The sequence below is a fragment of the Chloracidobacterium sp. genome, from assembly GCA_015075585.1.
Lineage (GTDB): Bacteria > Acidobacteriota > Blastocatellia > Pyrinomonadales > Pyrinomonadaceae > OLB17.
In genome coordinates this window covers 230,686-346,028 of sequence record JABTUB010000001.1, presented here as the reverse complement: position 1 = coordinate 346,028, position 115,343 = coordinate 230,686, and the positions used below count along the sequence as shown (strand labels likewise).

96 protein-coding genes and 1 tRNA gene (2 of these 97 only partly in view) are annotated in these 115,343 nt (G+C 55.2%); 44 read left to right on the top strand and 53 right to left on the bottom strand.

The genetic code is table 11. The features are described 5' to 3' along the window. The 4 genes from mrdA to HS105_01535 form a co-directional block, all read right to left on the bottom strand. Positions 1-403, bottom strand: the start of a protein-coding gene (gene mrdA, locus HS105_01550; GenBank protein ID MBE7515289.1) for a penicillin-binding protein 2. It extends 1,487 nt beyond the left edge of the window; 403 of the gene's 1,890 nt are visible here — the first part of the coding sequence; it begins with the start codon at positions 401-403; the stop codon falls past the left edge of the window. A 14-nt stretch (positions 404-417) separates the two neighbouring features. Further along, a complete protein-coding gene (gene mreD / locus HS105_01545; protein ID MBE7515288.1) occupies positions 418-966 on the bottom strand; it encodes a rod shape-determining protein MreD in 549 nt (182 codons plus the stop codon). A gap of 15 nt (positions 967-981) precedes the next feature. Beyond that, positions 982-1,872 carry a rod shape-determining protein MreC gene (mreC, locus tag HS105_01540; protein ID MBE7515287.1) on the bottom strand — a complete coding sequence of 297 codons (891 nt, stop codon included), beginning with the start codon at positions 1,870-1,872 and terminating at the stop codon, positions 982-984. A gap of 87 nt (positions 1,873-1,959) precedes the next feature. Then, a complete protein-coding gene (locus HS105_01535; GenBank protein ID MBE7515286.1) occupies positions 1,960-3,006 on the bottom strand; it encodes a rod shape-determining protein in 1,047 nt (348 codons plus the stop codon). A gap of 246 nt (positions 3,007-3,252) precedes the next feature. On the opposite strand from HS105_01535, the gene HS105_01530 reads away from it, so the two are divergent. Beyond that, a complete protein-coding gene (locus HS105_01530) occupies positions 3,253-4,662 on the top strand; it encodes a VCBS repeat-containing protein (protein MBE7515285.1) in 1,410 nt (469 codons plus the stop codon). 478 nt (positions 4,663-5,140) lie between these two features. Continuing rightward, positions 5,141-7,567, top strand: coding sequence for an Rne/Rng family ribonuclease (locus tag HS105_01525; GenBank protein ID MBE7515284.1), 2,427 nt, complete (start codon positions 5,141-5,143; stop codon positions 7,565-7,567). A gap of 126 nt (positions 7,568-7,693) precedes the next feature. Here the strand turns inward: HS105_01525 and thrA are convergent, their stop codons facing one another. Together thrA and thrC are read right to left on the bottom strand one after the other, a co-directional pair. Further along, positions 7,694-10,135, bottom strand: a complete 2,442-nt coding sequence (thrA, locus tag HS105_01520) for a bifunctional aspartate kinase/homoserine dehydrogenase I (GenBank protein MBE7515283.1) — start codon at positions 10,133-10,135, stop codon at positions 7,694-7,696. Next, a complete protein-coding gene (gene thrC / locus HS105_01515) occupies positions 10,132-11,427 on the bottom strand; it encodes a threonine synthase (protein ID MBE7515282.1) in 1,296 nt (431 codons plus the stop codon). The genes thrA and thrC overlap by 4 nt, the downstream gene beginning before the upstream one ends. Before the next feature lie 77 nt (positions 11,428-11,504). On the opposite strand from thrC, the gene HS105_01510 reads away from it, so the two are divergent. From HS105_01510 to HS105_01495, 4 genes are all read left to right on the top strand, one after another. Beyond that, on the top strand, positions 11,505-12,422 hold the full coding sequence (locus tag HS105_01510; GenBank protein MBE7515281.1) for a homoserine kinase: 918 nt from the start codon (positions 11,505-11,507) through the stop codon (positions 12,420-12,422). Between the two features lie 48 nt (positions 12,423-12,470). Beyond that, on the top strand, positions 12,471-14,720 hold the full coding sequence (gene clpA, locus HS105_01505) for an ATP-dependent Clp protease ATP-binding subunit ClpA (GenBank protein ID MBE7515280.1): 2,250 nt from the start codon (positions 12,471-12,473) through the stop codon (positions 14,718-14,720). A 29-nt stretch (positions 14,721-14,749) separates the two neighbouring features. After that, positions 14,750-15,418, top strand: coding sequence for a hypothetical protein (locus tag HS105_01500; GenBank protein ID MBE7515279.1), 669 nt, complete (start codon positions 14,750-14,752; stop codon positions 15,416-15,418). A 143-nt stretch (positions 15,419-15,561) separates the two neighbouring features. After that, on the top strand, positions 15,562-16,158 hold the full coding sequence (locus HS105_01495; protein ID MBE7515278.1) for a hypothetical protein: 597 nt from the start codon (positions 15,562-15,564) through the stop codon (positions 16,156-16,158). 17 nt (positions 16,159-16,175) lie between these two features. On the opposite strand, the gene HS105_01490 is transcribed toward HS105_01495, so the two are convergent. From HS105_01490 to HS105_01455, 8 genes are all read right to left on the bottom strand, one after another. Next, positions 16,176-16,838 carry a GNAT family N-acetyltransferase gene (locus HS105_01490; GenBank protein MBE7515277.1) on the bottom strand — a complete coding sequence of 221 codons (663 nt, stop codon included), beginning with the start codon at positions 16,836-16,838 and terminating at the stop codon, positions 16,176-16,178. 53 nt (positions 16,839-16,891) lie between these two features. Continuing rightward, the gene (locus tag HS105_01485; protein ID MBE7515276.1) at positions 16,892-17,194 is read right to left on the bottom strand and encodes an oxidative damage protection protein; all 303 of its coding nucleotides are present in this window, start codon (positions 17,192-17,194) and stop codon (positions 16,892-16,894) included. A gap of 9 nt (positions 17,195-17,203) precedes the next feature. Further along, entirely contained in the window at positions 17,204-17,668 is a 465-nt protein-coding gene (locus tag HS105_01480; GenBank protein ID MBE7515275.1) for a peroxiredoxin, read from the bottom strand. Between the two features lie 28 nt (positions 17,669-17,696). Then, positions 17,697-18,704 (bottom strand): radical SAM protein, encoded by a 1,008-nt coding sequence (locus HS105_01475; GenBank protein ID MBE7515274.1) that lies wholly within the window; start codon positions 18,702-18,704, stop codon positions 17,697-17,699. Then, on the bottom strand, positions 18,667-19,290 hold the full coding sequence (locus HS105_01470; protein MBE7515273.1) for a DUF2721 domain-containing protein: 624 nt from the start codon (positions 19,288-19,290) through the stop codon (positions 18,667-18,669). The genes HS105_01475 and HS105_01470 overlap by 38 nt, the downstream gene beginning before the upstream one ends. A gap of 87 nt (positions 19,291-19,377) precedes the next feature. Beyond that, positions 19,378-19,911, bottom strand: a complete 534-nt coding sequence (locus HS105_01465) for an HdeD family acid-resistance protein (GenBank protein ID MBE7515272.1) — start codon at positions 19,909-19,911, stop codon at positions 19,378-19,380. A gap of 39 nt (positions 19,912-19,950) precedes the next feature. Next, positions 19,951-20,295, bottom strand: a complete 345-nt coding sequence (locus HS105_01460; GenBank protein MBE7515271.1) for a DUF962 domain-containing protein — start codon at positions 20,293-20,295, stop codon at positions 19,951-19,953. Between the two features lie 19 nt (positions 20,296-20,314). After that, positions 20,315-20,656 carry a winged helix-turn-helix transcriptional regulator gene (locus tag HS105_01455; protein MBE7515270.1) on the bottom strand — a complete coding sequence of 114 codons (342 nt, stop codon included), beginning with the start codon at positions 20,654-20,656 and terminating at the stop codon, positions 20,315-20,317. 108 nt (positions 20,657-20,764) lie between these two features. On the opposite strand from HS105_01455, the gene HS105_01450 reads away from it, so the two are divergent. From HS105_01450 to HS105_01435, 4 genes are read left to right on the top strand one after another with little or no spacing between them, the layout of a single operon-like run. After that, positions 20,765-20,956, top strand: a complete 192-nt coding sequence (locus HS105_01450; GenBank protein MBE7515269.1) for a DUF2892 domain-containing protein — start codon at positions 20,765-20,767, stop codon at positions 20,954-20,956. A gap of 4 nt (positions 20,957-20,960) precedes the next feature. Then, entirely contained in the window at positions 20,961-22,376 is a 1,416-nt protein-coding gene (locus HS105_01445; GenBank protein ID MBE7515268.1) for a TolC family protein, read from the top strand. Positions 22,377-22,387: 11 nt separating this feature from the next. After that, positions 22,388-23,587 (top strand): efflux RND transporter periplasmic adaptor subunit, encoded by a 1,200-nt coding sequence (locus HS105_01440; GenBank protein ID MBE7515267.1) that lies wholly within the window; start codon positions 22,388-22,390, stop codon positions 23,585-23,587. 3 nt (positions 23,588-23,590) lie between these two features. Beyond that, positions 23,591-27,631 carry an efflux RND transporter permease subunit gene (locus HS105_01435; GenBank protein ID MBE7515266.1) on the top strand — a complete coding sequence of 1,347 codons (4,041 nt, stop codon included), beginning with the start codon at positions 23,591-23,593 and terminating at the stop codon, positions 27,629-27,631. 46 nt (positions 27,632-27,677) lie between these two features. On the opposite strand, the gene HS105_01430 is transcribed toward HS105_01435, so the two are convergent. Beyond that, the gene (locus tag HS105_01430; GenBank protein ID MBE7515265.1) at positions 27,678-28,478 is read right to left on the bottom strand and encodes a winged helix DNA-binding domain-containing protein; all 801 of its coding nucleotides are present in this window, start codon (positions 28,476-28,478) and stop codon (positions 27,678-27,680) included. A gap of 296 nt (positions 28,479-28,774) precedes the next feature. Next, the gene (locus tag HS105_01425) at positions 28,775-30,379 is read right to left on the bottom strand and encodes a hypothetical protein (protein MBE7515264.1); all 1,605 of its coding nucleotides are present in this window, start codon (positions 30,377-30,379) and stop codon (positions 28,775-28,777) included. A gap of 148 nt (positions 30,380-30,527) precedes the next feature. Between HS105_01425 and HS105_01420 the strand changes: the two genes are divergently transcribed. Genes HS105_01420 through HS105_01410 form a run of 3 tightly spaced genes read left to right on the top strand, consistent with a single transcriptional unit; the run spans position 30,528 to position 33,712 of the window. Continuing rightward, complete coding sequence (locus tag HS105_01420; GenBank protein MBE7515263.1) at positions 30,528-30,977, top strand: OsmC family protein; 450 nt, start codon at positions 30,528-30,530, stop codon at positions 30,975-30,977. Continuing rightward, on the top strand, positions 30,974-33,205 hold the full coding sequence (locus HS105_01415) for a peptidylprolyl isomerase (GenBank protein ID MBE7515262.1): 2,232 nt from the start codon (positions 30,974-30,976) through the stop codon (positions 33,203-33,205). Before HS105_01420 ends, HS105_01415 begins: the two co-directional genes overlap by 4 nt. A 12-nt stretch (positions 33,206-33,217) precedes the next feature. Continuing rightward, positions 33,218-33,712 carry a DUF4112 domain-containing protein gene (locus tag HS105_01410; protein MBE7515261.1) on the top strand — a complete coding sequence of 165 codons (495 nt, stop codon included), beginning with the start codon at positions 33,218-33,220 and terminating at the stop codon, positions 33,710-33,712. Positions 33,713-33,770: 58 nt separating this feature from the next. On the opposite strand, the gene HS105_01405 is transcribed toward HS105_01410, so the two are convergent. The 6 genes from HS105_01405 to HS105_01380 form a co-directional block, all read right to left on the bottom strand. After that, positions 33,771-35,006: an OmpA family protein gene (locus HS105_01405; GenBank protein ID MBE7515260.1), complete on the bottom strand. Its 1,236-nt coding sequence runs from the start codon at positions 35,004-35,006 to the stop codon at positions 33,771-33,773. A gap of 271 nt (positions 35,007-35,277) precedes the next feature. Beyond that, positions 35,278-35,745, bottom strand: coding sequence for a redoxin family protein (locus HS105_01400; protein ID MBE7515259.1), 468 nt, complete (start codon positions 35,743-35,745; stop codon positions 35,278-35,280). Positions 35,746-35,823: 78 nt separating this feature from the next. Then, a complete protein-coding gene (locus HS105_01395) occupies positions 35,824-36,387 on the bottom strand; it encodes a peroxiredoxin (GenBank protein MBE7515258.1) in 564 nt (187 codons plus the stop codon). Between the two features lie 42 nt (positions 36,388-36,429). Further along, positions 36,430-36,780: a transcriptional repressor gene (locus tag HS105_01390; protein ID MBE7515257.1), complete on the bottom strand. Its 351-nt coding sequence runs from the start codon at positions 36,778-36,780 to the stop codon at positions 36,430-36,432. Positions 36,781-36,937: 157 nt separating this feature from the next. Then, positions 36,938-38,092, bottom strand: coding sequence for a VWA domain-containing protein (locus HS105_01385; GenBank protein ID MBE7515256.1), 1,155 nt, complete (start codon positions 38,090-38,092; stop codon positions 36,938-36,940). A gap of 5 nt (positions 38,093-38,097) precedes the next feature. Continuing rightward, complete coding sequence (locus HS105_01380) at positions 38,098-39,765, bottom strand: M1 family metallopeptidase (protein MBE7515255.1); 1,668 nt, start codon at positions 39,763-39,765, stop codon at positions 38,098-38,100. Positions 39,766-39,832: 67 nt separating this feature from the next. On the opposite strand from HS105_01380, the gene HS105_01375 reads away from it, so the two are divergent. Then, the gene (locus HS105_01375; protein MBE7515254.1) at positions 39,833-40,489 is read left to right on the top strand and encodes a peptidylprolyl isomerase; all 657 of its coding nucleotides are present in this window, start codon (positions 39,833-39,835) and stop codon (positions 40,487-40,489) included. Positions 40,490-40,538: 49 nt separating this feature from the next. On the opposite strand, the gene HS105_01370 is transcribed toward HS105_01375, so the two are convergent. From HS105_01370 to HS105_01330, 9 genes are all read right to left on the bottom strand, one after another. Further along, positions 40,539-40,886 carry a hypothetical protein gene (locus HS105_01370; protein ID MBE7515253.1) on the bottom strand — a complete coding sequence of 116 codons (348 nt, stop codon included), beginning with the start codon at positions 40,884-40,886 and terminating at the stop codon, positions 40,539-40,541. 67 nt (positions 40,887-40,953) lie between these two features. Further along, positions 40,954-42,042 (bottom strand): TonB family protein, encoded by a 1,089-nt coding sequence (locus HS105_01365; GenBank protein MBE7515252.1) that lies wholly within the window; start codon positions 42,040-42,042, stop codon positions 40,954-40,956. A 69-nt stretch (positions 42,043-42,111) separates the two neighbouring features. After that, complete coding sequence (locus HS105_01360; protein ID MBE7515251.1) at positions 42,112-44,391, bottom strand: ATP-dependent Clp protease ATP-binding subunit; 2,280 nt, start codon at positions 44,389-44,391, stop codon at positions 42,112-42,114. An 82-nt stretch (positions 44,392-44,473) separates the two neighbouring features. Next, positions 44,474-46,729, bottom strand: coding sequence for a hypothetical protein (locus HS105_01355; GenBank protein ID MBE7515250.1), 2,256 nt, complete (start codon positions 46,727-46,729; stop codon positions 44,474-44,476). Between the two features lie 112 nt (positions 46,730-46,841). Further along, positions 46,842-48,542: a glutamate formimidoyltransferase gene (gene ftcD / locus HS105_01350; protein ID MBE7515249.1), complete on the bottom strand. Its 1,701-nt coding sequence runs from the start codon at positions 48,540-48,542 to the stop codon at positions 46,842-46,844. A gap of 21 nt (positions 48,543-48,563) precedes the next feature. Continuing rightward, positions 48,564-49,961, bottom strand: a complete 1,398-nt coding sequence (locus HS105_01345) for a tryptophanase (GenBank protein MBE7515248.1) — start codon at positions 49,959-49,961, stop codon at positions 48,564-48,566. Between the two features lie 42 nt (positions 49,962-50,003). Beyond that, positions 50,004-50,660 (bottom strand): nucleotide exchange factor GrpE, encoded by a 657-nt coding sequence (grpE, locus tag HS105_01340; GenBank protein MBE7515247.1) that lies wholly within the window; start codon positions 50,658-50,660, stop codon positions 50,004-50,006. A gap of 60 nt (positions 50,661-50,720) precedes the next feature. After that, positions 50,721-53,330, bottom strand: coding sequence for an ATP-dependent chaperone ClpB (clpB, locus tag HS105_01335; protein ID MBE7515246.1), 2,610 nt, complete (start codon positions 53,328-53,330; stop codon positions 50,721-50,723). Positions 53,331-53,449: 119 nt separating this feature from the next. After that, complete coding sequence (locus HS105_01330; protein ID MBE7515245.1) at positions 53,450-53,938, bottom strand: Hsp20/alpha crystallin family protein; 489 nt, start codon at positions 53,936-53,938, stop codon at positions 53,450-53,452. A gap of 471 nt (positions 53,939-54,409) precedes the next feature. On the opposite strand from HS105_01330, the gene HS105_01325 reads away from it, so the two are divergent. The 8 genes from HS105_01325 (at position 54,410) to HS105_01290 (ending at position 62,283) form a co-directional block, all read left to right on the top strand. Continuing rightward, positions 54,410-55,489 carry an ABC transporter permease gene (locus HS105_01325; GenBank protein MBE7515244.1) on the top strand — a complete coding sequence of 360 codons (1,080 nt, stop codon included), beginning with the start codon at positions 54,410-54,412 and terminating at the stop codon, positions 55,487-55,489. 3 nt (positions 55,490-55,492) lie between these two features. Further along, entirely contained in the window at positions 55,493-56,404 is a 912-nt protein-coding gene (locus HS105_01320) for an ABC transporter permease (GenBank protein ID MBE7515243.1), read from the top strand. Positions 56,405-56,479: 75 nt separating this feature from the next. Then, the gene (locus tag HS105_01315) at positions 56,480-57,337 is read left to right on the top strand and encodes a purine-nucleoside phosphorylase (GenBank protein ID MBE7515242.1); all 858 of its coding nucleotides are present in this window, start codon (positions 56,480-56,482) and stop codon (positions 57,335-57,337) included. Positions 57,338-57,391: 54 nt separating this feature from the next. Next, the gene (udk, locus tag HS105_01310) at positions 57,392-58,015 is read left to right on the top strand and encodes a uridine kinase (protein MBE7515241.1); all 624 of its coding nucleotides are present in this window, start codon (positions 57,392-57,394) and stop codon (positions 58,013-58,015) included. After that, positions 58,012-58,413 (top strand): cytidine deaminase, encoded by a 402-nt coding sequence (locus tag HS105_01305; GenBank protein MBE7515240.1) that lies wholly within the window; start codon positions 58,012-58,014, stop codon positions 58,411-58,413. The genes udk and HS105_01305 overlap by 4 nt, the downstream gene beginning before the upstream one ends. Positions 58,414-58,620: 207 nt before the next feature. Continuing rightward, positions 58,621-60,024, top strand: coding sequence for an amidohydrolase (locus tag HS105_01300; protein ID MBE7515239.1), 1,404 nt, complete (start codon positions 58,621-58,623; stop codon positions 60,022-60,024). A gap of 143 nt (positions 60,025-60,167) precedes the next feature. Continuing rightward, entirely contained in the window at positions 60,168-61,397 is a 1,230-nt protein-coding gene (locus HS105_01295) for a TonB family protein (protein ID MBE7515238.1), read from the top strand. A 67-nt stretch (positions 61,398-61,464) separates the two neighbouring features. After that, the gene (locus HS105_01290; protein ID MBE7515237.1) at positions 61,465-62,283 is read left to right on the top strand and encodes a hypothetical protein; all 819 of its coding nucleotides are present in this window, start codon (positions 61,465-61,467) and stop codon (positions 62,281-62,283) included. Between the two features lie 168 nt (positions 62,284-62,451). Here HS105_01290 and HS105_01285 read toward each other — a convergent pair whose 3' ends face one another. After that, positions 62,452-63,609 carry an NAD(P)/FAD-dependent oxidoreductase gene (locus HS105_01285; GenBank protein ID MBE7515236.1) on the bottom strand — a complete coding sequence of 386 codons (1,158 nt, stop codon included), beginning with the start codon at positions 63,607-63,609 and terminating at the stop codon, positions 62,452-62,454. Beyond that, positions 63,610-64,131 (bottom strand): DinB family protein, encoded by a 522-nt coding sequence (locus HS105_01280; protein MBE7515235.1) that lies wholly within the window; start codon positions 64,129-64,131, stop codon positions 63,610-63,612. A 65-nt stretch (positions 64,132-64,196) separates the two neighbouring features. Between HS105_01280 and HS105_01275 the strand changes: the two genes are divergently transcribed. Next, positions 64,197-64,586, top strand: a complete 390-nt coding sequence (locus HS105_01275; GenBank protein MBE7515234.1) for a hypothetical protein — start codon at positions 64,197-64,199, stop codon at positions 64,584-64,586. A gap of 30 nt (positions 64,587-64,616) precedes the next feature. Here the strand turns inward: HS105_01275 and HS105_01270 are convergent, their stop codons facing one another. From HS105_01270 to HS105_01260, 3 genes are all read right to left on the bottom strand, one after another. Next, complete coding sequence (locus HS105_01270) at positions 64,617-65,354, bottom strand: M15 family metallopeptidase (GenBank protein MBE7515233.1); 738 nt, start codon at positions 65,352-65,354, stop codon at positions 64,617-64,619. Between the two features lie 61 nt (positions 65,355-65,415). Beyond that, positions 65,416-66,477, bottom strand: a complete 1,062-nt coding sequence (locus HS105_01265) for a hypothetical protein (GenBank protein ID MBE7515232.1) — start codon at positions 66,475-66,477, stop codon at positions 65,416-65,418. Positions 66,478-66,517: 40 nt separating this feature from the next. Beyond that, complete coding sequence (locus HS105_01260) at positions 66,518-68,359, bottom strand: 4Fe-4S binding protein (GenBank protein ID MBE7515231.1); 1,842 nt, start codon at positions 68,357-68,359, stop codon at positions 66,518-66,520. Between the two features lie 266 nt (positions 68,360-68,625). On the opposite strand from HS105_01260, the gene HS105_01255 reads away from it, so the two are divergent. Then, entirely contained in the window at positions 68,626-70,761 is a 2,136-nt protein-coding gene (locus HS105_01255) for a carboxypeptidase regulatory-like domain-containing protein (GenBank protein ID MBE7515230.1), read from the top strand. Positions 70,762-70,842: 81 nt separating this feature from the next. Here the strand turns inward: HS105_01255 and HS105_01250 are convergent, their stop codons facing one another. Next, positions 70,843-71,244 (bottom strand): hypothetical protein, encoded by a 402-nt coding sequence (locus HS105_01250; GenBank protein MBE7515229.1) that lies wholly within the window; start codon positions 71,242-71,244, stop codon positions 70,843-70,845. Positions 71,245-71,811: 567 nt separating this feature from the next. On the opposite strand from HS105_01250, the gene HS105_01245 reads away from it, so the two are divergent. Genes HS105_01245 through HS105_01220 form a run of 6 tightly spaced genes read left to right on the top strand, consistent with a single transcriptional unit; the run spans position 71,812 to position 80,930 of the window. After that, positions 71,812-74,964: a TonB-dependent receptor gene (locus HS105_01245; protein MBE7515228.1), complete on the top strand. Its 3,153-nt coding sequence runs from the start codon at positions 71,812-71,814 to the stop codon at positions 74,962-74,964. Between the two features lie 52 nt (positions 74,965-75,016). Next, positions 75,017-76,144, top strand: a complete 1,128-nt coding sequence (locus HS105_01240) for a glycosyltransferase family 4 protein (GenBank protein MBE7515227.1) — start codon at positions 75,017-75,019, stop codon at positions 76,142-76,144. Between the two features lie 43 nt (positions 76,145-76,187). After that, positions 76,188-77,477, top strand: coding sequence for a peptidase M14 (locus HS105_01235; GenBank protein MBE7515226.1), 1,290 nt, complete (start codon positions 76,188-76,190; stop codon positions 77,475-77,477). Next, positions 77,478-79,139, top strand: a complete 1,662-nt coding sequence (recN, locus tag HS105_01230) for a DNA repair protein RecN (GenBank protein ID MBE7515225.1) — start codon at positions 77,478-77,480, stop codon at positions 79,137-79,139. It abuts the gene before it with no gap. Between the two features lie 4 nt (positions 79,140-79,143). Further along, on the top strand, positions 79,144-80,160 hold the full coding sequence (locus HS105_01225; protein MBE7515224.1) for an asparaginase: 1,017 nt from the start codon (positions 79,144-79,146) through the stop codon (positions 80,158-80,160). After that, positions 80,157-80,930 (top strand): glucose 1-dehydrogenase, encoded by a 774-nt coding sequence (locus HS105_01220; GenBank protein ID MBE7515223.1) that lies wholly within the window; start codon positions 80,157-80,159, stop codon positions 80,928-80,930. Before HS105_01225 ends, HS105_01220 begins: the two co-directional genes overlap by 4 nt. 3 nt (positions 80,931-80,933) lie before the next feature. Here HS105_01220 and HS105_01215 read toward each other — a convergent pair whose 3' ends face one another. The 10 genes from HS105_01215 to rfaD form a co-directional block, all read right to left on the bottom strand. Then, complete coding sequence (locus HS105_01215) at positions 80,934-81,578, bottom strand: carbohydrate-binding family 9-like protein (GenBank protein ID MBE7515222.1); 645 nt, start codon at positions 81,576-81,578, stop codon at positions 80,934-80,936. After that, positions 81,575-82,663, bottom strand: coding sequence for a DUF2156 domain-containing protein (locus HS105_01210; GenBank protein MBE7515221.1), 1,089 nt, complete (start codon positions 82,661-82,663; stop codon positions 81,575-81,577). The genes HS105_01215 and HS105_01210 overlap by 4 nt, the downstream gene beginning before the upstream one ends. 65 nt (positions 82,664-82,728) lie before the next feature. After that, a complete protein-coding gene (locus HS105_01205) occupies positions 82,729-84,366 on the bottom strand; it encodes an AarF/ABC1/UbiB kinase family protein (protein ID MBE7515220.1) in 1,638 nt (545 codons plus the stop codon). Between the two features lie 115 nt (positions 84,367-84,481). Next, positions 84,482-85,429: a bifunctional riboflavin kinase/FAD synthetase gene (locus tag HS105_01200; protein ID MBE7515219.1), complete on the bottom strand. Its 948-nt coding sequence runs from the start codon at positions 85,427-85,429 to the stop codon at positions 84,482-84,484. Between the two features lie 101 nt (positions 85,430-85,530). Then, complete coding sequence (locus HS105_01195; GenBank protein ID MBE7515218.1) at positions 85,531-86,103, bottom strand: hypothetical protein; 573 nt, start codon at positions 86,101-86,103, stop codon at positions 85,531-85,533. Between the two features lie 35 nt (positions 86,104-86,138). Further along, positions 86,139-86,927, bottom strand: a complete 789-nt coding sequence (locus HS105_01190) for an SDR family oxidoreductase (GenBank protein MBE7515217.1) — start codon at positions 86,925-86,927, stop codon at positions 86,139-86,141. After that, entirely contained in the window at positions 86,924-87,742 is an 819-nt protein-coding gene (locus HS105_01185; protein ID MBE7515216.1) for a 1-acyl-sn-glycerol-3-phosphate acyltransferase, read from the bottom strand. The genes HS105_01190 and HS105_01185 overlap by 4 nt, the downstream gene beginning before the upstream one ends. 30 nt (positions 87,743-87,772) lie before the next feature. Next, a complete protein-coding gene (locus HS105_01180) occupies positions 87,773-89,545 on the bottom strand; it encodes an FAD-binding oxidoreductase (protein MBE7515215.1) in 1,773 nt (590 codons plus the stop codon). A gap of 48 nt (positions 89,546-89,593) precedes the next feature. Beyond that, positions 89,594-90,403 (bottom strand): helix-turn-helix transcriptional regulator, encoded by an 810-nt coding sequence (locus tag HS105_01175; protein MBE7515214.1) that lies wholly within the window; start codon positions 90,401-90,403, stop codon positions 89,594-89,596. Positions 90,404-90,406: 3 nt separating this feature from the next. Next, on the bottom strand, positions 90,407-91,426 hold the full coding sequence (rfaD, locus tag HS105_01170) for an ADP-glyceromanno-heptose 6-epimerase (GenBank protein ID MBE7515213.1): 1,020 nt from the start codon (positions 91,424-91,426) through the stop codon (positions 90,407-90,409). Positions 91,427-91,550: 124 nt separating this feature from the next. Here rfaD and HS105_01165 point away from each other — a divergent pair, with 124 nt between their 5' ends. Further along, entirely contained in the window at positions 91,551-92,762 is a 1,212-nt protein-coding gene (locus HS105_01165) for a low temperature requirement protein A (GenBank protein MBE7515212.1), read from the top strand. On the opposite strand, the gene HS105_01160 is transcribed toward HS105_01165, so the two are convergent. Beyond that, positions 92,759-94,081 (bottom strand): membrane dipeptidase, encoded by a 1,323-nt coding sequence (locus HS105_01160; GenBank protein ID MBE7515211.1) that lies wholly within the window; start codon positions 94,079-94,081, stop codon positions 92,759-92,761. The genes HS105_01165 and HS105_01160 overlap by 4 nt on opposite strands. A 121-nt stretch (positions 94,082-94,202) precedes the next feature. Further along, positions 94,203-95,180, bottom strand: a complete 978-nt coding sequence (locus HS105_01155) for a deoxyhypusine synthase family protein (protein MBE7515210.1) — start codon at positions 95,178-95,180, stop codon at positions 94,203-94,205. 212 nt (positions 95,181-95,392) lie between these two features. Between HS105_01155 and HS105_01150 the strand changes: the two genes are divergently transcribed. The 3 genes from HS105_01150 to HS105_01140 all read left to right on the top strand — a co-directional run bounded on the left by HS105_01150 (position 95,393) and on the right by HS105_01140 (position 97,450). Further along, entirely contained in the window at positions 95,393-95,536 is a 144-nt protein-coding gene (locus tag HS105_01150; protein ID MBE7515209.1) for a hypothetical protein, read from the top strand. Between the two features lie 178 nt (positions 95,537-95,714). Continuing rightward, on the top strand, positions 95,715-96,578 hold the full coding sequence (locus HS105_01145; GenBank protein ID MBE7515208.1) for a DUF4935 domain-containing protein: 864 nt from the start codon (positions 95,715-95,717) through the stop codon (positions 96,576-96,578). A 110-nt stretch (positions 96,579-96,688) separates the two neighbouring features. Further along, positions 96,689-97,450: a hypothetical protein gene (locus HS105_01140; protein MBE7515207.1), complete on the top strand. Its 762-nt coding sequence runs from the start codon at positions 96,689-96,691 to the stop codon at positions 97,448-97,450. Positions 97,451-97,723: 273 nt separating this feature from the next. On the opposite strand, the gene HS105_01135 is transcribed toward HS105_01140, so the two are convergent. Continuing rightward, positions 97,724-99,703, bottom strand: a complete 1,980-nt coding sequence (locus HS105_01135) for a winged helix-turn-helix domain-containing protein (protein ID MBE7515206.1) — start codon at positions 99,701-99,703, stop codon at positions 97,724-97,726. Between the two features lie 210 nt (positions 99,704-99,913). On the opposite strand from HS105_01135, the gene HS105_01130 reads away from it, so the two are divergent. The 6 genes from HS105_01130 to HS105_01105 all read left to right on the top strand — a co-directional run bounded on the left by HS105_01130 (position 99,914) and on the right by HS105_01105 (position 111,199). After that, positions 99,914-100,150 carry a hypothetical protein gene (locus tag HS105_01130; GenBank protein ID MBE7515205.1) on the top strand — a complete coding sequence of 79 codons (237 nt, stop codon included), beginning with the start codon at positions 99,914-99,916 and terminating at the stop codon, positions 100,148-100,150. 125 nt (positions 100,151-100,275) lie between these two features. Continuing rightward, positions 100,276-103,455 (top strand): VCBS repeat-containing protein, encoded by a 3,180-nt coding sequence (locus tag HS105_01125; protein ID MBE7515204.1) that lies wholly within the window; start codon positions 100,276-100,278, stop codon positions 103,453-103,455. Between the two features lie 761 nt (positions 103,456-104,216). Then, complete coding sequence (locus tag HS105_01120) at positions 104,217-104,975, top strand: outer membrane beta-barrel protein (GenBank protein MBE7515203.1); 759 nt, start codon at positions 104,217-104,219, stop codon at positions 104,973-104,975. Positions 104,976-105,279: 304 nt separating this feature from the next. Further along, positions 105,280-107,910 (top strand): glucosidase, encoded by a 2,631-nt coding sequence (locus tag HS105_01115; GenBank protein ID MBE7515202.1) that lies wholly within the window; start codon positions 105,280-105,282, stop codon positions 107,908-107,910. 59 nt (positions 107,911-107,969) lie between these two features. Continuing rightward, positions 107,970-109,916: a glycogen debranching enzyme N-terminal domain-containing protein gene (locus HS105_01110; protein MBE7515201.1), complete on the top strand. Its 1,947-nt coding sequence runs from the start codon at positions 107,970-107,972 to the stop codon at positions 109,914-109,916. A gap of 14 nt (positions 109,917-109,930) precedes the next feature. Next, positions 109,931-111,199, top strand: a complete 1,269-nt coding sequence (locus tag HS105_01105) for a cellulase family glycosylhydrolase (GenBank protein ID MBE7515200.1) — start codon at positions 109,931-109,933, stop codon at positions 111,197-111,199. A gap of 33 nt (positions 111,200-111,232) precedes the next feature. On the opposite strand, the gene HS105_01100 is transcribed toward HS105_01105, so the two are convergent. The 3 genes from HS105_01100 to HS105_01090 form a co-directional block, all read right to left on the bottom strand. Continuing rightward, positions 111,233-111,308: transfer RNA gene (locus tag HS105_01100), tRNA-Ala, on the bottom strand. Positions 111,309-111,381: 73 nt separating this feature from the next. Further along, positions 111,382-112,158 carry an enoyl-CoA hydratase/isomerase family protein gene (locus tag HS105_01095; GenBank protein MBE7515199.1) on the bottom strand — a complete coding sequence of 259 codons (777 nt, stop codon included), beginning with the start codon at positions 112,156-112,158 and terminating at the stop codon, positions 111,382-111,384. Between the two features lie 18 nt (positions 112,159-112,176). After that, positions 112,177-112,578 carry a PilZ domain-containing protein gene (locus HS105_01090; GenBank protein ID MBE7515198.1) on the bottom strand — a complete coding sequence of 134 codons (402 nt, stop codon included), beginning with the start codon at positions 112,576-112,578 and terminating at the stop codon, positions 112,177-112,179. A 166-nt stretch (positions 112,579-112,744) separates the two neighbouring features. Between HS105_01090 and trxB the strand changes: the two genes are divergently transcribed. From trxB to HS105_01070, 4 genes are all read left to right on the top strand, one after another. After that, positions 112,745-113,731: a thioredoxin-disulfide reductase gene (gene trxB / locus HS105_01085; GenBank protein MBE7515197.1), complete on the top strand. Its 987-nt coding sequence runs from the start codon at positions 112,745-112,747 to the stop codon at positions 113,729-113,731. A 26-nt stretch (positions 113,732-113,757) separates the two neighbouring features. Further along, positions 113,758-114,057: a zinc ribbon domain-containing protein gene (locus HS105_01080; protein MBE7515196.1), complete on the top strand. Its 300-nt coding sequence runs from the start codon at positions 113,758-113,760 to the stop codon at positions 114,055-114,057. Continuing rightward, the gene (locus tag HS105_01075) at positions 114,054-114,956 is read left to right on the top strand and encodes a VWA domain-containing protein (protein MBE7515195.1); all 903 of its coding nucleotides are present in this window, start codon (positions 114,054-114,056) and stop codon (positions 114,954-114,956) included. Before HS105_01080 ends, HS105_01075 begins: the two co-directional genes overlap by 4 nt. 80 nt (positions 114,957-115,036) lie before the next feature. Then, a protein-coding gene (locus tag HS105_01070) for an OmpA family protein (protein ID MBE7515194.1) crosses the window boundary here: on the top strand, positions 115,037-115,343 show its 5' portion. 896 nt of this gene lie beyond the right edge of the window; only the first 307 of its 1,203 coding nucleotides appear in the window; its start codon is at positions 115,037-115,039; its stop codon lies beyond the right edge, outside the window.

Genomic DNA, 115,343 nt, shown 5'->3' with positions numbered 1-115,343 from the left:
TCGAGACATTTTCCTTAAGCACGAGCGATTCGAAATCGTTCTGCTTTTTTATGAGAGCGATACGGTCGATGACAAATTGCCGGTCGAGCTTAAGCCCGCCGGAATATGCTTCGATCCGGTTGTCGGTATTGAGCGACTTCAAACCGTCGTTCGAAATGACGATGTTGTATGTCGGCCGCGAATCAACGAGCAGCTTGCCGTAGCGGTCAAAGATCGCGCCGCGCGGTGCAGGTATCGGTATCAGGCGAACACGCTGACTCTCGGCCCGCTCGCTGAAGTAATCGCCGCGAACGATCTGCAAGTAGTACAGCCGAGTTCCGAGCAAAGCAAGCAGAATGAACGCCAGCAACTGTATCGTTCCGACACGTGCTCGAAGGTTTTGAACATGATCGTTCAGTTTCATATCGTTCCGCTGCCCTACTTGGTCAAGCGTATAGGGTTACGCCGCCTCGTCTGCCTGCGCACCGAGAATACCTCGCGTTTGCGGCGAACACGGGTTCGTCCTTTACCAATGCTGTCGAGCGCAAGATAAATGAGCGTGCCCGAAATGGTCGTGCCGATAAGCGAATACGCACCCGTAATGAGCGGATCGCCGCTCGGCACCTGCCCCAACAGCCGATGAAGCCCGAAATAGACAAGGCCGTTCAACACACTCGCTGATGCTAGGACGGGAATACGCAGCAAAATGTTGTCCAAATACACGCGGCGGGCAAGCTCTGACACTGCGAAGGCGATGAGCGTTTTCGTAAACCCATTGGCTCCGAGCAGTCCTCCGCTGAGTGCATCGACAGCCAGTCCTGCTGCGGTTCCGAACAGCAACGCCCTTATCGAATCCCTTTGAAGCGCCGCATAAACGACGATGATCAACGGAAGGTCAACGAACGCGAACACCTCCGAAACGCTCCGCAGTGTCCACTGCAAAAGCACGGCGATGATGAGTGCGATCGTGAGTTTAACTCCTTCCATTATTGATAATGCTGCCTACTTCTTTACGGCGTTCGGCACCTTTTGGTCGTATTCGACCTGCTGCGGCGATTCGTAAAGCAGGACGCCGACCTCCTGCATCGAATTCAACTTCGCGGCGGGCCTTATCTGTATCTGATGCGGCGTCGTTGCCGAGCCGCTAACAACGCTTACGATCTCGCCGATCTTCAAGCCTGCCGGAAAGATGCCGTCCTGCCCGGTCGTAAATACCGATTGGCCGACCTGCACGTCAGCCGTTCCCGGCACATACTTCATCTCGAGCAGATCCTTTTTGCTTGTTCCGGTAACGACACCCAAGGCATTTGAGCCGCTAATCTCGCCCACAACGCCGCCGACACCCGACTTACTGTACGTGATCAGATCGACCTGTGCCGTAAGCGGGCTGACAGCCGTAACGCGGCCCACAAGCCCGCCGTCCGCGACGATAGGCATATTGAGCTTCACGCCGTCGAGGCTGCCGCGGTTTATTATCGACGAATCGAACCAAACCGATGGGTCGCGGCCGATTATGCGGGCGGTCAGCACCTTATATTTGCTGCTCTCCTTTAGATCGAGCAACGCTTTTAGCCGCTCGTTCTCGTTCGACAGATCTTCGCTTCGCTTGACCTCGACCTCGAGTTCCTGCACACGCTGCTTCAGAATGTCATTTTCCGATGCTGCCGAACGAAGCTCCGCGATCGAGGTGAAATAATTTCCGACCGCGCTGGTTACCGACGTTATCGGCGATTGGACAAAGTCCGCAATGGTCTGCGCCCACGCACGCACGACAAGATGCCCCGACCTTATATCCCTTGCGTCGAACGCCATCAGGATAAAGTTCAGCAGCAGCAATGCGATCATCAGCCACGGGGCAAGCCGCCAGACCTCTTTTTGACTTCGCTCAACCATACGGCACGAGGCTGTCTAATGACGAGAAACGGCGACACATAGGCTTGCCCGACTGTGTCACCGCAAACGAGTATCGCCACGCCATACTTAACTTCCTGTCATCAACGAGTTGTCCCACTTGACACGCTTGAGAAGCTCGAAATCCGAGAGCATCTTGCCCGTGCCCAGCACGACCGAGGAGAGAGGGTCGTCAGCGATGACGACCGGCAGACCGGTCTCGATCATCAAACGCTTGTCGAGATTCTTAAGCAACGCACCGCCGCCGGTAAGAACGATGCCGCGCTCGACGATATCTGCGGACAATTCCGGCGGAGTACGCTCGAGGGCGACGCGAACGGCGTTGATGATCGTCGCGATCGAGTCGGCGAGCGCTTCGCGGATCTCCTCATCCGTCATCGTTATCGTCTTTGGTATGCCTTCTATCAAGTTGCGGCCGCGCACATCCATCGAGAGCGGCTCATCCAGCGGAAAGGCACTGCCGAGCGCTATCTTGATGGCTTCCGCAGTGCGCTCGCCGATCAGCAGGTTGTGCTTGCGCTTTATGTACTGCGTAATTGCCTCGTCCATCTCGTTGCCCGCAACCCGCACGGCGCGCGAATATACGATGCCTGATAACGAGATAACGGCGATATCCGTCGTTCCGCCGCCGATATCGACGACCATATTGCCATGCGGCTCGGTTATAGGCAGGCCCGCACCTATCGCCGCGGCCATTGCTTCTTCGACAAGGTAAACTTCACTGGCCTTGGCACGATACGCGGAATCCTCGACCGCGCGGCGCTCGACCTGCGTGATCTCAGACGGAATACCGATGACCACACGCGGACGCACCCACGATTTGCCGTTGTGAGCCTTTCGGATAAAGTGCTGGAGCATCTTTTCCGTTACTTCAAAATTCGCGATCACGCCGTCCTTCATCGGGCGGATAGCGACTATATTTCCCGGCGTGCGACCGAGCATTTCCTTTGCATCGCGGCCGACCGCTTCGACCTGATTGGTCACTTTATTGATCGCAACTATCGAGGGTTCGCTGACGACAATGCCGCGCCCCTTTGCATAGACGAGCGTGTTCGCCGTCCCGAGGTCAATGGCCAGATCGCTGGAAAATAAACTAAATAAAGACTTTAACGCCATTCGATATGAAAGTGGTTCCTATATTTTATTCTTAGAGATAGTGTCGTACGGGAAATGATCATCGCTTCCGGCCGGGTCGGGAAAAACCATAAACAAAGACGCCGCCGCCCAAAATGTCTAACCTGAAATGATACACTTTTTTTAGCCTACTTTTCTAATGAAACTGCCCGTTTTATAAACATTTTTCGTTTTTTGAGCTGTACAGGCGCTTTCTGGTAACATATATGCCAAATTTGGAGGAAACTGATGATAACGAAAAAGGTGAAGATCGCCGTCATCGCAGGAGTTGCGATGCTGGGATTGGCCGGGCTTTTATTCGATGCGCCGAAAGCAAGTATGCTCTCGGCAGGGCCGCCCGCGGGCTTTTCGAGCGCACCTGACGAATCGAACTGCGCGGCGTGCCACAGTACTGATCCCCACACGGGCGGAACATTTGCGATCATCGCTCCCGCCAAATATTTTCCCGGCCGCACGTATCACGTGACCGTGCAGCATCAATCGCCTGACACTACGCGAAAACGCTGGGGTTATGAGCTGTTGGCCCTTGCGGGCACGAACAATGCGGGCAGCTTTACAAATCTTTCTGCCAACACGCAGATCATCACCGAGAACGGACGCCAATATTCCGAGCATACATCGCAGGGTACTTTTGCGGGTCAAACCGGCGGAGCGACATGGCAAGTCGATTGGACGGCTCCGGCATCAAATGTCGGCTCGATAAAGCTTTATGCATCAGGCAATCAGGCAAACAACGGCACGGGGCCTAACGGCGATCAGATCTATGACACAAGTGCGACCATCCTTCCGCTCGAAATACCATTCGACTTTGACGGTGACGGGAAGACGGATATCGGGATCTATCGGCCGAATGGAGTGAACGGCTCGGAGTGGTGGATATCGAAGAGTTCGAATGACGGTGTGTTCGCCACACAGTTCGGTGCGGCGACAGACAGTGTCGTTGCGGCTGATTACACGGGCGACGGCAAGGCTGATGTGGCGTTTTGGAGGCCTTCGACAGGCTATTGGTACGTTCTCCGCAGTGAGGATATGACGTACTATGCAACGCCGTTCGGAGCAAGCGGCGATGTGCCCGTGCCTGCGGATTACGATGCCGACGGCAAGGCCGACACAGCAGTGTTCCGTCCGTCGAACTCCACTTGGTACATAAACAACACAACGGGCGGCACTACGATCACAGGCTTCGGAGCGGCAGGCGACAAACCCGTCGCAGCGGACTATGACGGCGACGGCAAGGCTGACATTGCCGTATTCCGCCCCAACGGTGCTAACGGTGCCGAATGGTGGATACTGAAGAGTTCCGACAACAGCGTGTTCGCAACGCAGTTCGGCTCTTCGACGGACAAGGCAGTGCCTGCCGACTACACGGGAGACGGCAAGGCGGATGTTGCATTCTGGACATCAGGGGGAACGTGGTACATCCTTCGGAGCGAAAATCTGACATATTACGCGGATCAGTTCGGGACGATGGGCGATGTGCCTTCGCCGGGCGACTATGACGGCGACGGCAAGGCAGACGCAGCCGTGTTCCGTCCGACCGGCAGCACTTGGTATGTGAAACGCTCGACCGCCGGCCTTCTGATCAAACAGTTCGGCTCAACGGGCGACATCCCTGTCCCAAGCATCTTCGTGCGTTGATACGAACAAAACAAACACTCACACAACCACAAAGAGGCCGTCTGATACGCATTTCAGCCGGCCTCTCAAACGTAAATCGCAACTTTTTGTATTTACAACGATTTGCTCTTGTGAAATACTTTATTTGTCCGGATGCAGCGGCAGTACGTTAAGTTGTTGCCGTTCGCGGACACGAAAGGTTTTTACTCGGAATGAGTAGGTTTTGAAAGAGATCTTCAAGGGTTTGAGCACTTTTCCTTTTTTAAGGAAACGGATGCTCCCCGAATACACGGACGCCTTTTGCGTCGCGTTTTGAAACTGATCCCGGCGTTTTCGGCCTTTAACATACGTTCTCCGCTCGAAGTGCATTTGCGCGCGGGGCCGGTACAACGGGTCATTTTGCCGAACATTTCTCGATCTTAGCTGTTTCCCTACGCTATTCACACCCGACGACTTCCTTTCCCGATCCTAAATAATTGAAAGGGGAAACTATCCTTATATGTCCAAAGAGATGATCGTCAGCGTCAACGGACGCGAAAAGAAGATCGCAATTCTCACCAACGGCCGCGTTACCGAGTTCTACATCGAGCGCGGCGAAGAAAATGCCGGCGTCGTCGGCAATGTTTACAAGGGACGCGTGATGCGCGTCCTGCCCGGAATGCAGTCGGCTTTTGTCGATATCGGCCTCGAACGCGATGCGTTCCTTTATGTGTCTGATTTCTTTGATGAAGAGGAAGAGATCGAACGCATTGTCGCGAATAAGAACAAAAAGACGTCTGCCGAGCAAGCAAAACGCGAGGCTACCGATCAGGTCGAGCGCGACCGCATCGAGCTTGAAAAGCAGATGGATTCTGCTCAGGAGCGTGCCGAACCGCTTGCGACGGACACTGCCGATGCATCAAGCTCCGATACGCAAGAAGAACACTACGAACAGTCCGAGCCGTCCGCTGAACCGATCGAAGACCTCGAACCGATCGAGATAGATTTTGACCATTCCGGCTTTGAGCGCATCGCGGATGATGAGGCAGCCGCCCCGAGCGAACATGCCGAGCCGCAGTTCGAGAAGGTAACCGTCGGTTCCTTTGAGATCGAAGGCACTGCCGAGGCGGAGGTCGGTTCGATCATAAAGGACGCTGCTGCGGACGCATCATTCGAGCGGATCGCCGATGATGAGGAATCGGCCGCTGTCCCAAAAAAGCGTACGCGAACCAAAAAGGCCGCTGCTGCTGAAACAGAAGCTGAGGGAGTTGAGACGAAGCCGGCGCCGAAAAAGAAGCCCGCGGGAAAGCGTGCTGCTGCGAAGGGTAAATTCGCAAAGCCGAAGGCCAAGAAGGCGAAGGTTGATGAGCCGCTCGAGGATGCGGAGGCCTCGGTGAAAGAGCCTGCCGATACGGCTGAAATGTCAGTACGACGCGGCGGACGCGGACGCCGCCGTGTCAAATCGAAGGCGGACGCAGAACTCGCAATTGAGCTTGATGAGGTGATAGCCGAAGCTGAAGAGAACGCGTCTGAGCTTGATGCTCATGAGCCTGTCATCCAATTGCAAACAGATGCCGAACCGAACACGGAACCCGTGGTTGAAACAAAAGCGGATACCAACGGCAAGAAGCATCAGGACCGCAGCCGCAAAGGCAAGGGCCGCGACAAACAGACCGGCGATGGCCGCACCGACAATCGCGGCGACAACCGCGGTGAGCGACGGCCGCAGCCGTTGATCGGCGACCTTCTGCGTGAAGGCCAAGAGATACTTGTCCAGATCGCCAAGGAACCGATCGCCAAAAAGGGTGCCCGCATCACATCACACATCGCATTGCCGGGCCGCTACCTTGTTTATATGCCGACGATCGACCACCTCGGCGTCTCACGCAAGATCGAGTCTGCCAACGAGCGCAACCGTCTGCGCGGAATGATCCAGCGGATCAGCCAGGATCCTGAAGTATCAACTGGCGGCTTCATCGTCCGCACGGCAGGCATAGGTGTCGGCGAAGAAGATCTGCGAAACGACGCACGTTACCTTGTGCGTATGTGGGCCGACTCAAAGAAGGGGGCCGAGAGGAAGAAGGCGCCGTCGCTTGTGCACAAAGACCTCGATCTCGTTCAGCGGATCCTTCGCGATCAGCTTGCGGATGACTTTACGGCCATCCGTGTTGACAGCGACGAGGAATATCAACGCACGGTCGAGTTCATCAACATGATCCAGCCGCGAATGGTCAACCGCATAAAGCTCTACACCCGCGAGCAGCCGATACTCGAGTATTACGGCGTTCAGGAAGAGATAGACAAGGCGTTAAAGCCGCGCGTTTGGCTCAAGTCCGGCGGCTATCTGGTCATTAACCAGACCGAGGCTCTCGTTGCGATCGACGTGAACACAGGCAAGTTCGTAGGCAAGGGCAACGCGCGTCTTGAGGATACGATCGTCAAGACCAACCTCGAAGCGGTCGAGGAGATCGCACGGCAAATACGCCTTCGCGACCTTGGCGGCATCATCGTGCTCGATCTGATCGATATGGAGGACCGCCGCAATCGGCACAAGGTCTCGCAGGCGCTGCAGGAGGCTCTCGCATCAGACCGTTCGCCGACAAAGGTGCTGTCCTTCAATGATTTCGGGCTTATCATTATGACGCGCAAGCGCGTCAAGCAGTCGCTTGAGCGGACGATGTGCGCACCGTGCAGCTACTGTGAGGGTTCGGGTTGGATCAAATCGCCAATTACGGTGTGCTACGAGATACTCGCGGAGGCGCGTAGGCTCTCGCGGTCGGTTGATGACATTCGCCACACGACGCTGCGGGTGCATCCTGAGGTCGCTGCGGCATTTCGCGGCGACGAACGTGAGGTGCTTGACGAGATCGAAGCATATCTCGGCAGCGTCGATCTGACATCAGACAAGCATATTCATCAGGCCCAGTTCGATTTCGCCTTCATCTGATGCGGGTCTGAGCTCGGATATCAGTGAATTCCGCAATGGAATGACCGGCACAAGGCTGCGACTTAAGGACCGTTGCTCGTAAATTCGCTTTCACGCAATGTTTTGCGCGGGCCTTTCGTCGGATATCTATCGGGAGGCTCTGATGATGTCGGCAAAGACGCCCGCGGCGGTCACGTCGGCACCTGCGCCCGCACCTTTTATCACAAGCGGCTGGTCGGCGTAACGTTTTGTATAGAAGAGCACGGCATTGTCCTTGCCCGAAAGGTTGGCAAAGTTATGCTTCGGCCCGATCGACTGAAGGCCCACCGATGCCTTTCCTCCGTCAAAGGCTGCGATGTATTTGAGCCGTTCGCCGCGTTCGCCCGCCGCGTCAAAGAGGCCGCGGAAATGAGCCTCGTGCCGCTCAAGCTCGCGATAGAAGTCATCAACACTGCCTTCGAGACACGATCCCGGCAGAAAGCTGCTGTTCTCGATATCCTCCATTTCGAGTTCGTAGCCGCTCTCGCGTGCGAGTATGAGGATCTTGCGGGCGACATCCGTGCCGCTGAGGTCGAGCCGCGGATCAGGCTCGGTATAACCCTCGTCCTGCGCCTGCCGTACGACCTCCGCAAAGCTCCGCGTACCGTCGTAATGGTTGAAAACAAAATTCAGCGTGCCTGAGAGCACTGCCTCGATCCGGTCGATGCGGTCGCCGCTTCGCATAAGGTCTCCGAGCGTGTTTATCACCGGAAGGCCCGCGCCGACGTTCGTCTCAAAAAAGAAATTCGCCCCGTATTCGCGTGCCAAAGCACGAAGCTCGGCGTAACGTGCGTACTCTGAGGACGCCGCGATCTTGTTGCATGCGATTATCGAGATGCTCTTCTTCAGTAGCTTGGGATAGGCCGCGACGACATCCGCGCTTGCCGTTACATCGACAAAAACGGCGTTGCGCTTATTGGCCTCGATCATCGCATCCGTGAACTCATCTATCGTCATCGGCTGACCATCGGCGAGGTCTCGTACCGCCGTCGAAAGGTCGAGCGCATCATCCGAGAAAAGCGAACGCCTGCTGTTCGCAATGCCGAGCACACGCACATTCAAACGCAGCTCGTCGATCAGGTGCTGATGCTGCCGCCCCATCTGATCTATCAGTCGGCTGCCGACCGTGCCCGCACCCGCGATAAAGACATTGACCTGCTTGTTGCCGTCCGAGAAGAATTCCTCGTGCAGCGTGTTGACGGCCTTGCGGACGTTCTTCGATGAGATGATCGCCGATATGTTGCGTTCGCTCGAACCTTGTGCGATCGCATGGATGTTTATGCCGTTCTGGCCGAGCGTAGTGAACATACGGCCCGAAACACCTGTGTGCTCCTTCATTCGGTCGCCGACGAGTGCGAGGATCGAAAAGCCGATGTCCGCCCTCAGCGGGTCGAGCTTGCCTATACTGATCTCGTACGCGAACTCCGTATCTACGGCGGCTCGGGCGACCTCGGTGAATTTGTCCTCGACGGCAACGCATATTGAATGCTCAGATGAACTCTGCGTGATCAGAATGACGTTGATGTTCGCACGCCAAAGCGTGTCAAAGAGCCTTCGCGAAAAGCCCGGAATGCCGACCATGCCGCTGCCTTCGAGGCTGAGAACCGCAACGCGGTCAATGCTCGATATGCCGCGTATCATCTCCGTCGCCGCTGAACTTTCTGATTCGATGAGCGTGCCGTGCTCGTCAGGCGCGAATGTATTCTTGACCGCGATCGGAATTCCCTTTGCCATTACGGGCTGGATCGTCGGCGGATAGATCACCTTTGCACCAAAGTGTGAAAGCTCCATCGCCTCGCGGTATGTAAGGTGCGAGATCTCGTGAACATTCTTGACGAAACGCGGGTCGGCGGTCATCATCCCGGAAACATCCGTCCAGATCTCAAGTATGTGTGCATTGGTCGCCGCTGCGACCATAGCCGCCGTATAATCAGAGCCGCCGCGGCCAAGCGTCGTCGTACTGCCGCCGGCGTCAGACGCGATAAAGCCCGGCATCACACGAAGAGTACCGCCAAGTTCGGCAAAGTGCTCGCGGATCAGGTGCTCCGTCCGTTTGCGATCGACGGTCGCGTTGCCGAATGTCGAATCGGTCTTGATCAGTTCGCGGCTGTCTGCCCAAATATTCTCTATCTTCTCATCCGCCAGCCGCTCTGAAAGGATGCGGGACGAAACGATCTCACCAAAACTAAGAACGCGGTCGAGGGTCCGCGGCGACAGTTCATGAACAAGCCGAATGCCTTCACAAAGGCGCTCCAGCTCCTCGACCGCCGTCTCGACAAGGTCCTGTACGACAGGCAGCGAGTCTTCGCCGAAAAGTTCGCGGATCACAAGATAGTGGCGTTCCGCGATGTTGCTGATCAATTCAATATAGCCGTCGTCGCCTCGTTCTGCACACTGTCCGGCACGTATCAGATCATCGGTCGTCCCTTGCAGAGCCGAGACCACGACCCCACACGGGCCTTGTGCCGCCGCCTTGCGGACAATGTTTATCACCTTGCGGATGTTTGCCGCATTTGCGACAGAGGAGCCGCCGAACTTTAGTACTCTCATGATCTTGTCAGAATGATATCGCGGACAGCGTCAACGTCATTGGGCACTTCGATGCTGTGCCGCGATTTGTTTTCAAGCTCCGCAACACTCGCGGGAGTGGCTCCGCCGTTGCCAAGGGTGTTAGCAACCGCGTCGAACTTGACCGGATGGGCGGTTTCCAGAAATATTCCGCCTTCATTCAGCTTACCGTCCAAATAATTTGCCAATGAACGATACGCGACCGCCCCATGCGGATCTAAGATGTAATTACTCTGTAAGTACACATTCCGGATAGTATCGACAATTTCGGCATCGGTGACCGAATATGCCGTGATCGCCGCCCGTATTCGCTCCAGATCGCCGCCGAATATCTCGCTTATACGTACAAAATTGCTAGGGTCGCCAACGTCCATGGCGTTAGATAACGTCGGGATCGTCGTGCGGGGGCTGTAAACACCGTCGATCAGAAATCGCGGTACGACATCGTTCACGTTGCATGCGGCAATAAAATGCTTGATCGGAAGCCCTGAGGCGTGGGCAAGGACGCCCGCGGCAAGATTACCGAAATTGCCGCTCGGGACTGATATCACCGGCGGTTCGCTGCCGTGCCACTGCTTTACGGCCAGGAAATAATAGAACTGCTGCGGGAGCCAACGTGCCACATTTATCGAGTTCGCCGAGGTAAGGCGTGCCTTCGACCTCATCTCGCCGTCTGAAAGGATCTGTTTAGCGATCTTCTGGCAGTCATCGAAGGAGCCCTGTAATTCTAATGTAGTTACATTTCCGCCAAAGGTTGTAAGCTGAAGCTCTTGAACGCGGCTTACCTTGCCTTTCGGATAGAGAATTACGACCTCAACGCCTTCAATTCCGTAAAAACCCGCCGCAACAGCACCTCCGGTATCGCCCGATGTGGCCACGATCACAAGCGTTTTCTGCCCTTCGTCCGCTGCAAACGCACCGAGGCAGCGGCTCATAAAACGCGCGCCCACATCTTTGAACGCAAGCGTCGGCCCGTGGAACAATTCGAGGGATGAAATCCGTTCCGTGAGCGGCACCAGCGGAATGTCCATTTCAAGCGTCTCGCGACATATCTCAAAAAGCTTTTCATCAGCGATCTCGCCGCCGACATAAGGGCGGATCACGTCAAAAGCGACCTGAGCAGCAGAGATCGTACCGATGCGGGCGAACCACTCGGCACCGATGTGCGGGATCTCCGACGGGAAATACAGCCCGCGGTCGTCCGGCTGGCCGTTTATGACAGCTTTACGGAAGCTAACATCAACAGATGTGCGGTTTGTGCTAAAGTAGTACATTCAGGGTGCGTTCTTCCGCTCGAGACAGTCTCTCGGAAATCATCAATGATATAACGCTGACCCGATCTTTGCGAAATATGGAACAGATCACGGTCAGATCGCCGGCAACAGTCTCAAATGTCGTATGCGGCTTTGACTGCTTGGGATTTGCGTTGGAAGAGCCGTTCGATGAGATCACGGTCAGAAAGGTAAGCGAACGCGGCATCACAATAGTAAATCTGGACGACAGCGCCCTGCCGACCGATCCGGCAAAGAATGTTGCGGGCGTTGCGGTTCAGGCTCTTGCTGACGAGGCCGGCGTCGAGCATGGCTTCGAGATCGCGATACGCAAGGGAATAAGGCCCGGCAGCGGCATCGGTTCGAGTTCGGCAAGCTCGTGCGGAGCGGTCGCTGCGGCAAATGAACTGATCGACAGGCGTTTCGTCAAAGCCGAGCTTGTAAAGTTCGCAATGGAAGGCGAGTTGCTTGCATCCGGTTCGCGGCACGCCGACAACGCGGCACCGTGTACCTACGGAGGCTTCACCCTTGTACGCTCTGCCGACCCGCTGGACGTCGTCGAGCTTGAATTCCCTGCTCTTTGGGCATGCGTCATCCATCCGCAGATCGAGATCAAGACCAGCGACGCCCGTGCAATACTGCCGCGTGAAGTGCCGCTTGCGGATGCCGTGCGGAATTGGAGTAACCTCGGCGCGTTCGTCGCCGGCCTGATGAGCGGCGACCTTGACCTGATAGCACGATCGATGGAGGACGTTGTTATCGAGCCGGTACGCCAGCGCCTGATACCGAAATTCGCCGAGCTTAAGGCCGCCGGTCTCGAGGCGGGAGCGATGGGCGGCGGCATCTCAGGTTCCGGCCCTTCGGTCTTTATGCTGTGCGATGCCGCAGAGACCGCGAACGAAGTTGCGGGTGCGATGCGTGATGTTTATAAGACTACGGATATCGAGTTCGACATTTACACCTCGCAAGTCGGCCGGCAGGGCGTGCGGATCATTTAGTCGGCATTTCCTCGCAAAATCGGGTAAACTAATTTTGGAATTTCTCAGATGTTGACGCGTGATGTAGAAGAAACGATCAGTGCCGCGGTCGATGCTGCGGTCAAGCACAGCCATGAGTTCGTTACGATCGAGCACCTTCTGTACGTCCTCTTGTTCGACAATACGGCGAGCGAGATCCTCCTGGAGTGCGGGGCGGACATCGGAAAGCTCAAGCGCTCGCTTGACGATTATTTTGAGAACGTCCTTGAAAAAAATCTTTTTGACGAAACCACGCTGCCCGAGCTGACGAGCACTTTTCAATCGACGATCTCGCACGCGGTGCTCCAGGCCGAAAGCAGCGGCCAAAAGTCGGTTGACGGCGGCAATATCCTCGTCTCGCTCTATCAGAACGGCCAGTCGTACGCGGTCTATATGCTTTTACAGCAAGGAATTACGCGGCTCGACGTACTTAATTACATATCGCACGGCATCTCAAAGCGGATAATGAATGACGAGCATTATCCGTTCGAGAGCGCCGAGGATTATGCCGACGACGGCCCCGCACCGGCGCCTTCGCGGCGACCGCTCGAGAGCTTTACCGTTGAACTTGTAGCGAGGGCAAAAGCCGGCGAGATCGATCCGCTTGTCGGACGCGAGGCGGAGATCGAACGTACCGTGCAGGTGCTTTGCCGCCGAAAAAAGAACAATCCGCTCTATGTCGGCGAGCCGGGCGTAGGCAAGACGGCCCTTGCTGAGGGCCTTGCATTGAAGATCAGCACGGGCGATGTGCCGGATGTGCTCCGCGACGCCGAGGTCTTTGCTTTGGACATGGGCGCGGTCCTTGCTGGCACGCGGTTTCGCGGCGATTTTGAGCAGCGTTTCAAGGCGATAATAAATGAGCTGAAGGAGCACGAAAATGCGATCCTGTTCATTGACGAGATACACACCATCGTCGGAGCAGGCTCGGTCTCAGGCGGCTCGATGGATGCGTCGAATATTTTGAAGCCCGCCCTTGCCGCGGGCGAGCTCCGCTGTATCGGTTCGACCACGCATGCCGAGTACAAGGCAGCATTCGACCGCGACCGAGCATTGGCGCGGCGTTTTCAGCGGATCGACATCAACGAACCTTCCGTCGAAGAAACCGTCGAGATCCTAAAGGGCCTCAAGGGATTCTACGAAGAGCATCACGGAGTTAAATATACGTCCGATGCCCTGCACACGGCTGCCGAACTTGCCGGAAAGTACATAAACGACCGCTTTTTGCCTGACAAAGCTATCGACGTTATCGACGAGGTCGGCGCTTCGGTAAAACTGATGCCCGCAGCACGGCGTCCGAAACGCGTTTCCGTGGCAATGGTAGAGCGGACCATCGCCCGAATGGCAAAGATACCGCCGAGATCGGTGGTTGCCGATGAGAAGGTACGACTCAAAACGCTTCGCGCGGACATCAAGAAGATCATCTACGGCCAGGATGAGGCCATTGATGCGATCGTTGACGCGATACAGATCTCACGCGCGGGCATCGGGCATGAAACGAAACCCGTCGGCTCATTCCTTTTCTCAGGCCCGACCGGCGTCGGTAAGACAGAAGTTTCAAAACAGCTTGCTGAGATACTCGGAATCGAGTTCATTCGCTTTGATATGAGCGAATATGCCGAACCGCACACGGTCTCAAGGCTGATCGGTGCTCCGCCGGGATACGTCGGCTTTGACCAAGGCGGGCTGCTGACCGAGGCGATAATGCGTACACCGCACGCCGTCCTTGTCCTCGACGAGATCGAAAAGGCTCATCCGAATCTTTTCAACCTGCTGCTCCAAGTGATGGACTCAGCCACGCTTACCGACAATAACGGCAAGAAAGCCGATTTCCGCAACGTTATCTTGATCATGACGACGAATGCCGGCGCGCGTGAACTTTCATCTGGCGGCGTCGGCTTTAGGAATTCGACCGAGACAAAGGGAAGCGCGAAAGGTGCGATCGAGCGTACCTTCACGCCGGAATTCCGCAACCGGCTCGATGCGTGGGTCGCGTTCAAACCGCTCGATACCGAAGTCATCAAACTCGTCGTCGATAAGTTCATACGCGAGCTGAACGCACAGCTTGCCGAAAAGCGCGTCAATATAACGCTGACCGACGGCGCCCGCGAGTGGCTCGCCGAGAACGGCTTCGATGCACGTTACGGCGCGAGGCCTATGGCTCGCCTCATCCACGAAAAGGTCAAACAGCCGCTCGCGCATGAGATCCTCTTCGGCAGACTAACGGATGGCGGCAGCGTCTCCGCGGATGCGAAAGGCGGCGAGCTTGTGCTGAGCTTCTGACGATCCGCGACCGCGTGAATCACCTTTCAATGAGCGGACGAAACGTACTTATAACAATGCTGATCGCAGCCGCGGGTGTTGTCGTTATCGCCGACGCGTGCGGTGCTTATACCGATAGAACGGCGCCAAATATCAACGGCGGTGATCGGGAAGCGCCCCCGCAGCACGAGCGAACGCCGCCGGGCGAGCCAGGGGCCGCGCCGATCGCTGCCGATAATATCTCCGAGCTGAAACTCGTGACCGTGTACCGAGGCTTTTTCCCAAAGGGTGACAAGTGCGCGAAGACCTATAACGAGTACTTCGGCAATGATGACGGCTTCATGAGCAGCGAATCGCCTTGCGATTACATGATGACGGTTAACCGCGACGGAAGCGCCGAACGGGTCGTTACCATTCGCCGTTGGAACAAGGCCGAAAAACGTAAAGATCTTGTCGAGGAGACACGTTCGACGGCAAGCCTCACGCCCGATCGATTTGCCGAGCTTGCAAAAAAGATCGCCGATAATGAGGCGTTCAGGGAATGGCGTGACGGAATGAGCTTGACCGCCGGCAACACGTCGATCACCGCGACGCACACTGCCGGCAAACGCACCGTTATGAGCAATGTCAGCGAGACGACGACGGCTTTTCTGCCGATGCTCGATCATTTCCGCGATCTGAACAGCGATCTCAAATGGACAAAGGCCGAACTGAAATAATCATTGCTCGACACTGTTAATATCTGTTAAAATTTGTTATACATATCGGGGCGGCCTTCGTTGCCGCCTGCGTTGGATCCTCGGACAGGGAGGCCAGAATGAGAATTTCCTTTTCTTATTTTATCGTTTCGCTACTGTTTTCTTTGAGCATTGCAGGTACCCTATCAGCCCAAGCAACTGCGGGTGTGCCCGATATGTCCGTCGCGGGCGTCAAGCTCGGCGACCGCGAGTCGGCAAAGAAGTTCCTTGACGGCTACCAGCCGCGCACCGACGAAGGGACCTGCACATATTATTTCTATAATTCGCGGGCAACAAGCGTGCTGAAGCTCACTTCCGCCTCACTCGATGAGCCGTATTTTATAACCGCACTCGAGGTTTACGAGGTAGGCGATGATTATCGGAACAGGCACTTTGTCGCCGAGAAATTCGGCCGCTTCCTTACCGAATCGAATGTCTTTGTAGGCAATCATCAATCGGGCCGCGATATGGCCGTCTCGCTGCTTGTCGGCATCCCGAACCTCACGCGGACAAACAGTATCGGCCCGAACGATATCTTGAAGAAAAAAGGCCGGCCCCTCGAACACACAACAACAGGCAAGGTCGATCTGCTGCGATTTCAATTCGACGATATAAAAGTGCCGGACAGCACAGCGGCCTTTCGCTATATCGCCGAGTACAAGTTCTATAAACGCGAACTCACCCGCTTCTCGATGAAGATAACAACAGCGTCGGCCGAATAGCACGCGATCCTGTTTGCTTAGCGCGGATACGCTTGGAGCGGCTCCCAGGAGCCGTTCCAGTTGAATCTTTCGACGCCGGTAAAGCGTTTTTTATAGTCGTAAAAGGACGGTACATCGAATGCGTACCCGTGATAGTAGAAGAGCTTATCGCTCTCGATCGCATACTCGATGCCTTTGAGTACCAGAAAGATACCGAGGCTGCGGCGTGTCTGTTCCGGATCAAAACAACTGTAAATGGCCGACAGGCTCACTTCGCCGAGATCGAAGAAACTTGCTCCGACGAGACGCCCTTCGAGATCGCGAGCGGTTATGAGCCGCAGCGTTGTCGGCGAAGCGGCCTCGTTCGGGGCGATGAACTCGAAGATGCTTTCGGGAATATGCTCCTTGAAGCGCAGCTTATGGCGATGAAAAAGAGTCTCGACCTCGGCATCGATGACCGGCGGTGTGATCGAGACCTCAAGGTCGGCATTGCGTGTGAGTACACGCCGCTGGCTGCGCTTTTGGCGGAACGAACTGAGCCGTATTCGCAACGCCATAACGCGAACGAGCCTCCGCTCATACACCTGCCAATTATAGCGGTAGAAGCGCGTCCCGAAATGACGCCAGCCATTTGCAAGAAGCGTGTCGAATTGTGCGGCCGTGACCTTTGCTATGTCGAGGTCTTCGCTCAGCAGATCCATAACACGGCCGTTTCACCCGACAAACTGCATTTCGGCCGTCGGCTGCATCATTGCTACCAACTGATATTCCCCTTCTTGGAAGTATCGATCTGTGTTAGCGGAACGCCGGGCGCGCCCTCATCGAACAGAAAGCCCTTCAAATTGTCGAAAAGGAATTGTTGAGCCTTCGGATCCATTACGTCGATCCCGAAGTGGTTGATCAACTGTGTCTGCTTTTGCAGCCACGCCTGCCAGCATCCCGTGCATATCTCGTCAACTATACGCCGGCCGATCTCATTCGGCACCGGCGCCGCCTTGAGCTGTTCGCCCTTGTTACCGCAACGCTTGCAAACGAACTTATTACTAAAAAGAGCCATAGTTCGATGCTACCACGAACCGCCCGCGTCCGCACATTTTATCGCCTCGATGACGTCTGCATCGCTGGGCCGAAAGAGGCTCAGCGGCTGCACTTTGTGATAGGCGATGCGGCTGGTGCGGTCGATCACAACAACGCCTCGTGCCGAGCGGCCCGGCAGCCAGCTTTTCATTCCGTACACGCGGGAAACATCTGCATTCGGATCCGACAGCAGCGTTAGCGGGAGCGAATATTTCGCAGTAAATGCGTCGTGCGACGCCGTGCTGTCGGTCGAAATGCCGATGACCTCTGCCCCCGTCGCTTCGTACGCCTGCCAGTTATCACGCACTGAGCAAAGCTGCCGTGTGCACACGGGCGTATCGTCGCCCGGATAGAAAAGCAGCACAACCGTCCGTCCGCGACGATCGCTCAGCGTCCAATCGTTCCCGTCGCCATCCTTTAGCGTAAAATCCGGTGCTCTATCACCTTGTTTCATTCGTGCTATGCCATGATGGTCATGACCTTTATTCAAAATCCCTTATATCCTTGAACGGCTTTTCCTTGTCGGTGAAATCCGGGCGGTAGTAATGCGAGGCGGACTCGTATTCCTGCATAAAGCCTTCTTCCATACCGATCTCGTCGAGCAAGGAAACGGCCTCGAACCATTCGCCTTCGCTGATGCGACGCGAGAGCAAAATGTAACGCGGATCAGAGGCTGCTTTGTTGGTTGGATAGTACTGTGCCATCAGTGATATAGCGGTTTTCGGGCCGAGTTCATCGCGGATCCAACGCAGATTCTCGGCAAGCCCCGCAATATCGTTCGGCAGAACGAGGAGGCGAATTAGAAGGCCGTGCCGCAGGATGCCTTCTTCGTCGAAGACGAGTTCGCTACCCATTTGGCGGTGCATTTCTTTTATTGCCGTGCGGGCGTATCGCGCATAATTACGCACCTTTGAGTACTGAAAACCGGCGTCTGGATCGGCATATTTCAGATCGGGCAAGTATATGTCAACGATGCCCTCGAGCAGTCGCAGCACCTCGACCGAATCGTAAGCATTAGTGTTATAAATGATCGGTAGCCGAAGCCCGCGCTCAGCCGCGATCATCACGGCACGCGCCATCTGCGGAGCGAAATGCGTCGGCGAAACGAAGCCGATGTTGTGGCAGCCGTGCGCCTGAAGTTCGAGCATCATCTCGGCGAGGCGCTCATGCGTAACCTCATTCTTACGCTGCACTTTCCAGGTTTGCGATATCTGATAATTTTGACAATAAACGCACCGGAGATTGCAGTTGCCGAAGAAGATGTTTCCCGTGCCTCGCGTCCCGCTCAAAACAGGCTCCTCGCCGAAGTGGGCCGTGTAGCTCGAAACGATCGGCAAACGGCCGGAATAACACGCCGCGATCTGGTCTTTCAAACGGTCGTTGCCGCAATCCTTCGGACAGACAGTGCAGGAGCGCAAAAGATCCTCGAGAGCCGCCACTCGGCACTTGAGTTCATTCTCCGCTAGGAGCTTCAGGTATCCGGCGGTCATTGATCTTCGCGGGCCTCATTCCCTTGTTCTTGCCCTTCGACTTGTACTTGACCGCGACCGACTTGGGGGCGACCTCGCGTGCAAGCTCCCATGTGAAATCCATCTCAGCATTGACCGTCGCGGTTGCCATGCTCGTCTCGCGCAGCATTAGCATACTGCCCCAAAAGATGAACATAATGCCGATAATGCCGACCGGTATCGGCACCCAGCGGTATGAGTTAAAGAACGCTGCGACCGCGATCACCACGCTTGTCAACACAAAGAAACCAAGGCCGTAATAGAATGTTGCCATCGCCCGCTGAAGTATGCGCGAGCGGCTCGTAACCTTGTCGAGCAGATCGACGATGACCTCGACGCGTTTATCGTAAAGCGGTATCTCGTCCTTGTTGTCGCGATAGATCAGATCCGACAGCCGCTCTTCCAACTGGCGAACGCGATCGACGACTCGGCCGAGGCGTGTCGATGTCGAGAGCACAAGCGAGCCTGTCGCGGAAATGAGCAATGCTGGAGTGACCATCGCAGTTAGGAATTCGATGGTCGAGTTGAGTGCCTCGGGGTTTACGATATCGGTCGCTACTTCTTTCATCTTCCTGCCCGAAAAAGCACATTCTACCAGAGCACGGCCGTCAAAGTAAGAAGCCGTACCGCAGTGTGCCGCGGATATCCGCTGCCATTAACGCGCCGAGAATCTTTTCAGTTTCATCGACAGCAGGATCAGCATAATGCCGAACAGAAATGCGTAAATGCCGATGATGAAGCCGACAGCAAATGCGCCCGACGCTGGGTTCATCGCCACGAGGACGCCGAAAGCCACCGACAGCAGGCCGCTCAGTATCATCCAAACCTCGCCCTTGATCACCTTGCGAAGCCTGACGGCAGCGACGACCTTGAAAACGCCGTTGATGATCGCCCACGCAGCAATAAGGAAAAGCCACGCATCGCCCATTACCGATGTTTGAAATATCGTTAAGAAGCCTATCAAGATACCGACAAGGCCTTCGAGCATCAGCCACCACCAATTCTCACTTTTTGCATTTGACGCAAAGGCCGACGCTATCGAGAAAATGCCGTCAACAAGCGCAAATATGCCGAAAACCAGAACGAGTGAGATGAACGCGACAGACGGAGCCATTATCGCGACGGCCCCGAAAATGAGGGCGATGATCCCGCGTAAAAGGAACGCCCACCAATTCTTTGCAAGCAGCATTACAGGATCCTCCTTTCTTCGAGATATTAGCTTGATGCTCTATCTCGAGCGTGAAAAGCCTAACTTTTGAGCGAGTATCCGTTCGGCCTCGGCGTTCATCCTGCCGGTCAGCATGTAGATGACCATCTTATAGTCCGAAATGAGTGACCAAAGCGGATATTTGAATGTCGCCGGCCGATTCCTTTCGACAAAGAAATGCCCTGTCCAAGCAAAACCGTACCCGATCAGCAGGCAGAGCGGAAAGTAATACCAAGTTCCCGCGACTATCAGCCGGACAAGCAATGCGGAGCTCAAAACCGTTCCGATAAGGTGCAGCAGGCGCGTCAAAGGTTTCGAGTGCTCCTCGACATAGAATTCCCAGAACTCTGCGTAGCTCCTTATCATTGACGGCGCTCCAATATTATCAGATAACGCCTTGCAGTACGCTTTGCCGCGTCTCAAGATCATCCTTGAGCCGTGAACAAACAACATCGCATAGGTCGAATATCGACGGGTCGGCGACTCGGTAATTGGCCGTCAGGCCGGACTTGCGTCTCGAAACGATGCCGGCGTTCAGCAGTATCGAAAGGTGTTTTGATATATTCGCCTGCCCCGAGCCGCAAGCAGCCACGAGCTCGCTTACGGACATCTCATGCCCGCGCAGGATATTCAATATTTTCAGCCGCGTCGGTTCGGCAAGAACGCGAAATCGCGTCGCGATCATCTCCAAGGCCTCGTCGCTCAATTCCTGTTTCTTTGTCTTCATTTGTTTCAAGCCTTGACACATCATATCAAACTCATTTATCGTAGTACAACTATATCACTATATGGCAATATAGTGTAAATAAGCGGCGGCGAATTTTCAGGGGGTTTTATGACAATAGAAAGGATGCTTCATTTGATCGCAGGCGTTTTCGTCTTTGCGAGCGTGGTGTTGGGCTTTTTGGTCAGCCATTACTTTTTTTACTTTACGGCATTCGTCGGTCTGAACCTTGCACAGTCGGCGTTCACGGGCTGGTGCCCGATGATATCGATCCTTAAAGCTCTCGGCTTCAAGCACAGCTAGTTGTATGTCATTCGCTTCGGGTAGCGGCCGAATGGACGCAGCCAATACGACAAATATCTTGCGCCGGCTTGCACTCGGCATATTTGGGGCATGGCTTGTCACGGCAGCAATGTTCGTAACGGCTTACGGTCAGCAGAATACCGGATCGGCGGTCGATCTTGCGGCTGCCGTCGATCGGGCGCTAACAAATGATCCGCAGACGAGTGTAACGCGTTCGCATCAGCGGCTTGCTGAGCTGCGCATCGCCGAGGCACGAACGGTTAATCGCCCTATCGTGCAGTTCACACAATCGGCGACAGCGAGCAACAATCCGGTCTTTGTATTTGGCTCGCGGCTCGAACAGGCTCGTTTTCGTGCGGACAACTTCGCCCTTGATGCGTTGAACCATCCTCGAAGTTTGGTCAATTTCCGAAGCCTTGTCAGTACGCAAATGCCTCTGTTCGACCAGCGGCAGGCTTCGATCAGGGTCGAGCAGGCAAGGACGGAGCGCAAGCGTGCCGACCTTCAGGCTGAAGGCACTGAGCAGCGGATACGCTTTGATGTGATCCGCTTGTTCTACGGCGTGATACTCGATAAAGAGATGGCGGCGGTCGATGACGGATCGCTCCGCTCGGCCGAGGCGAATCGGAAAAAGGCACGCGATATGTTCGAGGTCGGAATTGCGACCGAGGCCGATCCGCTTGCAGCAGAGGTCGAGGTGGCTAACGCCGCTCAACGAAAGATCGAAACTGAAGACCGGCTTGCGACATCGCGGGCGGCATTCAGCCTAAAGCTCGGCGACGGCGTTGACGGGCTTATCGACCCGACGGGAAGCCTCAACGAAAAGTATTTTCCGCTTGAAGATCAGGCGGCCCTCATCAAGACGGCTCTCGAACTTCGGCCCGACTATCTCGCCGCAAAAGCAAATGTTGAGAACAGGCAACGCGATACAAAAGCCGTAAAGAACACGGCTCTGCCGCGTGTCGATGCCTTCGGCAATTTCGGATACAGTTCGCCATATCTTGCGAACGGCAGCAGCGATTATACCGTCGGCGTGAATCTTACTTTCACTCTGTTCGATCCGGGCCGTAAGGCCCGCATTGCCCAAGCGGCGGAGGGCGAAGTGCTTGCGGACTCCGAACTGCGTGTACTCGCCGACCGCATACGGCTCGACGTGGTTAAAGCACTCCAAGACCATAAGACAGCAAAAGCAAAGATCGAGGCCTCGATCAAGAGCATCTCGCAGGCTGAGGCGGCCCTCGCGATCGTTCGAAACCGTTATGAGGTCGGCCTCTCGACGTTTGATGAGGTGATTCGGGCCGAACTTGCGGCGGTCAATGCCAAATATTCGCTTTTAAGGGCCAGATACGATCATTACGTCAGTTATGCGGCTTTGCTGCTTGCTACAGGGCAGCTAACCGACGTACGTCTTTTTTATTGATCAGAGGGATTATGTACAAGCGTTCAATATCGGTGTTCCTCTTGGCCGCGGCGGCCGCGACGTTCGCGGCATGCGGCAAAGAGAAGGCCGGCAATTCCGTCCGGCCCGCGGCGAACGAGATCGGCGACGTCGCTGTTACGACAGTAACCCGATCGTCGATCGAGGACTTTTATGAGGCGACGGGCACCGTCAATGCAAAGACAACGACGCAGATCTCCGCGAACATTCTCGGGCGTATCATCTCGCTTCCGGTGTCTGAGGGCGATCGTGTCAGTCGCGGCCAACTGCTTGTCCGGATAGACAACAGCGAGGCAAAGACACGTCTTCAGCAGGCTGAGAGCGGCCTGAAAGAGGCGCGGGCCGCAGAGGTCGAGGTCGAAAAGAATGCCGATGCCGCACGTGCCGGAGTTAGAACGGCCGAGGTCAATAAACAGCTTGCCGAGAAGACGTTCGCCCGCTATAAGGAGCTTTTTTCGCGGCGTTCCGTCAGCGCGCAGGAATACGATGAGGTTAAGGCAAAGCTCGACGCCGCCGCTTCGGAACTTGAACGCGCAAAAGCCTCGGTGCAAGCGATATTGTCAAAGAAACAGCAGGTCGATGCGCAGATCGAACGGGCAAAGGCGGATATTGCAAGCGTGCGTGTCGTCGAAGGCTATTCGCGTATCGTGTCGCCGGTTGCTGGTGTTGTCGTAAAGAAATTCGCGGAGGCGGGCGGCACTGCGGCACCGGGAGCACCGCTGCTTTCGATCGAGGACAACTCGTCATACCTGCTCGAAGCGAATGTCGAAGAATCGCGTTCGAGGTCTGTCCGTACCGGCCAGCGTGTCAGCGTGAGGATCGATGCCTTGGGCGGCGGTGACTTTCTCGGCACCGTTTCCGAAATTCTGCCGACGGCCGACCAAGCAAGCCGCAGCTTTGTCGTAAAGGTGCTGCTCGAACCTAATTCGCTGCTGCGAAGCGGCCTGTTCGGTACGGCGCGTTTCCCGATGGCGGCAAAGGACGCCTTTACGGTACCTGCATCAGCGATCATCCAACGCGGGCAATTGGCAGGTGTGTTCGTTGTTGACGATAACGGCATTGCAAATTTCAGGATCATCACGACAGGCAAATCGGCGGACGGCTCGATCGAGGTCTTGTCAGGCCTTTCCGAGGGAGACCGCGTGGCGACCTCGAATGTCGAACGGATCACGGACGGCGCGAAGGTCAAATAAGCGATGAAGAACCTCGGCATTGCAGGAAAACTCGCCTCGGCTTTTATTCGATCGAAGCTGACGCCGCTCATCATCTCGGCATCGATCCTGCTCGGGCTGGGTGCGGTCGTGATGCTTCCGCGTGAGGAAGAGCCGCAGATCATCGTACCAATGGTCGATGTGATGGTGCAGATGCCCGGAGCATCGCCAAAGGAGGTCGAGGAGCGTGTTACAAAGCCGATGGAAAAGCTGCTGTGGGAGATCCCGGGCGTTGAGTACATCTATTCGACGTCATCGCCCGGAGCGGCAATGGCGATCATACGCTTCAAGGTCGGCCAGAACGAGGAAGATGCACTTGTAAGGCTCAATCAAAAGCTCAATGCGAATGCGGACATCATTCCGCAAGGAGCCTCGATGCCGCTTGTAAAGCCGCGTTCCATCGATGACGTGCCGATACTCGCTCTCACGCTTTCCGGTTCGAAATACGATCACTTCACGCTCCGGCGTATCGCGGCGCAGATCACCGATCAGATAAAGGAGATCACGGATGTCTCTGAGGTAAAGGTTATCGGCGGCCAGCGCCGTCAGGTAAGGGTGCTGCTCGATCCGGCAAGGATGGCCTCACGCGGCATTGCCCCCGCGGCACTCGTTCCCTTGCTTTCGCAGGCAAATCAGCAGCTTACGTCAGGCTCCGTCTCGGCGGAGAATATAGAGGCGGTCGTTGAGACCGGCAATTTTCTTACAAACGCGGAAGACGTCGGCAACGTTGTCGTCGGTGTGTCTAACGGCAGCCCTGTATTTCTGCATGATGTTGCAGTCATCGCCGATACTGCCGAAGAGCCGGCAAATTACGTAATGTTCGGCCACGGTGCGGGCGAACAGCACGAGCAGGCGGGCGGCAATGCAGCGACGGCTGTCGAACCTGCCGTTACGATCGCTGTTTCGAAGCGAAAGGGCACGAACGCCATCGACATTGCACACCGCGTGCTTGAAAAGGTCGATGACCTGAAGGGTACATTCATCCCGAATGAGGTTCGCGTTTCGGTAACGCGCAACTACGGCGAAACTGCGGCTGAAAAGTCGAACGAACTGCTTCTGCACATGCTCGTCGCGGTGCTGTCGGTCTCGGCGTTGATCATTTTCGCACTCGGCTGGCGCGAATCCGGCATCGTTGCGATCGCTATACCCGTAACGCTCGCGCTGACGCTGGCGGTCTTCTATTTCTACGGCTACACGCTCAATCGAATAACGCTGTTCGCACTTATCTTCTCGATAGGCATTTTGGTTGATGATGCGATCGTCGTCGTCGAGAATATGACGCGGCATTACGGCCTGCCGGAGAACAAAGGAAAGTCGATCATCGAGGTCGCCGTGCGTGCGGTCGATGAGGTCGGAAATCCTACGATACTTGCCACGTTCGCGGTGATCGCGGCGATCTTGCCGATGGCATTTGTCAGCGGCCTTATGGGGCCGTATATGCGGCCGATCCCGATAGGCGCATCGGCGGCGATGATCTTTTCGATGCTCGTCGCCTTTGTCGTAACGCCGTGGGCCGCCTTGAAGCTGCTTAAGCGCGACAGCACACACGATCACGAAAAGGAAGGGTTTACTACGCGGCTCTATCGCCGCGTTATGCACCACATTATTGCAGAGCCGGTGTGGCGATACTCGTTCCTCGCCGGCGTCGTCTTCCTGCTGCTTGCCGCAATGTCGCTTGTTGCGTTCAAGTTCGTCAAGGTTAAGATGCTGCCGTTCGATAATAAGAGCGAATTTCAGGTTGTGATCGATATGCCGGAAGGCTCGACGCTCGAACAGACGGCAGCTGTTACCCGCGAGCTTGCGAACTACGTCGGACAGGTGCCTGAGGTCGTCGATTATCAGATGTATGTCGGCACCGCCGCACCGTACAATTTCAACGGCTTGGTCCGCCACTATTTTATGCGGAGCGGCTCTAATGTCGCCGATATTCAGGTCAACCTGCTGCCCAAGGACGACCGTTCGGCACAGAGTCACGACATCGCAAAGCGTGTTCGGCCCGGCCTAAAGACCATCGCCGAAAAATACGGTGCCAACATCAAGGTAGCTGAAGTGCCGCCCGGGCCGCCCGTGCTTCAAACGATCGTTGCCGAGATATACGGCCCGATCTACGAGCGGCAGATCGAGATCGCACAGAGCATACGCGGGATCCTCGAGGCCACGGACGGCGTTGTCGATGTCGATTGGTACGTCGAGGACGAGCAGCCAAAGTTCAACCTAAAGATCAACAAGGAAAAAGCGGCGCTCAGCGGCATCTCGGCCGAACAGATCGCGCAGACGCTGCGCATAGCCGTTGACGGCATGAATGTCGGGCTGCTCCACGTGCCGACCGAAAAGGAAGATGTGCTGATCAATTTGCGTCTTCCCAAGGCCGACCGCTCCACCATTGCCGACCTCAAGCAGATAAAGGTGATCGGAAGCCGCGGCGAACTCGTTCCCGTCGGCGAGCTTGTCGATGTGAAGGAGGTGCATACAGACAGATCGATCTACCACAAGAACTTGATGCCCGTCGTTTATGTAACGGCGGATGTCGCAGGCGTGGTTGAAAGCCCCGTTTACGCGATCCTCGGCCTGAACGAAAAGATCGCCGAGCTACGGCTTCCGGAGGGATATGAGCTTGAGCGTTATGTTGCATCGCAGCCGTTCCTGACCGACAAATACTCGATGAAGTGGGATGGCGAGTGGCATATCACGTACGAGGTCTTTCGTGATATGGGCATTGCCTTTGCCGCGGTGATGGTACTCATCTATATCCTTGTCGTCGGCTGGTTCCAATCATTCAAGACGCCGCTCACGATCATGGCGGCGATACCTTTCTCGCTTGTCGGCATCTTGCCGGCGCATGCCCTGATGGGCGCCTTCTTTACGGCAACGTCAATGATCGGCTTTATCGCGGGTGCAGGTATCGTTGTGCGAAATTCGATCATCCTCGTCGATTTCGTCGAGTTGCGGATGCAGCACGGAATGTCGCTTGTCGATGCGGTCGTCGATGCCGGAGCGGTGCGCTTTCGTCCGATGCTGCTGACCGCCTCAGCGGTGATCGTAGGTTCGGCAGTGATGCTCGCCGACCCGATCTTCCAAGGCCTTGCCATATCGTTGATGGCGGGCGAAGTTGCTTCCCTGCTGCTCTCGCGAATGGCAGTTCCCGTGCTTTTTTACATGAGTGAACGCAAAAAGCACCCTGAACCGCCGACACGATCCGATGAGCGTACATTACTGTCCGCGACCGATCTCAGTGCACCGTCGGCCGTCGCCCTCAAATTTGCCGAAAAGATCGCAAAAGCGTTCGGTGCCTCTCTAAAGGTATTGACCGCACGCGAACCGGATCTGCCGCGCTACTTCACCGACGCGCAGCTTGCGGAGATCGCATCTGCCGAACAGACCGTCGAGGATGAGAATGTACTGCAGATCAAAGAGTTCGTCCGTGAGCAGCTCGGCGACACGGCGGAATTCACGCCGGTCTTTGCGGACGACCAACCAGTATCGGCAATACTGAAAGAAGCCGACAGGTCGAACGTGCTTCTGACTGCTCTCGGCACGCATGGCCGCAAAGGCTTTGAGAAGCTAAAATTCGGCTCGGTTGCTGAAATGGTCTTGCGCGAAAGCCGTACGCCCGTCCTGACCGTCAACCCGAACATCCGCATCGAGGGAGAAGTGCGGATCGAGCATATAATGTGTGCGGTCGATGGCGAGGATAACTCGGAAGATGCGGTTCGGTTCGCCGCCGAGCTTGCACAAAAGCTAAACGCCCGTCTGTCGGTTGTCCGCATCACTTCGAACGGCGGCAAGCAAAGCGTATGCGATCGGATGCCGGACGAACTGCGCGCCGATTGCCGGTTGAGCGAGATCTCGCGAACTGGCGAGCTTATCAGCGAAGTGATCGCCCATGCTGAAAGTGCCGCCGTTGACCTTATTGTTCTGGCAAGCCGCCGCGGCCTTACGGGCGAGAAGGCGATCGGCACGTCTCTGATCGAGATCATACGCCGAGCTCCCTGCCCTGTAATTGCCGTTCCGAACGACGACGCGTAAAGAGTACGCTCGGTCGCTGGCCGGCGATATTAGTTGTGCGAAGGCGTCAAAGCTCCGCCAACTTGTATATGCCTTTAGCCGGCCGGACGGCAAAACCTTCGTCAACAAGGCGGTGATTTGCCTTGCCGGCTTCGGTGCGTGTCAGGCTGAATTTGCCCGCAAGTTCGCCGACGAGCGTCATTCCGCACAATTTAAGGTACGAGCGCGCAAGTTCAAGGACGGCATCATCGCGCGTCATCTTTTTTGCAAGTTGTTCTGGAAAACGCATTTCCGCCGGCGTCCAGATGTATGTGAATTTCGGTACGTAGAGCACCTCCTGCGGAAGGACCTTCATACGCTTTTGCAACTCATCGATCGCCTTTGTAAGATCTTTCTTGTCGCGGAAGCCGCATTCGCTGCGAAGGTCGGCGGTGGCCATCTCGCCCTCCTTTCTGAGGACCCGAAGGACATCGCGCGCGTTCTTTGAGAGAATGCCGCTCTCGCCCGCTTTTGAGCAGCCCCATATCGAATTTAACGCGGCGACGAGCCTCGGCGCGACGAACATCGAGTGCCCTTTGTAGATCTTGCCGTAATACAGGCGGCCGCGTGCGATAACTTCATCTTTAAGCACCCACGCGCGGCTTGCTTCCTCATCCTTTTGGACGTTTCGCGGAAGGTGCACGTCGCGGCGCCCGCAGACCGCGATATAGACCGACGGCAGGCCTTTTCGTGTATCGGTAAGCCCGAGACAGAAACCGAGCCGCTCGACCATTTGCTCAACTTCTTCGACGGAATCGACCTTTAGCGCGTCCTCACGCCGCCAAAGGCGGTCACGGTACTGTTCTATCTCCGGCGGAAGCATGGGCATAGCAGCAATTGATGATAAACGAGGCGGAACGAAAGCACCAAAAAACGCCGGCTTAAAAGTCCCGAAGGGCAAATAACCGCGCACTTTAGGGCGCGGTAAAGGACCGCAATGACAACAAAGGGCGTTCTAGCGTCCTTCTCCGTAAGATCAAAACCCCACCATAAATGGCGGGGTTTTGTGCCGCTACGCGGAAAAGTTTTCAAACAGCCTCTCTCTGTTACCACAAACTTCAAAGCACTAACCGTGAAGCACGCCAAGGAAGACGTCGGGTAAAGAAACGGCACTGAACGCCGTGATCAACGCGGGCCGCGGATCGGCGATGATGAAACAACTGTAACGGTCGAGCCTTTCAGCAGCCGCAAGTCGTCCCGTCCCTGCACCGCGACCGAGCCTGCGCCCGCGCCGCCGCCGATCACGGCTCCGATAGCCGCACCTTTTCCGCCGCCGATTATCGCCCCGATGATCGCGCCGAGGCCGGCGCCTATGCCGCCGCGCTTGACGGACTCTTTCGTCTGGCTGTCGCCGCGTGCCGCACCTTCCGTATCGATCTTGATATTTTTACCCTGCGTATCGCGAATTGACTGGAGTGTGCCGCCAAAGTCATACGCAGTGCCGTCACGCAGCGTGATCCGCTCAAAGTTGAACGTGAGATTCGAGCGGCCCGAAACTCTTCCGGAACGCGCGATGCCGGTCAGGTAACCTTCGACTACCGCTCCGCGAAATTCATCAGGCGACTCGACGATCATCCGAAAACGGTCATTGTTTTGCGACACTTTTGTGTCAACGTCATTATCCAGCGAGCCGGAGATGATAACGCCGTTCGGCACAATGAATTTACCGACGCGCGGACGGCTCGGTGTCGGAACGCTGCCGTAATTGCCGTTATCCGGCTGATCGCTGTCGGAATAGCTGCCGTTATTGTTGTCAGAGGAGCCGCCCGCGTAGCCGTTATCGATGCCGAGGCGAGCGATCTGATCCGTCTTGCGGTAAACGCTTTCTGTAAAGATCGTCTGATCAAGATATTCAGTCGTAATCCTGCGCGACACCTTGAGTGTTTGGCCGTTATCTTCGGATGTGAACGTAATGGTGTAATCACTTTCGCCGCCGAGCGAGGAGATCGTCAGCACATCGCCGCTCAGTGTCGAGCGGGTGCGGATCGAACGTCCGCTCGCGTCCTGGCCCGTTTGTTCGCGTCCGTCTGCCGAAAAGGTCATAGGCGAAGAGGCGGACGTTGCCAGCGTAACGTCGGTTCCGCGGACCGCGATCGCGATTTGGCCCGGAGCTTCCAGCTTCTGCCTTAACTCGTCACGCTGAGCCTGAGCAACATTTGTATCCGCAAGGATATTGTCGATCTGCTCGCTGCGTTGCGGGTCGAGGTCGTACGTTCCGGTGAGGCCCATATCAACCACGTTTCCGGCGGCATACATATCGTTGTTGTCGGTGGAGGGCTGTGAATTGTTCGATGTCCAATCCGGAATAATGCCGTAGTTGTTTGCAATGCGCTCGATCTGGCGGCATACGCCGTCCCAATCGTCAAGTACACGGCTATTAACGCCCGCACTGCGCATTTTGCGATCGAGCCGCCGCGCACGATCGACGATGCCTTCAACGTCGCGGCGCGTTTCACCCTTGCGGTCAAAATTCTGCTGAAATTCGCGAACCGCTGCGCGAAGCTCTCTCGTTCCCGCTATGATATCGCCGAGTTCGCCCGCACTCACAGACCCGCTCTGCATTTGCGACTTGATGCTGTATTCGAGGTTGTCGAGGTTTGAGTTGGCACTGCGGATCGCATCGCGCACATCCTTCTGGCTGCGTGCCTGAGCATTGCCGACAGACGCGATGCCAAATACCAGTCCAAGTACAAATACCGCCGTTGAGGCCGATCTTAAGATCATCTTCATTGCATTTCTCCTGAAAGGCCGTGCCGAAAACTGCCGCACACACCGACCTGCAGATGTGTGAAGCATTTTACGTGCCAATAGTTGTTCGGCAAATGCCAAGGCCTGCTGTCGTTATGCTAAAATCGCAATATTTACGAGATCGGATTTTATGACAAATAACGACTACAAAGCCACGGTCCGCTATGCGGGTGATGAATTCTTTATCGGCACATCGCCGTCAGGTCATGCGTATGCGCTTGATACAAAAGCAGATAGACGCTCGGCACCCTCGCCGGTCGAGATGCTCTTGATATCGCTCGCGGCGTGCACGGCCGCCGACGTGATCTCGATCCTGAAGAAAAAGCGCCAAGACGTAACGGATTACAATATCGAGGTCGCCGGAACGCGTTCCGATGATCATCCGCGAAAGTTCACAAAGATGCACGTCCACCATATCGTGTACGGCCGCGGCGTTTCGCCCGATGCCGTCGAACGCTCGATCGAGCTGTCGGATACAAAATACTGCTCGGTAGCGGCAACCATTCGTCCGACGGTCGAGATAACGTCGAGCTACGAAGTGATCGACCTCTCTCAAGGAACGGCAGATCAAAATATATGAATAAGATCTTTGCGGTGATCGTCCTAATTTTTGTTCTTGGTTCGATCGCTGCAGCACAAGTGCCGCTGAAAACCGGTATTGAGATCCTCAAGGCCGAGGACGCGAGGCGTTATGATGACCGCCTCGCCGAGCTGATGCGGTCGCCAAACGCTGCTGTCCGCGCGCGAGCCGCCTTGGCGGCCGGACGGATCGGCAGTCAGAAAGCTATTCCCGCACTTACTGCGTTATTTGAGGACAAAAACAATTCAGGAGCCGTTTTGACCGCGGCTGTTTTCGCATTGGGCGAGATCGAAGCGGCTGCCGGCGGAGACAGGATTTTATTTGTTCTGCAAGCCGAGTCAGGCTCTCCGAAACGGGATAAAGAACTTCTGTCGCGGGCTGTCGAAGCCGCAGGCAAGATCGTCGCCGCAAACCCGAAGGACGAGAATCTAAGCCCGTTAAGGTCGGCGATCGTACATGTGTTGAATGACGAATTGGGGAGCGGCTCGCCTATCCGTGAAGTCGTCTTGAGCGGACTGACAGCCATTTTGCGTGCGCGGCCCGAAGGCGGAACAAAAACGGCCGCGGCTTTCCTGACAAGCGACGATGCACGCGTCAGGGCCGATGCGTTGAACACGCTTGCAAGGCTTGGGTACAAGGATGCTCTCGGCGACATACGTTCGATGCTTCGGCGGGATGCGGACCCGATCGTGCGGGCAAATGCAGCAACTGTGCTTGGCCGTGCAAAAGACACCGAAGCGTTGCCGCTTCTTATCGATGCCGCAATGAATGGCGACGATCAGCGGGTACGCGTCGCAGCCGTCCGCGCACTCGGCAGCCTCGGCGATCCGAAAGCGGCAGCAAAACTGATCGAACGCGGACAGCAGCTGTTGCTGCCGATGCACGGCGACCCGATCCTTAAGCCCGGAATAAAGGCCGATAAGCTCAAACCGGTCGTTGTTCGGCTGAACAAGAACGAACTGCTGGAGATCGCGACAGCCGTCGGCCGCCTGCTCGAAGGGGCCGATAATGCCGATGCCAAGACATTTCTGACGCGGCTCGCTGAGCGTACAGGCTATGTCGATCCTGAGACATTCATCGCTCTCGCCCGTGTTTCGCCGGAAGCGATGATAAACTTCACGCTGCCCGCAGATGCCGCCTTTCAGAATTTTCACGCGGCTTCGGCTTACGGACAGGGACTCGGCGAAATTGCGACAACAAAGGACGATATGCTTATCGCACAGGCCGGCGGCAAACTCGTCGAACTCACGGTGGGCATGGCTACAAAGGTCAAGGCAAAGGATCAGGATCGGATGTTGCGGTCGATACCCGACTTGATCGGGGCAATGGCCGCGCTCAAACCGGACAATCTGAATGAGATACTGCTGTCGCTGCTAAAGAATAGTGACCCTTTTGTAAGAGCCGCCGCCGCCGGAGCTTTGACCGAGCTTCCGTCGTCGAAAGCGAATGTCGAAGCTCTGAACTCCGCGTTCGCCTATGCCCTTATCACCGACAAACACGATAACGACGCTCAACTTGCGATACTTGATGCTCTTGCCAAGCTCGACAAGAATGCCGGTGTCGGCACGTTCAGCATCGCACTGTCGGCGCGGGATTATCTCGTCCGCAAAAAGGCCCTGGAGATACTCGATGATACAGAGCTGATAAAACGATCTCCCGGTATTGCGATGACTCTCGAGGTCGCACGCGATAAACACAAAGATCAAGTACAGCCGTACCTTTCCGCGTTCGGCACGCGGCTCGGGCAGGTTCTGAACAGCGATGCTGACTATGCGCGCGCATTGTCGCGTAAGAACGGCTCGGTCAAGGCCGTGCTGACCACGGAAAAGGGTACATTTTCGATCGTCTTCGCCGCTGAGGAAGCCTCGCTGACCGTCGATAATTTTATAAAGCTTGCACGCAGCGGTTACTTTAACGGCGTTAGAGTGCACCGTGTCGTGCCGAACTTCGTGATGCAGGACGGCGACCCTCGCGGCGATGGGAACGGCGGCCCCGGCTGGTCGATCCGATGCGAAATAAATATGCTGCCTTACGATCGCGGAGCCGTAGGCATGGCGCTGAGCGGCAAGGATACGGGCGGCTCGCAGTGGTTCGTAACACACACGCCGCAGCCGCACTTGGATGGCGGCTACACGGTTTTCGGACACGTCAGCGAGGCGGATATGAAGGTCGTCGATAATATCGCCCGCGGCGACCGCATAATCAGCGTTAAGATCGTCGGCAAATAATGGGAATTACCGATGTCTGATATCACACCGCAAGAAAAGCAGATCCGCATCGAAAAGGGCCTCGATGAACTGGCACGCTACCTTGACGGCCTTTTTCGAGTACCCGGCACCGAATGGCGTTTCGGGCTTGATGCCCTGATCGGCCTTATTCCGAACGTCGGCGATACGCTTACCTTCCTGCCCTCGGTTTACATCCTTTTCGCAGGCGTGAGATACGGTGTGCCGAAGATAACGCTGCTCAGAATGGCGATAAACGTGGGCCTTGATTACCTTGTCGGTTCGATACCGCTGATCGGCGATGCCTTCGACTTCGTATGGAAAGCCAATCAGCAGAATATGAACCTCATTCGCACACGGGCTGCGGGACACGGTGCCGGCAGCCGCAGCGACTACATATTCGTGCTCGGACTCGTCGCCCTTCTGTTCCTTATTCTGATCGCCTCACTAGCGGCAAGTGTCTATGTGATCGGCTCGATATTCTGGGAGATATTCACGCTCAACATATAAAGAAAAAGGCCGCACCGTTCGGCACAGCCTTTAACCTGACCGGCGGCTTCGCGGCCGCTTATTTCACAAAGCGTATCGCCGTCTTACGATCGGCCTTGCGCTCGTCGTCACTAGCATTCTCATCAACCGCAGCGTGTTGTTCACCGTAGCCTTCGGCATCAACTACCTGACCACCGACGCCTGCTTTGTCCAATGCTGCCTTTACGGTCTTTGCGCGGCCGTCCGAAAGCTTTAGGTTCGCCGCATCGTCACCTTTCTTGTCGGTGTAGGCGCCGATCTTGATCTTTGCCTCCGGGAAAGCCTTAAGGATCGCGACGATATTATCAAGCTGTCGCTTTGATGAATCTTCGAGCTCGGCCGATCCGAATTTGAAGGTCAGGTCGTCGAAGTTGAACCACTTGTCCTTGAGGCTCTCTTGCGTTGCATTCTTGTATTCATCAGAACCGATGAATTTTACCATCTGATCCTCGATGCCGCCGGGATGGGCCTGCAGCTTCGTCCCATCCGGGAGCACAACATCTACAAGCCCGGCAACCGCGTTCGTAGGCACGTTTACGGCAGGTTTGCTAATATTTGTATTCGGATTTGCATTCGGATTTGCATTCGTATTTGCAAGGTTGCTCGCCGGTTTCTGCGGGTTGCCGCAGAACATATAGCCAACCCCGACGACCACACCAAGAAGGATTATCGGCAGCAGCCAGCGAAGAACAGGCCCGTCATCCGCTTTCTCCGTCGGCTCGCCGACATTCCTAATCGCATCAAGGCCGCCGCCAAGCACCTCTTTGCCCTTGTGATACGCGGCACCTGTTACATCGCCGACTTTGTCCGCTGCGCTTCCTGCAACTGCTGAAGCAACAGCCGCGCCGCCGAGGACCGCTCCGCCGATCGAACTTCCCCAATCAGAAAGAAATCCGCCGACCTTTGAAAAGATGCCGTCGTCATCCGGAAGTTCTGCATCAGGCGTTAATTTATCGACAAGGCCCGGCATCATTGTCGCGATCGCTGCCGACGCTTCATCATTGCTGACACCGGCATCAGAGGCGATCGAACCGACGGCCTCGCTGCCGATGGCAGATACGACCTGCTCGGCGGTTACCGCTTCGCCGGTGCCTCCGCCGATCCAGGAATCAACGACCGAAGAGAGGCCGGCCGAACGGAACTTGTCCAGGAACGCACTAAAGCCGCCGTTGGCCGGGTCGGCGGCGTAACGTAGCAATGCCGCCAACACTGAGCCGGCTTGATCGCCGCCCAGGCCGAGCTTGCTCTTTGCTATCTCAATTATCGAATCAAACATAGAAGGATCTCCTTTTTTAGATAACGACCTATCCGCAACCGCGATGCGGACAGATCGGTCAAAACCGAAATTATTTAATTGTTAAAAGTGTCTCGAGTTTACGAGCGCAGGCCGAGGCACACATAGTGTGCCGATGTTCTTACGAACCGACCTTTGACGTATCGAACATATTATAGGTTGCAAGACAAAAAAACAAAAAAGGCTACCCGTCGCGAGCAGCCTTTTATCTGATATTCTCGTGAATTTTTCCGCGGCGCAAGGCCCGAAGGCCCTAATTCCCCGATGTTTGGCCGGGAAACATCTTCTCAAGTGCACCTTTGAGAACGCCTATTCCGAACTCGCCTGCCGCCCGCGTCTTCAGCTTGCCTTCAGCATCGAACAAATAATACACAGGCACCCAGCCTTGTTCATTTTGAAATGCATCTTTCAGCTTATGGAGGCTATCTACGGCCGTAGGTTCTGTAATGTGCTGTGCTGAGATCGATTCATTTACCGTATCAAGATCCGTATCCGCCTCATAACGCGGCATATGAACCGCCACTGTTCGAAGCCCTGCCGGCGTGTATGTTTCGATCAACTGTCTCAACTGCGGCATCTTATCCTTACAAATTCCACAGGACACCGCCCAGAAATGCACCAACACGGGTTTTCCCTTAATGTGCTCTTGTGCGTCCGTTGCCGAGCCGTTGAACCATGTGGTCGCTCCTTCGAGCTGCGGCATCGGGTCGCCGATCCTCATTGGCATAAAGTCATTCCTCCAATTTTGCGGCACGAAAATGGGCGGCATCGACCGCCCATTCCGCTACCTTTCCCAAGGTTAAGCCTTTAGGTTCTCCTCGCCCGGCTTCCAATCGGCAGCACAAAGGCCGCCGGTCTGAAGCCCTGAAAGAACGCGAAGCGTCTCATCGACCGAGCGGCCGATATTGAGACTGTGAACCGCGGAGTACTGAAGGACGCCTTCCGGATCGATGATAAAGAGGCCGCGAAGCGCGATATTCGCCTCTTCGACAAGGATATTGTACCTGGCGGCAAGCTTGCCGCCTACATCAGACGCGAGCGGATATTTCACGCCCTCGATGCCATTCTTATCGCGCGGCGTCTTGAGCCATGCACGATGCGAGTGTACCGAGTCCGTCGAGATACCGATCACTTCGGCGCCGATGCCTTCAAAATCCTCTAAGCGATCCGAAAAGTGGATAAGTTCGGTAGGACATACGAAGGTGAAGTCGAGCGGATAAAATAAAAGAATGAGCCACTTGCCCTTATAGTCCGAAAGCTTGACGTTCTCAGCCAAGGTCTCGAGATTCTTGGTCGAGGGCATATCAAAGTCCGGTGCGGGCTTTCCGACCTTTGCAAAAGTTGCTGTATTTTCTGTTGCCATGATAGTTGCTGCTGACATAGGTATTTATCTCCGTAATTAGAATTAGTTATGCGCGCATTCGGGGCATTTGCCGCGAAGTGTGAATTCTAAAGACTCCGGCTCGAAGCCGCATTGCCGACTGGCGGCTTCGATCATTTCCCCCGAAACTTTCATATCAATATCCACGAGCTTTCCGCAACCTGTACAGATAGCGTGATCGTGTCTGACGGTCGTACGGTCATAACGGCTTGCGCCGTTTCCGAACTGCAGCTCGGCGATATGGCCGGTGTCTTTGAGGAACCGTAAACTGTTGTAAACGGTCGCGAAAGAGATCGTCGGCAACTTAGCTTTTGCTTCCGAAAAAACCTCATTCGCCGTCAGGTGGTCATGAGATTCACGGATGACGCTTAGCACAACTCGACGTTGCCGCGTTAGTCCTTGTGTCTCTGTGTTCATATATTTGAACCCCCTAAGTTACTTTTAGAATAATTCTAAAGTTCGATATTGTCAAGCAGCAACTTAACAAACTAACAGATTACTCGACAGGCCTAACCGCGCGCAAGAAACCGCACTACTTGCCGGTGGCGATCAAAACGTTCCGGCGAGCCTCCACGATAAGCCCCGGTCGCTTTGAAGTCACCATTATATTGCGTTCGGCAATCCCGCGAGTCGCAACGACAGGTACCTTGGGAACGTAGGTAACCACGTAATACGAATCGATCATTCCGGCGACCAACGCAGCCTTATCCGTCATCTCATCGGGCGAAAGCGGCAGGATAAATTCACCGTTGGTGCCGGCGGCAAGCTTTCCAAGCTCGTCCTGAGCGGTGTCAAGCGCCACCCTGCGCGACTTGATAGTATCTGCAAGCTTACGATCCAGGCTGATGGAACGTGCCTTCGGGGCTGTTGCCGCATCGCGGGCACCGTTCGGCAGTTGCGCGGCGACACTGTCCGGCATTGCCTTTGGCGGCTGCGACCTTGAAGCCTGCTTTTTACGCACGTCAAGATCTGCCGTTTCCATCGCCGTGTAACTGAGGACATGTACGCTTATATCTGTCGAGGTCAACCGTCGATATGCGTCAAAACGCTCAGGCAATTGCCCGCCGCTGTCCGTTCCGTCGGTTATCAATACAAGATGGCGATTGTCCTGCGGCGTACGGGTCAGCATATCGGCGGCCGTATCGAGTGCATTTATAAATACAGACCTTCGTCCGAAATTCGTACGCTCCATTATCGCTTTCAAGGTTCGGCTCCGGTCTGTCGTCCATTCATCGACGATCTGCACTTTGTCGCTATACTGCACCACGGCGACGCGGTCGTCGGGCTGCAATGCACGGACGACCGCCGCCGCCGCATTTCGAGTCCGGTCAAGGCTCTTTGCCGAACGCATTTCGCCGCCCGTATCCAACACCAACAGCACATTTGCCGGCAAACGCCGGACGCTTGCAGGCTGATGCAGGATGTCATTCTCAGTAATGACGAGATCGTTCGTCGTTACTCCGGGAAAGAAATTTCCGTTCTCGTCGAACGCGAGTACATTGAGCTTTATCTCTTCGGTCTCGATCCGCTCATCAGGCTCAGGTGTAGGCGTCGGTGTCGGCTGTACACGCCCGCTCTGGGCATCTACCGCTATGGCCGCAGCGAAAAAGACCAACGCAAATGCCAATGCCCCGCCGTATTTCATCACATTAACTTTGATGAACCCGCAGCCGAAAAGTATGCACAAAAGGCTCAACGAACCTTTAGCACCCAATTATCAGGATCAACAACCGGCACTGATCCCGAATACTTGACCTTAGCCGAGCCGTCCGTCATTTCGACACGCTGCGTTTTGCCGTTGATGACCACATCAACCGGCATCGGGAACGGCATATTGCCGGGCGTTTCCCATCGAAGCCCAAGCGTGCAGTCTTTCGTGCAAGCGTCATCGGCCGTGATCACGAGCTTGGGCAATTTCGGCTGCCGCAGATACATTTCAAAGAGCCAGTCGAGTCTCTTTCCCGAATCCTGCTCCGCAATGGTCAGGAAATCATCAGTATTGACGAGCCGCGCCTGTCTTCCGTCGGTGATTGCGGCGCGATCCTTACTCGGATAAGCCATATGACGAAGGGCATTAAAGAAAGTTTCGTCGCCGATCAAGTATCGCAGCGTATGCAGGAAGTACGCGCCTTTTCCGTAAATATCGCCGTCGCTGGCAACGTAATCGGGAGCGGCCATATAGACCTGATACGCGATCTTCATCTCACGCGGTGCAACGGGCTGCATATTGCGGAAGCTCTTCGCACGCGACGCCATCGTCTTAATATACGCTTCTTTGCCGTGCAGATATTCCTGATAAAGCGTATCCATATAGGATTGGAAGCCCTCATGGATCCAAAAATCACGCCAATCGGTCGCGGTCACCAGATTTGCCCAGTATTCATGGCCGAATTCATGCAGGAGCAGGAAATCCGTACCGTCAGCATCATATTTGAAGTGATTGCCGTACGCGATATTGGTCGAATGCTCCATACCTAAATGCGGCGTCTCCGTGATACCGACCTTTTGTGACCGGAATGGATACGGCCCGAGATATTTCTCATAGAACGCAAGGTATTTCTTCTGCTGCTCGATCAGTCCGGTAGCCTTTGCTTCGTCCTCGGGCAGCACATAGAACATTATCGGCATTACGGTCCCATCGATCGAGGTGTATTTGTCCTCGACAAGCTTATATGGTGCGGCGTTAAAGACTATCGAGTAATTGGCTATCGGGTTGGTCATCAGCCAATCGTAGGTCGTGGTGCCGTTACTCTGCTTCGTCGTGCCGACGAGTTTGCCCGGGCCGGTGGCGATGAGCGGATCGGGCACGGTTATGGCCATCGCGACACGCGAAGCCTTGTCCGACGGATGATCCTTGCATGGGAAGATCAGATCCGCACCGTCATTCTGCACCGCAAGCGAGACCCAATCGGCACCGCTCGGCGTCTTTTCCCAAATGTAGCCTCCGACCCACGGCGGCCTCGGAGCGACGCGCGGCTTTCCGGCATAGCTGATCGACGTTGTAACCATATCGCCGGCCTGCTTTGTAAGCGGGAATGAGATCCAGATCTTGCCGTCCTCGAATTTGTACTTTGCGTCCTTGCCGTCAACGGTCAGCTTGCTGATGGTGTACGGCGTATCGAGGTCGAGCTGTATGATGTTCGTCGGCACATTTATCCGCGCTGTCATCACGGTCGTGCCGGAAACGGATTTGGCGGCCGGACGGATATCAATACTTATGTCGTATGTCTGAACGTCGAATGCCGCCTGCTCAAACCTCAACGGCCCGCCCGTTTCAGTAGGCCGAACGCCGAGATCGCGTTGTGCGTTGGCGATGATGAATGAGGAGAGGACTATGACGGCTGCTTTGAATAGTTTCATAATTTTTCCCGGCAAGCCGTGGGAAGATGCTTTACTTATCAACGGTTTAGTTCGAGAATACATCAAAATGAAAGCGATGTTAATGCGTGTATTATTCTCGATGATGTTTATTACGTTGGCCGCGGCACAAGGGTTTTCGCAGAACGCTGTTCCAAAGCCGACGCCGCAGCAAAAGACGAATGTTCGGCCCGCGGCCGAAGCTCCGGCAGAGCCTTTTGACAAGGCCGATGCTGCGACAATGGCATCGAAGTGCGTTCAACTCGACACCGAAGCAGGCCTGATCGAGATCGAGCTGTTTCCCGAAAGTGCCCCCGAATCAGTGCGTAATTTCTTGAATCTTACGGCGTTAGGGCTTTTTGACACAACGACATTCAGCCGCGTCGTGCCTGATTTTGTGATACAGGGAGGCAATCTTTGGACGCGAGATGCCGGGATCGAAAAGTACGGTAAACGAGCCAACCGAAAAGTTCCGGACGAACCGAGCAAGATCAAGCACGAGCGCGGCATCGTCTCGCTGGCCCGCAGCGATGAGCCGAACTCGGCAACGGCGAACTTCTTTATTTTGGTCGAGGCCGCCCCGCATCTTGATGGCACTTTCGCAGCGTTCGGCCGCGTAACCAAGGGCATGGATGTCGTCGATGCAATAAATAAAGCACCTGTTACCGGCGAAACACCTGACAAACCGGTAAGGATAAAAAAGGCAAGCGTCATCGAGTGTCAGTGATCGACACGAATGATCTTACTTCGAACCTAACCGGCCGTGGCTTGCCGTATCAGCCGCCGAGGTCATCCTCGATCGCCATTTGATATTCTTCTGCCATTGACGGATGGCCGTGTGCTAAAGCGGCCTTGATCCCATCCTCGTACGCCGCGCGCGCTTTTGCAGTGTCGCCCGCGCGGAAATACGCCCTGGCGAGTACGCCGTATGCATTACCCTGATCGTCCGCACTCGAAAAATACCGCTCCAACAGGCCGATGACCTTTGCATCTTCGCCAAGCTTTTCGTATTCCTTGGCAAGGCCGAACATAACCATCGTGTTCGACGGGTCAGCCGCCAGCATTTGTTCAAAAACTTCGATCCTATTCTGCATTGTGATGATATTGTACCTTACGCTGCTCATCTTTGAAGGCTTGAGGGCACTCCGACGAGATGTATCTTCGCTCACTCATTAAAATATTAGTGGAATACTAGAGAGCGATCTGCTTCTTCACGGCCTTTGCATCCTTTGGCATTGCGAATACGGAATCGGGGATCGTTCTATTGAATTCGACCGATTCGTAATTGATGCGTGAGGACTGTTTGCCGTCGGTGAAGCGATCGATAATGAACGGCACTTTTACACCGCCGATATCGACGAACTGTGCATAGCGGTCCTCTTCGGCGATCTCTTCGCCGTCCGCTGTCAGGCGTTTGTAAGATACCTTCTGCGGCAGTGCGTCATCGGCCGCGAACTCGAACTCAACAATTAGGCCGTCCTTGTAGATAAGCCGCACAACGTCGTTGCGTTTGCCGAGGCTTGCCCGCCGCCGGCCTGTGTAACGCACTTCGCCTTCACCGCGCCAATATCCGCGAAGCAGCGTGTCCAGGTTCGTCCTTATTCCGAATTTGAAGTTCGCTAATTGGACAGCGTTCTGCTGTTTTATCAGCTTCTCGTCGGCATCGAACACCCAGCCGGTATCGCCGCTGTTCGCTTGAACGGTGTGCATTCCGGCTCCTTTGAATTCCGTAAGTTCCTTATTAGGAAAGACAATGATATCGACGAATGACTGAAATGATGCGACAGTACCTTCGCGTATAAGGCTGAAACGTCCTCGGCCGATCTGCGACGTTACCTTTAGATAGCTGTCTCCGCCGAGCGCGGCTACGGCACGTTTTATGATCTCCTCCGCCTTTGCGGGATCGCCGGCTTTCTCATCCTGTTCGCGTTCGATCTCGCGCCAGCCGCCATTCCAACTGTACGTGTATTCAAGCGTTCGCGTGATGGCAACGGCTTTGCCGTCGCGTCGTTCAGGTTCGAACTTTATGCGCTGAACAGCCTTCATTGCCAGTTGATCCAGCTCATTCGTGAGGTGCTTGACAACACTGACCTCGCCGATAGTGCCGTCTTCGCGAAACTCCACCCGCAGGCCGACCGTACCCTGGACATCGAGGGTCGAATGGCGTGCGGGAAGCTCGGGGCGAGGCTGTTCAATGATCTTGAGTTTCGTTTCCTGCCCGAAGGATGCCGATACCGACACCGCCAAAAGTACTGCTAAAAATACCGCCGTTCTCATCATAAAAAAACAAAAGGCCTTGGCGTATTGCTTTCACCAAAGCCTTAGATGCCTAAAATTGTTCCCGGCGGCCTAGTTCAAGCTAAAAACTTCACCCGACCGCACTACGATCTCGCCGTCAACTGCATCGACGACGAACTTAACGGCAAGCTTCCAATCATTTGTTATGGGAAGTTTCACCTTCTGATCGATGTGCCGTTTGAGGAAGCGGGCACCGTACGACGGCGAATATCCTTTTTCGGTAAGAAGGTCGAGTGCGGCCTCGGTAACTTCTACGAATTTGCCTTGGTGCTCCATTATCTTTTGTATCTTTCGCAGATAGAGCTTTGCTATCTCGCGCACCTCGTCCATCGTAAGCGGCGAAAAGACGACGATCTCATCAATGCGGTTGCGGAACTCGGGCGTAAAGCGCTTTTCCGCCGCCTTCATCACATCGCCGTGAATTGCCTTGATATCGCCGAGCGACTTCATACCAAAGCCGAGCGGCTTCTCAAAACGCTTGAAGTTATCGCTGCCCAAATTCGATGTCATTATGACGATCGCGTCCGACAGATAGACCTTCTTGCCGCGTCCGTCGGTTATCCAACCCTCGTCAAACGCCTGCAGAAAGATGTTCATCAGATACGGCGACGCCTTCTCGACCTCGTCAAGCAGCAGCACGGTGTAAGGATCGTCGCGAAGCTGCTCGGTCAAAATGCCGCCGCGCTCAGAGCCGACGATGCCGCGAGGCATGCCGATGAGCTTTTCGATGCCTACGGTTCCGTCGCCGTATTCGCTCATATCGATGCGGATCATCTTGTGTTCATCGCCGAACATGAATTCCGCAACGGCCTTTGCAAGCTCGGTCTTACCGACGCCCGTCGGCCCGAGGAACAGCAACACGCCGTCCGGGGCATAATGATTCTCTTTGAGCGGCCCTTTATTGAGCCTGAGACGTTCGGCAACGGCGCGAACAGCATCCTTTTGCCCGATGACACGCCGCCCGAGATCGTCTTCCATCGACGAAAAGCGATCGGACGTATCGCGGTAGATCATATCCTTTGGGATATGCGACTCTTGGCTGATCACATCGATTATGTGTTCGGGACGGACGACCATCTCTGACGTTTCGCCGATCTCGACCTTGACCGATGCAGTGTCGAGCCAGCCGATGGCCTTGTCGGGAAGGTGCAAGTTGCGTATGTATTTCGGCGACATCTCAAGCGCCGTGTCGATAGCCTCCTCAGATATCGTCACCGAATAGTTGCGTTCGAGCCTCGGTTTGAGGCCCATCAATATCTGCCGGGTTTCGTCTATTGTCGGCTCTTTTACCTTTACAAGCCGAAAACGCCTCGAAAGGGCCTCGTCCTCGCCGATGAATTCCTTGTATTCCGTCAGCGTCGTTGCTCCGATGATGCGGAGTTCCCCGCGTGCGAGCGCCGACTTGAACATATTCGCCGCATCGCTTGTGGTTCCCATTGCGGCACCGGCCCCGATGATCGTGTGCGCCTCATCGATGAAGAGTATTATGTTCTCCTTTTCTTTGACCTCGTCGATGATGCCCTTGATGCGCTCCTCGAACATACCGCGGAGCATCGTGCCGGCGACCAGGCCGCCCATCTGAAGCTGGACGATATGGGCATCCTGCAATCTGGCAGGGACCTTTTCCGGTTCAAGCTCGATCAGCCGAGCCAGGCCTTCGACGACCGCCGTCTTTCCGACGCCCGGTTCACCGACAAGCATTGGTGAGTTCGAGCGCTCGCGGTGCGATAATATCTCGATCATCTGGCGTATCTCGTTCTCACGCCCGATCGTCGGCGGGATCTTGTCCTGCCGCGCAAGCTTGTTCATCGAAATGCCGAAATGCCGAAGGAAGGACGGCAGCTCGTATTTCTGCCGTACCCTTTCTTCCTCCTTTTGGCGGCTGTTGATGCGCGCGCGGGCGACGGTGGCAACCTCGTCCGATGACACGCCGAGATTTTGCAATATCTCGTTCAGCACGCTCCGGTCATCATTTGACAACACATAGAAGATATCGCTGCCGTCGATGACACGGCGGCTCTGCGAACGGGCGCGATCCATCGCGCGTTTGAACAGCTCGGTCGTCTCGGGTGCAATGCGAAAACCCGTACCCGAGTGCTGACGGCCGTTCTCAAGGCGCTTCTCGATCAGCATCTTGACCGAACGCGGATCGACCGAAAGGTCGCGCATCGTCGCCGAGAACAGGTCATCCTCCTCAAAGGCCAATGCATGCAGCACATGCTCGATCGACACGTAATTCTGATCACGTTTCTTCGATTCGCCGAGTGCCGTCTCAAGCACCCGTCGGCCACTGTCGCTGAATTTATCTTTGTATGCGTCTATGTCTGCCATAACTACAACTACCGGTCAAATCCAATGATACCATTTCGTAGTTTCGGCTTGCTAGACCTATTGCTGACCCAACTTATACTAGCTACTTCTGCGGAGCCGGCTCGTAGCTGTAGATGAAGCAGGAACTTCTGCTCCAGGCTACACAAAACTCAATATTAAAGGACGCCCCCGACCTCGGCTTGAATTCAAACGTAATCGTATCCGATGTCGTCCACGTCCCGTCCTGGGGTTGATTACGCATGAACGGGAAAATCGCGAAACTTGAGTTAGGGTACTTCCCCGACTTTAGCTTTCCTTCCAAGCTGCTCGTGACCGTGATCGAATCATTGACCGATATTCTGGCCATAGACGCCTCGTTCGCGTCTGCGGGAGTGAGGCTCGTTCCGGACATGCTAAGTTTCACCGTCGCTCCCCAAACCAGTTCATCGGGCGGAGTATCGAACGTAAACGTGCTAACGATCCCGCCTTTATGCTCGAAGCTCAGTGTTCCGGGTGAGGCCGCATTATTTGGGTTCAACTTATTTAGATTTGCAAGGTCATCGCCCATTCGGGGATATCCCTGAACGAGTTTCCAAACGGCGCCGACCTCGTACGGGTTCGGTGTTGCAGAGGAATATTTCCTTCGTATCGCTATGGAGTAATAGCGGGGTTCGGCATTCGGTAGAAGCACGTCTCCGGCGATAGAGCTTCTAGCTTCCGTGTAGCCATTGGCCGCGGCAACGGCAGTGATCGATGCTATCCCGCTAAGTTGGTCCAAAGGAAGGTTGAATTCAGCCATCCCGCTCGAATCAGTCGAGGCCGAGCCGAATTTGCCGAGGTTTACTGTCGCTCCGCTGATGGTTTTGCCCGTATCTCTATCAGAGACCTCGATTCGAAGCTTTAGGCCGGTGAGCTTTTCCTTGAGCGTGATCGTGATCTCCGGCGCCGTCACAGTCGTGCTGAAGCGCGGAACGGTTAATGGCCGTGAGGAGTCATCGTAACCCGCTTTCGTGACCTTGATCGATGAACTATCACCGACATAGCCCGGAAAGCGGACGGTCGCCCAGCCATCTTGCCCTGTTAGGACAGGATCGCCTTCGCCGGGTGTTACCACCGCGCCGTCGAGGACCACCGTCGTGCCGTCGAGACGTTGGCCGAGGACCTTGACCTTGACGGGTGAACCGCCAGGATCTATTTGCCGCTTGGCCATCGGAACAGTAACCTGCAGGTCACTCTCGGCTGCGCCCGGAGCCACTGTGAGCACACTGTTGGCCGGAAAGTAGTTGTCCCTGGTGACCTCTATGCGAAACCGCCCGGCACGATCGATCGGAATGCCCGCAACTCCGTCGCCGCCGGTCGTTCCCGAGTAAGACGAGAACCAGTCTCCGATCAAACGCACGTCGGCCTCTCCAATAGGTTTGTCGCTTTCGCTCTCTACCACCAGTACACGGACGGTCTTGATGTGCTCCTTCTTACGCATTGACAGCCCCGTCGAGAATACTCGCCCTACGCCTCTCGGTACCTCGACACGGCTGGACGCGTCATAGTAGTTGCGATGTTTGGCCGTAATGCTATAGCCGCCCGGAACCAGCAATGAACCCAGCTCAGCCTTGCCGGCCGCGTCCGTCGCACCGCTCCAAGCGTCATTCATCGAACTTACGGCGATCTCTACCCCCTGAATGGGCCGTCCCGATTCTTCATCGAGAACGGTCACGACAAAGCCTCTTGCCAGTCCTCTGTCGAGAGTCACGGTAAAGATCTCGACGCGCGGATCCCGAGTTAGATCGATCTCCTGCTCGGCAGAATCAAAATCCGGGTGCTGGATGCTGGCGGTGCATGAGTCGCTACCCTGGGTTTGGAAATAGAAACGACCCCGTCGATCCGCAAAGCCTTGGGTATCGAAATTCCCGCAGTCCAAAAAAATTTCTGCCCCGGCAATTGGCCTACTTTCTCTGTCTAACAATAGTAACGACTTTGTCGAGTTGCACTTACCGCCGGGGAGCCTGTTCTCGGGCGGGCAGTTCGTTCCCTTTGCAGCCGCCTTCGATTTCCGCCGCGCGGTCACCGTCACAGCTTCAGAGCCACGCACGAAGATCTGCGCATCGATGTCCTCGATCTGCGGAGAGCGGATCGACACATCGCAGTTGCCTTTGTAACTCGGGATCCATTGAAAAACGCCGTTGGCATCGGACACGCCTTTACGTTCTAAGTCGTCGGGGCATGTTACCGTTACCTTTGCCCCTTTTATGGGCGAGCCCTTATCATCGATAATGGTGATCCGATACTGTCCGTTCGTCGTCGTTGCGCAGACCAGTGCGCCGAGAATTACCGCGAACACGGTAAGAAGATACCTGCTCATAAACGTTCCGTCCTCCCCATGGATAATGGCAAGAAGAGTATTACCGGAACACGGAACGTATGAACACACAGAACTTTACAATTGATGCCGTATTAGGTCAAGGCCGAACTAATCACTCGTTCATCTTGCTTTCGACGATCGCCAGGATCTCTGATTCCGCTGTGACCGCACGGCGCTCTATATCGGCACCACGGGCGAGAATGTCGGCGGCATACCCGCGGTCCTTCAGGCCCGCGGCGTTGATCTTGACGTTCAGGTAAGCGCCCATGACGGCCGCGCGTGCGCACAGTGCGCCGACGCCGGCGTCTGAGACAGAATTTGGGTTGCCGTGCTCGGCCATGGCCCGGATGACCTCGAAAGAGTCCATCGTCCGCTGCATCGTGCGAAACGGCACCTCGGTCGCGAATTTGGTAGCGTCCTGGATCGCATCGGCCCGCGCGGCCTTTTCGTCGTCGGTGGTTTTGGGCAGGCCGAAGGCGGCCATTACGCGGTTGAAAGCATCGGTGTCCTCATCGACGAGCGCGAGCAGGTCGTCCTTGATCGCCTGGCCTTTGACTGCCCACTCGGAGAATTCCTCCCAACGGTCGTCCCAGCCGGCCTTATGCGCCGATAGGTTGGCGACCATCGTCGCGAGCGACGCCCCGAGCGCTCCCAAATAGGCCGAGATCGAGCCGCCGCCGGGCGCAGGGGATTCCGATGCGGTCTCGTCGGCAAAACCGCGGCAGGTCATATCAACGAGGCTGTCTTTTTTGCCTTCGGCTGCAAGCATATATTCGATTATCTTCTCGTCCGCGACGAACGGCTTGAGGTCGTCGAGGCCCATAGACTTGACCGCGATCTTTATCAACTCGGCATCAGTCACGCCGAGCGAACGTTGCTGTTTTCTTAGATAATGACGTCCGGCGTCCATGATCGCCGCCTTTGGCACGAGGCCCACGATCTCAAGTCCCGTGACGCGAAGGCCGCGTGCCCGAGCCTTTTCATCAACCTCATCAAAGGCAACGTGGAGCGGCGTCTCGCTAAGGTTGGTAATATTCATCGACACCTGCGCGATGCCGTATTCATCGATCAGCCAGCCGATCGCTTTTGTGCCCTTGAGCGTTCCCGGCAGCATCACGGTTTCACCGCGCTCGTCAGTGACGACCTTGCCGGTGATCGGGTTGCCTTCACGCTTTGGCCGTCCTTTTTCGCGAACATCGAACGCAACCGCATTCGCCCGCCGAGTCGAGGTCGTGTTCAGGTTGAAATTGACCGCCAGTAAGAAATCTCTCGCCCCGACCGCCGTCGCACCCGAGCGGGCTACACTCTCGTTAAACTCTGCCGGGCCGAAATCAGGTTTCCAATCAGGGCTGCCGATCTTCTCCTTCAGTCCCTCGTACTCACCATCGCGGCAGTTTGCCAGGTTGCGGCGTTTCTCCTCGGTCGCGGCATTCTCGTAAAGATAGATCGGAATTCCGAGTTCATCGCCGATGCGTTGGCCAAGACTGCGGGCGTAGTCGGCGACCTCGTCCATCGTCACCCCCGAAACAGGCACCAGCGGGCAAACGTCAGTCGCGCCAAAACGAGGATGATCGCCCTGATGACCGCGCATGTCGATCAATTCCTGCGCCATTTTGACAGCATGGAACGCCGCCTCGACTACAGCCTCGGGATCACCGACGAACGTGACGACGGTCCGGTTCGTCGTCGCCCCGGGATCGACGTCGAGCAGCTTTACGCCTGAAATCCTACGAATTTCATCAGTGATCCGGCGGATCACGTTCATGTCGCGGCCTTCGCTGAAATTGGGCACGCACTCGATCAGTTTCTTCATTGATATTGGATATTGCCGAGATCAACCGGCCCCGACGGTATGTCTCGAAACCGGCTCAAAGCCGGCCGTAAAGTGCCGCAGAAATTCCGGCTGGCTCGTTATGCGGTAGCCGCCGATCTGAGCGCGGCGTTCATTCACCAACAGGATGGCCTCGATCACATAGTCGATATGGCTCTGCGTGTACGAACGGTGCGGCACTGCCAAGCGGACAAGTTCGAGCCGTGCGGGTACTTCGGCACCCGTTTCGGGGTCGCGTTCGGCGTGCATTACGGTGCCGATCTCGCATGAGCGTATGCCTGCCTCACGGTAAAGTTCGACAGCAAGGGCCTGGCCCGGATACTCGAGCTGCGGTATCTGCGGCAGCATGGCGTGAGCGTCAATGTAGATCGCATGCCCGCCCGGCGGACGGATTATAGGCACACCCGCTTCGGAAAGATGGTCGCCGAGATACCGTATCGACGCAAAGCGAAAGCTCATATAGCTCTCGGTAACAACTTCTTCGAGGCCGGTCGCGATCGCTTCAAGGTCGCGGCCCGCGAGGCCGCCGTATGTCGGAAAGCCTTCGGTAAGTATCAGCAGATCCTTCTCCTGCTTGGCAAGACGCTGATCTCTCGTGCAAAGGAAGCCGCCGATATTCGCGAGGCCGTTCTTTTTTGCCGACATCGTGCAGCCGTCGGCATACGAGAACATTTCGTGAGCTATCTCTTTTATAGATCTGTCGGCAAAGCCCTCTTCACGCAGCTTGATGAAATAGGCATTCTCCGCAAAACGGCACGCATCGAGATAGAGCGGAATGCCGAATTCGGAGCAAATCTCCTTAACGCCGCGGATATTTGCCATCGAAACGGGCTGGCCGCCGCCGGAATTATTAGTTACCGTGAGCATGACGAGCGGAATTCGCTCGGGGCCGTGCTGCTCGATAAGCCGCCGGAGAGCCTCGGTATCCATATTGCCCTTGAACGGATGCTCGAGCGCCGGCTCGTAGGCTTCGGCTATCGGCAGATCGACGGCTTCGGCACCGACGAACTCGATGTTGGCTCGCGTCGTATCAAAATGCGTGTTGTTCGGGACAATGCTTCCCTTCCTGCACATCGTTGCGAATAATATCCGCTCTGCCGCACGTCCCTGATGCGTCGGTATCACCTGATCAAAACCGAAAATGTCCCGTATCACGGCTTCGAACCGGTAGAAGCTGCGGCTGCCCGCGTACGACTCATCGCCGCGCATCAACGCCGACCACTGATCGCTGCTCATCGCACCCGTACCGCTGTCGGTCAAAAGGTCGATGATAACGTTCTCAGCCTCGATCAGGAACAGATTGTAATTCGCCTTGCGAAGATACGCCTCGCGTTCCTCACGCGTCGTAAGTTTGATCGGCTCGGTCGATTTCACCTTAAAAGGCTCGATGATCGTTTTCATATCGGATGATCCTCTCTGGCGACGCATGGCCTGCGCCGCTCGCTACTCGCCTTGTGAAGCCCCGCTGCTTCTGCCGACCTGAACGCGGGCGGCACGCAGCAGCCTGTCGCCGAATTTGTATCCGCGTCGGTATTCGGTAAGTACTTTGCCGTCATCTTCAGGCGCAGCCGGCGCCATATCCAGTGCTTCATGCAGTTCGGGGTCGAATTTCATACCGACCGAGGCGATCGCAACAACGCCGACCGATTCAAGTGCCTGTTCGAATGAACGCGCCGTACCCACAACACCTTCCCTCAAATGATCGACCGAAGCATCGGTCAGGCTCGATTCGATCGCAAGATTCAAGTTGTCGAGAACCGGCAGGAGTGACGACAGAAAAGTGAACTGAGCCTCAGCCGCCTTTGCCTCCAACGAACGCTTCATACGGTCGCGCATATCGGCGGTGTCGCGTTCGAGCGAAGCCTTAAGCTCCTCGAACTTTGCCTGAACCCCGACAAGCTTTGCCTCGGCCGCTTCGCGCCGCTCGATCTCAGCCTTTAGCTTGGCTTCGAGCGCACTCTCGGCCGCCGAGCGCGGCGGCTCGGCCGGCTTTTCCGGCTCGGCATCTGCGACCATTTCGCCATCTGTATTGAAACGGCGTTTATCGATCACAGGGATCTTGCCGTCGTACTCGTCAAATTCTACTGCCTCTTCACTCATCTTCTTCCTTTTGAACACATCTAAATTGTAGCCGCCACGGCCAAAACGCCCAAATTGATCTTACTTTGCCGCGGTGCTCGCCGTGTCGGCGGGCGCGAATACCATTGCACCATCCTTTGCGGAAACCGTGACCGTCTGGCCCGAAACGATCTCGCCGTTGAGCAGTTTGACGGCCAAAGGATTTTGCACAAGCGACTGTATCGCACGCTTGAGCGGCCGCGCACCATAAACCGGATCGTAGCCTTCGCTGATCAGAAGGTCGCGTGCCGTTTCATCGAGCGTTATGGTGATGCCGCGCTCATCAAGATTCTTACGCAGCTTCTCAAGCTGAACGTCGATGATCTCAGCGATCTGCTCCTTGCCGAGCTGTTTGAATACGACAATGTCGTCGATCCGGTTCAGGAACTCCGGCTTGAAATGGTCGCGAAGCACCTGCAGCACTTCCTGCCGCACATCACGGTCGGCAAGCGGATTCTCGGCCGCCGCCTGTATCTGACGCGAACCGAGATTCGACGTCATTATCAGCACAGTGTTCTTAAAATCGACCACGCGGCCCTTGCTGTCGGTCAGGCGTCCGTCATCGAGTATCTGCAACAGGACGTTGAACACATCGGGATGGGCCTTTTCGATCTCGTCGAAAAGCACGACCGAATACGGCCTGCGCCGTACTGCCTCGGTCAACTGCCCTCCTTCTTCGTATCCGATGTATCCCGGAGGCGCACCGATCATACGGGCGACCGCGTGTTTCTCCATATACTCCGACATATCGAGCCGCACCATTGCGCGTTCGTCGTCGAACAGAAATTCTGCAAGCGCGCGTGCCGTTTCGGTCTTACCGACGCCGGTCGGGCCTAGAAAGATGAATGAGCCGACGGGCCGATTAGGGTCCTGCAGGCCCGCACGGGCACGGCGGACCGCGTTGGCAACGGCCTCAAGAGCTTCGTCCTGGCCGATGACGCGGCGGCCCATATTCTCTTCCATCTTGATGAGCTTTTGCATTTCGCCCTCAAGCATTTTTGACACGGGAACGCCGGTCCATTTTGCCACTACCTCGGCAACGTCCTCTTCGTCAACCTCTTCCTTTAGGAAGACGCCGTCCTTCTGAAGCTCCGCAAGGCGTGTCTGTTCGGCCTCAAGACTCTTTTCGATCTCGGGTATCTTACCGTACTGAAGCTCGGCGGCCCTGTTGAGGTCGCCCGCTTGGCGTGCACGTTCAAGCTCAAGCTTGGCCTCTTCGAGCTGCTCTTTGCCCGTACGCATCTTCTCGATCTCGTCCTTCTCGGACTGCCACTTTGCCTTCATAGCCGCCGAACGCTCGTTCAGATCGGCGATGCGTTTCTCGATGTCGTCAAGGCGAGCCTTGCTCTTTTCATCGGTCTCGCGGCCGAGAGCCTGTTTCTCGATCTCAAGCTGCAATATCTCGCGTTCGAGCACGTCGATCTCCTGCGGCAGGCTGTCTATCTCGATGCGGATACGTGACGCCGCTTCGTCGATCAGGTCGATCGCCTTGTCGGGTAGGAAACGATCCGTAATGTAGCGGTTCGAGAGCGTTGCGGCCGCAACGATCGCCGCATCCTTGATGCGTACGCCGTGATGCACCTCGTAACGCTCTTTAAGCCCGCGAAGTATCGCTATCGTATCCTCAACCGAAGGCTCGCCGACATAAACCTGCTGGAAGCGCCGCTCAAGAGCCTTATCCTTCTCGATATATTTTTGATATTCGCCGAGCGTCGTCGCACCGACAGCACGCAGAGTGCCGCGCGCAAGCGCGGGCTTCAGCATATTCGATGCATCTATCGCACCTTCGCTCGCACCCGCGCCGACAAGCGTATGCAGCTCGTCAATAAAAAGGATTATCTGCCCTTCCGCCTTTTCGATCTCTTTGAGAACGGCTTTTAACCTATCCTCGAATTCACCGCGGTACTTCGCACCCGCGAGCATCGCGCCGAGGTCAAGCGAGACAAGGCGTTTGTTCTTCAGCGTTTCCGGCACGTCGCCCGAAACAACCCGCTGCGCAAGGCCCTCGACGATCGCGGTCTTGCCGACGCCGGGCTCACCTATCAGCACAGGATTGTTCTTTGTCCGGCGCGAAAGTATCTGTATCGTCCGGCGGATCTCATCATCACGGCCGATCACAGGGTCGAGCTTGCCTTTGCGGGCACGTTCGGTAAGGTCTTGCGCGTATTTTTCGAGCGCCTGAAAGTTTTCTTCCGCATTCTGATCCGTAATGCGCGAACCGCCGCGCATATCTGTCATCACTTTTTCGAGGTCGCTGCGATTTATGCCGTTCGAGCGCAGAATGCGGCCCGCGTCACCCTCTTTTTCATCCGCGATGGCAAGCAGCAGATGCTCGGTCGAAATGTACTCGTCCTGCATCTTCTCCGCTTCTTTCTGAGCTTCCTGAAAAATGGTATTCGTGCGCGAACTGAAGTACTGCTGGCCGCCCGAAACCTTCGGAAACTTGTTTATCGCCGCATCGGTGTCCGACGCGATCGACTGCGTATTCGCGCCGATCTTACCCAAAATGGGCTTGACCACGCCCTCGGCCTGCTGAAGCATCGCCGCAAGCAGATGTTCAGGCTCGACCTGTTGATTCTGCGCTTTTTCGGCAAGCGTTATGGCTTCCTGCACCGCTTCTTGGCCGCGTATGGTGAATCTGTCGAATCTCATTGCTTTATTCTACTCCAAAAGTGCGGCCACGAATGCACGAATAAGAATTAACAGATCTCGCGCATTCGTGGCTCTTTTTAGCGGGCCGCCAAACGGATGGGCTAAGACGGCCGCCGCGATCAGGCATCGGCTGACTTGGCCTGTTCGATCGTCTTCACATCGGCATCGCCGCCGGTGACCTCGATCTTGCGGGCCTTTGTCTCTTCACGCTTCTTGAGCGTGACTTTGAGCATTCCGTTGCTGAACTCCGCCTTAGCATCCTCGACCGTTACAGTGTGCGGGAGCGTGAACGAACGCGAGAACTCGCCGTAGGCACGCTCGATGCGGTGGTAGTTCTCTTCCTCGGTCTTCTTTTCGAATTTCCGCTCACCCTTGAGCGTGAGGACATTATCCTCGAATGACAGCTCAAAATCGTCGCGCTTCATTCCCGGCAGCTCGGCCTCGAGCACCATCGAATCGGCATTTTCATAAATGTCGATCTTCGGATTCCACGCGGTCCCGAACGCCTCCTCGCCGATGCCGCTCAGGAACTTGTCGCCGAGCATACGGCTCATATCACGCTGAAGTCCGCGAAACTCACGAAAAGGATCATATTTTGTAATCAACATTGTATTTTACCTCCAATAAAGCCTCAATGGGCTTACGCTAATCACTTAGCTTGATTTGATGATAAAATATGAGTGTCTTATTGTCAAGTCTTTTTAGCATCGGACTGTCGAGTCCGACAAAATTTCACGCTTCTCTTCCCGTCCGCGTCAGTTTTTGTACGAACTGAAGTTTCGACGGCCATCGGAATGCGGCTCTGATCGCGGCATACTCAGGAGAATATTCCGACTGCCGAAGCGGACCAATTTCCCGGAAAATGAAAAGGGATGCTAACGCTGCGCTGCTTTTTGTGAGGCGCGGCTCGCGCGGTCATCTTTCGGAATTTTATTTTCAGCGTGTTTTCAAGATGACAAGGCAGGCATTTGACGGTATATTTATCTTCACGAAATCGCCAACTGCAAACATCGCAGGTAATACGACCGACATTTGAGCTTTTATTGGTAAGGGATCTGTCCGGCAGCCGGGCAACGTAGATGAAGATCGTAAATGAGATAATCTGGCCGCTGATCGCCGTTATTGCGTCATTCGCCGTCGGGGCGGTCGTGATCCTCATCCTCGGCGATGACCCGATCGCTGCGTACAGCTGGCTTTTGTCCAGCTCATTCGGTTCGATCGGCGACTTTGCGTGGATGTTGCATTACGCAACGCCGCTTATATTCACAGGGCTTGCCGTTGCCGTCGCATTCCGATGCGGCTTGTTGAATATTGGCGCCGAAGGACAGCTTTATGTTGCCGCCTTTGCGACCGCGTGGATCGGCATAAAGCTTGGCGGAACGGTCGTTAATATCGCCGGCAAAGATCAAAGCTGGGCATGGGCGAGCCTGCCGTGGTACATCCTTGTGCCGCTCTGTATATTGGCGGCTATCGTCGTCGGCGGCATTTGGGGTGCGATACCGGGCTATTTGAAGGCGAAGTTCGGCTCGCATGAGGTGATCAACACCATCATGCTGAACTTCATTGCCATCGCTCTGGTCAGCTATCTCACGCAATATCATTACAAGATTCCGGGCGATGCCATTTTGCAGTCCGCACCGATCGGCGATGCCGCGCATATCCCGCAGCTCAATGAGTTCCTGCCTTTTATACCAAAGGACGTGCCGCTGAACGTCGCATTCCTGCTTGCGATCGCGATGTGTGTCTTTGTGTATCTCTTCCTTTGGCGGACAAAGTGGGGCTACGAACTGCGTGCCGTCGGTCAGAATCCTTCGGCAGCCGAATACGGCGGCATCGACCCGCGTAAACAGATCATTGTCGCAATGACCTTCTCGGGCATTCTCGCCGGAATGGTAGCCATAGGCGAGGTGCTCGGTACACGGCATAACTATTACGACGGGTTCTCAGCCGAATGGGGCTTTCTCGGGATAGCTGTCGCTCTGCTCGGGCGCAATCATCCGCTTGGTGTTTTTGTCGCGGCGTTGTTCTTCGGCGTGCTGCTTCGCGGCGAGATATTTGTCGATGCCTTTACCGCAAAGGTCTCAAAGGATCTCGGCTGGGTGCTGCAAGCGATCATCATTTTATTCGTCGCTTGTCTTCAGAAATTTGCGAGGAAATAAGGAATGGGCGAGCTATTTTCGATCGCATTATTGTTTTCGGCCATAAGGCTTGCGACACCGCTGATCTTTGCGGGGCTCGGCGGCCTGTTCTCAGAGCGTTCGGGTGTCATCAACATTGCGCTCGAAGGCCTTATGCTTGCCGGCGCATTTACGGCCGCGGTCGTTACATACCACTCGCACAACCCGTATCTCGGCTTTATCGCAGGTATGACAGCCGGCGCGGCGATGGCATTGGTCTATGCCGTCTCGTGCATCAAGTTCGAGGCTGATCAAGTGGTTGCGGGCATGGCGATCAATTTTCTTATGATCGGTGTACCGGCACTCATAAGCGGTGCAGTTTACGACTCGGCAGGTTCGACACCGCAGATCAGCAAGGCGGACCAACTGCCGAATTACTTCAATCAGCTTTCCATCGCCTCGATCATCGTATTCGCTCTCGTTCCCGTCGTTTGGTATGTGATCTACAAAACGCCGTTCGGCCTGCGCATACGCGCCTCGGGCGAAAATCCGCAGGCGGCGGACTCGGCGGGCGTCAATGTGATACGGCTTCGCTATCTCGCCGTGACGATCTCAGGCATACTGGCCGGAGCCGGCGGCGCGTATCTTTCGATCGGGCAATCGTCACTCTTTACGCGAAATATGACCGCAGGGCGCGGCTTTATCGCACTGGCCGCTCTCATCCTTGCGAAGTGGCGGCCTGTTCCCGTGCTTCTCGCATGCCTATTCTTCGGCTTTACCGAGGCCCTGACGATACAGATCCAGGGTGCACCGTGGGCCAAGATCGGCGGCGAAGAGATACCGGTGCAGTTCATACAGATGATCCCGTATGTACTTACGATAATCGTGCTGGCGGGCTTTATCGGGCACTCGCGGGCACCGAAGTCGCTCGGCATCCCTTACAGAAAAGAAAGTTAGGCAACATCTTTTGCAAGGCAGCGGAACCTACTATTCCAAAAATTGATTTGGATGTGGTAATCTTTCATTCCCGTTATGTCCTACGAAGAAGCCGCCAGAGCCGCCGATCATATTCGCCAGCGATTTCCGCATGAGATAAATACCGCGATCGTACTCGGCAGCGGTCTCGGTGCTTTTGCCGATGAGGCCGAGGATGCGGTAAAGATACCGTACGAAGAGATACCGGGATTTGCACGCTCGACCGTCGAAGGCCACGCGGGACAACTCGTCCTTGGCAAGATCAGCGGCATAAATGTCGTCATCCAGCAGGGTCGCTTCCATTATTACGAAGGCTATGCGATGGAGCAGGTGATGCTTCCTGTACGGGCGTTCGGCGTTATGGGCGTCAAGAACCTCATTCTTACAAACGCCGCGGGCAGCCTCAACAGCGATATGCTGCCGGGCAGCCTTATGCTCATCACCGACCATTTGAACTGCCTCGGCATCAATCCGCTTCGAGGGCCGAACGACGACCGTTTCGGGCCTCGCTTTCCTGATATGACGGCGGTCTATGACCGTGAATTCGCCGAAATTGCCGACACTGAGGCTCGTGCGATAGCCCATGAGCGATTCGAGAAGGGCATCGATCCCGAGCGGATCGACCTGCTTCACCGCGGCATATACTGCGCTCTTTCAGGCCCGACGTACGAGACACCCGCCGAGATTCGAATGTACCGGCAGTTGGGTGCTGACGCCGTAGGAATGTCAACCGTGCCCGAGGCGATCGCGGCGCGGCATATCGGTATGCGTATCCTTGGGATCTCGTGTATTACGAATTTGGGCGCGGGAATGAGCGGCGAGGCTATCAACCATGCCGAAGTGATGGAAACGGGCGACAGGGTTGCTGACGTTTTCAAGGAGCTCTTGCGGCGGATCATCGGCCGCATTAGCTGAGCGCCCTGCGTTCGATCACGTCATCGGCACCATCGGCAAGGCGGGTAACATCTTATGATCATTGGAATATGCGGCGGCACCGGTTCGGGCAAGACGACCATTGCTCGTGCGATAGTTGACAGCATCGGCGCCGACAAGGTCGTGTTGGTAGAACAAGATTCGTATTACCGAAACCTTTCTGACATGCCGCTCGATGAACGGCATCAGGCAAACTTCGATCATCCCGACTCGATCGACAGCGATATGCTCGTCAACCATCTTCAGCGGCTGAAACAAGGCCTGGCGGTCGAGATGCCGCTCTACGATTTTAAGACGCATACCCGAAGCAGCAAGATCGAAGTGATCGAGCCGAGGCCCGTCGTCCTTGTCGAAGGCATTCTGATCTTTACAGAACCGCGTGTACTTGACCTGCTTGATGTGCGCATCTTTGTTGATACGCCGGATGATATCAGGCTGATGAGGCGGCTGAAACGCGACTTTGTCGAGCGCGGCCGCACATATGAGCGGACACTCGAACAATACGAACGCACGATCCGCCCGATGCACTTCGAATTCGTCGAACCGTCAAAACGCTACGCCGATATCATAATTCCGGAGGGCGGCCAGCTTGGCGTCGGCGTCGATCTCGTATGCGGCCTGGTGCATCGAAAATTGAATGAGGAGAGCGGCGATAAATGAGCGAGGATAAGAATAAGGAGCTTATCGATAAGGCGTTGGCCGTTAGGGAGAATGCTCACGCGCCCTTTTCAGGCTTTCGTGTCGGCGCCGCCGTCGAGGCTGAGGACGGCACGACCTTTACCGGCTGCAACGTCGAATCGGCCAGCTTCGGGCTGACCGTATGCGCCGAACGTGTCGCTATCTGGAAGGGCATCTCGCACGGTGAAAAACGTTTCAAACGCATTGCTGTCGTTGCCGATACCGAAGAACTAACGCCGCCTTGCGGCGTTTGCCGCCAGATAATTTGGGAATTCTGCGGCGATGTGCCTGTGATCTTGGCAAACCTGCACGGCAGATCCGAAACGGTGCAGATGAGCGATCTTCTTCCGCGTGCCTTTGACTCGAAATTTTTGAAGTAAGTTCGTATACACCGTTTTTGATGGATAATTCAATAGGATCAATAGGTTAACCCTGCAGATCATCCACTGAATGGCTGATTTACAACCATTTAATAGTTGATCTTTATCCGCTGAACAGGTCTGGACTGGGCAATGACGGAATGTTAACTATAACAGACTGGCAAAATGTATAAACTCGGTAGAAAGAATTAGGCAAACCAAGATCAAATGAAAACAAAGTCGCTCATCATATCGCTTTTTCTGGCCCTTCTATTTTTTCCCGCAGTTCCGGCGGCGCCGCTTTCACCGGCGCCCGTCGATGTGCTGATCGTTGGCGGCACTGTCGTTACGATGAACGGCAAACGCGAAGTGATCGATGACGGTGCCGTCGCAATAAGAGGCGACAGGATCATAATGGTCGGAAAGCGTGCCGATGTCATATCCCGCGTCGCCCCAAAGCGTATCCTTAACGCCGCCGGAAAGGCGGTCATTCCCGGCCTTATCAATACGCACACGCATGTGCCGATGTCGCTGTTTCGCGGCATTGCGGACGACCTTGATCTTAACGAATGGCTTACAAAGTACATATTTCCCGCCGAGGCAAAAAATGTCGATGAGCCGTTCGTGCGTGCCGGCACGCGGCTTGGCCTCGCGGAGATGATACGCGGCGGTACAACGACCTTTTGCGATATGTATTACTTCGAGGATGCGATCGCAGAAGAGACGAAGAAGGCGGGCGTTCGCGGCGTGCTTGGCGAGACGATCATCGACTTCCCCGTCGCCGACAATAAGACCAATTCGGAAGCGATGGCCTATACCGAGCGTTTTATCAAAAGATGGCAGAACGATCCGCTTATCATCCCTGCGGCCGCTCCGCACGCGCCATACACGGTATCGACCGAACACTTAAAAGCGATCAGGCAGTTGTCCGACCGGCTCGATGCCCCGGTGGTTATCCACGTCGCTGAAACAAAGAAGGAGCGCGATGACATTAAGGCACAGTACGGCGACACGCCGGTCAAATACCTCAGCCGCATCGGCCTGCTTACGAAACGGACCATTGCGGCACACTCGATATGGGTTACGGATGACGAGATCGACATCCTCAAGGCAGCGGGTGTCGGCGTCGCTCACAATCCTCAATCGAATATGAAGCTTGCGTCCGGCGTTGCACCGATACCCGCGATGCTGGCAAAGGATGTCGCAGTCGGCCTCGGCACTGACGGTGCCGCGTCGAACAACGATCTTGATATGTGGGAAGAGATCGACACCGCCGCAAAGCTCCATAAGGTATTCACCGGCGACCCGAAGGCCGTCCCTGCCGAGAAGGCATTCGAGATGGCGACCATCCTTGGAGCACGCGCTCTTCACATCGACGATATCACGGGCTCGATCGAACTCGGCAAACGCGGCGATATTGCCATCGTTGATCTCGACAGCCTGCATCAGACGCCGTATTTCAATATCTACTCTGCTCTCGTTTACACGACAAAAGCCTCCGATGTCCGCACCGTGATAATCAACGGGCGCCTTGTGATGCTCGATCGGCGTTTGCTCACGTTAAACGAAAGTGCTATAAAAAAAGACGCACGCCATTACCGCGACAAGATCATCAAAAGCCTTAACAATTGATCTTGCGGCTCAATAAATGAACAGGGCCGGCGTTCGGTATTGATGATCAGCGTGCTTTTTACGGGTCATACAAGTGAGCCTTCAATGCATTGTTCGCTTGACCTTTTACGGAAGATCCAACTCGCTTTGATGGAGGAGAGAAGATGCCGTTAAATGTCAGAAGGTTTTGCTCTTCGGTTTTATTGGTTCTCATAGTTTCAATAGGGTTTACGGCGGCACAGACCACCGAACCCGCAGCAGCACAAAGCACACAGCCGGCAACTTCGGGCGATATGATGCGCCAGCGTATCTCAAAGGCCAAGGCCTTTATCGTCGTGCGCAACTACAACGCAGCGATATACGAGCTTGAGAATATCCGCCGCGAATCGGCCGACCCTGCCGTCCAATCTGTTGTAAACGTCCTTTTGATGAACAGCTATCTAGAACAGGGCGATTATAAACGTGCGCAGGAGCTGCTAAACGACCTTTATAATCAGCAAAAGACCACGAAGGCCGGTGCGGCCGCGAACTATCGTGCCGCGGCAGGCCAGATCGTTAAAGGTGCTAAGGATCGCGCCGAGCGTTATCGTACACTTGGGCTTAGCATCACCGACAAGACCCTGCCGCTCGAAGCACTCAACGACCTTGATCGTATGCGTGAAACGCTCGAGCTCGTCATCACTCAAGGCAAAGAGATCGCAAAGACGCCCGCACGTTCGCAAGATGCAATGGCGATGCTGGAGGAGGCCGCGGCGTCACGAAGTATTCTCGGCAGGGATGATTACGATTCGAGACGCTGGAAAGACGAGCTGTCTGATACGCGGGAGGCCCTCGCCAATTCACGCAGCGTCATTCTCGATGCGATGCCCGGGACCACGGCTGTAGCAGCGGGCACTCCGGGCCAAACACTGCCTGCGAACCCCGCTGTTCAACCCGCGGCGGCACCCGTAGCAGTTGTGGCTTCCGCCCCTTCACAACCGGCGGCAACCGTACGCGAACGCCAAGTACAGCAAACCGCACCGCCAAAGGTCGAGAATACCGTTGCCGTAAAGAATGTACCGGAACCGAAGAAGGAGGAGCCTAGATCCGCCGCTCCGCCCATTGATCCGACAACGCCGCTCGAGGTCGGCGGCCGATTGGTCTCTTATGCGACGGAAAAGGCTCAGCCGATATATCCCGCAATTGCGCGTACCGTTCGGGCTACCGGAACGGTTACAGTACAAGTTACTGTTGACGAACACGGCAAGGTCACATCGGTCGAGAAAACGACCGGCCCGGAATTGCTGCAAGGCGCCGCTGAGGATGCGATCCGTAAATGGCGTTTCAAGCCATTTACGCGCGACGGCCAACCGGTGCGTGCCAACGGCTACGTCAATTTCAATTTCAGCCTTTGACTTTCCCCTTAACTTACTGCAAATGTAATGCGGCGGCTCTTGTCAACGAGTTCGCCGCTCCTTGTATATGGATCTTCCCGAAGAGATCGAGCTGGCAAAAAAACAGCGTGTTCGCGACCGTCTGCTCGAACGCCTGACGAACCGTGAAGAAGAGATGGCGGAACTGCGGACGATCCAACAGCAGTTCGAAGCCCGCTATACGATGACGGTAGGCAGGCTATACGCCGAGATCGACGACCTTGAAGCACAGATCGCCGAGGAGGAATACAAGCTGGTTCCCGATGACGTTGAGATAAAAAAACGGGCTGAGGAGCTCCGCCGCCTTGCCGAGGAATCAGCAAAACGTGCCGAAGAAGCCGCCAAACGGGCGAGCGAATGGAAGCCAACCGCCGAAGCACGCAAGGCCTATCACAACCTTGCCAGAGCCATCCATCCGGATCTGGCGATCGACGCGGCCGAAAAAGATAAGCGGCATATGCTTATGGCCGAGCTGAACGAGGCTTTTTCAAGCGGCGATCAGGCAAAACTGGAACAAATGGCTGAGGACCTGCGTTTCAGTCCGCATCTTGTTCCCGGCGATACCATCGGTGATGAACTTGTCAGAGCGATAAGGCAGATATCACAGATAAAAATGCGAATGGCGGCTTTGGTCAGAGAGCGCGAAACGATCGAAAAGAGCGAATTATTCGAGCTGAGGCAGCGTGTCGAGGCAGAATCCGCGGAGGGCCGAGATCTTCTCGATCACATGGCTAATCGTACACGTTCGCATATCGGCAAGGTTGCACGCCGCCTCGAACATCTCAAAAATGTAAACTCTGCGGCCGAAGAATACGTAAAAGAAACATTTGGGCTTGATATTGCCGATTTTCGTGAAGAAAAAAAATAAAAAATAACCCATTTGGATGAAATAGGTACTTGACTTTCTCTTCACCTATGTTAAACTCATACCTTGGTTCGGGGTTGAAAATCGATCAATTTTCGCTGACAGCGTGCTCCACGTACGTGGTCGCGGAAAAAGAGGGAGGCGGTGTGGGAGACGTCTCCCTCGCTTTTTTTAGAGGGAATTTCCCGCCGCGTATCCTGATGACCAAGCCCACTGAAAGTTATAGCCGCCCAACCATCCCGTCACGTCCGCAACTTCACCTATAAAATAGAGGCCGTTCACGCTGTTCGCCGCCATTGTCTGCGACGAAAGTTCGTCTGTTGAGACGCCGCCGAGAGTTACTTCGGCTCGATCATAGCCTTCGGTTCCGTCAAACTCGGCTTCAAAATGATGGATCGACCCGATGAGCGTTTCAAGATCGCTTTTTGAAACGTCAGCGGCGCGTTTGTCTGCGAGTACTGCGGGCACAATTGCATCGACGAGACGCTGCGGAAGCAGATCAGAAAGGATGGTCCTTACCTTACGGCCGCTTCCGCGAGCCTCAACGAACGCATTGTCGATCGAGCCGGCCGGCAGCAGATCGATCTTGGCCGTGCCGCGCGGCGGTAAATAATTGGATATCTGTAATATCGCAGGGCCTGACATCCCTCGATGCGTAAAGAGTACATCATCACAAAATGAGGCCTTCTTGTGGGTAACACAAGCGTTTAACGACGTGCCGGCGAGATGAGCGAAGCGTCGATCCGCAAGCGTCAAGGCGACCAGCGACGGCCTTGTTTCGACGATCTTGATACCGAACCGGCGGGCTATACGATAACCGAGGTCTGTCGCTCCGACCTTTGGGAATGAAAGGCCGCCGCAGGCAACAACGAGCTTGTCGGCGCTGAATTTTCCGCGGCTTGTTTCAACAGTGAAGCCCGCATCCTTTTTAACGCCGATGACATTGCAGCCCGTCTCGACAGCAACATTTGCAACGCGGCACTCGGTAAGCAGCATTTCGACGACCTGCCTTGCACTGCCGCGGCAGAACAGTTGGCCGGCCTTCTTCTCGTCGAACGCGATTCCGTATCGGTCGATGAGTTTGACGATATCGCTCGGCGTAAAGCGGCTGAGCGCCGACTTTACAAAATGCGGGTTCGCCGAGATGTAGTTCTCGTGCGATACGCTGCGATTCGTGAAATTACAGCGGCCGCCGCCCGAAATAAGTATTTTGCGGCCGGGCTCGCTATTGTGTTCGATCACGAGTACTCGGCGGCCGCGTTTGCCTGCCGTAACGGCACAGAACAGACCCGCCGCACCGCCGCCTATTATGATCGCATCGAACCGCATTTATGCGAGATAACGCTCTTTGAGTATCGCTAGATGGTGCCGCACGTGCCCGGCTGCGATATAGGCAAGCGCACGCACTGATACATTCTTGGAGCTTGCGGTACCGATCCGCGTCAAAGCACTGTCTTCAAGGCCTGCAAGCATCGCTATATTTGCACGGCGGGCGAGGTCAATATCCTCAAGCAAGCTGCCGATCGTCCGGGCATTGGCATTTGAGGTTTTGACGTAATCATCTTGTTCAAAACCCTCGATAGGCGTCCTGTCGCCCCGCGCGATCCGAAGCATTCTGTAGCCAAAGATGCGTTCGCAGTCACTCACATGGCCTAGCACCTCTTTTATCGTCCACTTTTCGGGTGCGTAAGCATAATTTCCTTTTGCATCCGCCATACCCGCAAAGACGGTCGTTAGTTCCTCCGCTTGGCCTTGCAGTACCGGCCATACATCGTCCTCGTGAATTTGCCGGATATATTGCGTGTGATACGGCGCGTATTCGTTAGCATCCGGCCTTGTGATGATATTCATGGTTGCTGTTTGTGCCTTCAAACGCCTAATATTAACAAATACTCTCGGGGAGCAACTATTTGACGATGATGTTCAAGACACTTTCGTTGATCATTCTGGCGTTCGCATTCGCCGTATCCGTATCGGCACAGCACGGCGGCAAGGCTGAGCCGAATCGCATCCATTTTGCAAAAGGCAGGACCTCAACGGTATTGGCAGGCGTACTCTCCCGCGATCAAGAGGCAGAGTACGTTTTTGGAGCAAAGGGCGGCCAAGTGGTTACGGTCACGAATTCGAGGCCGAGCGCCTTTGATTTTCGCATTTTTAGCGAAGAGGCCGATGTCGAGACCGAATTCGAAAGTTCACGCACTCTTAAGCTCACATTGCCGCAAGACGGCGATTATTTCTTCTATGTACGAAAGAAAGCGGGCGGGCCGCGTTCGGCGCGATATTCGATGACGATCTCGATAAAATGACCGTTCATCGAGATGTGATTGTCGCGACGGTCAGTGTTTACGGCCGTTGTGCGAGCGTCCGACATCGCTGAATGCGATATCATAGATCGCGTATTGCTGCCATGTATTGTAGTCGAAGTGCCACCACTCGCTCGGGTTGACCGTAAAGCCTTCGGCCTCCATCAACCGCCGAAGCAATTCGCGGTTTGCTCTCTCCTCTTCGGTGCCGCCTGTATAGTCCGGTGACGCGCGCTCGGTGAATTCATCGTAGCCCGAGGGCATTGGGATAGCTTTGCCGGTTTTCCGGTCGTAGATGCTTATATCGACAGCACACCCGCGATTGTGTTTCGAGCCTTTTGCGGGATCGGCTACAAATTTCTTCTGATCTTCGCGAACCGTTTCCCAGAAAAGCTTCGTTATCGTCCATGGCCTGTACGCATCGTAAACAATGATGCCGCGGCCCATTTTCTTGAGCTTTTTGTGCACACGCAGCAACGCCTCGGCCGCCGGACGCTGCAGGAATGCCCGTGCTTCCGGATATACAGGCCGCCCGACGAAATTCTCCGCCGTCGCATATTTGATATCGAGCTTGATCGACTTACTGAGTTTTGTGAGTTCTATCAGATCGGCCTCGCGTTTGCCATGCTCGGCCGGTAGGGCGACCTGAGCAAAAGCGGTCGTAAATAGGATAATCGACAGAGCGGCCGCCGTAAACAGGAATTTCAGGCGACGCAAGCTGATACCGGCACATAGGCCGAATGTTAGCACTCTGCATTCGAATATACGCATATCTGCGAACGGTATCGTCAGGCGATCCATAAGGCACAAATAAACGTCGGGCCGCAACTCGTTATTGATCTTTCTTCTCCGGCTCGGGTTTTACGTCGTCATCCAATATCACAACATCCGTACCGTATTTCTGATAATTCCTGAATCTGATCACGTTCCGCTGCTCGAAGCGCTTTCCCGACTCTTCTACCGTTCCGCGAAAATCGGACAGCGTAGGCAGCAGATATTTATCGCCCGAGATCTCGACCATGTCATAATCGATCGATTTTGTTACGGCCTTTACGGGGAACGCAGGTTCAATGTTCGTCAGTTGATAGTCGATGCGAAGTACGCGGAAAGTATCGCGGTCGATCCAGATGCGGCCTTTCTCGCCCGCAGGCGACGATGCGTACACCGCTCCCTTCAATCCTACGCCGCCGTCCTTATTATTCTCGATATCGATCTCGTATTCATACACGACCGCCCGCCGCCCCCGTATGACGTCGGTCGTCAGCGGCTCGAACCGCGTCTTGCTCTCGGGCTTGAATATCTTTTTCAGATCCTCGACGAACTCACCGCCGGACGTAGCGCCGTCCAGCCCGCTGTAGCTGTTCTGAACCGTCGAATCAGTAACGGGCGCTCCATTCTTTGCAAGCACCTTATACTGCTCGCCCTTTTCCGTGCTGTAGCTTACGCCGATCACAAGATTGTCGTACGGACGCCAATTGCCCGTTCCGGCATATGCCTCACTTCGTGTTATGAGCTGCTTTACAACAAAGTCAGGCATTTCAGCCAGGGCTTCGGCGGCGTTGGCACGGGCCTTTTCAAGGATCGTGTCCCATTCGGCCGATGACGGCAGTTTTGCGGCTTCGGGGTTCGCACGCCGGCGGTCGGCTTCTTCGAGGGCACGCTTGATCTCGTCATCATTCGCACTCTTTGATCGAGTTACGCTGCGAATGCCGTCATTGACAACAAAATCAATGCCGCGACGCCGTAACGCAGCAAGCACTTCCTGTCTTTTTGAGGGTGCTTTTTCAAGGGCATATAGCATCCGCACGAACTCGGCCCGCGTCATCGGCTTCTCTTGAGCCGAAATCAAGGACGCTATACACAATATTGCGATCAATGCCGCTGCTAGTTTCATCTTATCTATTGATGTTCGGCCAAGCGTATTCGTTGGACTGTCATTGTTGGCGGCTCGGGCGGCGCTTTGCCGCAAATGCCGGATCCATTTCCGCCGCTTTCTGGAAATGCTTGCCCGCAAGGTCTGTCATACCGAGATTTTGCAGCCGCAGCCCAAGCATCCAATGGAAATGAGAACTCTGCGGCGTATTGCGGTCTGCAATGGCGATCTGCGCCGCCGCCGCATCCGCGTCACCGCTCGCTGCAAGGGCACCCGCATAAACATTTGCTGCAAGCGGCAGCGACTCGTTCGCATCGAGGGCTTTTTTCCATTCCGCCATTGCCTCATTCCGACGGCCGAGCTGCCAAAGCGCCTCGCCTTTCTCCTCGTAGGCAACGATCAGATCGGGCCGCTCCGCCAATGCACGGTCAAGGTCTGCCGATCCTTCGTCGTAACGCTTGAGCCGATCAAGGATCGCCCCGCGATAATACAGGTTTATCGCACGGTCTCGGCCGTCGTGTCTGTCGGCGGCAATGCCGAGCAGGACGACCGCGCGTTCGGCGTTACCGGAAAGAAATTCGAGCCAAGCCAGTTTCGACAGCGCCGGATCGTTAATAAAAAGGCCGTATTTACGAGCAAGTTCGAGGTGCCGCCTGCCCTTTGCGACCTCGGACCGAGCCTCGGGCGTGAGCCAAGTTGACGGATCTGACTGAGCCAGAGCCAGCTCATCCGGCAGCTGAACAAGCTCGAATGCCCGCGTTCCGAAGGCCTCGTGATACCTTATCCATGCACTATGCAGGATCAAGCCCGCTACGGCGGCTGATATGAACAGGAACACCCATCCCGCCGAGCGTATCTTGCCGCGGAGAACAAGGCCGAATTTGTAGAACGCTACGCTGTCGCTTGTCAGGATACGCCACGACCGCATCGCAAGATACGTTACGACGATCGCGATCCCGAGCGCCATGAACATAGGCACGATCTGATAGATATCCCACACGGCATAGAACGAGAACGCAAAGACGATCGCGGCTCCGATCTCCTCGGGCCAAGTCAGCGAGGACGACTTTACCGTGCGTTTCAGTCCGATGGGCGGCTTGCCGAACCCGAAAAAAAGCGCGTCCTGCGGGCATACACTTACGCAGTCCATACACTTCATACAGCCGGGATCGACAACCATCTTGTATTTTTCGACCTCAAGATGCACGAGCACATTCGATGTACACGCGGCTGTACAAAGGCCGCATTGGTCGCAGGCATCCGTCGCTCGTATCCTGCCCGGAGCGACGCGTTCCGCAATGCCCCAAACCGCACCGTAAGGACACGCATAGGTACAGAAACCCTTCGAACCCATAAAATAGACCGTCATAAATCCGCAAATGAAGAGGAAAGGTACGGCAACAACAAGCGGCGGAAATGACGACCAGAATTCGCCGGTAATAAGGTGATTCGAGAATTCCGGGAAAAGGGATTCGCCCGGCTGTTTCATCAAAAATCGCCCGATGATCGGCCATGCGAACATATAAAACGCAACGATAACCGGAACATAAACCAGCAGACGCGAGCGGAACGGCCGCGGTTTGAGGCCCATCTTTTTTAGCAGCCACGCACAAAGGTCCTGAAGCGCCACGATGTGGCAGCCCCAACCGCAAATAAAGCGGCCGAATATCAGTGCGGCGATTATTGCGAGCGTGAAGAAGATGAATCCGGCGTTGACGACCCCGCGTTGCAGCGTGTACATCGCCTCCGACGGTTCGATCGGCGAAACTGTCGTTCCCGACCATTTCCACTGGACGAAATGGATGACCATCAGCGCGGTCAAAGTCGTGAGCACGATCGCACGCCATTTGCTCGCGCGCGAGTGGACCACGCCCTTCGGCCTCCCGGCTTTTCCGTCGATCACCGGAAGTTCGCGCCTGCTCGTGCCTGTGGTCCTCGAATTTTTACTGCCCGAATTCAACCTTTTTCACCGCATTCAGTTTCCAATATTAGAAGTGGTGTTTCAAATCAGGTGAATTGAGCCACTCGTGCTTTCGCTTGTTCACTTCCGCGCGATTTTTGACATTGCCGTGCGCATTTTATTAAAATACTGCGGTATTTCCTTCGAGAAATTGAGGCCGGTCATAACGTCGGTCCTCGGTCATAGGCAAAATAGTTAGGAGAAGTCTGATGAAAAGAAGATCAGCGAACGGCAAGATCCGTGTCGTTCTCGCAATTTTAGGATTTTGTCTGGTCATCGGTATCGCATTCGCTGTATCAGAACAGGAGACGAGCGCCGTTGCCAGCGGCCCGACCGGCAAACTTGAAAAGATGATCGTCGCTAACGGCGACGTGTCGATGCAGGTTGACCTGAGCAAGTTGAATAACGCCCGAACCAGAGGCACTACGAATGAACCGCTTCGCTTTGAGATCGAACCCGATTCATTCTTCAAACTGCTCGTCTTCAATGACGAGCTCCGCGGCCCGATGCCCAGCTCGATGGACGTAAAGCCGGCGAACAGGCCCGCCGTACCGTCCGCACTTGCCGCCTCGTACAACAAGCTAATGATCGAGAGCCTGCCTTGGGGCGGCCAGTATGAGCTTGCCGTACGCGACAGCGAAACGGGTTTCACGTTCTTCAATATCGAGGGGCACGAGTGGGAATATAATCCTGCCGGCCCATCGCTTGCGATCAAAGGCGGCCGTTTGCTCGTTTCGCCTGAATTCGCTCAGAGCCTGCGCAAGACAGCCCTTGCCGGTGCGATCGTCGGTGCTATCAATGTTGATATGAACCTCCGCACGGTCGAGATGACAAGCGTTGTCAACGGCGAAGAGACCGGCACCGTGCTTCCCGCAGGATTCGGCATGGAGTCGAATGCCAGCCTCGTACCCGGCCCGGATGTCATCGTCGGCGATCTCTCAGGCCTCGCACAATACGGCAGCCAAGTGGGTACGCAGGTCGGACTCGCGGTAGGAACCGATTCGTGCAACGCCGGTTCGGAGAACCTGGGCTGGTATCAGAACCCGAACAACAATCATCCGGTCATTCCGCAGAATCTTTATCGAATGAGCGCGAACGGCGATCGTTTTGAGCAGATCGGCCAATCATCGGTCAAACACGGCTTTACTGCATTGACGAATAATCTCTGCGGTTACGGCTGTAACGGCGTTGGCGGTTCGCAGCTCGGTGCGGGGTGTTCGGACCCATACAGCACCAGCCTGAACGCAGGGCCGAACCTCGGATCGCGTGCATGGGTCAACCCATTCACCGGCTTCTATCCGCGCGGCGACAGTGCCACACCGAACAACAATCACACCGGGCATTCGCACACTAGCACTTCGCACCGCGTACTCGTCGAGGTCAACGACCTGAACACCAGCATGAACTCCGGCGCGAAATACTACGCCGAAGGCCAGTATGTTACGCCGTCGGAATACACTTGGTGTCAATCGCATCCGGGCCAGTGCAATATGAACAATAACGTCTCATATCGCCAGTATTCGGTCTCGGGAACCACAAGCCCGTTCAGCTTCTCGCCGCAGGGATCGACGCAGAGACAGAAGGCCGCGATCACAGCGTGGACAGGTGCTACGATCCAGATCGTACAACCCGATCCGGCCGCTGACGGCATCGCTATGTTGGGTTATAAGGTAACTAATCCATCGGCCGGCGTCTGGCACTACGAATATGCTATCTATAACCAGGACCTGGATCGTGCGATACAGTCGCTGACGATACCAACGGGCCCCGGCATAACTCTGAGCAACGTCGGATTCCATGCTCCGCCGCAGCATCCCGGTTGGGCAAATGACGGCACTGCCTTGAACGAAGGCTTCAGCAGTGCGCCATGGACACAAACAATGGGTGACGGCACGGTGACGTGGGGTTCGGAAACCTTTCTCGGGAATCCGAATGCTAACGCCGTTCGATGGGGAACGCTTTATAACATCCGCTTCGATTCGAACCGACCGCCTCAGAATGGCAATGCGATCATCGGCTTCTTTAAGACCGGCGCGCCTATGACTGTTCCGGTACAGGTTCCGACACCTGTCGCCCTCACCAGTGTCAGTATATCGGGCCGTCTTACGAACGTGCTGGGGCAAGGCATAGCTAACGCCAAGGTCTCGCTAACAACGTCAGGCTCATCGGGTGCGAGATTGTTCACTACCACGAGTTCGTTCGGCTATTACTCGTTCGAGAATCTGACACCGGGCGAGACGTACACCATCGCTCCGACGTCCAAGCGCTTCACTTTCACGCCTTGGACCGGAACGGTGAACGATAATATGTTCAACATGGACTTTATCGGCGTTGCCATTGAGTAACGCGGCAGATCCATCAACACAAAAAAGCGGCAGGCTCTTTTCGGAGCTTGCCGCTTTTCACATTTACCTGTCTGAGCAGTGTCAGTTGACCCACTCTTCTTCATAATTAAGATGCCAATGCCGTGTTACCCACTCTTGTGCCGCCGTCATAGCAACGTTCTTCCACTTTCGCAGATTCTCGATGATCGACAGTGCCGCCATAGGCTTGCTCGGATCGCGCTCGACACGGATGACCTGTGTCGAAACTTCGATGATCGGCTTTTTCTCGCCCATGATCTTGAGTTGGACAGCCGAACCGACAGGCGGCAGTATCTCCAGGTTGACGAGGGCACTATTCTCCCCAAGATTTTCCGTCAGCCCCTCGACCGATACCGTCTGGCCGCTCTTCTCATCAACCCAGCTTGCCAATACCGGCATGCTTGCGACAATTCTATGATGCAATGGCGTTTTGTATGATGCAGTTGCGTATTCCGCGTTAGCCATTATTTCCCCCTTGGTCCTACTTATTCAATGCTATATAAAAACCGCCTTACCGGCGTTTCCTCATTAAAAGGAAACGCAAATCTAGGTCATTTTTACAAAAAAGTCAAGTATCCGCGATACTGATAAAAATTTCAAAAACATCACTATTGCAAAGCACTCTCCGCAAAGTGAAGAACGTTTGTAACATAAGGCATTACAATTAGCAAGACAAAGCCGACCGAATGTGCGTTTATTCAGCCGAATGCGTGCTGCCGAAATATTGGGCGCAAACGCCGCGATCGGCTATTTCAGGCGCGGAAAGGTACTAAATTTGCGTGTTCAAGAGTGAGCTACTACGCTTTTGCCCCATCTGCTTTGTTCGATCGATTTGGAAGGCTATGTTAAGTGGTAAAAGCTTGTGCAGCAATAGTTTGCAGTATTTAAGGAAGTTGCGGTTCGAACACGATGAACAAATTCCCATCTCATCTCAATCCAAAATCCGCAATAAAAATCCGAAAAACTAATATTTGACGGGCAGAAAGCCCTCAAAAAGGACAAAGAAACCAAAATAGACGGAGTCAAAATCCAATGTTCAAGAATTATTTAGGAAAGCTGGCATCGGCCATCGCGTTCGCACTCATACTGAGTGCCGCGACGATCTTTGCTCAGTCAACCGTAACCGGCGGTATCAACGGTAAGATCACTGATCAAGCCGGTGCTTTTGTGCCTAACGCCACCGTAAAAGTTACCAATTTAGGTACGAACGCAACTGTGACCGTAACGGCAACCTCGGACGGCGCATACAGCGTGACCCAACTCAACCCCGGAACGTATCGCGTTGAGATCACTTCCGGCAACTTTGCACCTGCGAAGGCCGAGCCGGTCATCGTAGAGGTCGGCCGCGCAACGCCGGTCGATGTGAAGCTCTCTGTCGGCACGGCAGAAGCTGTCGTCGAAGTTACCGCAGAAGCGCCCGTTATCAACACGAGCGACAACTCAAGCACAAGCAACTTCAACCAAACTGCGATCAATGATCTTCCGATCAACGGCCGCCGCTGGTCGAACTTCGCGATCCTCAGCCCGAACGCGGTTCCCGACGGAACCTTCGGCCTGATCAGCTTCCGCGGTATTTCGGGTCTGCTGAATAACAACACGATCGACGGCGGTGACAACAACCAGGCGTTCTTCTCAGAAGAGCGTGGCCGCACACGCATCAACTACGTTATCAGCCAATCGTCGATCCGCGAGTTTCAGGTGAACACATCGAACTACTCAGCCGAATACGGACGAAGCGCCGGCGGCGTGACCAACGCTGTTACCAAGAGCGGAACGAACCAGTTCCACGGCGAACTGTTCTACTACAACCGCAATAACCGGAACGGTGCACGCAATCCGCTGCAGTTCGGGTCAGTGCTTGTCGGCGGCGTGTCGACAAGGGTTCCGGTGAAGCCTGTCGACCTTCGTGAGCAGTTCGGCGGAGCGATCGGCGGCCCGATCGTGAAGGACAAACTGTTCTTCTTCTTCAGCTACGATCAGCAGCGCCGCAACTTCCCGGGGCTTTCGGTCTTCCAGAATCCGGGCTACCTCAACACCGCGAACCGCACGCTCTTGTTGGGCCTCGGCCTTACCAATCCCCAGATCGACAGCACGCTGAACTTTCTCAATTCGCTTACCGGCGAGACACCGCGTAAGGGAAATCAGAAGATATTCTTCCCGAAGATCGATTGGCACGTTAATTCGAACAATACGTTCTCGATCAGCTACAACCGCCTTCGCTGGAAGTCGCCGGCCGGTATTCAGACACAGGCCGTCAACTACTACGGACGTCACTCGTTCGGCAATGACTATGTGAACGTTGATTCGGTCAACGCTCGTCTTCAGAGCACATTCTCATCGAATATCCTGAACGAATTCCGCTTCCAGTACGGCCGCGACCTCGAGTTCCAGACCAGCCAAGAGCCGCTTCCGGGCGAGCCGCAGACCGGCCATACGTTCCTCGGCCCGCGCTCGCCGAACGTGTTCCTGACGAACGGTCTGCAGTTCGGTATCCCGAATTTCCTTGAAAGGCCGAAATATCCGGATGAAAAGCGCTTCCAGTTCGCTGATTCGCTGACCTACATCCGCGGCCGCCACACATTCAAGTTCGGTGCTGATATCAACCACGTTAAGGATGATACACAGAATCTTCGCTATGAATCAGGCGGTTATTCGTACAACAACATCAATGATTTCATCGTTGATTATGTACGCTTCTCGACGCCTTCAAGCGTGATCTCGACCTGTGCGACCAACCCGACCGGCGTCGGCCGTGTTCCCGGAAAGTGCTATACGAGCAACTACAGCCAGGGCATCGGCTCATACGGCCTCAAGTTCTCAACAACTGAGTACAACTTCTTTGCACAGGATGATTACCGCATCACGCCGCGTTTGACCATCAACCTCGGCCTCCGCTGGGAGTATGTCTCGCTGCCGTCGGCAATGCTGCCGAACTCAAGCACAGCTCAGATCCCGAATGATCTCCGCACGCTTGCCGAGGCAACCTCGACGCTTCCTAATGACAAGAACAACTTCGGTCCGCGCGTCGGTCTCGCGTATGATGTTTTCGGTGACGGCCGCACATCGCTTCGCGCCGGTTACGGCATCTATTATGGCCGTATCCCGAACTCGACCATCTATAATGCTCTGATCAACACCGGCAATCCGGCAGGCCAGGCACAGATGAGCGTACCGATCGCGACCGGTTCGACACCGAACCCGAACGCTCCGTTCTTCCCGAACATCCTGCCGAACAATCCTGCAAGCTTCACGCTTGGTGCGATACAGTTCTTCGCACGTGACTTCCAGTTCCCGCTGATCAATCAGTACGACATCGTGCTTGAACATCAGCTCTGGAAGAACACGGCGGTTTCGGTTTCGTACATCGGCAGCTTGGGCCGGAACCTTCCGACCTTTGTCGATCAGAATCTCAAACTTGTCGGATCGACGACCTATACGGTCAGCGGCGGCCCCGGAACGACATTCACACTGCCGCTCTACGGGCGTGCGAACACCGCGTTCCAGCAGTTGACCCAGATCCAAAGCACGGTCAATTCCGAGTACAATGCAGTTGTATTCCAATTCAACCGCCGCTTCACAAGAGGCCTGCAGATGAATGCGAGCTACACTCTCGCAAGGGCGACCGATACTAACCAAAACTCGGCGACCTTTACGCAGAACAACAGCCCGTACGATGCCTTCGACCGCAGCTATGATGAAGGCCCAAGCAACTTTGACGTTCGTCACAAGCTGGTCTTCAACGCAGTGTGGGCACCTCAGTTCTACAAGGGCCCGAAGACGTCGTTCTACAACTACATCCTGAACGGCTGGTCGGTCGCTCCGATCTACGTCTTCTACTCAGGCAGGCCGTATGACGGTAATGTTTCGGGAACGAGCCTTAACGGATCGAACGGTGACAACCGTTTCCCGCTCAATCCCCGCAACTTCTATCGTTTGCCTGCAATGTGGAATCTCGATCTGCGGCTCTCGAAGCGTTTCAAATTCAACGAAACGATGGCCCTCGAGTTCCTCGGCGAAGCGTTCAATATCGTCAACCGTACGCATGTATTCGGCGTCAATACGACGCTCTATACGCGCAGCGGCACGGTGCTTAACTACAACACGAATTTTGGAGCTGTCACGTCCACCGACAGTACACTCTATCGCGAACGTCAGATCCAGTTTTCGGCTCGCTTCCAGTTCTAACTCGTCCTTTTTAGGATCTCAGGCACGCTCGTTCATTCGGGCGTGCCTTTTTTTGTCTGTCAGTGTCGTGTATCTTTCCTTTGTGCGTATCCTGCAGATATCATCGGCAAAGACCTTCGGCGGAGGCGAGCGTCGTATACTAGACCTTTGCCGTTCGCTCGATGACCGCGGACATGAGGTGTTCGTTGCCCTTCGGCCGACGAATGAGTGGCAAACGCTGTTCGAGTTCCTTCCTGCCGACCGCTTCCTGCATTTATCGGTACGCAACTCTTTCGGTATGTTCAATGCCAAGGCGATCGCCGGCTTTTTGAAGGACAACGGCATCGACATCATTCATGCGCATCTTGCACGTGATTATCTGGCTGCCGCCCTTGCAAAACGCCTTACGCCGGCCGCCAAATGCGTCATCACACGCCATGCCGCACTTCCGCTAAAGCCTTTCCACAGGCTGGCGCTCAGGAATATCGATGCTGCTATCGCCGTTTCGGCAGGTGCCGAACGCGAACTGGCGAAAAGTTTCCCGAAAGAAAAGATCCGTCTGATCCCGAACGGCATCGCCTTTGGCAGCTACGACAGGCTCGATCTCGGAGCCGAATTTCGTAAGCTCCACTCTCTGAACGCTGATGCTCCGCTTGTCGGAACCATCGGCCAACTCATGCCGTCAAAGGGGCAACGCGACTTTGTCCTCGCTGCAAATGAGATCGTTAAGCACGTTCCCGATTGCCGGTTCGTCATTGCCGGGGTTGACCGCTCGATAGATAAACGTTTTCGACGCGAGCTTAGGCGGCTTGTTTCTGTGCTCGGCCTCGAAGACAGATTTCTATGGCTTGATTGGATCGCCGACCTCACGCCGCCGCTTTGTGCCTTCGATGTTTTCGTTTCACCTGCTCAGGCCGAGGGTTTGGGGCTTGTGCCGCTTGAGGCGATGGCCGCCGGAACAGCGGTCGTTGCTACCGATACTGCCGCAGCTCGCGAGATCATCGGCGAGATATCACCGCTCGTACCGCCCAATGATGCTCTTTCAATTGCCGCGTCGGTCATCAAGCTTCTTTCGGACGAGCCGCTTCGCCGCAGGACCGCCGAACGGCTTCGCTCTGCCGCACGCACGCGTTACTCAGCCGACACGATGGCCGAGGCGGTCGAGAAACTCTACAGCGACGTACTTGCGGTAAAGGCTTGATCGCGGTTTCGCAATATCCGCTTTATCGGTTTATCTTATTGTAATGAAAAGGGCTTGGCTTTTGGTGCTGATCCTGATCGGATCGTCAATGAACTTATCCGCGCAGACCGCAAAAGAATTTGGCACGATCTGGGATGAGGGTCACATCTCGAACAAATTCCCGTCCGATGTCAGGCACTCCGACCTTAAGGTCTACATCGAACAGCTTCGCAAGATCGGCGTTTCGGCAAGCGAGGTCGGCAAGAGCGGTGCCGGACGTGAGATCTATCAGCTTGAGTTCGGAAGCGGGCCGCTAAAGGTTTTTCTATGGTCGCAAATGCACGGCGATGAGCCTACTGCGACATCTGCTCTGATCGACCTCTTTGCATATCTCGAAAAGAATAAGAGCGAGCCGGGCATCAAGGATATCGCTACAAAATTGACGTTGCGCGCCGTGCCGATGCTCAACCCCGACGGCGCCGAAGGCTTTACACGAGTAAACCTCCAGAATCTCGACATAAACCGCGACGCCGTTAAATTGCGCACGCCTGAAGCTCGCCTTCTGAAAGAACTCCACAATGCATGGCACCCCAACATCGGCTTTAACCTGCACAATCAAAAGTATCTTACGACCGTGGGGCCGACTAATGCGCAGGCCTCTGTCTCGCTTCTTGTTGTTTACGGCGACGCGGCAAAGACGACAAATGACGGCATTGAACGCAACAAGCGCCTTGCAGCGGCGATGGTTCGCGCGCTCGAACAATTCATTCCCGGCCACATTGCCCGCTATGACGATGAATATACAGCATCGGCGTTCGGTGATAATTTCACGGCGTGGGGAACTCCGGTCATCTTGGTCGAAACAGGAGGGCTTTACGGCAAGGACGAGTCGTTCCTTGTTAAGATGAACTTCGTCGCATATATGACGGCCCTTCGAGCGCTCGCCACCGGAAGCGAGAAGAATGAAGATCCCGGTGCCTACCTCACTCTGCATGAGAACAGTTCCGGCGGCCTCGTTAACTTTGTATTTCGCTCGGCATCGGTCGGCGGAAAGAATGTTGACATCGCCGGCGTTACGGAGCGTACCCGCGCGAGCGCGTTCCAACCGGTAAGGATCCGTTCTGTCGGGAATATCGGAAAGGTAAGCGGGCTTGAAGAATACGATGCATCAGGATTCAATGTCGTCCCGCGATTCAGTACGCTAAAACCGGGTGAGCTGATGGAACTTCTATTTTACCGAACGGCCCGCAGCATCGATCTTAACGCCGCAGGCCTCGAAGGCACCGAGCCGCCTGACGCGATATTTTCCGGCGGCAAATGGCTTAAAGGCGAGGGTGTCGTGCCGCGAAAGTGAATGCTTAGCTTTCTAAAGATCAGCAATGTCGCATTGATCGACGAGCTTTCTATCGCGTTCGGCGAAGGGCTCGATCTTTTGACCGGTGAGACCGGATCGGGCAAATCGATCATTGTTGACAGCCTCGATGCCCTGGCAGGCGGCAGGGCAAGCAGCGATCTGATCAAGCAGGGTGCCGACACCGCAGTGATCGAAGGTATCTTTACCGCCGATGATACCGTGCTTGACGCATTGCTTGTCGAAAGCGGCATCGACACAGGCGATGAGATAGTGATCCGCCGCGAGATATCGGCGGCCGGAAGGAACCGCATCTTCGTCAACGGACGGCTTGTTACACTGGCCTTGCTGAAACGCATCGGAGACAGGCTTGTCGATATTCACGGCCAAGGCGAGCAGGCGATGATCTACGATGCTGCCGCACATCTCTCGATACTTGACGAGTTCGCGGGCCATCACGATCTGCTCGAAAAAATCGCGGCAGCGTATAACGAATGGAATTTGGTCAGCGAGCAGCTCGCGTCGCTTCGGCACGACGAGCAAGAAAAGCTCCAACTTGTAGATGTTCTGAAATTTCAGATCGATGAGATCGACCGCGCGGCCCTTCACACCGGCGAGGACGAAAAACTTGAGGCTGAAAAGCGCCGCCTTGCAAATGCAGAAAAGCTGTCAGTGGCAAGCGAGGAGGCTTACGGCCTGTTGTACGAGCGTGACGATGCGACGCTTGCAACTCTCGAGCGTGCCGCCCGCCGTGTCAATGAGCTGGCAGAGTTCGACCCGGCATTTGCGGAATTTACCGAAGGCATCGCTTCGGCACAGGCGCTTCTTGAAGAGCTTGCATTCGCGGCCCGAGATGTGCGTTCACGGCTAGACTTTTCGCCTGAACATATCGACGAGATCGAAACGCGGCTTGCAGCGATCGCCCACCTGAAGCGCAAGTACGGCGGTACGATCGAGCAGGTACTCGAACACAGGGAGCGTTCTGCAGAAAGGCTTGAGAATATCGGCTCGGCCGAACTGCGCGAAGCCGAACTTCGCAAGCAGCTTGAGGTCTTGGCCGCTGTCTATATGTCCGCTGCCGAAAAGCTGCGTCGATCGCGCACCAAGGCCGCACGTTCGCTGGCCGGCAAGGTTATGGACGGCCTTGCCGATGTAGCTCTTGAGGCCGCAGTATTCGAAGTCCGTCTAACGAGTGATGAGAATGCTTTCAGCTCACAAGGAACGGACATTGCCGAGTTCTACTTCTCGGCAAATCCGGGCGAACCCGTTCGGCCACTTGTTAAGATCGCATCGGGCGGCGAGGCTTCGCGTCTGATGCTTGTGATAAAGACCGCGGCGCAGCTTGGTGCCGACTCGCGGACCGTCGTCTTTGACGAGATCGACGCCGGTATCGGCGGGCGTGTCGCTGAAGCGGTCGGCCGCAAATTGAAAGCATTATCGCAAGGCCATCAGATACTGTGCGTTACACACCAGCCGCAGATCGCATCGCTTGCGGATCGACATTTCGTAATAACTAAGACAGCGGAAAATGGCAGGACGTCGATCTCTGCGGCTGAGCTTAGCCCCAAGGAACGAGTAGAAGAGATCGCACGTATGCTCGCCGGTGAGGCCGTGACCGAAGCCGCCCGCGAGAACGCGCGTTCGATGCTTGCAGGAGCAGGATAGGATCATGAGCGCAGACATAATCGCCCGCGTAATCCGCGGCAACACCGTCGAATCTATCCATCGCGGACATCTTTTGATCCTCGATGGTGCAAGGAATGTAATAGCATCCGCCGGCGATATCGACACGGTCGTATATTACCGCTCGTCCGCAAAGGCGTTTCAGGCTATACCGCTTATAACAAGCGGCGCCGCCGATGCTTTCGGCTTTACCGAGGCCGAACTGGCACTCGCGGCCGCCTCGCATTCCGGCGAGGCCCACCACGTCGAGATCGCTGCATCAATGCTCGCAAAGGCGGGCTTTACCGAAGCCGATCTCCGCTGCGGCTCGCATCTGCCCTTCAGCCAGCCTGATGCTCACCGCTTGATAGCCGCCGGCGAAACGCCGTCGCAGATTTACAATAACTGCTCAGGCAAACACGCCGCGATGCTTGCCTTCGCACGGCACATCGGAGCCGATACTGCGGATTATGATTCGCCGACGAACCGCATCCAAAAGCGTATATTACGATGCATCGCCGAGTTTGCGGAGGTTTCGGAAGAAAGCATTGCCGTGGGCGTTGACGGCTGTTCTGCACCGAATTTTGCCCTGCCGCTGCGTTCGCTTGCCGTCAGTTATCTGAATCTGCTCGATGCTTCGAAGTTCCACGAGGTTACAAATGCGGCGGCAAAGCGTATCGTCGCAGCCATGCTGAACCATCCTGAGCTGATCGGCGGGACGGGACGCCTCGACACGCGGCTCATGCAGGCCGGACACGCCAAATTGATCTCAAAGGTAGGTGCGGACGGTGTTTGGCTTTGCGGCGTGCTGCCGTCAGAACGCTGGGCAAATGGCCTCGCGATCGCCCTCAAGGTCGAGGACGGCGACGATCACAAGGCGAGGCCGGTCGTTGCGGCGGATATCCTGCGCCGGCTCGGCGTCGTTGACGGCGTTGAGCTAGCCGATATGTCGCCAATGGCGGTAAAGAGCCGCCGCGGCGAAACGGTGGGGCAGATCTCAACCGCACTCGATCTGCAAATATGAGTAGGAACGTACGCGAACTCTTCGACCTGACGGGCCGAACGGCAATAGTTACCGGCGGCTCGCGGGGGCTTGGCCGCGAAATGGCAGAGGCGCTCGGCGAGGCCGGAGCCAACCTTATGTTGTGCGCACGCCGCTCCGAGTGGCTCGATCGATCCGTGTCAGAACTCGCCGCACGCGGTTTCAATACAGCAGCCACTGCCTGCGACGTCAGTGTTCCGGACGATGTCGAGAAGGTCGTCGCAGAAACTGTATCTGCGTTCGGCAAGGTCGATATTCTCATCAACAATGCCGGCGTTTCTTGGGGTTCGATGCCGGAGGATATGACCCTCGAGCAGTGGCAGAAGGTCATCGACATCAACCTCACCGGCTCATTCCTTTTTGCACAGGCCGCCGGCCGCCGCATGCTCGATAATAACGGCGGCTCCATCATAAATGTAACTTCCGTTGCCGGGCTGACATCCTCGGCAAATGGCCCGTTTTATGCAGGCTATGCCGCCAGTAAGGCAGGTCTGATTGGCCTTACGCGTGAGCTTGCCGCAAGCTGGGGACGCCGCGGTATCCGCGTAAATGCGATCGCGCCGGGCTTCTTTCACTCAAGGCTCGCTGACCGCGTGATCGACATCTACGAAAATCAGATCCGAGAGGACAACATCATTCCGCGTATCGGTGAGGCAGGCGAACTGAAAGGCGTTACGGTCTTCCTCGCCTCGGATGCTTCGAGCTACATCACCGGCCAAGTCATACCCGTTGACGGCGGAATGACGGCTTGACGCCTATTTGACGAATCGAAATTTTCCGAACGCTGACGGCACATGAAAAGAGGGCTGCGGCGTCATCGTCGGCCGCCACGCAAGGTAGCCGCGCGTCGGCCCCGAGCCGACACAGCGAAAGAGGTTGCCCGGCCACAGGCCGTCAGGTTTCGGAGCAGTGCCGAATGCTGTGAACGGCACCCTGATCGCCATCACGATCGCATCGCAGTCGATACGCGCGGCGGCGCTCATTTGTGAATCAAGGTCCCAGTCCGTCTTCCGTTCACCCTCAATGACCTCGATGCCGAGGTCGAGCCATTCGCCGGTCGGAGCGACCTCAAATTCGAAATATTTGTAGGGTTCATCATTGTTAGGTGAGATGAAAAGCTCGCACACGTCGCGTTCCCAAAGGCCTATCGACTTTGCCGAAGCATCCGGCTTATCGCTGACGATCGGCGGCTCGGCATTATCCATATCGAACCGTGTGTACAAGGCCTCGCTCGACCATAGCAGCCGAGCAGTAAAATGCCTGCTCGCAGGTGCGGCTTCGCCTGACCAGTAGGTTTTTATCTCGGTCGCGTCCGCTGCCTGCCAGATAGCACTGTCGAGGAACGTGTCCGGCGGTTCATCCGCGTATCGGATCAGAATGATATCGTCTGCGCTCGTCATGCTCTGCGTACGATCCGCTGCTTTGCCCAGCGGGCCTCCGTTGCGGCGGCTTTGACGAGAGCCTTTGCGAAAAGCCGTATCGGAGCGTTGCCGCTGAACGCACCGGCTATCGCATAAAGTGTGTGAATCGAAACCCGCGGTTCATTTGAGACCGCGAATACAGGCTCCCACATCACCGGCATAAGCTTCGCCTTGAACGCATCGAGGCCGTCAAAGTTATAGAACCGCTGCCCATGCTTTCGTATCCAGCCGAGGAAGATCCGCAGCCAGAGCGGCTGTTCCTGCGGCGGCACATCGGCGCGGCATGAGAGCGGCGATAGGCCCAGCGTCGCATACCCGAACCCATCATCGGCAATCGTACGCATTGCCGTATCGATCATCAGCTCGACCGTACCGTTCGGTGCTCCGGGACGATGCGGAAATTGCTCAAAAAGCCAGCCATTCTTTTGAACCACCGGCGAGAGTACCACAAAGCCTGCTACCGTTCCGTTATGTTTCGCGACAAAAACCCGGCGGGCCGCAAGCCGCTCAAGCGTGTCGGATTCGACCATAAAGCGCAGCGGCGGCAGTCCTTTTGTCGCGAGCCATCGCGTAAGGCAATCAGCAAGATCCTTATTGCTTCCGGCTTGCTCGATAGGCCATTCTTCAACTTTAACGCCCTTGTTGCGTGCACGGTTCAGTTGCGCCCGCATCGATCTGCTTCCGGCCGCGGCGGCAGGCCAATCAGGAGGCTTCCATACAGGTTGTGCCCCAAGCAGTATCCGGCTGTAACGCTCATCGCCTGAGACCAGCGTTTCAAGCCGGGATTCGGCGGCAAAATAGCAGACGCCCTCACCCGCCTTGTCCGCTTCGGCCTCGAACTCTCGGATGATGTCGCCGAGGCGCTCCTTTTTACACACAGGAGCACCGACAACGACCCGAACCCCGTTTGAACGCACAAAGCCTATCACTGCGTCAGCGTCAGCGGCGAACCAGCGCTCAATGCCCGGATTGACGATCTGAAAGGCGGTCGAATTCCAACCGTGCGTGAGAATCAGTTCACGCGCAAGCACCAGGTCCGACCTTTCGTTGACGTTTTTGTCCATTCAAAGATGACCCGATGTCATCCTGCGCGAGTCTGAATTCAAAGCCGTGCCAAAACGAGCCGTGTTTAGCCGTTCAGGACCGTCTTGAACGCCATTTTGGCCAGCTTCCATGTGCGGTCCCAGTCTATCTTGCCTTCGGGGCCGCGGCCCAACAGCTTATCGACGAAAAGCTTTTTGAAGTCGCGCCCCTCACGCCGCAGCATGAATTCCTTTGCATACGGCTTTGCCGTCTCGAAGAAGTTGAATTCCGGGTCCGTTATGATGCCGATGCCTTCGAGCGTCATCAGAGCACGCATAATATACGTGAAATTCGACGGCAGACGGAACGGATAATCATATATCACATCTGCGAGGTCGTAGGCGAGCTCCTTAAAGTTGACATCCTTTAGCTTCAGGTTGAAATGAAACTCGAACATACGTTCGACAACAGGTTTTACCGTTGCTTGCGGAGTTCCCGGCTTTAGGAAATCCAGATCGATAAGGTCTTGAGCGATGCCTGCCGGATCCTTGCCCACGACGTGGAAAAAGGCATCGATCATCTTTGACTGCAAGTCCGGAGCGATGCGGCCGACCATGCCGAAATCGAAGAACGCGAGCCGCCCGTCATCCATCACAAGCAAGTTGCCGGGATGCGGATCGGCGTGAAAGAAGCCGTCTTCCAAAAGCTGTTTGAGATAGGTTTTGATCAACAGCCGGTTCACCTTCGCGGGCGAAACGCCGCGGCGGGCCTGCTCGTCGAGATCGGTAACTTTGATACCGCGGATGAACTCCATTGTAAGTACACGCTTTGAAACGGCTTCCCAATGGATAGCGGGAACGTGTATGTTCGCCCAATCGCGGAAACTGTCGCGGAACCGCTCCGCGTTGTGCCCTTCGGCAACATAATCCATCTCTTCGTGGATGGTTGCGTCGAACTCGCGCAGCATACCGACCCAATCAGCGTTCTCGTTAAGCTGCGGAAAGCGTTCGGCAAAGCGAGCAACCCTTTTCAATATCACGATGTCGCCCGCGATGGTGTGTTCAAGGTTCGGCCGCTGAACCTTAACGGCAACTTCATCGCCGCTGTTAAGCCTCGCACGATACACCTGCCCGAGTGAGGCCGCAGCTATAGGTTCGGCGTCAAACTCGCTGAAAATATCGGTGATCTTTCGCCCAAGTTCGCGCTCTATGATGGAATGCGCGACCTCATTCGGGAATGGCGGCACTTGATCCACCAGCGTACCGAGCTCCTTGACAAATGGCAGCGGCAGAAGGTCGGCACGCGTACCCATCGACTGCCCCATCTTGATGAAGGTCGGCCCGAGCTTGATGAGCTTGTTCTTTAGCCAAACTGCCTGCCGCTCTTGGTTCGTTTCTTTGTCGCGTTCCGTTCCGACATAGAAACGGCGCAACGCAAGCATCAAGATGTGAAAGAACCACTGCTTTATACGGACGAGCTTCTCGCCGTAAACCGCCGCACGCGTCAGTGAGATCGCCTTTGCCATACGAGCATCCATTCGTCTGAGATGGTGCTTGCGGTGAATGTCGTATTGATCGAGGTAAAGATAAAGCGAGAGCATCGCGATAACACGCGATATGCTGAGCAGGCGTATAGTACCGGCGATCTTTCCATAGCCCTTCTTGACGGATGGCAGCGGCCTTTGAACATTGCCGCCGCGCGCATCGCCGACGGCCGCCCTTTCCTTTAACGCAAGTTCTTCCATCTTCCGCCCTGTCTCATTCCTTGAGCCTGCAATTGTCCGGCTAAGAAAATGCTTCGATGCCGATGCTCACGCACTATATGCCAAAGAAGTCACCATTGCGCCCGCGTACTGACACTCACATCGCAGGCATATTCTTTACGCCCTGCCGTCCGAAATAGTTCAACGCGCGTGCGATATCACGCTCTATCTGTGCCCGAAGCTCGTCAATGCCGCCGAACTTCATTTCGTCACGAATGCGATGCAGAAAGCGTACCCGCAGTACATCACCGTAAAGGTCCTTATCGAGATCGAAAATATGCGTTTCGACCGACATATCGGCACCGTCGAATGTCGGCCGCACACCGACATTCGTGATGCTCTTGCACCAATTGCCGTCTATAAGCGTAGCGGTCGCGTAAACGCCGAATTTCGGCACGACGCGATTCACGGGATTGAGATTCGCGGTCGGAAAGCCGATCGTGTGCCCCCGGCGATGACCGCGCACAACTTCGCCCTCGATACCGTAGGGGCGGCCCAGCATTCGCCGAGCAAGGTTAACGCGTCCCTCGGACAGCAGCTTGCGTATCTCCGATGAACTTATCCTGCGGCCCCGCAGTTTCACTTCGCCGACCTCGTCGGCAAAGAAGCCGAACCTTTCGCTCTCATGCTTCAGCAGTTCTATATTCCCGCCGCGGCCGCGGCCGAAGGCAAAACCTTTTCCGAGATAAACCTCTTTAGCATGAAGCCGCTCGTGGATCGTATGCAAAATAAAATCCTCGGCGGGCTGCCGCGAGAATTCTTTGGTGAATGCGATGACGATGGCCTGCTCGATCCCGAGAACTTCGAGATTGGCAAGCCGCTGATCGAGCGTTTGAAGCAGCGGCGGAGCCGACTCAGGATGCAGTACGGCACGCGGATGCGGATCGAACGTGATCGCGGTCGAAACGGCGCCCAGCTCCTTGGCACGTTCGACCACGATCTTCATTATCTCTTGATGGCCGAGATGCAGGCCATCGAACACGCCAAGCGTCAGAACCGTCGGTTTGGCAATGCTCGCATTCTCTGTTCCGTGAAAGATCTTCATCGTTCGCTGCTCGATCGGCGCTTTCTATAAGAATATGGCGTTCGGCGAAAAAGATTAAGCGGCAAAGTGCGGATCGCTGCCGCGCTGCGGGCTTACGCGGCTCAAAATGGTATCAGGCCTCGCACTTCTTCGCCGGTAAGAACGCGATAAGCGGGTGCATACTGTGCCGAATAACTCTCGCTGTGATGAATAGCGGGATAACCGGCCTGCCGCATTTTCTTATCGAGTTCTTTCCAATTTTTACGCGTCAGCTTGCCGAAGTGCTCTGTTTTGAGCCTTTTGCCGAACTCTGTCCATGCTGTTTCAAATTCTTCACGGCTCCCGCGAAATTCCCTTGCGCTTGCCAGAAAAGCATCGAGCAGATCAGCTTCCTTGCCGCCGCTCGTCTTGAAACGTCGCAGACTCAGCCGGCCGATCGAACCATCGGGACAGAGCGGCACCCAAAGCATCTCGTCATCCTGCGGCTTTGCCAGCTTTGCCCATTCGCCATCGAGCCATTTTGCTGCCGAATCGCGGTCGGGCGCTGCATGTTCGCCGCCGCGTGTCGCTTGAAAGATCCATTTGTACGCATCTTCAACGCGTGTCGCCGGCTGATGCTTCCAGATCGGTATTGCATGGTCGAGCAATGCGGCAGGTGTACACAACAGCAGAAATGAAAGGAATGTCGCGATCATAAGCGAAGGTTATTGTAACAGTGTTCAGTGCCCTGTCAGCTTTTGCCGAGGCCTCGTCGGGAATTTATTCTGCGGATCAGTGCCGCTGAAAGGCTCGGCGGCAAATGTCTCGTTAAAAAAACGAACAGTTTGTTCTGAATACCCGGAACGATCAGGAATTTACCCTTTAGCGCACCTTCAACGCCCGCCTTTGCCGCCGCTTCCGCAGATATCCCTGCGCCGGGTTTGTCGGCGATGCCCGCCCGCTGCCGAAATTCGGTTCGCGTGATGCCGGGCGAAAGGATCGAGACCTTGATGCCTTGGCCCTGCAGCTCGCTCCGCAGCGATGCTGAAAAAGAATAAAGAAAGGACTTGCACGCGGCGTAAACCGCCTGCTGCGGCACAGGCGAGAATGAATAGACCGAACCGACATTCAAGATAATGCCCGAACGCCGCGGCCGCATCTGCCTCAGCACGGCCTTTGTCAGGTCGAGTGCGGCAGCGATCTGTACTTCGGTGAGAGCAAGCTCGTCGCCGAGTTCAGTTTCTGCGAACTCGCCCTTAACTGCAAATCCCGCATTATTCACCAAAAGTCGTACATCGTGCCGCTCGATCGCCGCAATAAGGGCCTTTCTCGCCTCCGGAACTGCCAGATCAGCGGCAAAGAACTCAGCCCTGATGCCGAATTCGGTTGTCAGATTCTCGGCCAATGCCTTAAGCTTGTCGCCGTCACGTCCGGTAACAAGAACGTCAAAACCACGCGATGCCAACTCAACCGCGACGGCACGCCCGATGCCCGATGAAGCACCGGTGATGACGGCGGTTCCGTGCAGATGTGCGTTCATTCGGAAACGGCAGGACGCGAACCCGGATTCCGCTCAAAGAAGTCTTCTTCCATTCGCTTGATGACGGTGCCGATCTCGCGAACCGCCGACAGGCTCGCACGCTTACGCGAGGCGTCAGCGGCAACGTCAGGCGATATTACCTGAAGGTCGATCTGAAAATGCGAACCTCGCGGCGGATAATTCGAATATGAGGTCTGCTTCGGGCTTCGGATATAAGCACAAAGCACCTCGGGTCTATCGAGCGAAGTGAGTATCTTACCGGCACCGAATCGCAGGCGGTCAACTTCGAATGTCGCCGTCCGGCTCCGCTGCCCTTCGGGAAATATCAGCACCAAATGTCCGCGTGAAAGCAAATATCGGCAAAGATTCAAGACAGCATTCTTATGCGCGGCCGAGCCTTTACGGTCGATAAAGATGCACTTCGTCAGATACAGCACCGCATGGTGGATGAACTTTTTCTTAAAAAAATCGCCCGCCGGAATATTCCACATAAAGGCACGATAATTAAAAAAGTACCAGCGGTTCGGTGCGAATGCCCAAATAAGCAGTGCCGAGTCGATAAAAGTGAGGTGATTGGCACATATCAGCAGAGGCGTGCCCGCGTGTTCCCTATTGAACCATATCCTTTGAAATCGCCGCCGTATCTCGCGCAAATTGTCGATGCGGTAGGCGCGGACGTACTTCATCATAAAGACCAAAACCGCACCAAGCGGCAGCAGCAGAATGCGGCAGACATTTTCCTGAAAACGCAGCTTCTCTATCTGCCACATCGGCGGATCGGCAACGTCTTTCGGCTGCGATCCGCCGCGGATCATTTCAATCAATCTTTCAGCACGAAGCATCGCCTAACCCAGATCCTGGTTGCCCGAAGCAAAGATATTGCTCGGATCAAGTGCCTCCTTCAGTTTAGTCTTCCATTGCAGCGACGTTTCAGACATGATCTCGGGCATGAATTGTCTGCGTATCTTGCCTACGCCGTGATGGTGCGAGAGCGAGCCGCCGCACCGCAGGATCTCTTCGCGGGCAATATTTTCAAGGTCAAGATAGACCTTCGACGGCTGCTCTATGCCTTTGAAGTAAAATCCGAAATAAAAGTAGATCGCAACGCCCGTGCGGTAAAGCTGCGTTATCCGCGATGTAACGAAGGGCTTGCCCGGCAGGCCGCGCTTTGCATATTCCTCAAGGAGCACCCGCTTTACGTTCTCACAGATCGCAAGAGCGTCGCTCCACTGGCAGCTGGTCTCGAACGACTCGGCGATGATGTAGTAGTTCATCAAGAAGTCGCGGATGTAGGCGATGCTGTAAGTGAGTTGATAGCCGCGGCGGCCGTTATCACCGCCGGCTTTCATTCCGCCGTGCCGCTTTGCAATGCGGTATACGTCCCGTTGCTGCCGCTCGACCTCATCGCGAGTGCCTTCGAAAACAAGCGTCAGAGCGACCATCTTGTATGGGTCGAAACCCTTGATCTTTGTAACAAAGAACTTCTGCACCTTGCTCATAAGGTCGGCTGCGGCGCTGTTCGATGCCGGCTTGAGTGCAAGGCCGAATTGGAACTGCAGGTTGTCAACAAGCCTGCAGCTTGCGGGCGGCGTCGACCCCATAACGAGATCGTGCATAAAGGCATAGCCGTCCTCGTAGGCCGGGAACAGCACCGAGCCGTACTCCTGCACCTCCGGCAGCGGAAAAAGCTTCACAACCGCCGATGTTACGATGCCGAGCGTCCCCTCCGAACCGAAGATGAGCCGACGGATGTCCATTCCGATCGACTCACGCGGTGCCTGATTGAGCCTTTGCAGCGTACCGTCCGCCGCGGCAACGGTCATATCGATGACGATATCTTCGATGTTGCCGTACTTGTTCTTTTTCATTCCGCTGGCATGTGTTGCGATCCACCCGCCAAGCGTCGAAAATTCGACGCTGTCGGGCTCATGCCCCATCGTTACACCGTAATTCTCAAGCTGCGACATTATGTGCCGCCCGACGGCACCGGCCTCGATACAAGCGGTCCTATTCTCGGTATCGATCCATCGGATCCGGTTCATTCGCCGCATATCGACCGAGACGATCATCCGCGATTCGCTCTCGCGGCAGCGAAGCGCGTCCGTTACGTTCGTGCCGCCGCCGAACGGTATAAGGACGACGCTGTATTGCTTAGCACTGACTATGAGTGACGCAACCTGCTCTTCGGTCTCGGGAAAGACGACCGCGTCCGGAATGCGTCCGATGCGGCCGTACTTTATCTCGAACATCTCTTCCTGCGTGTGGCCGTGTCCGTGACGCACACGGGCATCCAAGCCCGCATCGATCTGGCCTTCACTGAGAAATGTTGTAAGCTGCTTGAGAAATTCCGCATTCTTGACCGCAGGTGCGATCTCCGGCGGATAGTGCGGCTCGAAACGGTCGTTCACATCGAGATCGATATCAAGCGTTTCGCGTATCCACGGCAGAAGACGAGGCAGTTCCTTGCCGCTAAGCTCATAGCGGCTGCCTGTGATCGCCACGTTGCCATTGCCGTTGATGGTGAACGAAGTATCCTGAAAGCCCCAATTCTCAAGGCTTTCGGCCTCGTCCGCACCAATTGCCACAGCAGGCGGATAGATCAACTTTCTTTCTTGCACGCTCGCTATCGTATCGCACCTGCGAACAAGCGTGCTTGAACGATTCTGCTATCGGAGGAAAGACGTGAGTGAGCTCTCGCGCGTGAGGTCGGTCGGCGCGATGCCTAGTGCGGAGCGAAACGTCCGCGACAGATGTGCGGAATCTGCAAAGCCTGCTTCGTGTGCAGCCTCGGTCAGCGAACCCGTGCTTGCAAGCAGATGAAGCACGTCACGCAGTCGGAGCCAAAGCAGATATCGACGTACGGGAACACGCACATGCTCACTGAAAAGATGCGAAAAGCGGCTCTCGGAGAGATCGACCTCGGCTGCGATGTCCTTTACGAGGATGCCGCTCTCGCGGCCCGCGCGTATCCATTCGATGCTTTGCAGTACACGAGGGTCGATATCGTGCCGGCCTTGGCCTGCCGACATCGAAGCGATCATCTCGACCGCAGAACGCATAGCGGTGGTTGACGCTGCCTCGTCGCCGCTTAGGCCGCAAAAGGCCTCACGCAGCCGCGGCACCGGATCATTATCGATCGGAACGATATGATCCGTATTGGCCGAGCCGAACAGCATACGGCCGAACTCGCCCTCCGGTGCGATCAGCAGCATCGCCATCGCGACGCCATTGCCGCGTATCGCATGGCGGACGCCGGCAGGCACGAGTGCCGCTACGTGGTCACGCCACGTTTGGCCATCCGCACTTCGCAGCCCGAATTGGCCATCGAGAGCAATGCAAACCTTGATCGCAGGCGACTCATGCAACTCGGCTAAACCCGCGTTACCTATGAAAAGCCCGAAGTCTTCCCACAGCAGCACCCTGCCGCGCCAGCCGGCGCTATCCCTTCGCGAACTCTGCTCAATCGTCGAGCACATTATTCAGTCGCCTAAATGCTTTCCCTCGACAAGATAATTCTTTACATAGTCGGCCACGGCGGCGCCAAGCGGTGTCGTCCCGGCCGCGTAGCCCGCGTTGCGGATCCGCGAAAGATCGGCGAGCGTGTGATATTGATAGCGGCCGCGAAGGTGTTCGGGCATATCGATGAACTCGACATTCAACGGCCTGCCGATCGCAGCGAAAACCGCTGCAGCAAGCTCGTTCCACGTACTCATCCGCCCCGAACCGACATTGAACAAACCGCCCGACATGTCAGAACCCGAAGCGTTAGCGAGGGGCATGTCAGAACCCGAAGCGTTAGCGAGGGGTGCGAAGAAGTGCAGCGTCATATCGACCGCATCCTTTACATAAACGAAGTCGCGACCGAACTCGCCGTCTTTGTACTCGGGGTTGTGGCTCTTGAAGAGTTTGAGTTTGCCGGTCTCATTGATCTGGCCGAACGCCTTGTTGACCAGCGAACGCATATCGCCCTTGTGATCCTCGTTCGGGCCAAAGACGTTGAAATACTTAAGCCCGACGATACGGTCAAAGTAGCCGCTCCTCGCCGCATATTGATCGAATAGCTGCTTTGAGTAGCCGTAAACATTCAGCGGCCGCAGCCTGTCGAGGCTGTCGGTACCGTCCGCCATCCCTGCCGAACCGTCGCCGTAGGTCGCAGCCGACGAGGCATAGATGAAGCGAATGTCGTTCTCGAGTGCAAATTCCGCCAGATCCTTTGTGTATTGAAAGTTGTTGCGGAGCATATAGTCCGCATCGCGCTGAGTGGTCGAAGAGCACGCGCCGAGGTGAAAGATCGCTTCGACATCCTTAAGATCGCCAATGTCGTCAATAAGATCATCCGCGTCGATATAGTCTGCGAATTTGAGCGGCACAAGGTTCTTCCATTTGTCGGTCTCATCCATCCGATCGGCGATCAGAATGTCGTCGCACCCCAAGGCATTCAGCCGCCAGACGACCGCACTGCCGATGAAACCAGCACCACCTGTAACTATTATCCTCATGGGGTTTCTTTGAACCTAAATTTGTTCCTCGTATCATTGTATAAAAGAATCGCATAGGACTTCCATTTTTCATTTACATATGCCCGAGCACGAGAACGGAATACTGCATCACCACCGGCGACCGATGAGCGGACGCGATATTAACGAAGTGAACCGCGCGACCACGCCGCTCGAACTGCTCTTTGACCTGACATTCGTCATCGCTTTTGGCGTGGCGGCGTCGCAGTTCGCACACGCTGTGGCTGAGGGCCATATCACGACCGCTCTTGTCGGCTTTGGCTTCTCGGCATTCGCGATCTGCTGGGCCTGGATCAATTTTTCGTGGTTCGCGTCCGCCTACGACACCGACGATCGGCTTTTTCGCGTGACGACGATGGTGCAGATGATCGGCGTTTTGATCCTCGCACTCGGCATACCGGATATTTTCGCGTCGATGGATAAAGGCGAACATATCGACAACCGGATAGTCGTCCTCGGCTACGTGATAATGCGCGTGGCAATGGTGTTTCAATGGCTGCGTGCCGCAAGGCAGGATACCGCGCGCCGCCGCGCGTGCCTCGCGTATGTCAAGGCCATCTCGTTCGCCCAGATCGGATGGGTCGTAATGATCTTTCTCGACTTCTCGCTCGGCGTCACGCTCGCTCTCTCGGCCGCGCTGATAGCGATCGAAATGCTCGGGCCATTCTTGGCCGAAAGCAAGGACGGCGGCACGCCGTGGCACGCACATCACATCGCCGAACGCTATTCGTGCATGGCGATCATCGCCCTCGGCGAAGGGATCGTCGGCACCGTCGCGGCCCTTTCAGCCGTGATCGACGCTCAGGGATGGACGCTCGATGTCGCACTCGTCGGTTTTGCCGGAACGAGCCTCACGTTCGGGCTGTGGTGGGTCTTCTTTATGCTTCCGTCAGCGCAAGTGCTGCACGCACGGCGTTACAAGTCATTCGTCTGGGGCTACGGCCTTATGATCACGATCTCATCGATCGTCGCGACCGGTGCGGGGCTGCACGTTGCCGCATACCTTATCGAGGGCAAAGCCAAGATCGGCCCGGTTGCCGTACTGCTCTCGGTCGTCATCCCGGTCGTCGTCTTCCTTGCCTCAATCTACGCCCTTTACGCGTATCTTGCCGAAGGGTTCGACCGCTTTCACCTCCAGCTCCTACTCGCTACATTCCTCGTCATCGCCGCCGCTATCGCCGCCGCAGCACTCGGCATATCGATACCCGCCTGCCTCGTCATACTGACACTCGCCCCCGTCGTTACCATCGTCGGCCACGAAACTGTCGGCCGCAAGCACCTTGCCGCAATACTGAGTAAGGAACAAGTGTCGGTTTAACGTGCCTCGGCCCGAATACGGCGGCCGATCTCCTGCACTTCATCGAGGACACGCAGGAGATTGCCGCTCCAGAGCTTTGCGATCTGGTTCTTTGTGTAGCCGCGGCGAACGAGTTCGAGCGTTACGTTGAAGGTCTCGTCCGCTCCGTCCCATCCCTCGACGCCGCCGCCACCGTCGAAATCAGACGAGATGCCGACGTGGTCGATACCGATCTTCTTGACAAGATAGTCGATATGGTCAACGAAATCCTTTACGTTCACATCCGGGGCAGAGTCCTTTAGGCGTTCGCGTATGACCGCAGAATTCTTCGCCCTAAACGCCTGCATCTTTTGGAAGTATGCTTCCATCTCGGCCTCCGGCATCTTGCGGATCTCGTCGCGTGAGAGCAGCGTAAAGCCTTCCTTGGCGGCAAGTTCCTTCATCAGCTCGTTCATCTTGGCCGAGCGGAGAGCGCTCTTTGCCGTGTTCACATAGCTGCGGAATGCGACGGCCTGCACGACGCCGCCATTCTTTTTGATCGCCTCAAGCTGTTCGTCGTCAAGGTTGCGGCTATGATCGCAAAGTGCGCGTGCGCCCGAATGCGACGCGATCACGGGAGCCTTGCTCAAGGCGATGGCCTGCAGATTCGATTGCTTCGACGGATGCGAGAGGTCGATCATAATGCCCCATTTGTTCATCTCCGCGATGGCCTTTTTGCCGAGATCGCTTAGTCCGTTGTTGAGCCAAATGCCGTCGGCCTCGCCTGTGTTGGAATCGGCGAGCTGGCTGTGGCCGTTATGCGCGAGCGACATATAACGTGCTCCGCGGTCTGCGAATTCCTTGATGCGGCCAAGGTCCGTACCGATCGGATAACCGTTCTCGACGCCGATCATCGCGACGAGCTTGCCCTCTTTAACGAGGCGTCGAACGTCATTTGACGTCAGCGCAATGCCGATCTCATTCGGTGCGTACTTCTCGGCAAGACGGTGGATCGCTTCGAATTTGTCGATCGCATTCTTATACGCGGCCGCGTAACCCTCTTCGGTGAGCGGGCCTTGGCCGGTGTAAACCACCATCCACGAAACATCCAGCCCGCCTTCACGCATCTTCGGGAGGTTCACTTGCGTTGACAGCTCCTGCGTGTAATTCACCTTGTCGGTGAAATTGCTCGTGCTGATATCGTTGTGAGTGTCGAGCGTGATGACCTCTTTGTGGATCTTCAACGCCTTTGCACGTAGCTTGGCCTCGGCCTTGTCTCCGCGCGTCTGCGCAAGAACAGAAAGGCCGGGCAGCGTCGCAAACAACGCAACCATCGCTATAGCCGACAAAATTTGTTTCATTTATATTCTCTCCCGATATTAGTTCTGGTGAAGTTAGATTACAGGCAGACACACGAATCGAGCAAATCTCGCATCCGTCTCAATGGCCGACAACCGGATCGCAGACAGCCCCGCCGCTCCCTTACCAACCCAGAATATACGCGAACATGAGAGGGGCGACGATGGAGGCGTCGGATTCGACGATGTATTTTGGCGTGTCGGCGGCGAGTTTGCCCCAGGTGATCTTTTCGTTCGGGACAGCGCCGGAGTATGAGCCGTAGCTTGTTGTTGAATCGCTTACTTGGCAAAAGTAGCCCCAGACAGGGACGTTCTCACGCTGCAGGTCTTGATGCAGCATCGGGACGACGCAGATAGGGAAATCGCCTGCGATGCCGCCGCCTATTTGATAGAAACCGATGGTCGAATCGTCCTTCGCATTGTTGGTGTACCAATCGGCGAGGAATGTCATATATTCGATGCCGGTGCGCACGGTGTGGACGTTTTTGACGTCGCCGGTGATGACGTGTCCGGCGAACATATTGCCCATCGTCGAATCTTCCCAGCCGGGCACGATCATCGGCAGGTTCTTCTCCATCGCGGCGTACATCCAACTGTCTTTCAGGTCGATCTGATAGTATTCCTCAAGCACGCCGGAACGCAGCACCTGATACATAAATTCATGCGGGAAGTACCGCTCGCCCTTCGTATCTGCGGCTGTCCAGACCTCGACCATCGCTTTCTCAAGCCGACGCATCGCTTCCATCTCGGGGATGCATGTGTCGGTTACGCGGTTCATATGGCGGTCGAGCAGATCTTGCTCGTCCTGCGGCGTAAGGTCGCGGTAATGCGGCACGCGTTCGTAGAAATCGTGTGCGACGAGGTTGAAAAGGTCTTCTTCCAAATTCGCACCCGTGCAGGAAATGATCTGCACCTTGTCCTGACGGATCATCTCCGCCAATGACAATCCCAACTCCGCCGTACTCATTGCACCCGCGAGCGTGATCATCATCTTCCCGCCGTCCGCAAGATGTTTCTTATAACCTTCCGCCGCGTCGACGAGCGCCGCCGAGTTGAAGTGCCGAAAGTGATGCTTGATGAATTCTGTAATTTGTCCGTTCATAACTTGCGAATGCTCGTGCTAATAGCAGGCTGAAAGATGTACCGTTGTGTATAACGCCCTTACTAACGTGCGGGCTTCTGCATCTAACGCGAATAGTGAATTATAACCATTCGCCGCAATTAACGTAATTCGTGGGCTGCATAGACAGCGATCATTGGATCGATGATCTCTACTGGTGGCTGAACGAGCAGCCTGGTAAGTAACTGAACTTTATGACAAAAAATCAAGACACTGTGACCGCGTATTTGGAAGGCTTTGGCAAGATGGATCGCGATCTGATCCTTTCCTGCCTGACCGATGATGTTGAGTGGGTGATCCTCGGAATATATTCGGCGAAAAGAGGTCGCTTGGCTTGACGATGCAGATTTCGGGCACTACCGGCACGCTTCGTCTTGTAGCTCATATGCTTCAACCGTATGAGATCGCGCACCTGATCGAGAAGCCTTGGAGGGTCTGTCACCATTTCGCTTGATACTAATGTAATCTGGAGTATTATCAACAAGGTTTGTTGTTTATCATTAGTTAGCCGTCATTATGGCCATCAAGAAACTCCTTTTCGTCGACACCAATATATGGCTGGATTTCTATCGGGCACGCACCGAAGCGGGCCTTGCGCTGTTACGCCACCTCGAGTCGAATTCGGACAAGATCATAGTGAGCTACCAAGTTGAAGCCGAGTTTAAGAAGAATCGGCAGATGGCTATTCTCGAGGGTATGCGGGAACTAAAGTCACCCCAACAAATTGTATGGCCTGGGATGTTCTCCGACGCGCAAGCGACTCGAATGCTACAAAAGAATGTGAAGGAAGTGGAAAAACGTGTGAAGGACATGAAGAAGAAGCTTGGGCGAGTCCTATCTGATCCTGCTCAAAACGATGTGGTGTACCAAGCATGCCAGAGGATATTCCACCGGGAAAGCGCCCTTGTTTTGACTCGGGACGACCCGCGTCGGAAACGTATCCGAAATCGCGCTCTGCGACGCTTTCTCCACGGCTGTCCGCCTAGGAAGAAGAACGACACGTCATTGGGCGATGTGATAAACTGGGAGTGGATGGTCGAGTGTGCAATCACGGCAAATGCGGAGCTTACTATCGTTTCTCGAGACTCAGATTACGGTGTTGTGTACGAGGATACGGCTTACATCAATGACCATTTGCGCCATGAGTTTAGTGACCGTGTCAGTAAGAAGAGGAAGCTCATTCTCTATGCAAAGCTCTCTGAAGCGTTGCGGCACTTCAAGGTGCCCGTTACCAACGAGGAAGCGAAGGAGGAAGACTCTTTGGTCGCAAGCGATACGAACAAGAAACCGATTAGGCGCGAGTCCACTAACTCTTGGGTAAAGCTTCTGAACGAGATCATCGTTGGCGCCAAACGGGGCGTCGAAGACGATGACGGCTAACAATGCGTTCCAGCCGAAACTGCTTCGCTCCGGCAACGGCGTGGCAGAGAAAGCTTGCCACCCTGTTACCTGCGCTACGCAGTTCGGCTTAACTCAGGTGTTAGCCATCAATGGAGGCAATCGTGTCCGCAGAAATTTCGCAAGATACCGCAAATGCGCTGGGTTTTTATGTGTATGCATATATCGATCCACGCGATGAGTCGGTGTTCTATATTGGGAAAGGCGTTGGAAGGCGAGCAGTAGATCACTTACTTGATAAGACTGAGTCGAACAAGGTTGATAGAATCAATGAAATTCGCGGCGTTGGCCTTGAGCCGCGAATTGATATTATTGCGTACCAACTTCGTGATGATCTTGAATCTAGCCGAGTAGAGGCTGCGCTTATTGAGCTTATAGGAGTTGATCAGCTCACTAATCTTGTCAGAGGGCGCTTTAGTACCGATTATCCAAGGCGCCCGTTAGCAGATTTTATCGCAGAAAACAACGCTCAATCCGTAGATGTAACTGATCCAGCATTGCTGATTCGCATTAACCGACTGTTTCGGTATGGAATGAGTGCTGAGGCACTATACGAAAGTACTCGTGGAATTTGGGTTATAGGCGAACGCCGCAACCGGGCACGATTTGCAATGGCCGTCTACGCTGGGATTGTCCGGGAGGTTTATGAGATAGAGTCTTGGCACCGTGCTGGCACGACACTCTATGCGACTCGTGATCAATCAGAATTAGCCAAGCAGAAAGGTAAGCGTTGGGAGTTCGTAGGACATATTGCTTCTGAACCTAAGCGGTCGCAATATCTTGGGCGTTCAGTCGCTCATTTATTTCGTGTTGGGCAGCAGAGCCCAATTGTAGGGATCGGGCTGGATGGCTAACAAATCATTCAGGCCAACGCGGCTTCATGGCGCGGCTTAATTGAAACGTTATGCCGCGGTGCCGTCTGTACCTGTTGGGACGGCGACCGCCTCGAGCTCGGCCGCGTCGGCATTTGTCCCGATCCGCGATCCTCGAATGGGCATACCCGCGCGGCATCCGTTCGTTATGAACGGCGTAATGCACGTTTTTGAGACCACGCAAGACCTTACAGCGCACAAAGATCGATCAGACCGCCGAAATGAGAGACAGGATGCGGGATGTGCCGTCGCACGCTATTGTTCAGGCAAACCGATGCGATGCAGCAGGTCAGTAAAGCGCCGATCCTGCCGGAGCGCGTCAAAAGCCGGTTCGTTCCTGCACCACAACAGGTCAAATTCACGTTCGGCAAAGGATCGGTCAAGGAATTCGAGCGCCGCTGTGTCCCGGTTCAAGCGAGCATACGCGACGGCGACGTCGTAGGAAGTACCATTGCCGTCGTTGAGGTCGCGACGGCTGAATTCAAGCCGCTTCTTCCAGTATTCCGGCGACCCGCCGTGCTTTAGCGCCGCGGTCAATTCGGCAGCTCGTTTTGCGGCACTTTCGGCTGACTCTTTTTCGAGCAGGACGTTTGCGAGCTTATATTCAGCTATCGCTTCTTGAAACCGCGCCGTATCATCGTATGCCTGAGCGAGGAAAAGGTGGGTCAGCGGATGTTCCGGCTCGGTCTCGAGTACGCGTTTGTACTGTGCTATCGCCTCATCAAAACGCCGCGAATCGGCGAACCGCACACCGACATTGAATGCGATGCTTGGCGAGAACGGCTCAAGCGAGCGGGCTTTTTCGATCTCAGCCATGGCCTCATCATGCCTGCCGAACCAAGACAAAAATAGCGAATACGAACTATGAACCGTCGCAATATTCGGATTCAACTCGATCGCCCGCCGGTACTCAGCCTCAGCTGCGGGAAGATCCAAGTTGTCTTCGTAATTCGCCGCCAGCAAGGCGTGAACCTCGGGAAGTCCGTCATCCAAAGCCTGTGCTTTCAGCGTGGCAGCATTTCGCTTCGCAATAAGCTCTTTTATGTCTTCGCGCTTCAAATGTTTGTCGTAAACGGGCAAAACGTTATAGGCCGAGGCCAGGCCTGCATACGCCTTGGCATAGGCCGGATCTTTATCTATCGCCTGTTGGAATAGCTCCATGCTTCGGTGTATGTCCGCAACTGTCCGCTTGTTCCAGTGATAGAGGCCTTGCAGGTAAAGCTGGTAAGCGTCGGTATTGTGCGTGTCCTGCTTTGCGGTGGTTTGATCGCCCTGGCCCGCGATCCTACGATGCAGGCTGCTTGAAACCCTGCGCGTAATATCGTTCTGCACATTAAAGATATCAGCCAGTTTTGCTGTGTACTGTTCGCCCCATATCCGATGATTGTCCTCAGCATTATCAAATCGGACGTTGACTATGAGTTGGTCACCAACCGTCTTAATGTTACCGCTAAGCACGGCCTTCACGTTCAATGCGGTGCCGATCGATCGAGCGTCTTTTGTCTCGCCGTCCGAAATAGCGGAACGCCCCGACAGCACTTTCAGCCCTGACAGACGCGACAGATCGTTTATCAGGCTCTCCGCAATTCCGTCGCCGAGATATTCCATATCCGCGGACCGTGTTGAATTTTCAAAAGGCATCACGGCGACCGAGTCGATATCGGCCGCGGGCCGCACTCGACCGAACGCAAAGTACCATACGGCAAAAGCTCCGACGCCGGCCAAGACCAACGCAAATGCTGCCAGCCAAAGCCGCTGTTTGAGCGGCCTTCGCGGGACAACATTCTCTTGTTCGCCGGAAAGTTCGTCCGCCCCGTCAGCTCCTCTCGTTACAGCGCTTTCTTCCGCGGAGGCCGGCTCAACCGTCTCGTCGTGATTCCCGCCGTTCCGGTCACCGATGACCGGCCGCACCTCGGGCAGGAATCGGTAGCCGTGTCCGCGTACGGTTTCGATGAACTTTTCTTTGCCTTTTGCGGCCCGCTGTTCGCCAAGCGTTTGCCGCAGTACTGAGATCTTCTGATCGAGATTATTCTCCTCGACGATGGAATCAGCCCAAACCTCGCCGATCAATTCATCCTTAGTAACAAGTTCGCCGGCACGCCGCACGAGCACACAAAGCGTCTGAAAGGCCTTGTCCGGCAACCGCACACGTTTACCGTCACGCAATAGAAGCCGTTCGGGAACATCCAAACGGAAACGCGAGAATTCATATAACTCTTTGCGTTTCAATGACATAGCAGATCAGAAATTATTCAGGAAAATACAAGAAGAGCCTCAGGCTGCTCTAAGTATTCTCAACCGCAACCGAGGCTAAGGTAAAAGAGCATCGGTGGAAATGCCGGATACAAAACATCCTCGGCTGCATTGCAAAACCCTACATAGCGTCAATTGTAATGCCAACACCGATGCAAAAACAACATTTTATGTTTAAGCGAGACCAAGAAAATGAATATGCAAAAATGCACCTCACTCAGGACCGGCATTGCGGCGTTGTGCTCATTGCTTTGTTTTTTCACATTACAAGCAGCGGCGCAGACCGGCAGCGATCACAATAAGGTCGAATTCTTCGGAGGCTACTCGATCGCGAGCGTGCAGCCGAACGTCAAGGCAATATCTGAATTCGGGATGACATTCTCCCCTTGCTCACCCGACGCGACGCCGTTCCTTGGTGAGAATTTTTAGACATCGTTCTCCAAACGCGGCCCCTTCAGGAGCAAGCCTTACACTTATGATATTGCCAGTTCGCCTGAAACCATCGCACCAGTGGATCAGGTAAGTTAAATATTACCTCGAATATGGAGCAAGAAATGAAAAGATCTCTTATACGTATCATGGTCGCATCAGTCGCGTCGGTGGCTCTAGTCGTTTTCGGTATTGTATTTCTCAATTACGGTATTTCTACCGCGAATGCCGGAGGGCCAGACGTTGTGCTTGACACGACATTCAATGCGCAGGTGTCCGATGCCTTTGGATATGGATATGTTTCGATCAGTCAGCCTGACGGAAAGATATTGGTCGGAGGCCGCTTCGATTTCGTAAACGGGACTAAGCACAATGGCATCATCAGACTCAATGCCGATGGCTCTGTCGATAACACGTTCGACCCGGGAGGCTTAGGTGCGAACGGGGACGTACTCGCCATCGTAATGCAGGGCGAGAAGATACTGATAGGCGGCAACTTTAGCAGCTATAACGGCTCGGCTGCAGGTATGGTGGCTAGGCTGAATGCTGACGGCACGCTCGACACAACGTTCAACATCGGAGGCGTGGGTGTCGCTGGCTACGCAAGGATCACGTCGCTTGATATTGGTTCAGATGGGAAGATCTTTGTTACAGGGCAAGGTATTTCAACGTATAACGGGGTTACAATTCGTGGCGTGTTCAGGCTCAACGCGGACGGTTCTCTTGACACAAGCTTTTCATCGGGATTCACAACGGCTACCGATATGGAGGATGCCGAGATCCAGCCTGATGGAAAGATCGTGATCGTTGGGTATTTCGAATCTTATGGTGGGCAAACCGCCAACGGAATGGCAAGGCTAAATACCGACGGCACATTAGACACATCCTTCAATATGGGAACAGGGTTGGTGGATTTTGATGGTTATCCGGGGTGGGGTTCCGGGGTCCAGATACAGCCAGACGGCAAAATAGTCATCGCAGGCGAGTTCGTCCAATATAACGGTGTGGAACGAAACGGTGTTGTCAGGATCAATCCGGACGGAAGCATCGATACCACGTTCGTACCAACAGGCGGCGGAAATTTCGAATTTTGCGCCGTGCAGTCAGACGGCAAGATCGTTGTCACCGGCAATGACGGCGGCTATGGTGTAAGCATCGTCCGATACAACTCCGACGGTTCGCGAGACAACAGCCTCAATATTGTAACTTTTGGCTATGGTTATAATGTCAGCCTTCAGACGAATGGTAAAATTCTAGCAACAGGACTCTTTATGCGGGTCGCCCCTAACCACAGGAGGTTCGGTATTGCAAGGTTCAATGCGGATGGCTCGCTCGACAATGAGTTTGAACCTTTACTGACCGGATTGGCGGAGGTTCAAGCGATCACGGTGCAGTCGGACGGGAAAGTACTTGTTGGCGGTTCATTTACTTCGTCTGGGGGAAGTCCGGAGCGTGGAATCGCTCGGTTTCTTTCAAACGGAACATTAGATTCGTCCTTTTCGGCGGGTACCGATGTCATGAACGGGGGTGAACTGCATTACTTTAACTCGATCATCGAACAGCCGGACGGTCAGATACTAGCGGGCGGTGCGTTCCGGTATTGGAATAGTGATCGAGTGCTCATGGCGCGTATGAGTTCCGCCGGCGTACTTGATACTTCCTTTAACATCGACGGCGCACTTGTGGATTTCTCTGGCGGCCAGAATTCCAACACATCAACGTTGTTACAGCCGGACGGTAAGATCGTAATTGGCACTAGGTTATTCAATTCCGGCGCTTATCTTAATCGGCGCCTTGAGCGCCTCGATCCTGACGGCGGGCTCGATACGACATTCAACAACGGCGGCAACGGGGCAAATAGTCATGTCTTTAAGATACTCCGCCAGCCTGACGGGAAGCTGATCATCGCTGGTGGTTTCGTAACCTATAATGGGATAAGCCGCAAAAGGATCGCCCGATTGAATGCCGACGGTACGCTAGACGCGACGTTCAACCCCGGCACAGGCGCGAATAACGCTGTGTTAGACGCGGTACTTCAACCCGATGGTAAAATCGTGATCGGAGGCAATTTCACGATCTATAACGGAGTAACCGCAAACTGTCTTGCGCGAATTAACAGCGACGGTTCGTTGGATACGACGTTCGATGCAGGAGCGGGAGCAAACAGCACGGTTGTAAAGATCGCAGCCGCACCCGACGGCAAATTCTGGGTTGGCGGCACGTTTGATCAGTTTGGAGGTCAATCCGCCAAGTACCTTGTGCGTGTCACACCGACCGGTAGCCTAGATCCCACACTCGCAAGTGGTCTGAACGGACCTGTTTCTGCGTTAGCATCGTCGGATGACGGCTCGGTCTTGGTGGGCGGGAGCTTTACCAAGTATGGCGATGTGCCGAAAAGCGGTATTCTTCGCCTAATTCCTGCTCCGGCCGTGCCTGCGTCACATACACGCGGCGACTTCGACGGAGACGGCAAGACCGATCTTGCAGTGTTCCGCCCGTCAGAAGGCAACTGGTATGTGCAGGGCTCGACTAACGGCTTCTCGGCAACGCATTGGGGCCTCGCAACGGACACGATCGCACCGGGCGACTATGACGGTGACGGCAAGACCGATTTTGCAGTGTTCCGTCCCGATGCTAACCCGGCGAACAACGATTACTTTGTTCTTATGAGCAACGGTAACGTGTTCAGGGCAACCTCGTGGGGCCTGCCTGACGACGTCCCTGTCTCAGGCGACTACGATGCCGACGGCAAGACCGACCTGGCGGTCTTCAGGCCATCGACCGGTGTTTGGTATGTGCTCAACAGCAGCAACAACTCGAACACTGTTGAACCGTTCGGACTTACGGGTGACAAGCCTCTTGCTATCGACCCTGAAGGCGACGGCAAGACCAATCTGGCCGTTTATCGTCCGTCTGAGAACCGGTGGTACATAGCTAAACCTACGGGATCGCCCGCAACCAACTTCTACGTCTATGACTTCGGTGCGACCGGCGACCAACCGGCACCGGCGGATTATGACGGCGACAGCAAGGAAGATGTTGCAGTGTTCCGCCCGTCGGACGGCACATGGTATATCCGCAAGAGCAGTAACGGATCGGTCATCTACACCGCGTTCGGCCAGAACGGCGATATCGCAGTTCCGGGCGACTACGATGGTGACGGCACGGCCGATGTCGCTGTCTATCGCGGCGGCACGTGGTACATCAACGGCTCGACAGCAGGTACCTTCCAGTCGAACTTCGGTGTGGCAACTGACATACCGGTGCCGTACAAGTTCCTGCCGGATATGAGCGGCGATGCCTGAGACCGGAACGGAGCGACAATTTTTACAACTGATGGCTCCACGAGTGGATTCATTATTACAAATTTCGGCAATGCGTCCGATCTCCATATGCCTTCGGCATATGGCCAATGACACTCTATCGAGATGATCGTCCTCCGGCCGCGCTTTGGCACCGCAGCGTGAACATGCCCGACGACCAATGGTTCCTCGGCTGGTGCGGCGGCGTTCGCGGCGGCTATTGTACGCACTTCCGGTATGAACCGGTAGCCGTGTCCGCGTACGGTTTCGATGAACTTTTCTTTGCCTTTTGCGGCCCGCTGTTCGCCAAGCGTTTGCCGCAGTACTGAGATCTTCTGATCGAGATTATTCTCCTCGACGATGGAATCAGCCCAAACCTCGCCGATCAATTCATCCTTAGTAACAAGTTCGCCGGCACGCCGCACGAGCACACAAAGCGTCTGAAAGGCCTTGTCCGGCAACCGCACACGTTTACCGTCACGCAATAGAAGCCGTTCGGGAACATCCAAACGGAAACGCGAGAATTCATATAACTCTTTGCGTTTCAATGACATAGCAGATCAGAAATTATTCAGGAAAATACAAGAAGAGCCTCAGGCTACTCTAAGTATTCTCAACCGCAATCGAGGCTAAGGTAAAAGAGCATCGGTGGAAATGCCGGATACAAAACATCCTCGGCTGCATTGCAAAACCCTACATAGCGTCAATTGTAATGCCAACACCGATGCAAAAACAACATTTTATGTTTAAGGGAGACCAAGAAAATGAATATGCAAAAATACACCTCACTCAGGACCGGCATTGCGGCGTTGTGCTCATTGCTTTGTTTTTTCACATTACAAGCAGCGGCGCAGTCCGGCAGCGATCACAATAAGGTCGAATTCTTCGGAGGCTACTCGATCGCGAGCGTGCAGCCGAACGTCAAGGCAATATCTGAATTCGGGATGACATTCTCCCCTTGCTCACCCGACGCGACGCCGTTCCTTGGTGAGAATTTTCAGACATCGTTCTGCAAACGCGGCCTGTTCCAGGGCTTTGACACGTCGGTCACATATAACGTGAATCGCTACGTCGGCATAAAAGGCAACGTAACCGGCCACTTCAGGAGCAAGCCTTACACTGATGATATTGCCGGTTCGCTTGAAACCATTACGAGAAAAGAGAGCGTCGTAAACTATTTGGTTGGGTTACAGGTCAAGGACAACGCCAAGAAAGGCAGATTAAAGCCGTTCGCTCACGCATTGTTCGGTGCCGCAACCTACAACTACAAGGCGACGAATGTTGCCCCGACTGCGCCGCAGGACAATTTTGAGATCACCGCAAAGACCACGGCGTTCGCGATGAAATTCGGCGGCGGCATCGATGTACGAGTGAATCGACGGATGGACGTTCGCTTGATCGAGTTTGACTATAATCCCGTGCTGATCCGTGACTTTCCGCTCGTCGGCGACCCTTACGGCGCCGTGCAGCAGAATAAGACCGCAAACAATTTTACGTTCGGGTTTGGCGTGGTCTTCCATTAAAACGCAGGTGTCGGCGGGCGGCAACGCGATCATCAGATCGTAACGGCCGCCGACCTGCTACTGTACGACCTGGGTCGATAGAACGCAGTTCTATCGCTCCGTCGTTTTATGCCGCTCGCTGAGAGATCGCGTTGGCGGCCGGGCAAAAGATCTCTTTCACCGATAAACTTTCGAGCCAAATATGTAACTTTTCCGCACAATTTCACCGCCAGGGCCGCAGCGCGTTGCCATTCAGTCCTTTCCGCAGATGTGTCATTTGCCGGCAAATGATGTAGAAATTATTAAGTGGCAGTGGTGAAGTTCTATGGACGCGGAGCGGCGGCGGCTTAATGAGGTAAGGGCGGGAACGCGGCGTTGGAAGCGTTGGGGGCCGTATCTGAGCGAACGGGCTTGGGGCACCGTGCGCGAAGATTATTCGCCCGACGGTTCGGCGTGGGACTACTTTCCGCACGATCATGCCCGCTCGCGTGCATACCGCTGGAACGAGGACGGCATTGCCGGCATCTGCGACATTGAGCAGACGATCTGTTTCTCCGTCGCTTTCTGGAATGGCCGCGACCCGATACTCAAAGAGCGGCTTTTCGGCCTGACGGGCAGCCAAGGGAACCATGGCGAGGACGTCAAGGAGTATTACTACTATCTTGATTCGACTCCGACGCACTCATACATGAAGTACCTATATAAGTATCCGCAGTCCGAGTTCCCGTACAACGACCTGCTTGAAAAGAACCTTGCCGCCGGCCGCCGCGCGCCGGAATACGAGTTGCTTGACACCGGCATTTTCGACGACGACCGCTATTTTGACTGCTTTGTAGAGTACGCAAAGGCTGAGGTGAATGACATTCTGATCCGTATCACGATCGCGAACCGCGGCGCTGAGACGGCGGTGATCAACGTGCTGCCGACACTTTGGTTCCGCAACACATGGTCGTGGGACGGCATTGCACCGGGCCGCAATATACGGGCGATCGGCGCAGGCGAGATCGCCGTTGAAAGCCCTTTGGCTGAATACAGGCTGTTCTGTGAGGACGCTGACGAGCTTCTGTTCTGCGACAACAACACCAACAAACGGCGACTCTTTGACGCCGACAATGAAACCCCTTTTGTAAAGGACGGCATAAACAACTACATTGTCGATCACGATATTACGGCGGTGAATCCCGATCTTACCGGCACAAAGGCCGCGGCGAATTACCGCCTCGAGATCGCGGGCGGCGAACAACGCACCGTCAGGCTGCGACTAAAAGCGCTCACACCGGAGACCGAACAGCCGAAGCGGCGGCGAAGCGAATTTGCCAACGCCGATCGTATGTTCGAAAAGCGCATCAAAGAAGCCGACACATATTACAGCGGCATCATCCCGCGCGACCTCTCACAGGACGCACAAAATGTGATGCGGCAGGCATTTGCCGGAATGCTCTGGTCAAAGCAGTTCTATCATTACGACATCGAGAAATGGCTTGACGGCGATCCGGGACAGCCGCCGCCGCCCGAACAGCGAAAAAAGGGGCGTAATTCGCAATGGCGGCATTTGAACAACGCCGACATAATATCGATGCCTGATAAGTGGGAGTATCCGTGGTACGCCGCGTGGGACCTGGCGTTCCACTGCATCCCGCTCGCACTCGTTGATGCCGAGTTCGCAAAGGAGCAGTTGATCGTAATGCTCCGCGAATGGTATATGCACCCGAACGGACAAATACCGGCGTACGAATGGGCTTTCAGCGATGTAAATCCGCCGGTGCATGCGTGGGCGGCACTCCGCGTTTTTCAGATCGATAAACGTATCAACGGACGCGGCGACACGAATTTCCTTGCCAGGATCTTTCAAAAGTTGCTGCTCAATTTCACTTGGTGGGTGAATCGCAAGGACGTCGAAGGGATGAATGTCTTTGAGGGCGGCTTCCTCGGCCTCGATAATATCGGTGTTTTTGACCGCTCGCGGCCGCTGCCGACCGGCGGTGAACTTGTCCAATCGGACGGCACAAGCTGGATGGCGATGTACTGTCTGAATATGTTGGCCATAGCTCTCGAACTGGCTGTTTTCGACAGCTCATACGAGGACGTTGCGACAAAGTTTTGGGAACACTTCATTTATATTTCCGATGCGATGAACAGCCTCGGCGAAGAAAAGACCGCGATCTGGAATGAGGATGACGGCTTCTATTACGACGTGCTGCATCTGCGCGGCGTCGGAAATATACCGCTGAAAATACGCTCGATGGTTGGGCTGATTCCGCTTTTCGCGGTCGCGACGATCGATCAAGAGACACTCGATGCACTTCCTGATTTCAAGCAGCGTTTTTTTTGGTTCATAAAGAATCGGCCGAATCTGACGGCGAATGTCGAAAAGAAGCCGCGCCGCCGCCTTCTTTCTATCGCGTACCGCGAGCGGCTCGAACGCGTCCTGAAAGTGATGCTCGACGAGGCTGAGTTCCTTTCGCCATACGGGATCAGGGCATTGAGCCGCTATCACCTCGAGAACCCGTACATCTTGAAGCTCGACGGCGGCGAGCGGCGTGTCGATTACGAGCCGGGCGAATCGACAACCGACCTTTTCGGCGGTAACTCGAACTGGCGCGGCCCTGTTTGGATGCCGGTGAACTACCTGCTGATCGAATCGCTTCAGAAATACCACTATTTTTACGGCGATGATCTGAAGGTCGAGTTTCCGACCGGCTCGGGCAAGCGGCTGAACCTGTGGGATGTGGCGGCCGAATTATCACGGCGCGTATCGCACCTATTCTTAAAGGACGCGGACGACAGACGGCCCGTTTTCGGCGACAGCGAGAAATTCCAAACAGATGAGCATTTCCGCGACCATATCTTGTTCTACGAGTGCTTTCACGGCGACAACGGCCGCGGTATCGGTGCCGGGCATCAGACAGGCTGGACGGGACTCGTAGCAAAGCTTCTTCAGCAGAGCGGCGAATAATGGGCTTTGCGGCGCTGTTAGCATAGCGGCCGCCGCTCGGCTAGAATCACAAATAACAGATGATCGAGATCGACAAAACGATCTGCGGCGACCTCGCTGAGGCCGGATCGCGTGAATGGCTTGAAACGAACGGCATCGGAGGCTATGCAACCGGCACCGTCGCAGGCGCTCATACGCGGCGCTACCACGGGCTGCTCGTTGCCGCGACAAAGCCGCCGCTTGGCCGCGCGGTCCTGCTCTCAAAACTCGAAGAGACGCTTATTGTCGATGATGAGCGTTTTGACCTCTCGTGCAACCGCTTTCCGGGCGCGATCCATCCTGAAGGATACAAATTCCTGACGGGATTTCGTCTTGATCCGTTCCCGATATGGACGTTCAGCATAAAAGGCATCGAGTTGGAAAAGGCCGTGTTCATGGTGTACGGCGAGAATACTGTTGTTTCTGCATGGAAGCTGACGGATAATGCTGCGGCCGCGTGTTCACTCGAAGTGCGGCCGCTGCTCGCCTTTCGCGACCATCACCATTTGCGGCACGAAGACGCGAATTTCACCACTGCATATCAAGACAATGCCGGAGTCCTTTCGTTCAGTCCGTATGCCGAGATGCCGGCGCTTTACCTCGCGCACAATGCGGCGAAGGTCGCCGAGACGGGAAATTGGTATCGGAACTTTGAATACGCGATCGAGCAGGAGCGTGGTTTCGAATACACAGAAGACCTCTATCAACCGTGTTCGCTCGCCTTTGGCCTAGCTGAGGAAGCTGTCATTATCGCCTCGACCGAGCGGAAAGATGTTTCAGCGGCCACGCTGCGTTCAGCGGAGGTCGAACGGCGCATCGACATCGTCGTCGCTTCTGATGCAAAAACCGATCTCGGTGCACAACTTGCACTTGCGGCCGACCAGTTCCTCGTTAAGCGCGGCGACGGCGAAACAGTGATCGCGGGCTATCCGTGGTTCGCCGATTGGGGACGCGACACCATGATCGCATTGCCGGGATTGACGCTTGCGACGGGCCGTTATGAGGCCGCCCGCAGCATCCTCGTCAAGATGGCGGAATACATCTCCGAGGGGATGATCCCTAACCGATTTCCCGAAGACGGCGAAACGCCCGATTACAATACTGCGGACGCGACACTGTGGTTCTTTGAGGCAGTGCGTGCGTACATTTCGGCAACCGGTGATGACTGGCTCAGCGGCGAAATGTACGATCACTTCGTACAGATAATTGAGTGGCATGTAAGAGGCACACGATACGGCATCCGCGTTGACACCGACGGGCTGCTTCACACGGGCGAGGCCGGAACGCAACTGACTTGGATGGATGCAAAGATCGGCGACCGTGTGATAACGCCGCGTATGGGCAAGCCGGTCGAGATACAGGCTCTTTGGTACAACGCACTGTGTATAACCGCCGATATGGCCGAGCGGCACGGCGACGCGGGCAAAGCGTTGAAGTTCAGCGACATGGCCGCCATCGCAAGCGAAAGCTTCAACGGACAATTTTGGTATGAGCAGGGCGGCTATCTTTTTGACGTCATCGGCGACGGCGGCAAGGACGCATCTTTCCGCCCGAACCAGATCTTCGCCGTCAGCCTGCCGTACTCGATGCTCGACAATACTCGATCGCGTGAGGTGGTAAAGGCTGTCGAACGCGAGCTGCTGACTCCATTCGGGCTTCGTACGCTTGCCGTGAGCGATCAGAGCTATGTCGGCACCTACATCGGCTCACCGGAAGAACGCGATGCATCGTATCATCAAGGCACGGTTTGGGCGTGGCTCCTAGGCCCTTTTATTGACGCATTTAGAAAGGTGCATTCGCGTGACGCAAAGGCTGACGGGCAGCTCGACGAAATGCTGAAAGGACTTACAGAGCATCTTAAGGATAAAATGCTCGGCCATGTTTCTGAGATATTCGACGGCGACGCACCGCACGCGCCGAGAGGATGTCCGGCACAGGCATGGAGCATTGCCGAATTGATCCGCTCGCTCGCCGAAAGGCAGCGTTAAAGCATTGATGCGAGATGCGTAAATTCACGCTCATTTCTATCTTAGCGTTCGCAGCGGCCGTCAGCGCACAGCCGTTCATTACGGTGCGCGGCGGGCAGATGTATTCCGGTAATACGCCTTATCATTTCGTCGGTGCGAACTATTGGTACGGCTCCTATCTCGGCCTCGAACGCGACAAGGGCCGCGGTATTGAGCGGCTTCGCCGTGAACTCGATCTGATGAAGGCGAACGGTGTTACGAACCTTCGCTTGATAGCCGGTGCGGAAGGCTCGGGCCTACTTAACGGCATCGTACGCATTGGGCCGCCGCTCCAACCGCGGCAACTCGAATTCGATGGAGCGGCGCTTGTTGGCATCGACGTGATCCTCGATGAGATGTCGAAGCGCGGTATGCGCGCCGTCATTTTTTTCAGCAACAATTGGGAATGGAGCGGCGGCTGGCAGCAGTATTTGATCTGGAATAATGCCATCAGTTCAAAGTGGCTCGCCCAAAGGCCAGAATGGGATGAAATGCGTGACCTGACGGCGAAATTTTACGACTGCGATAAGTGCATCGCTGCATACCGCAAGCAGGTCGCTTACGTCCTCTCACGCCGCAACAGTGTAAACGGCCGTCGCTACGTTGACGACCCGACGATAATGGCTTGGGAGATCGCCAATGAACCGCGGCCGATGCGCCCCGCATCAAATGATGCGTATGTACGGTTCATTGCCGCGGCGGCAAAGTTCATCCGACGCAAGGACAGCCGTCATCTGATAACGACAGGCCACGAGGGCTACATCGGCACTGAGTCGGTCGAGCTATTCGAGAAAATTCACTCTGATGCAAATATCGATTATCTGACGATACATATTTGGCCTAAAAATTGGGGCTGGTTCGAAAAGGACAAACTTGCCGATGGTTTTGCCCATAGCCTTGCAGAGACCGAAAAGTACATTGCAGAAAACGCGGCGGTCGCCGTGCGGCTCAATAAACCGCTCGTCATTGAGGAATTCGGGCTGCCGCGCGACGGCGGATCGATCGACCCGCATTCGGCAACGACATTTCGCGATCGCTATTACGCTGCTGTTTTTGCGCATATCGGCCGGAACAATATTGCGGGAGCTGCGTTTTGGGCCTTCGGCGGTTATGCCGTGCCGTCCGCCGAACATCCGTTCTGGCGAAAGGGCGATGAACTCACGGGCGATCCGCCGATGGAAGAACAGGGCTTGAACAGCGTTTTTGCCGGCGACACATCGACCCTAAATGTGATACGTACGGCGGCCGAGCGCCTGCAAAAATAAAAAGCAGCCCTTCAGAAGGCTGCCTTAAGATGGTGGTGGAGACGAGGGGGATCGAACCCCTGACCTCATGAATGCCATTCATGCGCTCTCCCAGCTGAGCTACGTCCCCGTGATCGCGGCTCCGGTAAGCCGCGAATTTTGAATTATAGATTACAGGCGCAGGTTTTGCCAACCGCGTCCGGCTATCGCCCCTTGAAGTCGGGCTTGCGCTTTTCGAGGAACGCCGAAACGCCTTCCTGCTTATCCTCGGTCGAAAAAGCGATCGCGAAAAGATCGACCTCGCGGCGGAGGCCTTCATCGAGGTTCGAGCGCGACGCGAATTTGACGGCCTCTTTGCAAAGCTGAAGGGCGATCGGGGCCTTTTCGGCGATCTTTTCGGCAAGCTTCATCGTCTCTGCCTCGAGCTGATCGGCGGGCACGACATGGTTCACAAGGCCGAGTTTTTCGGCAGTCGCCGCGTCGATCATATCGCCGGTCAAGATCATTTCCATAGAACGCCCCTCGCCGATCAGGTTGGTCAGCCGCTGTGTTCCGCCGCCGCCCGGAATGATGCCGAGGTTGATCTCAGGCTGCGAAAAACGTGCCGTCTCGCTTGCCATTCTGATATCGCATGCGAGCGCAAGCTCATTGCCGCCGCCGAGACAAAAGCCATTCACCATCGCGATAACAGGTTTTGGAAACTGGTCGATCACATTAAAGAGCGTTCGATCATGAAATTGGTCACGCTGCGTTACAGGCGTTTGGCCCTCGAATTCGCTTATATCGGCACCCGCGATGAAGGACTTCTCGCCCGAACCCGTAATGACAAGCACGCGGACCGCATCATCAGCGCGCAGCTCATCAAGCGCCGCGACAGACTCAGTATGCACCTTTTTATTGAGTGCATTGAGTTTATCGGGCCTGTTAATTGTCAGCACGGCGACCGCGCCGCGTTTTTCGAGAGTTATGGTTTCGTACATAGAGGGTGAAGAGCCGCCTTATTCACTGATGCCTTCGATCACATTGTCATCGGCGACCCAAGAAACGAACAGTCGATACCAGCTTTCTTTTGATTCGACGATCGAGACGCCGACGCGTGTCGAGCCGTAGCTCGCCGGGGCGAGCCTGACCGCTCGTGCCTTGACCTCGACCGGAACGCCGTCCGGCCTGTGTGAGCGCACATAAAGGTCGTCGCCTACCGCGATCTGCTGATTTAACTGAAAGAGGGCACCGATAGTTGAAATATCATCGGTTTCGGTGGGTTCACTCCATGTCGCTCCGTCAGCCGACCGTCCTGAAACGACTATCGGCAAGCGGAGAGCCATCCTAAGTGCAAAACGCTTATCCTCTGATCGAGGTGTCATATTCGATAAGATCTGCGAGCCTTCATCAACTATCATATAACTCGCCAACAAAAAGGTGTCTCAGCTGTGCCGTCTGTCTGCTTGATCCGACCGCCGCCTAACCCTAAATAATGACTGTTCGTGAGTTATTAGACGAACCGAATATGCGATAGTTATACTATAACAGCGGTCTAAAAGGAAAGTTTATCGTTATTTGAATTCTATGTCACCTAAAGAGTTGAGCTATAAGGTCGTGATCCTGGGTTCCGGCCCTGCGGGCTTGACAGCGGCCATTTACGCATCGCGAGCCGATCTTGCGCCGCTTGTCATCCAAGGCCCGCAGCCCGGCGGCCAGTTGACCATTACTACCGACGTTGAGAATTATCCCGGCTTTCGCAGCGGCATCATGGGGCCGATCTTGATGGATGAATTCCGCGAGCAGGCACTGCGCTTCGGCACGCAGATGATCGATCTTTGGATCGACCGTGTTGACCTTAGCAAGCGGCCGTTCACACTTTACGGCAAAGAAAGTGCCGACAGCGAGGAGGTAAGCACCCTTATCAAAGCCGAGACCTTGATAATCTCGACCGGCGCATCGGCAAAATGGCTCGGCATCCCCGGTGAAGCACCCGTTCCGGAAGGCCTCGGCGGCAATGGCGTTTCGGCGTGTGCGACATGCGACGGTTTCTTTTTCCGCGACAAGCCGATCGTGATCGTCGGCGGCGGCGACACGGCTATGGAAGAGGCGTTGTTCCTTACAAAATTCGCATCTAAGGTAACGCTCGTACATCGGCGCGGCGAGTTCCGTGCATCACGCATAATGCAGGATCGCGTACTGGCGAGCGATAAGATCGAAGTACTTTGGAATACTGAGGTCAAGGAGATCAAAGGAACGAAAGAGACGGGCGTCGAGAGTGTAACTCTGTTCAATAATCTGACGGATGAGACCTATGACCTCCCGACCGGAGGCGTCTTTATCGCCATAGGCCATAAGCCGAATACCGAGCTGTTCAAGGGCCAGCTTGATATGGATGAGTCCGGCTATTTGATCACCGAAGGAAAGTCGATGCGCACTAACGTGCCGGGCGTATTTGCCTGCGGCGATGCGCAGGATTCATATTACAGACAGGCGATCACCGCTGCCGGTACCGGCTGCATGGCCGCGATCGATGCCGAGAGGTTTCTTGCCGAACACGAGGGCAGCAAATAGCACTGCCTGACAGCAAAATATTCGTTATGCCGATCTATGAATACAAATGCACGCAGTGCGGCGCACATTACGAGATACGCCAAAGCGTGTCGGACGCGCCGCCTACCGCGTGTGAGAAATGCCATGGCAAGCTCGAAAAGCAATGGTCGCTTTCGGGTTTCCAGTTCAAAGGTGCGGGCTGGTATGTAACCGATTACGCCGGTGGCTCGAAAAAGCCTAAGGACGAAAGTTCTTCGTCGGGTGAATCAACCTCAACGGCGGAAGCCGCATCAAACAAAAATGAAGGGCCGACTGCGACGCCGGCTTCGACACCGGCCAAGGAATGATCAGAACCGTGACATATTTCGCTTGGATATTCGTTGCCGCTTGTGCGGCAACATCTGTCTTTGCACAGTCGCGACATAATACGCAGGGTATCGACCTTGACGGCACCATTATTCCGGTAACCGCATCGCGGCAGGATAAGAACGCCGGGCCGATCAAAGCCGAAAATCTGTATCTTTACGAGAACGGCATCGAACAGCGGATCAAGAATTTTGCTTTCGATCCGTCAGCATCCCGCATAGTCATCCTTGTAGATAATTCGCAAACGCTGCCGACGACAATCGAGACGCTAAAGAAGGCCGTGATGGAATTCGCATATGAGATCTTCGAGGGCGACCAGATCTTCGTACTGGCTTACGATGAGAAGGCAGAGATAATTCAGGAGTGGACGGATGATGCAAAGAAACTGGATGCTTCGCTGGCGACATTTCGCAAAAAGGGAAATCCGTACCTTTTCGATGCTTTGAACGACTCGGTCGATCAGATACTCGTACCTCTCATGCCCGGCACACGAAAGACGGCCATCGTGCTTATCGGTGACGGCCTTGACCGCGGCAGCCGATCGACATTCGAGCTGACGCTCAATAAACTGCAGAACCGGAATGTAACGCTTTACGCTCTGCAGATACCGGACCGCACCGGCGGAGCATATCGGCGCGGGCAGCCGAAGGCACCGGCCGTGATATCACAGCTTGCGGAAGGTACGGGCGGACGCGTCTTTGATATCGACGATCCTCAAGCCGCAGCAAAGGCTATCTGTGACGAACTGAGAAAGGATCGCTACCTGCTCTCATATTTACCGACAAATACATCGGCATACGATGCCCGCAGGCTTTTCCTGATCGCCGATGAGGGCATAAATGTCCGCACAAAAGGGGCACAGCCGCCGAACGTAAAATAGCCGAACGACAGCTTCCTCTTGTATAAATGTGAAAATTTCTTGATAATCTTGGCAGACAGCCGCACTGCTGAAGGTCAATCGTGAGCGAGGACAACAAAATTCCGCCGCCGCCGCCGCCGGACGATTTTACGAAAACGACGCCTAATATCCGTGTGCCCGATCGCGATGATCACGGCGGCGACTGGGACGCGCCGGATCGCAACATCCCAAAGCCTGCTCCCGACGATTGGGGAAAGACCATTCTCAACATAAAGCCGATAGATACCGGCAGTGACAGAACGCCGTCAACCCCGGAATGGGGAATGACCGAAACGAATATCAATGTGAACGCGGCTGACCTCGGCACCGCACCGGAAGACTTCGCTCCGCGCGAGCGAATGGACAAGA

What these genes read in the sequence shown, in the direction of transcription:
- HS105_01380 (MBE7515255.1), bottom strand. Translation starts at nt 39,765, where the DNA reads ATGAAACTATTCAAAGCAGCCGTCATAGTCCTCTCCTCATTCATCATC.
- HS105_01455 (MBE7515270.1), bottom strand. Translation starts at nt 20,656, where the DNA reads ATGAAGACAAAGAAACAGGAATTGAGCGACGAGGCCTTGGAGATGATC.
- HS105_01205 (MBE7515220.1), bottom strand. Translation starts at nt 84,366, where the DNA reads ATGGAAGAACTTGCGTTAAAGGAAAGGGCGGCCGTCGGCGATGCGCGC.
- HS105_01190 (MBE7515217.1), bottom strand. Translation starts at nt 86,927, where the DNA reads ATGAACGCACATCTGCACGGAACCGCCGTCATCACCGGTGCTTCATCG.
- HS105_01120 (MBE7515203.1), top strand. Translation starts at nt 104,217, where the DNA reads ATGAATATGCAAAAATACACCTCACTCAGGACCGGCATTGCGGCGTTG.
- HS105_01280 (MBE7515235.1), bottom strand. Translation starts at nt 64,131, where the DNA reads ATGAATATCATCACAAGGCCGGATGCTAACGAATACGCGCCGTATCAC.
- HS105_01290 (MBE7515237.1), top strand. Translation starts at nt 61,465, where the DNA reads ATGGATCTTCCCGAAGAGATCGAGCTGGCAAAAAAACAGCGTGTTCGC.
- HS105_01360 (MBE7515251.1), bottom strand. Translation starts at nt 44,391, where the DNA reads ATGGCAGACATAGACGCATACAAAGATAAATTCAGCGACAGTGGCCGA.
- HS105_01220 (MBE7515223.1), top strand. Translation starts at nt 80,157, where the DNA reads ATGAGTAGGAACGTACGCGAACTCTTCGACCTGACGGGCCGAACGGCA.
- HS105_01210 (MBE7515221.1), bottom strand. Translation starts at nt 82,663, where the DNA reads ATGGACAAAAACGTCAACGAAAGGTCGGACCTGGTGCTTGCGCGTGAA.
- HS105_01215 (MBE7515222.1), bottom strand. Translation starts at nt 81,578, where the DNA reads ATGACGAGCGCAGACGATATCATTCTGATCCGATACGCGGATGAACCG.
- HS105_01275 (MBE7515234.1), top strand. Translation starts at nt 64,197, where the DNA reads ATGATGTTCAAGACACTTTCGTTGATCATTCTGGCGTTCGCATTCGCC.
- HS105_01395 (MBE7515258.1), bottom strand. Translation starts at nt 36,387, where the DNA reads ATGGCAACAGAAAATACAGCAACTTTTGCAAAGGTCGGAAAGCCCGCA.
- HS105_01130 (MBE7515205.1), top strand. Translation starts at nt 99,914, where the DNA reads ATGAATATGCAAAAATGCACCTCACTCAGGACCGGCATTGCGGCGTTG.
- clpB (MBE7515246.1), bottom strand. Translation starts at nt 53,330, where the DNA reads ATGAGATTCGACAGATTCACCATACGCGGCCAAGAAGCGGTGCAGGAA.
- HS105_01165 (MBE7515212.1), top strand. Translation starts at nt 91,551, where the DNA reads ATGAGCGGACGCGATATTAACGAAGTGAACCGCGCGACCACGCCGCTC.
- udk (MBE7515241.1), top strand. Translation starts at nt 57,392, where the DNA reads ATGATCATTGGAATATGCGGCGGCACCGGTTCGGGCAAGACGACCATT.
- HS105_01440 (MBE7515267.1), top strand. Translation starts at nt 22,388, where the DNA reads ATGTACAAGCGTTCAATATCGGTGTTCCTCTTGGCCGCGGCGGCCGCG.
- HS105_01370 (MBE7515253.1), bottom strand. Translation starts at nt 40,886, where the DNA reads ATGAGCAGCGTAAGGTACAATATCATCACAATGCAGAATAGGATCGAA.
- HS105_01285 (MBE7515236.1), bottom strand. Translation starts at nt 63,609, where the DNA reads ATGCGGTTCGATGCGATCATAATAGGCGGCGGTGCGGCGGGTCTGTTC.
- HS105_01255 (MBE7515230.1), top strand. Translation starts at nt 68,626, where the DNA reads ATGAAAAGAAGATCAGCGAACGGCAAGATCCGTGTCGTTCTCGCAATT.
- HS105_01185 (MBE7515216.1), bottom strand. Translation starts at nt 87,742, where the DNA reads ATGATCCGCGGCGGATCGCAGCCGAAAGACGTTGCCGATCCGCCGATG.
- HS105_01375 (MBE7515254.1), top strand. Translation starts at nt 39,833, where the DNA reads ATGAAAGCGATGTTAATGCGTGTATTATTCTCGATGATGTTTATTACG.
- HS105_01485 (MBE7515276.1), bottom strand. Translation starts at nt 17,194, where the DNA reads ATGGCTCTTTTTAGTAATAAGTTCGTTTGCAAGCGTTGCGGTAACAAG.
- HS105_01315 (MBE7515242.1), top strand. Translation starts at nt 56,480, where the DNA reads ATGTCCTACGAAGAAGCCGCCAGAGCCGCCGATCATATTCGCCAGCGA.
- rfaD (MBE7515213.1), bottom strand. Translation starts at nt 91,426, where the DNA reads ATGAGGATAATAGTTACAGGTGGTGCTGGTTTCATCGGCAGTGCGGTC.
- HS105_01330 (MBE7515245.1), bottom strand. Translation starts at nt 53,938, where the DNA reads ATGTTGATTACAAAATATGATCCTTTTCGTGAGTTTCGCGGACTTCAG.
- HS105_01435 (MBE7515266.1), top strand. Translation starts at nt 23,591, where the DNA reads ATGAAGAACCTCGGCATTGCAGGAAAACTCGCCTCGGCTTTTATTCGA.
- HS105_01295 (MBE7515238.1), top strand. Translation starts at nt 60,168, where the DNA reads ATGCCGTTAAATGTCAGAAGGTTTTGCTCTTCGGTTTTATTGGTTCTC.
- grpE (MBE7515247.1), bottom strand. Translation starts at nt 50,660, where the DNA reads ATGAGTGAAGAGGCAGTAGAATTTGACGAGTACGACGGCAAGATCCCT.
- HS105_01150 (MBE7515209.1), top strand. Translation starts at nt 95,393, where the DNA reads ATGACAAAAAATCAAGACACTGTGACCGCGTATTTGGAAGGCTTTGGC.
- HS105_01500 (MBE7515279.1), top strand. Translation starts at nt 14,750, where the DNA reads ATGAGCGGACGAAACGTACTTATAACAATGCTGATCGCAGCCGCGGGT.
- HS105_01445 (MBE7515268.1), top strand. Translation starts at nt 20,961, where the DNA reads ATGTCATTCGCTTCGGGTAGCGGCCGAATGGACGCAGCCAATACGACA.
- HS105_01250 (MBE7515229.1), bottom strand. Translation starts at nt 71,244, where the DNA reads ATGGCTAACGCGGAATACGCAACTGCATCATACAAAACGCCATTGCAT.
- thrC (MBE7515282.1), bottom strand. Translation starts at nt 11,427, where the DNA reads ATGTACTACTTTAGCACAAACCGCACATCTGTTGATGTTAGCTTCCGT.
- HS105_01265 (MBE7515232.1), bottom strand. Translation starts at nt 66,477, where the DNA reads ATGAAACTAGCAGCGGCATTGATCGCAATATTGTGTATAGCGTCCTTG.
- HS105_01460 (MBE7515271.1), bottom strand. Translation starts at nt 20,295, where the DNA reads ATGATAAGGAGCTACGCAGAGTTCTGGGAATTCTATGTCGAGGAGCAC.
- HS105_01160 (MBE7515211.1), bottom strand. Translation starts at nt 94,081, where the DNA reads ATGAAACAAATTTTGTCGGCTATAGCGATGGTTGCGTTGTTTGCGACG.
- HS105_01355 (MBE7515250.1), bottom strand. Translation starts at nt 46,729, where the DNA reads ATGAGCAGGTATCTTCTTACCGTGTTCGCGGTAATTCTCGGCGCACTG.
- HS105_01400 (MBE7515259.1), bottom strand. Translation starts at nt 35,745, where the DNA reads ATGAGGATCGGCGACCCGATGCCGCAGCTCGAAGGAGCGACCACATGG.
- HS105_01145 (MBE7515208.1), top strand. Translation starts at nt 95,715, where the DNA reads ATGGCCATCAAGAAACTCCTTTTCGTCGACACCAATATATGGCTGGAT.
- HS105_01365 (MBE7515252.1), bottom strand. Translation starts at nt 42,042, where the DNA reads ATGATGAGAACGGCGGTATTTTTAGCAGTACTTTTGGCGGTGTCGGTA.
- mreD (MBE7515288.1), bottom strand. Translation starts at nt 966, where the DNA reads ATGGAAGGAGTTAAACTCACGATCGCACTCATCATCGCCGTGCTTTTG.
- ftcD (MBE7515249.1), bottom strand. Translation starts at nt 48,542, where the DNA reads ATGAAGAAACTGATCGAGTGCGTGCCCAATTTCAGCGAAGGCCGCGAC.
- HS105_01420 (MBE7515263.1), top strand. Translation starts at nt 30,528, where the DNA reads ATGACAAATAACGACTACAAAGCCACGGTCCGCTATGCGGGTGATGAA.
- HS105_01325 (MBE7515244.1), top strand. Translation starts at nt 54,410, where the DNA reads ATGAAGATCGTAAATGAGATAATCTGGCCGCTGATCGCCGTTATTGCG.
- mreC (MBE7515287.1), bottom strand. Translation starts at nt 1,872, where the DNA reads ATGGTTGAGCGAAGTCAAAAAGAGGTCTGGCGGCTTGCCCCGTGGCTG.
- HS105_01225 (MBE7515224.1), top strand. Translation starts at nt 79,144, where the DNA reads ATGAGCGCAGACATAATCGCCCGCGTAATCCGCGGCAACACCGTCGAA.
- HS105_01450 (MBE7515269.1), top strand. Translation starts at nt 20,765, where the DNA reads ATGACAATAGAAAGGATGCTTCATTTGATCGCAGGCGTTTTCGTCTTT.
- HS105_01140 (MBE7515207.1), top strand. Translation starts at nt 96,689, where the DNA reads ATGGAGGCAATCGTGTCCGCAGAAATTTCGCAAGATACCGCAAATGCG.
- HS105_01155 (MBE7515210.1), bottom strand. Translation starts at nt 95,180, where the DNA reads ATGAACGGACAAATTACAGAATTCATCAAGCATCACTTTCGGCACTTC.
- HS105_01175 (MBE7515214.1), bottom strand. Translation starts at nt 90,403, where the DNA reads ATGTGCTCGACGATTGAGCAGAGTTCGCGAAGGGATAGCGCCGGCTGG.
- thrA (MBE7515283.1), bottom strand. Translation starts at nt 10,135, where the DNA reads ATGAGAGTACTAAAGTTCGGCGGCTCCTCTGTCGCAAATGCGGCAAAC.
- HS105_01105 (MBE7515200.1), top strand. Translation starts at nt 109,931, where the DNA reads ATGCGTAAATTCACGCTCATTTCTATCTTAGCGTTCGCAGCGGCCGTC.
- HS105_01095 (MBE7515199.1), bottom strand. Translation starts at nt 112,158, where the DNA reads ATGTACGAAACCATAACTCTCGAAAAACGCGGCGCGGTCGCCGTGCTG.
- HS105_01110 (MBE7515201.1), top strand. Translation starts at nt 107,970, where the DNA reads ATGATCGAGATCGACAAAACGATCTGCGGCGACCTCGCTGAGGCCGGA.
- HS105_01345 (MBE7515248.1), bottom strand. Translation starts at nt 49,961, where the DNA reads ATGAAAACGATCATCGAGCCTTTTAAGGTGAAATCGACCGAGCCGATC.
- HS105_01535 (MBE7515286.1), bottom strand. Translation starts at nt 3,006, where the DNA reads ATGGCGTTAAAGTCTTTATTTAGTTTATTTTCCAGCGATCTGGCCATT.
- HS105_01410 (MBE7515261.1), top strand. Translation starts at nt 33,218, where the DNA reads ATGTCTGATATCACACCGCAAGAAAAGCAGATCCGCATCGAAAAGGGC.
- recN (MBE7515225.1), top strand. Translation starts at nt 77,478, where the DNA reads ATGCTTAGCTTTCTAAAGATCAGCAATGTCGCATTGATCGACGAGCTT.
- trxB (MBE7515197.1), top strand. Translation starts at nt 112,745, where the DNA reads ATGTCACCTAAAGAGTTGAGCTATAAGGTCGTGATCCTGGGTTCCGGC.
- HS105_01320 (MBE7515243.1), top strand. Translation starts at nt 55,493, where the DNA reads ATGGGCGAGCTATTTTCGATCGCATTATTGTTTTCGGCCATAAGGCTT.
- HS105_01270 (MBE7515233.1), bottom strand. Translation starts at nt 65,354, where the DNA reads ATGCGTATATTCGAATGCAGAGTGCTAACATTCGGCCTATGTGCCGGT.
- HS105_01075 (MBE7515195.1), top strand. Translation starts at nt 114,054, where the DNA reads ATGATCAGAACCGTGACATATTTCGCTTGGATATTCGTTGCCGCTTGT.
- HS105_01525 (MBE7515284.1), top strand. Translation starts at nt 5,141, where the DNA reads ATGTCCAAAGAGATGATCGTCAGCGTCAACGGACGCGAAAAGAAGATC.
- HS105_01195 (MBE7515218.1), bottom strand. Translation starts at nt 86,103, where the DNA reads ATGATCGCGACATTCCTTTCATTTCTGCTGTTGTGTACACCTGCCGCA.
- HS105_01475 (MBE7515274.1), bottom strand. Translation starts at nt 18,704, where the DNA reads ATGACCGCCGGATACCTGAAGCTCCTAGCGGAGAATGAACTCAAGTGC.
- HS105_01430 (MBE7515265.1), bottom strand. Translation starts at nt 28,478, where the DNA reads ATGCCCATGCTTCCGCCGGAGATAGAACAGTACCGTGACCGCCTTTGG.
- HS105_01080 (MBE7515196.1), top strand. Translation starts at nt 113,758, where the DNA reads ATGCCGATCTATGAATACAAATGCACGCAGTGCGGCGCACATTACGAG.
- HS105_01415 (MBE7515262.1), top strand. Translation starts at nt 30,974, where the DNA reads ATGAATAAGATCTTTGCGGTGATCGTCCTAATTTTTGTTCTTGGTTCG.
- HS105_01115 (MBE7515202.1), top strand. Translation starts at nt 105,280, where the DNA reads ATGGACGCGGAGCGGCGGCGGCTTAATGAGGTAAGGGCGGGAACGCGG.
- HS105_01200 (MBE7515219.1), bottom strand. Translation starts at nt 85,429, where the DNA reads ATGAAGATCTTTCACGGAACAGAGAATGCGAGCATTGCCAAACCGACG.
- HS105_01135 (MBE7515206.1), bottom strand. Translation starts at nt 99,703, where the DNA reads ATGTCATTGAAACGCAAAGAGTTATATGAATTCTCGCGTTTCCGTTTG.
- HS105_01305 (MBE7515240.1), top strand. Translation starts at nt 58,012, where the DNA reads ATGAGCGAGGATAAGAATAAGGAGCTTATCGATAAGGCGTTGGCCGTT.
- HS105_01465 (MBE7515272.1), bottom strand. Translation starts at nt 19,911, where the DNA reads ATGCTGCTTGCAAAGAATTGGTGGGCGTTCCTTTTACGCGGGATCATC.
- HS105_01470 (MBE7515273.1), bottom strand. Translation starts at nt 19,290, where the DNA reads ATGAAAGAAGTAGCGACCGATATCGTAAACCCCGAGGCACTCAACTCG.
- HS105_01405 (MBE7515260.1), bottom strand. Translation starts at nt 35,006, where the DNA reads ATGTTTGATTCGATAATTGAGATAGCAAAGAGCAAGCTCGGCCTGGGC.
- HS105_01245 (MBE7515228.1), top strand. Translation starts at nt 71,812, where the DNA reads ATGTTCAAGAATTATTTAGGAAAGCTGGCATCGGCCATCGCGTTCGCA.
- HS105_01125 (MBE7515204.1), top strand. Translation starts at nt 100,276, where the DNA reads ATGAAAAGATCTCTTATACGTATCATGGTCGCATCAGTCGCGTCGGTG.
- clpA (MBE7515280.1), top strand. Translation starts at nt 12,471, where the DNA reads ATGTTGACGCGTGATGTAGAAGAAACGATCAGTGCCGCGGTCGATGCT.
- HS105_01490 (MBE7515277.1), bottom strand. Translation starts at nt 16,838, where the DNA reads ATGGATCTGCTGAGCGAAGACCTCGACATAGCAAAGGTCACGGCCGCA.
- HS105_01530 (MBE7515285.1), top strand. Translation starts at nt 3,253, where the DNA reads ATGATAACGAAAAAGGTGAAGATCGCCGTCATCGCAGGAGTTGCGATG.
- HS105_01235 (MBE7515226.1), top strand. Translation starts at nt 76,188, where the DNA reads ATGAAAAGGGCTTGGCTTTTGGTGCTGATCCTGATCGGATCGTCAATG.
- HS105_01300 (MBE7515239.1), top strand. Translation starts at nt 58,621, where the DNA reads ATGAAAACAAAGTCGCTCATCATATCGCTTTTTCTGGCCCTTCTATTT.
- HS105_01425 (MBE7515264.1), bottom strand. Translation starts at nt 30,379, where the DNA reads ATGAAGATGATCTTAAGATCGGCCTCAACGGCGGTATTTGTACTTGGA.
- HS105_01510 (MBE7515281.1), top strand. Translation starts at nt 11,505, where the DNA reads ATGGAACAGATCACGGTCAGATCGCCGGCAACAGTCTCAAATGTCGTA.
- HS105_01090 (MBE7515198.1), bottom strand. Translation starts at nt 112,578, where the DNA reads ATGATAGTTGATGAAGGCTCGCAGATCTTATCGAATATGACACCTCGA.
- HS105_01480 (MBE7515275.1), bottom strand. Translation starts at nt 17,668, where the DNA reads ATGAAACAAGGTGATAGAGCACCGGATTTTACGCTAAAGGATGGCGAC.